This is a genomic window from Amycolatopsis oliviviridis, from assembly GCF_014654365.1.
Classification (GTDB): Bacteria; Actinomycetota; Actinomycetes; order Mycobacteriales; family Pseudonocardiaceae; genus Amycolatopsis; species Amycolatopsis oliviviridis.
In genome coordinates, this window is the sequence record NZ_BNAY01000010.1 from 230,687 (window position 1) to 346,029 (window position 115,343).

The window sequence follows — 115,343 nt, forward strand, 5'->3', positions numbered from 1 at the left end:
GTCAAAGTCATGGTCTCCTCCTGCTCGCGTGACGATGCTCCCGTCACGCTCGCAAGAAACCCCGGGGGCGACTTGCGCGTACCCGCACGCACTTTGACCAACGGCGCCACCTTGGGACCGAGGTCAGTCGCCGGGAAGGCAACCCAGCTGGTCGCGAACCTTGTCCGCGACAGGCGAGTTGAGATTCTCGAAGATCTCGAGCGCTTCCAGCCAGTGCACGCGGGCTTCCGCAGAGTCGCCCTTGAGCTGGAACGCTCGGCCGAGCGAGTCGAGCGTCTCCGCGACGCTGCGTGGGCGATCCGAGATCCTGTCGATCCTTAAAGCACACAGAAGATGTTCGATGGCATCGACATTTCGACCAAGGTCGATATATATCTGAGCAAGAGCCTTGCGGGTCCACGACGCACCACCCAAATTGCCAATGGACTCTTGTATTTCAATGGCTTTCACAGCAAAAACAAGTGATTCCGCAGTCCTTTTCTGCAAGTGAAACACTTGAGCAAGATTGATAAGCGCATTCCCTTCATTGCGACGATGCCCAACTTCGCGATAAGCCGATAAACCCTCACTGAAGAGCATCTCCGCCTGATCCAATAGACCCTGCCGCCTACGAGAGCGACCGAGGCTGAGCATTGAATTTGCCTCTCCCCATCGGTCCCCTATTTCTCTGGCTATCGCCAGCGCCTCAATTGCCAGCGGTACAGTCTCTTCTAACCGATCCACCTCTTCGTAAGCCTCACCCAGGTGACCTAACGCCCACCGCATCCCCAATTTGTCCTGGATTCTTCGGGCAACCTTAAGTCCTAGCTGATGCACTTCGATGCGGTCGTCGGCATACTCACGGAGAGCTTGATAGCAATCAATGATGTTAGGGAGCTGCCAGGCGACCGTATCGTTGCCGTGCTCGGCGACCTTGCGGATGACGGCCATCAGGTTGAGGTACTCGGCGTCGAACCATGCTATCGCCGCAGGACGGTCTTCGATGGTCAGCGGCTTGACATGAGTGGTCAGCGCGGCGAGCGGGACCACCGGATGCTGCGGGTAAAGACTGAATAACCCGGAGTGAGCGCTGTGCAGGTACCACTCGAGCAGTCTTGTCGTCGCGTTCGCGTAATCGTCGTCGTCTTTACTGCACTCGAACGCGTACGTGCGCAAAAGATCATGGAACTGGAACCTGTCCTGTTGGACCTCAGTGATCAGATGCACGCTGACAAGTGCGTCGAGCTGCCTCCTGGCCTCGTTCTCCGTGATGTCGACCAGCGCCGCCGCCGCGCTCGTACAGATATGCGGACCGGGGTTCAAGCCCAACAGCCGGAACATCCTCGCCGCGTCCAGATTGAGCGCACGATACGACCAGGAAAAAGTTGCACGTACCGTCGCCATCTCGTCATCGTCCGACGTGAGAGCGTCAAGGCGGTCGTGCTCCGACGACAGTTCCGCCATCAACTTGGATATCCGAACTTGGGGGCGACGCGTCACCCGCTCCGCGACGATGCGCAAAGCCAGAGGCAGGCAACCGCACATCCGAGCCAGTGCAGCTGTCGCTGCGGGTTCCTCGTCCACGCGTCGGCCGCCGACAATGCTCCGCAGGAGTGACGTCGCTTCCGACAACGACAGGATGTCCAAAGTAACACGCTGCGCGCCGTCACGAGCGACAAGCCCGGAGAGCCGGTTCCGGCTGGTCACAATCACCATGCAGGACGGCGAACCGGGAAGGAGCGGGCGGACTTGCTCGGCGGTCGCAGCGTTGTCCAGTACCACCAGCATTCGACGACCGGCCAGCAAAGACCGGTAAATTCCGCTCATGGCTTCCACAGTGCGCGGAATCTGTTCACTCAGAAGTCCGAGCGCGTGTAAGAAACCGTTCAGCGCCTGCTCCGCAGGAACTGGAGGGCCCGGGTCGAAGCCGCGAAGGTTCACGTAGAGCTCACCGTCCGGAAACCGCTCCCGTGACTGGTGGGCCCAGTGCACCGCCAGCGAGGTCTTACCCATTCCAGGCGCACCTGCGATAGCCGAGATCACCACGGCTGTCGCGTCCGTGCTCGCGCTGTCGAGTTCACCCAGCTCGGAGCGCCGCCCGGTGAACCGGGAAACGTCCGGCGGCAACTGTCGCGGTATCGGTGGCATGGTCCTCCCCGACCTGGCCTCGTCATCACGCCCATCACATCAACCGGACACTGTAGCCGCAGCCGGTGACACCCCCCAGCCCGCGCTGTCCAGCCAACGGCGCCACCTTACGACCGATAACGGTTCGGGAACGGCGCTCGCCCGGTCGATCCCGCTCCTCATAAAGTGCCCTCTTTCGCACCCAGGGGAGGGTTCGTGCACATCCACGCCAGACGTCGATCCATCAGCTTCAGCGGCCGGACGATCACGATCAAGGCGGCCGTCAAAGGCCCCGGCAACCGGAGGCATACCTTCAGCGTCGAGAAGATCAGCGGTATCAAGAACATCCCGCCGACGGCGTTCAAGCCGGGAAGGCTCGTCTTCGAGGTACCCGGCGCCTCCAAGACGATCGTCGAGGACGTGCCCATGTACGCCGACAAGGTGGACATGAACACCTTCACCTACGGCGGCATGAATTCGAAGCATGTGAAAGCGCTCGAAGCGGCGATCAGGAAGGCGATGAGCGCCTGACCGCTCGTGCGCGGCGAGGACTTCCGGCCGGGTGGTCGTGAGTGGTGAGTGTCGTTAGAACGGACCAGCATTTACCGACCTATGCCTGACCTGCGCGAGGGTGGCGGTTCAGCGGCTGCCGGTCACGACCGGCCGCAGACGAGATGACAGGGGAGGATTCCGGACGTTCAACGGCCGGAATCCTCCCCCGTCGACCACACCGGCATCCAGCACAAGCTCCACCCGACACCGAGACAAAGCAGAGCCCCGCCGATGACGGATCTGGGCCCGTTCATACCCACGAATCCCTCACCACCAAGGCCGAGCCAGCCACACCAGTGGGTAGGTAAATACAAGTCCGTGAGAACGACACTCACCACTCACGAGGTCTTCGATTTCCGGTTCAGGAACGCTGTCGCACCGACACCGTGTGCGACGACGCTCGCCAGCACGGTCACCGCCATGACGCTCAGCGCGACGTCCGCCGCTTCGCCGTCGAGTGAGTTGAAGGCCAGCAGCCCGAACACGATCGACGCCGCACCGCGTGGCGCCAGCAGGCCGATCGTCATCCGGTCTCGCCACCGGAAATCGGTGCGCAGCAAGGTGAGCAGCACCGGGATCAGCCGGGCGACGGTCAGCGCGACGACGCTGACGATCACCACACCCCACGTCAGGCCGAAGGACAGCACCAGTACCGCAGTGCTGCCGAAGACGAACCACATCAGCAGCCCGCACAGCGAACTGACGTCCTCGGCGAGCCCGAGTTCCTCCTCGCCGGGATGCCGGGCGGTCTTGTAGGCGATGCCGCAGATGAACGCGGCGACGAAACCGTTGCCGCCGATCGCGACGGCGGCGGTGTAGGTCAGCAGCGGCAAGGCGACGGCGGCGACCCGCGCGGAGTGCCGCGTCGACCAGCCGTGTTTGCCCGTCACGTTCATCGCCACCGCGGCCACCGCGCCGATGACGGAGCCCGCCAGCACGGCCAGCAACGCCGCCGGGATCGCGGCCTGCAGCGCCTCGCCCGGCGTGTTCGCCTGATGATGGCTCCCCGCCAGGGTGAGCGCGAAGATGAACACCGGCGCGACGACGCCGTCGTTGTACCCGCTTTCGACGTTCAGCAGATGCCGCACGCGTTCGGGCAGCCGGACGTCGTGCACCACCGACGTCGCCGGCGCGAAGTCCGTCGGCGCGATGATGCAGGCGATCAGCAGGACCGCCGCCCAGCCGAGGCCGGGAAGCGTCAGCAAGCCGACGCCCATCACGATCAGGATCGTCAGCGGCAGCGCGATGAGCAGCAGCCGCACCGCGGTTTTGGCGTCATGACCGAGATAGCCGCCCTTCACCGCGGTGGCGTCCACGAACAGCAGCAACGCGAGGATCAGTTCCGCCGCGTTGAGCGCGATCTCGGTGTTGAGCCCGTTGCCGAGGTCGTTGCGGGTGCTGAACCCGATCGCCAGCCCCGCCGTGACCATCGCCATCGGAGCGGTGATCTGCCACCGTTCCAGCCGTGCCGCCGTCATCGTCCAAGCCAGCACGACGACCGCACCGACGAGCACGCTCTGGATCATCTACCCCGTCCCTCGTTCCCGGTGGACTCCCCTGCCACCGGGAACGAGCATAGAGGCCGGGCGGAGCGCGGCGGTCCACAAAGGAACGCCGATCACACCACCGCGCCGTTGTCGTCGCGCTTTTGTGTCCGCGACGGCTTGCGATCGGGACGTCCGGCCCCCGGCCACCGCTTGTCGAGCAGGATCGCGACGGGACCGGCGGTGGCCACAGTGGACACTGTGCCGGCGACGAGTCCCAACAGGAGCGCGAGGGCGAAGTCGGCCAGCGAACCGTCCCCGAGGAACAGCAGCGCACCGAGCACGAACAGCACGCCGATCCCGGTGTTGATCGTCCGGGGCAGCGTCTGCAGCACGGCCGTGCCGACGACGCGCGGGAACGGCTCCTTGCGCCGCTGTCCCCGCACTTCGCGGACCCTGTCGAAGACCACCACCGAGTCGTTGACCGAGTAGCCGATCACGGTCAGCAGCGCGGCGAGGAAGACGCCGTCCATGGACTTGCCCAGCCAGGCGAAGATCCCGAGGATGATCAGGACGTCCTGGGCGAGCGCGGCCACGGTGGCCAGCCCGAGCCGCCAGTCGAACCGTACCGCCAGGTAGATCAGCTGCGCCAGCACCGCGAGGCAGAGCGCGATCACCGCCTTGGTGCGCAGTTCGGCGCCGAGGCTCGGGCCGATCTGCTCGTCACGGATCTCGGTGGCGTCCCCGGCGACCCCGGAGACCGCGGCCCGGATCCGCTCGGTGGCGGCGTCGTCGATCGGCTCGGTGCGGACCGAGATGTCCTTCTCACCGGACAGCTGCACGACGGCGCGGGGGAATCCGGCGTCGGAGACCGCGTCGCGGACCTGCTCGACGTCGGCGGGCGACGAAGTGCTGTATTCGATCACCCGGCCGCCGGTGAACTCGACGCCGAGGTTCGGCCCCGCCACGAACAGTCCCGCGATCGCGGCGATGACGACCGCGCCCGCGACCATCAGCCAGCGCCGGGGTTTGCCGAGGAACTCCGGGTCACGCCGGTTCACCCATTGACGGACCTTGCCCTCGTGGGTGAGCCCGGAAAGCCGCGGTTTGCGCGCGACGAACCCGCGCATCGTGAGGTGCAGCAGCAAGCGCGTGAGCACGAGCGAGATGAACAGGGCCACGACGACACCGATGGACAGCGTCACCCCGAATCCGCGCACCGGCCCGGACGCCAGCCAGAACAACAGTCCCGCGGCGAGCAACGTGGTCACGTTCGAATCGACGATCGCCGACAACGCGCCGCTGAACCCGCGGCTGACCGACCGCGGCAGCGAGCCCCCGCGTTTGACCGAGTGTTCCTCTCTCGCCCGTTCGAAGACGAGCACGGTGGCGTCGACGGCCATGCCGATGGCGAGGACGAACCCGGCGAGCCCCGGCAAGGTCAGTGTCGCGCCGACGGCGAGCAGGGCGGCGTAGGACACGGCGGCGTACGCCACCAGTGTGCCCACGGCGATCAGCCCGGCCAGGCGATACACCGCGAGCAGGAACAGCGCGGTCAGCGCCAGGCCGATCACGGCGGCGCGGGCGCTGGCGTCGATCGCGGCGGCACCGAGCGTGGGACCGACGGTCCGCTGCTCGATGATCTCGACCGGTGTCGGCAGCGCGCCGGCGTTGATCAGCAACGCCAGATCCTTCGCTTCGGCCGGGGAGAACTGCCCGGTGATCTGGGTGCTACCGCCGACGATCCCGACCCCGCAGGCGACCTGCGGGCTCACCTGGGGCGACGAGATCACCTTGTCGTCGAGCGCGATCGCCACCCGGCGGGTCGGGTCACCGGGCGGCGAGCAGGCCGCCTGCCCGGTCAGCCGTTCCCAGGCACGACCGGAATCCCCTTTGAAGTCAACGGAAACGAGCCAGCCGCCGCCTCCTTGCGAATCGATCGACGAGCGTGCCTCGTCGACGCCTTCGCCGGTCAGCGCGGCGGGTCCCAGCGTGATCGGCTGTCCGCTCTCATCGGGAAGGACACGGGTGTCCGGCTTGTCGCCGGGGGCCGACCCGACGCCGGCCACCGGGTGGAAGGACAGTTGCGCGGTGCGGCCGATCACCTCGACGGCTTCGCGCGGATCCCGCACGCCGGGCAGTTCGACGATGATCCGGTTGTCCCCGGAGCGGGCGAGCATGGGCTCGGCGACACCCAGCGCGTCGACCCGGCGGCGCAGCACCTCGAGCGTCCGGTCGGTGGTCTCGGCGTCGGCGGTGACGGTGGGCGAATTCTTGGTCTCCAGCACGATCTGCGTGCCACCACGCAGATCGAGCCCCAGGCGCGGGGCGGTGGTCAGCAACAGGTACACGGTCGCGGCGAGGACGACCAGCGAGACGACGGCTCGCCCGGTCATACCTCGCCGCGCGGTTTCGCGCGGCACGAAGGTTTCTCCTCGATGAATTCCTCCGCGCGCGGCGAAAGGCGCGCGGAGTCCCGGTCCGGGCACGCGGAAGTCGCGCCCGGGAGCTTCAGACGGCTACCGGGATGGGAGGAGCGCGATCGCCCAGCGCGAGGCGGTTCGCCGTGCGCCGGGGAGGAGTGACGTCGTCGTGGAGTTCGCTGAGGCGGAGCAGGGTCGTGGACGCGGGCCCGTGCGGGACGGTCCCGAAGAGAGGCAGGTCACCGTGACCGTGCACACCCAGCAGCGAGGGTTCGGCGGCGAGCCTGCCCATGGCGCGCACCGGCGCGACGGCCTTGGAGACCGAGGAGTCGACCGTCGCGTTCGCCCCGCGCGACTCGTCCGCCGATGCGGAATCACCCGAGTGCGGCGCGAGGAACAGGCCGAGCGAGGTGAGCACGGCGGCGAGCAGGACCAGCACGGCCCGCCTCGCAGGCCGGTACCTCCGGCTGTCCACCGTCATCGACACGCTCCCAGGTTCTCGACGACACCCTACTGGGATCCGGCCTGCCGCCACAGGCGCGTGATCCCCGCGCGGACGCGGCCCTCCCCCAGTTCCGGAAGCAACGCGGTCAGATGCTCGGCCGCCAGCGGGGCGAGCAGGGCGTGCGCGGCGTGCTCGGGATCGGGGACGCCGTCGAGCAGGATCGCGACGTGCCGGTGCCAGAACCGGTAGGCCCCGATGCGGTAGCGCGCGCCCGGCGCCGCGGTCTCCGACATCCGCACCAGAGGCAGGTGCTTGAGCACGTAGTCGACGTACGCGTCGGCGAAGGCCACGAGCCGTTCGGCCGGCGGAGCGCCCGGCCCCAGCGGCGGCGGGCCGTGCAGGATCCCTTCCTGGAGCACGCGTTCCCGGGCGTCCAGCAGCGCCGCGGCCAGCCCCGCCTTGTCCCCGAAGCGGCGGAACAGCGTCCCCTTGCCCACTCCCGCGGCCGCCGCGACCTGGTCCATCGACACCGCTTCGACGTCGTGCCCGTCGAACAGCGACGCGGCCGCGTCCAGGATGGCGGCCCGGTTGCGGGCGGCGTCGGCGCGTTCCTTGGGCGGCGGCGTACGCAGAAGTTCCAGAGACGTTGCAGAAGCGGACTGTGGTCCGTTATGGTCGTGAGGCACATATGGACTCTAGTCCGATTAACCGGAGGTAGCGACATGACCGCACTCATCACCCGTGACGAGCTGAAGGCCGCGATCGACGCGAAGACCGTGACGGTGGTCGACGCGTTGGGTGGCGAGTACTACGCCAAGCAGCATCTGCCCGGCGCCGTTCCCCTGGTCCTCGCCGACGTCGACGCGCGGGCCGCGACCGTCCTGCCCGATCGCGGCGCCGCGATCGTCACCTACTGCTCGAACCCCGCGTGCCCCAACAGCGGACAGGTCGCCGACCGGCTCACCGCCCTCGGCTACTCCGACGTCCGCAAGTACCGGGAGGGCATCGAGGACTGGGCCGACGCGGGCCTGCCCCTCGAACAGGACTGACTCTCAGACCTGCGGCGGGACGCGCCGTCGCAGGATCGGGACGCCGTCGCCGCCGAGGTCGCCCAGGTAGGCCGCCCGTCCGGTCATGGCCATGATCAGCGCCAGGGTCGTACCCGAGACGAGCGGACCCGACCCGACGGCGAAGGGGCCGTCGGTCGCTTCCAGCCGCAGCCCGCCGATGCGCCCTTTCGCCATCACCACCATGTCGGCGCCCTGGTAGTACCCGGCCAGCGCGGTGAGGACGGCGATCGGGTAGTCCCGGCGCAGGCCGAGCGGACGGCGGATGTCCTCGGCGTGGACGATCGCCTCGCCGAGCATCGCCATCTTGGGCAGGGGTGGTTTCGTCGTGCTGCTGACGACACGGCGGAACCGCTCCAGCGTCTCGGCGCCGTCCTCGCCCAGCTGCTCGGCCAGCCGCAGGGCGACCTGCTTGTCGAAATCGAACCGGCAGCGGATCACCCCGGCGAACCACCGCGCCGGCGTGAGGCTCGCCCCCGCGGTCAGGTGCGCGAGCACCTCGCGCACCGACAGTCCGGCGCACAGTGACGGCGTTTTCCACCGCTCTTCGCCGAGTCCCGTGAGGTCGTTCGCCAGCGCCGCCCGCTCGGTGCGGATCAGCGGCCAGACCCCCGTCGTGGCGCGGTCGCGCGCCTTCGGTCCTGAATCCGTCATCCGGGTCCCTCCAGTCATCGTCCTGCACAGGAGAGACTCCCGCCGGGGTGCGGAATCATCGGTCTTCGATAATCGAAGGCGCAGCACGCCGCGCACTTATTGAGGGGTAGGGCAAAGGTGTCATGCTCGCTCGCCCGGCGGTTGTCAGGTTCGGAGGTCGCGAGAAGGCTTTCGCAACGCCGCCGACCCGCCAGACCGCGCCGGGCCAAGGTGGTCGTGAGTGGTAAGTGTCGTTCTAACGTCACTCACCACTCACGACCACCCCAACCCACGCCTCACTTGACCCGCCATCTTTGCCTTACCCCTCAAGAGAAAGTGTGGGACCGATGATCCAGCGCTGGAATCCGGAGACCGTGGCGGCCCCGATCGGGCCGTACAGCCATCTGGTCCGCGTACCCGCCGATCACGAGCTCGTCGTCGTGTCCGGTCAGGTCGGCGTGCTGCCCGACGGCGAACTCGCCGGGCCCGACGCCGAGTCCCAGACCCGCGCGTTGCTCGCCAACCTCGAAAGACTGCTCGAAGCCTCGGGCGCCGGACCGGAGCACCTGGTCAAGATCTTCAGCATGCTGTCCGGCACCGAGCACCTCGGCGGTTTCCGCTCGGCGATGCGCGAGACCTTCACCCGCTGGTACCCGGAAGCGGACTGGCCCGCCCAGTCGCTGATCGTGGTGGCCGCGCTGGCCCGGCCCGAGCTCGTCGTCGAGGTCGAAGCGCTGATCGCGGTGCCCCGGCGCTGAGCCGGCCGGGGCACCGCGCCGGTCAGGACTCCCGGCGCCTCCGTCCGGCGAGGAGCAGCAGCGCGCCGATGGCCAGCATGCCCAGCGCCAGGATCGACATCGTCTTCACCGGCGAACCGGTGACCGCGAGGCCAGGCGGGCGCGGGGTGGGCGGCGGCTGCGGGTTCGGCTTGTCCGGCGGCTGCGGAGTCGGCGGCACGCGGGTGTCGGTCCCGCAGTCGGGGTTCTCCGAACCCGGCGGGCAGTTGCCGCCCGGGGTGTCGGACGTGACCACGTTGCGCAGGCGGTGGTCACCGGTCGCCGGCTTCCGCACGGTGACCGCGTAGGTGACGGTGGCCTTCTCCCCCGGCTTCAGCTCGCCCTTCCAGGTGAGCTTGGGCGCGGAGTAGGTGACCGTTCCCGTGCTGGCCTTCGCGGTGCCGTCGAAGGTGGCGTCGTCCAGCACCTGGCTCAGGTCGTCGGTGAAAGTCGCGTCGTCCACCACCGCCTGCCCGGTGTTCTCCACCGTGACGGTGAACGTGACGACCTCGCCCGGCTTGGCCTCCGTCTTGTCGACCGTCTTCTTGATCTTCAGGCTGGACAACGGCGTCGTCGTGCCGCACTTCGGATCCTTGCTGCCCGGCGGGCAGTTGCCACCCGGGGTGTCGGTGGTGATCACGTTGGTGAGCTTGCCGTCGCCGCCGGTCTTGGTCACCTTGACGCTGTAGGTGACCGTCGCCGTCTGCCCGATCTCCAGGTCGCCGGTCCAGGTCAGCTTCGGTTCCGCATAGGTCACCGAACCGATCGTCGCCGCACCGTCCTTCTGGAACACGGCGTCGTCGAGGACCTCGGTGAGGTCGTCGGTGAACGTCGCGCCGGTCAGTTTCGTCTTGCCGGTGTTGCGGACCGTCACCGTGTACTTGACGACGTCGCCCGGGTTGGCCGTGGCCTTGTCCGCCTTCTTCTCCAACGAGATCCCGGGCACCGGCGTCACGGTCGAGCACGCCGGGTCGTCGGACTGCGGCGGGCAGGTGCCCGGGGTGTTGGTGCTGACGGTGTTCCGCAGTTCGTGGTCGCCCGTGACCGGGTTCTTCACCTTCACCGAGTACTTCAGCGTGGTCGACGCCCCCACCGGGAGATCGCCGGTCCACACCAGGTTCGGCGCGGTGAAGGCGAACGTCCCGGCGACCGGGGCCGCCACGGCGTCATCCCGGTAGTCGGCGTCGTCCAGCACCTCGGACAGGTCGTCCGTGACCCGTGCGGCGTCCTCGCCGACCAGATCGACCTTGCCGGTGTTGGTGACGGACACGGTGTAGGTGACGACGTCGCCCGGGTTTGCGGTCTGCTTGTCCGACGTCTTCTTGACCGTCAGCTCGCGGGACGGCACGTCCGCGACGCAGTTCGGGTCGGTGGAACCCGGCGGGCAGTTGTTGCCCGGCGTCTCCGAGGTGACCACATTGGACAGTTTCTTGTCACCGGTGTCCGGGTTCTTGATCTTGACCGTGTAGGTGATGGTCGAGGTCTGCCCGAGGTCGAGATCACCGGTCCACGTCAGCTTCGGGGCCGCGTAGGTGACGCCGCCGATGGTGGCCGCGCCGTCGTTCTGGTAGTCGGCGTCGTCCAGGACCTCCGTCATGTCGTCGATGAACGTCGCACCGGTTTGCTTGGTCTGCCCGGTGTTGGTGACGGTGATCGTGTACTTCACCGTGTCGCCGGGATCGACCGTCTTCTTGTCGGCGGTCTTCTTGATGAGCAGCCCGGACACCGGAGTGGTCGTGCCGCACTTCGGATCCGTGGATCCCGGAGGACAGTTGCCGCCCGGCGTCTCCGACGTCACCACGTTGGTGAGCTTGTCGTCGCCGGAGTTCGGGTTCTTCACCTTGACCGTGTAGGTCACCGTGGCCGTCGCGCCGACGTCGAGGTCACCGGTCCAGGTCAGTTCGGGCTCGGCGTAGGACACCGCACCGATCGTCGCCGCGCCGTCGTTCAGGTAATCCGCGTCGTCCAGCACCTGGGTCAGATCGTCGGTGAAGGTCGCACCGGAGATCTTGGTCTGCCCCGTGTTCGTGACGGTGACCGTGTACTTCACGATGTCACCGGGGTTCGCCGAGGCCTTGTCGACCGCCTTCTCGATCTTCAGACCCGACACCGGGGTTTCCGTGCCGCAAGCCGGATCCGTCGAGCCAGGCGGGCAGTTGCCGCCCGGCGTCTCGGAGGTGACCGCGTTCTTGAGCTTGTTGTCGCCGGTGTTCGGGTTCTTGACCTTGACGGTGTAGGTCACCGTCGCCTTGTCACCGACGCCGAGGTCGCCGGTCCACGTCAGCTTCGGCGAGGCGAACGTGACCGCGCCGATGGTCGCGGCGCCGTCGTTCTGATAGTCCGCGTCGTCGAGTACCTGCGTCAGGTCGTCCGTGAAGGTCGCACCGGGGATCTTGGTCTGACCGGTGTTCGTGACGGTGACCGTGTACTTCACAACGTCACCGGGGTTCGCCGAGGCCTTGTCGACCGCCTTCTCGATCTTCAAGCCCGACACGGGCGTCGTCGTGGTGCACTTCGGATCCGTGGAATCCGGCGGGCAGTTCCCGCCCGGCGTTTCGGAAGTGACAGTGTTGATGAGCTTGTTGTCGCCGGCGGTGGGGTTCTTGACCTTCACCGTGTAAGTGACCGTGGAGGTGGCACCGATGTCGAGGTCACCGGTCCAGGTCAGCTTCGGCTCCACATAGGACACCGCACCGATCGTCGCGGCACCGTCGTTCTGATAGGCGGCATCGTCGAGCACCTGTGTCAGGTCGTCGGTAAAGGTCGCACCGGCCAGCTTGGTCTGCCCCGTGTTGGTCACGGTGACCGTGTACTTCACGACATCACCCGGGTTCGCCGAAGCCTTGTCGACCGCCTTCTCGATCTTCAAACCCGACACCGGCGTCTTGGTGCCGCACTTCGGATCCGTCGAACCCGGCGGGCAGTTCCCACCCGGCGTCTCCGAGGACACCGCGTTCTTGAGCTTGTTGTCGCCCGTGTTCGGGTTCTTGACCTTCACGGTGTAGGTGATCGTGGTGGTGGCGCCGATTTCGAGATCACCGGTCCAGGTCAGCTTCGGCGACGCGAACGTGACCGCACCGATCGTCGCCGCGCCATCGTTCTGATAGTCGGCGTCGTCTAGAACCTGCGTCAAATCATCGGTGAACGTCGCACCCGTCAGCTTCGTCTGACCGGTGTTGGCGACCGTGACCGTGTACTTGACCACGTCGCCCGGGTTGGCGGACTGCTTGTCGACCGCCTTCTCGATCTTGTAGCCCGACACCGGCGTGGTCGTGCCGCACTTCGGATCCGTGGAACCCGGCGGGCAGTTCCCGCCGGGCGTCTCGGACGTGACCACATTGGACAGCTTGTTGTCCCCGGAGTTCGGGTTCTTCACCTTGACCGTGTAGGTGATGGTCGAAACCCCGCCGATTTCGAGGTCGCCCGTCCAGGTGAGCTTCGGCGCCGCATAGGACACCGCACCGATGGTCGCGGCACCGTCGTCCCGATAGTCCGCGTCGTCCAGGACCTGCGTCAGGTCATCCGTGAACGTCGCACCCGAAAGCTTCGTCTGCCCGACATTGGTGACCGTGACCGTGTACTTGACCACGTCGCCCGGGTTGGCGGACTGCTTGTCGACCGACTTCTCGATCAGCAGACCGGAAATCGGCGTCGTCGTGCCGCACTTCGGATCCGTCGAACCCGGCGGACAGTTCCCGCCCGGCGTCTCCGAAGTGACCACATTGGACATCGTCTTGTCGCCGGGATTGGGGTTCTTGACCTTCACCGTGTAGGTCACCGCGGACGCGGCGCCGATCTCGAGGTCGCCCGTCCAAGTCAGCTTCGGCGCCACATAGGACACCGCACCGATGGTCGCGGCACCGTCGTCCCGATAGTCCGCGTCGTCGAGAACCTGGGTCAGGTCGTCGGTGAAGGTCGCGCCGGTCAGCTTGGTCTGACCGGTGTTCGTGACCGTGACGGTGTACTTGACGACGTCGCCGGGGTTGGCCGACTCCTTGTCGACTGCCTTCTCGATCTTGAAACCCGAGACCGGAGTGGTCGTGGTGCACTTCGGGTCGGTGGATCCCGGCGGGCAGTTGCCGCCCGGCGTTTCGGACGTGACCGTGTTGATCAGCTTGTTGTCGCCCGTGTTCGGGTTCTTCACCTTGACCGTGTAGGTCACCGTGGAGGTGGCACCGACGTCGAGGTCGCCGGTCCACGTCAACTTCGGCGACGCGAACGACACCGCACCGATCGTCGCCGCGCCGTCGTTCTGGTAATCCGCGTCGTCGAGAACCTGGGTCAGATCATCCGTGAACGTCGCACCGGAGATCTTCGTCTGACCGGTGTTCGCCACGGTGACCGTGTACTTCACCACGTCACCCGGGTTCGCCGACTCCTTGTCGACCGACTTCTCGATCTTCAAACCCGACACCGGCGTCGTGGTGCCGCACTTCGGATCCGTCGAGCCCGGCGGACAGTTCCCGCCCGGGGTCTCCGAGGTGACCACATTGAACAGCTTGTTGTCACCGGGGTTCGGGCTCTTCACCTTCACCGTATAAGTGACCGTGGAGGTGGCACCGATCTCAAGATCGCCGGTCCAGATCAGCTTCGGTGAAGCGAACGACACCGTGCCAATGGTCGCGGCACCGTCGTTCTGGTAATCCGCGTCGTCGAGAACCTGGGTCAGATCGTCCGTGAACGTCGCACCGGTCAGCTTCGTCTGACCGGTGTTCGCCACGGTGACCGTGTACTTCACCACGTCACCCGGGTTGGCGGACTGCTTGTCGACCGTCTTCTCGATCTTGAAACCCGAGACCGGAGTCGTCGTACCGCACTTCGGATCCGCCGACCCCGGCGGACAATTGCCGCCCGGGGTTTCGGAAGTGACCGTGTTGATCAGCTTGTTGTCGCCCGTGTTCGGGTTCTTCACCTTGACCGTGTAGGTCACCGTGGACGTCCCGCCCACGTCGAGGTCACCGGTCCAGGTCAGCTTCGGCGACACGAAAGACACCGCACCGACCGTCGCCGCGCCATCGTTCTGATAATCCGCGTCGTCGAGAACCCGCGTCAGATCATCGGTGAACGTCGCACCGGTCAGCTTCGTCTGACCAGTGTTCGTGACCGTGACGGTGTACTTCACGACGTCGCCCGGGTTGGCGGACTGCTTGTCGACCGACTTCTCGAACGTCAGGCCCGAAACCGGCGTGGTGGTCCCGCATTTGGGGTCCGTCGAACCCGGCGGACAGTTCCCGCCCGGCGTCTCCGAAGTGACCACATTGGACATCGTCTTGTCGCCAGGATTGGGGTTCTTGACCTTCACCGTGTAGGTCACCGTGGAGGTGGCACCGATCTCAAGATCGCCGGTCCACGTCAACTTCGGCGACGCGAACGACACCGCACCGACCGTCGCCGCACCATCGTTCTGATAGTCCGCGTCATCCAGAACCCGCGTCAGATCATCCGTGAACGTCGCACCGGTCAGCTTCGTCTGACCAGTGTTCGTGACGGTCACCGTGTACTTCACGACGTCACCGGGATTGGCCGACTGTTTGTCGACCGACTTCTCGATCTTGTAGCTCGAGACCGGCGTCGTCGTACCGCACTTCGGATCCGTCGAACCCGGCGGACAGTTCCCACCCGGAGTCTCCGACGACACCGTGTTCTTGAGCTTGTTGTCGCCCGTGTTCGGATTCTTGACCTTGACCGTGTAGGTCACCGTGGACGTCTCGCCGACTCCGAGGTCGCCCGTCCAGGTCAGCTTCGGTGAAGCGAAGGAAACCGCGCCGATGGTCGCGGCGCCGTCGTTCCGGTAGTCCGCGTCGTCGAGGACCTGCGTCAGATCATCGGTGAACGTCGCTCCGGTCTGCTTCGTCTGACCGGTGTTCTTGACCGTGACGGTGTACTTCACGACGTCGCCCGGGTTCGCCGACTGCTTGTCCACGGTCTTTTCGATCAGCAGACCGGAAACCGGCGTCGTCGTACCGCACTTCGGGTCGGTGGATCCGGGCGGACAGTTCCCGCCCGGGGTCTCCGACGTCACCACGTTCTTGAGCCGGTTGTCGCCGGTGTTCGGGTTCTTCACCTTGACGGTGTAGGTGAACTCCGCGGTCTTCCCCGCCGCGAGCGTGCCGGTCCACGTCAGCTTCGGCGCCGCGTAGGACACCGAACCAGGCGACGCGGTGGCGTCGTTCTGGTAGACCGCGTCGTCGAGCACCCCGGTCAGATCGTCGACGACCTTGAGATCCGCCGCGGTCACCTTCCCGGTGTTGGCGACCTTGACCGTGTACCGCACGGTGTCGCCGGGGTTGGCGGATTGCTTGTCCGCGGTCTTCGTCACCGTGTACGACGGCGCGGGCACCTTGGTCTTCGCGCACGCGGCGGCGGGGTCGTCCGGGCAGCGGTTGTCGGGCGGGACGACCGGCGGCGGCCCGGTCGGGACGGTCGCGCGGTTCACCAGTTCCTTACCGATGGCGGCTTCTTCGACCTTCACGCGCACGGTCAGCGTGGCCGTCTCCCCGACGGCGAGACCGGTGACGGCCCAGTCGATCGGCCCGGTACCGGACGCCGTGCCCTTCGAGGGACTGGACGACACGTGGGTCGTGCCCGGCGGCAGCGTGTCGCGCACCGTGAGCGCGGGTACCGGGATCACGCCGGTGTTCCGCAGGGTCACCTGGTAGGTCAGGGTGTCCCCCGGGATCGCCTCGGCGAGGTCGACCGTCTTGGTCAGCTGATACCCGGGCGACGCGACCGTGTTCCGCACCGTGTTCGAGGTGCGGTCCTGCGGGCGGCCGGTGTCCTCGCCGCGGAAGGTCAGCTTGCCGGTGTTGTCGAGTTTGGTGCCGTCCGGCACCGAGGCGCCGACCTTGACCTTGAAGGCGACCTTCTGCGACTGCCCCGGCGCCAGATTCCGCAGTCTGCAGGTCACCACCTGCCCGGCCGCCGAACAGTCCGGATTGGACCCGGCCACGAACGTGACGCCGTCCGGGAGGGTGTCGGTGACCACCACGTTCGTGGCGGTGTCGAGGTCGGTGGTGGTGCCGTCGGCGTGTTTGTTGGCGACGTCGAAGGTGTAGGTGACGTCGCCGCCCTTGGTGACGTAACCCGGCGGAGCGTCGTTCGTGTTGCCGACGGGGTCGTTGGCCTTGGTGATCTGCAGGTCGGGTTCGAGCGCGTCGGTGACCAGCCAGATCGTCTGCGGGTACAGCGCGTCGCCGACGGTCCCGATCTTCACCTGGAGCGCGGTGGTCCCGGCCGGGACCTTGCCGGTGATGTCGATGCTGCGGGAGTCGTAGCCGACGTTGTTCACCGGATTGGGGTTGCGGGTGGTGACGTTCGTTCCCGAGCCGTTGGTCGCGACCCGGTCGATCCGGCTGCTGAAGGCGTTGTCGGTCGACACTCCGGCGGGCGAAGGCATCGAGATGGTCTGGAGGCTGGACGCGTTCGGGCCGACCTGGAGGTAGTCACCGGTGATCGGCGCGTCACCGTCACCCGCGACGATGCCGAGTTCGACGTTCGGCTGGCGCGAGGTCGGGGCCTTGATGCCACTCAGCGCGATGGTCGCCGAGCTGGGCGTGCTGCCACCGGCGACCCGCTGCAAGCCGTCCCATACCTGGAGGTAGCGCAGCGGTTCGCTGGGCAGCTCGTAGGCCACGACCAGCGACCAGCCGCCCCAGCAGCCCAGGTTGGTCCCGCTGATCGACTGGCCCTGGCAGGCCTGGATGTCGGCGACCGTGTACTGCCCGGTCCCGGCGTTCGTGACGAGATTCGTGACGTCGGCCGCGCCGCCGTAGGCGTACAGGGTCGGGAAGCCGCCCGTGGTGGTCGCCGGGAACCAGTCGTAGGTCTCGGCGGTGATCCGCTGGTAGGCGCCGGAGCCCGGGGTCTTCATCGAGACCTGGTTGCCCCGGGAGCCGTCACCGGAGGTCCCGCTGGAGGCGACCGGGTTGAACTGCCAGTACAACCGGGCGTTGAGCACCTTCGCGCCGGCCGGGACGTTCAGATTCGCCGCGGAGGCGGTGTTCCCGGGCGCGGCCGGATCGGTCTTGATCCACGACACCGGGCTCGCGTTGCTCGCGGACTCGTTGCAGACCACGCCGACGCCACACTGCACGACCGAGTTCGCGGCCATCGTGATGCCGCCGTGCGCCAGCCCGGAGTACACCGGCTCCGGCCCGATCGGCCGTTCGGTGCCTGCCCCGCGCGGCTGCGTCTGGGCGCTCGCGGGCAGCGGGGCGCCCATCAGCAGCGCCACGACGATCACCGTGAGCAGCGCCAGGCCCCGGCGCCACCGATTCCGCCCACGACGTTCCGCCATGCCGCCTCCGCCTCACCCCTCGCTCCCGTCGGCCCAGGTCAGGACGGCGGGGACAGCGAGTCCGATAGACGGTCATCCTGGGTCGGCAAGATCGTCTACGGCAACCGGGACCGACGGTGTCCCCTGGATAGAACCCGTTGAGTGGCCCCAAAACCCCCGGACGGGTGATGCATCGTCCACAACGGACGGAAAACCGGGGTGTGGCGTTTCGGCGCGAAAACTGCCATCGTCGAACGCGTGATCGACATTCCTTACCGTGGTTCCGGTCCCTATTGCTACGCGAATTCCCTCGCGATGATGCTCGGTTCCGGGGGACCACCGACCGACGTGCTCGAAACCGTCACCGGCAGTCCTTTCGGCATGCAACTGGTCGGCGGTTCACTGCCGTTCTTCGACGCTTTCGGCTGGGATCCCGACCTCGGCATCGACGAGGCGCTCGACGTCCTCGGCTGGACGGCCGAAACCGCGAGCGAACCGGATCCGGACACCGCGTTCGCCCGGCTCGCCGAAAACCTGGCCGACGGCCCGGTCCTGATCGGCCCGGTCGAGATGGGGCATCTGCGTCACCAGCCGGGGATGACCGGCCCGATCGGTGCCGATCACTTCCTCGTCGCGCTCGCCGCCGACAACGAGTCGGTCCTCACCCACGACCCGCAGGGCTACCCGTACGCGCGGATCCCGCGAAGGGATTTCGCCGCCGCCTGGCGTGCCGAGACGGTCGCCTATGGCAAGCCGCACACCATGCGCACGAACTTCGTCCGCCACACCGTCGTCACCGCCGAAGCCGCGATCGACGCGGCGCTCCCCCGCGCGATCAGGCGGCTGAGCGGGGAGGCCGCCGCGGGACTCCCGCCCGGCAGCCTCGGCAACGGCGACGCGGCCCTCGCGCTGGCCAAGCGAATCGAGGACGACTGTGATCCGGACCTGCGCGGACTGCTCATCCATTTCGGGATCCGCGTCGGCGCCCGGAGGCTGGCCGACGCGGCCGTGTGCCTGCGCCGGGCAGGCCACGACGAGGCGGCCGACGTCGCCACCAGGCAGGCGCGGCTGGTCGGTTCGCTGCAGTACGACCTCGTCGTCGAGGACGACGAGCGCGCCGCCGGAACGCTCCGGACACTGGCGCCGACCTACGAGGAACTCCGGCTGGCCCTGTCGACAACGGACCAGTACCTCCTTCGACGGAACCGGACCGGCCCGACTCGCGCGGCGGAGTGATCACCAGTAAGAAGTTGATCAAGAATCGGGGGATGCTTCCGCGCTGACGCTGCGCGCCGGGGGCCACCACTCCGCTTGCCACACCCCGCGCTCCGACTGAGAGGCCTTTTTCCGCATGCCGACACCCAGTCCCCACTCGTCGACCGTTTCCCGCGGCCCCGCCGGGGTCGGGAAGCTGCTGTTCTTCAGCCGCTGGCTGCAAGTTCCGCTCTACCTGGGCCTGATCGTCGCGCAGCTGGTGTACGTCTGGCGGTTCCTGGTCGAAATCGGGCACCTGATCGCGCAGGTGGTCACCGGGATCGCCGACGGCGGCGCGAACTCGGGCGCGCCGTTCACCGAGGGCGACGTGATGCTCGCGGTACTGCAGCTAGTGGACATCGTGATGATTTCGAACCTGCTGATCATGGTGATCATCGGCGGCTACGAGACGTTCGTTTCCCGTATCCGGCTGCGCGGCCACCCGGACGAGCCGGAATGGCTGTCGCACGTCAACGCCAACGTGCTCAAGACCAAACTGGCCACCGCGATCATCGGCATCTCCTCGGTGCACCTCCTGCGCACCTTCATCCAGCCCGCCCGGATCCCGGGGACGGGCCAGATCGACACGCAAGCCGTGATGTGGCAAGCGATCCTGCACGCCCTCTTCGTGCTTTCCGCGATCGGCCTCGCCTCCATCGACCGGATCATGACCACGACCGAGGCAGGAAAGCACAGCCACGGCACGCCGATCTCCGACGTGGTCCCGGCGCAGCGTGCCAAGGTGGACAGCACCGTCGGCCCCGATAACCACGTGGTTCCCCATCGCGGTTGACCTTCTCTCACGTCATCCTGACGATCTCGCGGGCGATCACCTCGGGCTCAGTCTTCGGGACGTAGTGCCCGGACCGCTCCGCGATCACGTGCCTGCCGCCGGGCGAAAGCGCGACCCGGTGGGCGTGGGACGCGTTCGCCCGCGCCCGCATCCCGGCGGACATCCCGCCTCCGCCACGGCCGCCGGACACCACGGTGACCGGGATGTCCCCGAGCACCGGCGGATCGCGCCGCCAGCCGGCCAGCTCGTCGAGGAAGGTGCGGGCCTGCTCCCGGTGGGTCCGCATCGTCCCGACGGTGAACGCCTCCCGTTCGAGGTCGCGGCGGACGTCGTCCGGGATGTCCCTGAGCAGGCCTCGGAAGAGGAGCTTGAGCAGGCCGAGTCGCGCGAGCACGGCGCCGACCGTGAGCATGACGCGTTCACCGGTCCGGAAGGCCCGGCCGAAGAGCACGTCCGCCGCCTCGTCGGTCGGGTCGACCAGGACCAGCCCGGCGATCCGCTCGGGGCGGCGGGCGGCGGCCTGGCGCACGATCGGCCCGCCGGCGCTGTGCCCGGCGAGGACGTACGGCCCCGGACCGAAATGGTCGAGGACGTCGTTGAGGTCGTCGGCCATCCGGTGCAGCGTCCGGCCGCCGGGATCCGGGGCGCTGCGGCCGAGCCCGGACCGGTCGTAGGCGATCGCGCGGGCGTGCCAGGAGACCTCCGGCTGGACCGCCGCCCAGGACGACCGGGTGGCGGCGGCCCCGGCTTCGAACACCACCGTGGGCCCGGTGAAACCTTCGGGCCCCGGGAGCACCACCGCGTGGAGCCGTCTGCCGTCGCGGGTGACGACCCACTCCGGCTCCCCCTGCGTATGGGTCATCTCGCGCCGATCCTCCATCCGGTGGCGTCGATCTGCCGCCGCCAGAACTCGGCGAAACGTCCCTGCCGCGCAAGGAGTTCTTCGACGCCGCCGTCCTCGGCGATCCGCCCGTCCTCCAGGAAGAGGACCCGGTCGGCGTGCCGGATCCCGGCGATCCGGTGGGTGACGATCACCCGCGTCCGCGACACGGGATCGGCGCTGAGGGACCGGACGACCGCGTCCTCGTTCTCGGTGTCCAGCGCGCTGGTGGCCTCGTCGACCAGTAGCACCGGCGCCGGTTTGAGCAACGCGCGGGCGATCGACACGCGTTGCCGTTCACCACCGGAAAGCGCGCCGCCCGCCTCGCCGACGGCCGTGTGCTCCAGCAGTTCGCCGATCCTGGCGAGCTTGACGACCTCGGCGATCCTCTCCTCGCTCGTCGAGGGATCCCCGGCGAGGATGTTGTCCCGCACCGAACCCTCGAACAGGTAAGGCTGCTGGAACACGACGGTGACGAGCTCGCGGCGGCCGGTCGCGGACAGCTCCGCGAGATCCGTCCCGTCGGCGAGCACGCGCCCGCTGGTGGGCTGGTACAGCCCGGCGAGCAACGCGAGGACCGTGCTCTTGCCGGAGCCGGACGGCCCCACGATCGCGGTCGTCGTCCCCGGGTCCAGGGTGAGGGAGAAGTTCTCCAGCACGGTTTCGGTGCCGGGCGAATACCGGAAACCGACGTCCTCGAACCGGATCAGCGGCGCCTGCGCGCCCGGCGAGGCGGCCTCGCCCGCCGGGGCCGCGGGCGCGGTGAGCACGGTGCGGATGCGGCCCAGCGTCGTGGTGGCGGTCTCGATGCCGGGCGCGAGATCGCCCAGCGCGCCGAACGGTTCCAGGTACCGGGCGATCACGACGATCAGCGCGATCGCTTCGGGCACGCTCAGGCTTCCTCGCGTGGCGAGGAAAACGGTCGTCCCGGCGAGCAGGACCAGCGCGAGCTGACCGGCGACGCCGAACAGCACCTGACCCGGGATCTGGAGGCGCAGCAACCGGACGGTCGCGCCGTGGTGCGCGGCGAGCGCGGCACCGGCGTGACTGCGCGCGGGTTCCACCCGGCGGGCGGCGCGCAAGGTCTGCTGGGTGCGGGCGAACTCGACGATCCGCTCGGTCAGCGTGGTGTTCGCTTCACCGGCCGCGCGGTCCGCGCGCCGGGTGATCCGCCCGGTCGCCCACAGGGCGCCGAGCAGTACGGGGACCCCGGCCAGCGCGGCGAGCCCGAGCGGCCAGGCGATCGGCAGCAGGGCCAGCGCGATCGCGACCGGCAGCAGGACCGCGCCGATGAGCGGGGTGAGCAGGTAGCCGACCAGGCCGACGAGATCCGGCCCGGTCGCGGCGATGGCCTGGCGCGCGGTCTGGGTGTGCTCACTGTCCAACCAGGACAGCCGGACGCGCGTCAGCTGCTCGGCGACGTCGTGCTGGGCGTGGTCCAGCACCCCGAAGCCGAGTTCGAACCCGAGCCGTCCCACGACCGCGTCGACGGCCCAGCCCGCCGCGGTGACGGCGGCGAGGGCGCCCAGCCAGGGCAGCGTGTCCGCGGGTTCGGTGCCGAACAGGGCACCCACCAGCGGCACCAGCAGGACGACGCCGGTGGCGCGCAGCAGCACCGAAAGCACGGCGAGGACGACGTAACGCCGGAACGCCCGGCGTTTCGCCCCGGGGATCAGGCTCAGCAGCGTGCGGATCACGCGGTCACCTCCGCACCGGCTCCGGCTTTCCACAGGCGGGTGTAGCGGCCGTCGGACGCCAGAAGTTCTTCGTGGGTCCCGCTTTCGGCGATCCGCCCGCGGTCGAGGACCACGATCCGGTCGGCGCCGGTGACGGTGTGCAGACGATGGGCGATGACCAGGACGGTCCGGCCCGCGGTGAGCCGGTCGAGTGCTTGCTGCACGAGGTACTCCGACTCGGGATCGGCGAAGGCGGTCGCCTCGTCGAGGACGAGGACCGGGGCGTCGGCGAGGATCGCGCGGGCGATGGCCACCCGCTGGCGTTCCCCGCCGGACAGCCGGCAACCGGCGTCGAGGACGGTGTCGTAGCCCTGGGGCAACCGCAGGATCCTCTCGTGGATCTGCGCGTCACGGGCCGCGGCGACGATCTGGTCTTCGGTGGCGCCGGGGACGGCGAGGGCGATGTTCTCGCGCACGGTCCCCTGGACGAGTTGCGGGTCCTGCAGCACGAAGCCCACCTGGCCGTAGAGTTCGTCGGCCGCGAAGGAACGGACGTCCCTACCGCCGACCCGGATCGCTCCCTCGGTCACGTCGTGGAACCGCGCGACCAAGGCCGCGAGCGTGGACTTCCCCGCTCCCGAGGGGCCGACCAGCGCGGTCACCGTCCCCGGCCGCAAGGTCAGGGAGACGTCTTCCAGCACGGGAACCCCGCTGCGGTAAGCGAAACCCACCCGATCCAGATCCACCGCGCCCGGCTCGGCGCCGTCTCTGGTTTCAAGCTCCACTGTGGACAGTTCGGGTTCGTCGAGGACGACCTGGATCCTCCGGGCGGCGAGCATCCCTTCACGGACGCCGCCGAGGCCGTAGCCGATTCCCAGCAGCCGGGCGCCGAACGTGGTGCCCAGCAAGAGGAACGGGATCAGCGTCACCGGCTCCGTGCCGCCGCCGACCACCATCAGCGTGCCGGCACCGGTGATCAGGAGCAGGAACGTCGCGGGCCGGGTGGCGAAGTCGAGCATGGTCTTCTTGCCGGTGAACGGACGCTGCCAGTCACCGAGGAAGCCGACGTACTCGTCGAGCCGCCGCCGGAACGACGACGCCGCGGCCCCGCCGAACACCCGGATCACCGGCTGGCCCTCCAGGTACGCGCCGGCCTCCCCGGCCATCCGTTCCGCCCAGCGCATCGCCTGGCCGGTCTTGGGTCCCGATTGGACGACCATGATCGACGTGGTGACGAGGTAGACCAGGATCGGGACGAGCAGGACGAGGGCGAGCCGCCAGTCCACCGCGAACAGGTAGGCCAGCACCGCGACCGGCGCGACGACCGCCGCCACCGCGTCGGGAACGGCGTGCGTGACCAGATAGTGGAGCGAGAGTGTGTCACCCTGCACGAGTTTCGCGACCGTGCCCGAACCGCGGGCGGTGAACCAGCCCAGCGGGAGCCTCGCGAGTTTGCCCAGCAGCCGCTGCCGCAGGTCGCGGGCGAACCGCGCGTCGGCCGCGTGCAGCCAGAGCACGACCGCGGATTCGAGGAGGGTGCCCACGCCGAGCAGCACCAGCGCCGAGACGCCGAGCGCCCACAGCGACCCACCGCCGTCGATCAGCCGCCGGACCAGCTCCACCAGCAGCACGAACGGGGCGAGACCGATCAGCGTCACGACGGCCTGCAGGATCCCGGCTAAGAGCAGCGTCCGCCGCACCGGCGCGAGCAGCCGTCCGGCGGCCTGCGCCCGCCATGCCCCCTTGGGCGCTTCCTCGACCGGCTTCGGGGCTTCGGGCGCCGGTTCTTCCTTCGTCCCGCGGAAAGCACCCATGGCCCGGCCGTAGTACCAGTACGCGCGGCCGTGCACCTCGGACTTGGGGAAGCCGAACGTCTCCCGCAGACGGGTCCTGAGATGTTTGAACGAACCGGCTTCCGTCGCGATCCACGCCTGCCAGTCAGACCAGTCGCGGGTCTCGATCGCCGCGGCCAGCGAAGTCGCGTCCAGGCGCGGCACCCAGCGCACGGTCAGCCGCGCGTGGTCGCCCAGCGGGATCAGCCTGTCGGTCTCGTCGTGCTCTTCGAGGTAGAGCTCGACGGGGAGGTCGGCGGGGACCACGTCGAGGATCGCGTTGATCGCGGGGATCGAGGCGGAGTCGCCGATCAGCAGGTAGCCGGCGGGCGGTTCGGCGGGGACCGAGAAGGACGACGAACCCAGCGACATCACCGGAACCGTCGAGCCGGGCCGCGCCTGTCCCAGCCAGCGCGACGCGGGACCGGCGGGCTCGTGCAGGACGACGTCGATCGCGAACGTGCCCGCCTCCGGATCGGCTTCGGTGAGCGTGTAAGCGCGCTGGAACTCGGTCGCGCCGCCTTCCGGGTCCGGGAACCAGAACCGGAGCCAGGCCGTCGGCTCCGCGACGACGTCCTCGAACAGCGTCGGCGAGACGAACCGGATCCGCACGAACTTCGGGACTATCTCTTGAGTTTCGACGACGGTCGCTTCGTGGTCTCGTGCCCCGAAACCCCGCATCACCGCGCCTTGGAATCCGCGTGCCATCACAGCCCCTTCCCCGTGGCCGCCAGATCGGCCACCATCCCGGCGATCGGCCTGCCCGGCGGGCAGGACCCGATCAACCCGCGGATCGACGCGGTCAGCAGCAGCCGTACGTACTCGGGCCGCGGCACCTGAGGCAACGCGGCGGAGGGCCCGGCGAGGCGATCGTCACCGGCCAGCCGGTCACGGACCGCCTGCCGTTCCCGGTCCAGCCCGGCGCCGTCGGCCTCCTCGGCCGCCATGCTGTTCTCTTCGGACGCGGTCATCGCGATGGTCAGCGACGCGACGGCGCCGCTGAGCACGATCGCCGCGCCGGGCTCGTAACCCCGGCGGACGAGCGCGTCGACCTCGGTGTTCAGCAGCCGCTGCCCGCCGTCACCCCGCGGGAACAGCAGCTGCAGGTAGGTGACCAGGCCCGGATGCTCCAGCATGAAGCCCCGCATCTGCAGGGCGAAGGACAGCAGATGCCGTTCGAGGTCGTGACCGGGATCGTCGCGGAGCCGCAGCTCGGCCAGGATGCTCTCGCCGACCAGTCGCTCGAGCCCCCAACGGGACTCGACGTGCCGGTAAAGGGCGGTCGCGGTCACCCCCAGCCGGGCCGCGACCGCCTTCACGCTGAGCCGCCGCATCCCGAGCTCGCGACCGGCCCGAAGGATGTCGTCCCTCGCGATCGTGGCCGGACGGCCCCCGATGTTCGGCATCTCACCCCTTCACCCGTGGAAAGTTATAGGGGGAAACTAAGGGTGGGCTTACCTCGATGTCAAGTGTCGGTTCGACCGCTCCGCGTTTAGTCCTCTGAATGCGTTCTCCCGGGTACACGAAGACACCGGCGGGGCCGTGAGTGGCCCCGCCGGTGGTTTCCCTCCCCGCCCTGCCGGCGAGTCTCAGTGGGCTCAGAACGTGACGGTGAACCCGTCGATGCTTCCGGTGTCGAACTTGTAGACGTCCTGCGCGCTCAGCTTCCAGGTGCCGTTGGCCGCTTCACCCGAGGCGTCGACCGTGAACGTCTGGTGCACGCCGTCGGCCGAGCCGACACCGCCGGAACCCTTGAGCCGGTAGGCCTTGCCGCTCGGCCCGATCAGGTCGAGGACGAGGTCGGCGGTGTAGGTGTGCGAGACGTCCACCTTGACCGGCAGCGACGCGGAAGCCTTGCCGTCACAGCCTTCCTGGGTCACCGAACTGGTCACCGCCGCCCCGGCGTCCGGAATGGACACCGGCGTGGTGTTCGACTTGGCCCCGCACTTCGGGCCGGGGCCGCCGCTGCCGATGAACGACACGTTCAGCAGTTTGTTCGGCGAACCGCTGCCCGCGTTCTTGATGACGCCCGCGGTCGCACCGTTCGCCAGCGCGTCCTGGACCTGCTTCGGAGTGGCTCCCGGGTTGGCCGACAGGTAGAGCGCGGCCGCGCCGACGACGTGCGGTGTCGCCATCGAGGTCCCGTTCATCATCGCCGTACCGCCGTTGTTCGGGCTCAGCGACGTGATGTTCGATCCTGGCGCGAAGATGTCGGTGCAACTGCCGTAGTTCGAGAACGACGACCGGTTGTCACCGGAATCCGACGCGTTGACGGTGATCGCCTCGGGCACGCGGGCCGGGCTGGTGTTGCAGGCGTCCGTGGAGGCGTTGCCCGCCGCGACGCCGTAGACGACGCCCGAGGCGATGGACCGCTTGAGCGCGTCGTCACCGACGCCGGGAGCGTCCATGGTCAGGCTCATGTTCGCCACCGCGGGCTTCTGCGCGTTGGCCGTCACCCAGTCGACCGCGTCGATGATGCCCGAGTCCGGACCGGTGTTGTCGCAGCCCAGGACCTTCAGCCCGACGATCTTGACCTTCTTCGCGACGCCGTAGGTCTTGCTGCCGATCGTGCCCGCCGTGTGACTGCCGTGCCCGTTGCAGTCCTTGCCGTCACCGCCGAAGAAGTCTTTGCCGAGACTGGCGCGGCCCTCGTACTCCGGGTTCGACGGGTTGATGCCACTGTCGAGGTCGTAAGCGGTGACACCGGCACCGTCGTTGGGATAGGTGTAGGCCTTGTCGAGCGGGAGGTTCTTCTGGTCGACCCGGTCCAATCCCCAGGTCGGGTTCTGCTGGGTGCCGGTACCGCGTGCGGTGCCGTCCTCGTAGACCGCCTTGACCGACGGGTCCGCGGCCAGCTTCCGCGCTTCGGCCGGGGTCATGGCCTTGGCCGAGAACCCGCGGAGGGCCGCCGTCCAGACCGAGCGGACCTCGCCGCCGTACCGGCCGGCCAGCTCGGCCGACGCCGTCTGCCCGGCCGCGGCGACGTCGTGGAGGACGACGATGTACTGATCGCCGTAGTGTTCTTTGGCGGGGATCACCGTGCCTTCGGCGGCGACGGCCGTCGCGGCGCCGAGCGTGAGCAGCGGGATCGACAAACCGAGTGCCAGCAAGGATTTCGTCTTGTCACGCATGGATGGTCACCTCTGTTTCGGCGAAGATCACTGGACGGTGAGGGTGTACGTGGTGGTCGCGGTCTTGCCGGTGCCGTCCTTGGCCGTCACCGTGACCGGGTACGTGCCCGCCTTGAACGGTGCGAAGACCTGCATGGTCGAACTGCCGCCGCTGGACACGTTCTGCGGCGAGAACATCGGGTTGATCGGAAGCCCGGAACCACTGGCGGACAACGTGATCGTGCCGCTGCCGCCGGTCGCGGTGACGGTGGCGCTCACCAGCGAGCCCGCGCGGCCGGAGCCGGACGACGGGTTCACGGTCACCTTCAGATCACCGGCGGGAGGTTCACCCGCCCCGACGGTGAGCGTGAGCCCGGCGGTGGCCGTCTCGGTCGTGCCCTTCCCGGAAATCGTGACCTGATAAGCCTTTTCCGGCGTTCCAGCGGCGGTCTCGATGGTCAGCTTCGCCACTTCGCCCGCCTTGATCGTGGCGGGCTGGAACGTGGCCTTGGCCCCCTCGGGCAGTCCCGACGCCGACAACGTGACGTTCTCGGCGCCGTTCTTGCCCGGTTTGCTGGTGACACTCGCCGACACGTATTTCCCGGGCAGGACCTTCACCGACGAAGGCGAAGCGGCGAGGGTGAGGGCGTCACCCGGCTGCTCGCCGCCGATCTGCTCGGCGACCCAGTCCCCCATGTCGTTGTTGAGCCTGCTGTAGACGCTGTACCAGCGGAAGTCGCTGCGGCTCCAGGAGGTGATCCCGACGACCTTCCCGCCGACGACGAACGGGCCGCCGCTGTCACCGGGCAGGACGGTCTTGCGGCCGTCGGAGTACCCGGCGCAGATCATCGTCTTCGGGTCGACACCGTTCTCCACGCCGGTGCACTGGCCCGCGTCGACGATCGGAAGGGTGAGCTTGTGCAGCGTGACGTCCTGGGTGGAGTCGTTGATGTCCTTCTTGCCGTAGCCGAGGCTGAACCCGTCCTTGCCGGGCGTCTCCAGTCCGGTGTCGGCGGAGGTCGCCACCTTCGCGTAGCCGCCGGGCGGGACCGGGATGTCACCGTCGACGGTGATCACCGCGACGTCGTACCCGTTCCAGGGCTGGGTGAACCTGGGATGGATCTTGTAGTCGACGGCCTTCAGCTGAGTGCCGCCGGTGCTCTTGAGGTCGTCGAGTCCATAAAGGACGCTCTTCTCGCCGGCCAGTTCCTTGCAGTGGGCCGCGACCATGACCTTGCGCGGCGCGATGACGGAACCGGAACAGCTCTGTCCCTTCGGCCGCGAACCGCCTTCCCGCAGGGCGGCGATGACGTACGGGTAGTCCTTGACCGACGACGGCGAGCCCCCGATGCTCTGGCCGTGGACGCCGCCCGTCGGCAGGGGCGCGGCGTCGGTCGGGGCGATGGCGCGTGGGGTGTCGTCCGGTGCCGCACCGGCGATACCCGCCGCCGGCGCCAGCGCGGCCATGGTCAGGGCGACCACGCCGAAGATCCGTTTTCTGCTCACGGTGATTCCTTTCAGGGAAATCGCGACTGCCCGACAACTGTCGATCGGCGGCGGAAACGGAACAATAGTGGAGCGCGGCGCTCGCTCCACTATTTAAAGAAAGGGCCTCTCACCTGCGGTTTCTCCGCGAAGTACGCATCGAATCGCCGAATAAGGACCCCTAGGGAATGAGGTCAGGCGGTTTTGGAACCCTCACCGGTCGCGTCGCGGAGCAGGTCCTCGGTCAGGACGGTGCGCGACGGCAGTCCCAATTTGCGCAGCGCCCGTCCGACGTGGATCTCGACCGTCCGCGGCGAGAGGAACAGCCGTTCGCCGATCTCCCGGTTGGTCAGGTTCTGGGCGGCGAGCCGGGCGACTTCGAGTTCCCTCGGCGACAACGCTTCCCCGTACCCCTTGCGACCTCGCCGGGGCATCTCCGGATCGCACTGTCGCAGAGACCGGCGGCAGCGGAGCGCGTCCACGGCGGCCCCGAGGCTCGCGTATACCGTCTCCGCGGTGGTGAAGGAGGCGACGGCCCGGGCCCGCTCCCCGGCTTCGGAAAAGCATCCGGCGGCGAGTTCGTCTGCGTAGGCGGCGAAATACGGGAACGGCAAGGCACTGTAGGCCTGGGCGGCACCGAGCAGCAGATCACCGGCGGCGAGCGTTTCGCCGCGCGCCTGGGTGAGCATCCCCCGGCACAGCAGCGCCGACGCGTTGGCGACCGGCGCGTCCTTGCCGTCGATCCCCTGCCGGTACTCGGCGAGCAGTTCTCGCGCCTCGACGTGCTGTCCCAGCCCGAGCATGGTGCGCACGGCGAACGGCATCAGTTCGGCCGCCCAGACCCAGTTGTTCTTGCGGCGCACGGTCTCCAGGCCGAACTCGGCCAGCCGCCGGGCGGCTTGCAGGTCCTTGCCCGCCTGATGGACCGCGACGCGGCCCGCGTACGCCGAAGCCTGCACCGGGACACTTCCCGCGGACAGTGCGAAGGCCGCGTCGAAACTGCGCAGTGCCGCCGTCGGCCGATGTTGGCCGTACTCGTACCAGCCGAGCACGAGCAGCGGCTCGGCGGCGAGCGAACTGTCCTTGTCGACGCGGGTCAGCATCGCCCGCGCCTTCTCGGCGACGCTCGCCCACTCGCCCATCGCGAGGTCCAGGCGCAGTTCCGTGCCGTCGGCCAGCGCGTCGAGATAGGGCTGGTGGTCGTCGCGGATCAGCCGCCGCGCGGTCGAGAGGTAGGCCCGCGCGACCGGATAGTGCCCGTTCCACGCGACCGCGTCGGCCAGGTTGATGTAGGTGCGGGCCACCTGACGGCAGACCTCGGCCGATTCCGGCGCCCTCGGGAGATCCGCGATCTCCTGCCAGGCCTCGGGATCGGCGATCTGCATCCGCGCCGAAAGCCGGTTGGCGGTGATCGCGGCGAGCAGCCCGGCGTCGTGCTCCCCCTTGCTCACCTGTTCGGCCTCGTCGAGCCAGCGGAAGTTCTCCTCGACCGGGACCGTCCCGATATGCGGCAGCGCCAAGGTGACCAGTCCCCTGGCGAGCAGGGCCTGCCGCCTGCCGAGGTCGGCCGCGCCCAGTTCGATCTCGAGCCTGCCCGCTTCGACCTTGCCCACCTGGTTGATCAGCACCTGGCCGAGATGGACCCGGATCTCGCCCCGCGCGGCCTTGCTCAGCGGCCATTCGCGCAGGATCTCCCGCAGGAGCCGGACCGTTCCGGCGTGGGCGATGCTGCGCGGCAGCTCCCTGCCGAGCCGGACGGCGAACGACTCGCGCGCGGTCCGCGGCAGGTCCGCGTCCCGCAAAGCCGCTTCGAGCAGACGGCTCGCTTCTTCGGTCCGGCCGTCCTCGATGGCGTTGTCCACCGCGACGCCGGTCCACTGTGTCCACGCGGCGAGATCACCGGCCAGCCGCGCGTGGCGGGCGATGAGCGACGCGAAAGGTTCGGCGCCGGAAGCGAGCCGGGCCGCCGCGCGGCCGTGCATGGCGCACCGCTGAGGACCGGGCAGCAACGCGTAGACCGCTTCGGCGATCAGCGGGCTTCCCGAGACGTACCGGCCGCGGCCGAGATCCCGCAGCAGGCCCGCTTCCACGGCCTCGGTGACCGCGCCGGAGATCTCGCCGGACAACGACGCCACCGTGCCCAGATCCGGTTCCCCGGCGGGGGATCCCAGCACCGCGGCCGCGCGGACGACGTCCCGGGCGGACGGCCCGATCGCCGTCATCAGCCCGGCGACCCGGCTCCGCACGATCGGCGGCACCGTCGCCGACGCCAGCCTGTCCGCCGAAAGTGCCTCGGCCGTGTCGCCGACGCTCTGGACCAAGGCCGTCAGGTCGACGGCGATCCCGGACGTCCGCCGGTGCGCCGCTTCGGCGAAATCCGGCGCGCAGCGGCCGAAAGAGGCGTCGAGCAGGGTCCGCACCTGGTCGGCGGTGAACGCGGGAAGCGAGAGATGCGCGGCGGTTTCGCGCAGCGGCGGGAATCGCCGCGAGCCGCACGCCACCGCGCTGACCACCACGCTCAAGGCCGCCGCCGGTGACGCCGCGAGGCCGCGCAGGAACTCCCAGGTGTCGTCGTCGGCGGAGTGGACGTCGTCGAGCATCAGCACCGCCGGACCGCAGCCGGCCAGTACCTCGCGCACGGCACGGAACTCCTGCTGCCGGACAGTGTCGGCGTCCGCGTTCTCCGGGAACGGCGGCAGCCACGGCGACCATTCGGGGATCAGCCGCCGCAGGACACCGGTCACCGGGGAGAAATCCGCCGCGTGGGCGGCGGCCACGGCGCTGTTCCCGAGCAGCGCGTCGACCAACGGCGCGAGCCGGCACGGCCGCGCGAACGAACCGCAGCGGGCGGACCAGACCACGCGCGACACTATCCCGGGACGCGTGGCCAGTTCTTCGAGCAGACGGCTCCGGCCCACACCCGGTTCGCCCTCGACGACGGCGACCGACGGCGGGCTGGAGGCGACGCGCACCAGTTCGGCCAATTCGGTGTCGCGGGCCACGAACACCGGTGCCGCACCGATCGTCGGCATGCTCGGACCATACCGATAGGACACCCGCCGAAAGGCGGGAACACGAACAGTGACCACGCGCGGCAGGCTTTCCGCTGGTCCACACCACCGGAGTCACGACGTTAACTCGATCGGCCGACGCCGACCTGCCTGGCGCGGATCCCCGCGTCGGCAATACGGACCCTTAGGTATTGGCGCGAACCTTGCCAGGAGTCCACCGGAGGGTGAATCTCAGTCTGTTCGCAGTGCCCCTCTGTAACTCCGTCACAGCGCAACTCCCCTGCTCGCACCGGTCGGCCATCCCTTCGGGTAGCCGAAGTCCCCACCTGTCCCTTTGGGTAGCCGCCCGCGCGTGCTTCGCGTTCGATCATCCAGTTAGGAGTGTTCCGACGGTGAAGACCTCATTCAGGCGCGGACTGGCCACGGCCTGCGCCGGTGTCGCCGCGCTGGTCGCCCTGCAGGCGCCCGCCACCGCGGCGCCCGCGATCACGGCGGCCACCACGATCCCCATCAAGATGCAGGCGCAGGAGAAGAGCAACTGGTGCTGGGACGCCAGCGGCAACACGATCGCCGCCTGGTGGGGGCACAGCATCTCCCAGACGAAGTTCTGCCAGGTCGCGCACAACGAGTCCGGTTCGGACTGTGCGAACAACCAGGGCTACCTGAGCGATCAGCAGCGCGTGTTCCGGTGGCTCGGGTTCAGCAACGTCGGCACCTACAGCTCGTCGGGCCAGACGCTGAGTTTCGCCTCGATCAAGAGCCAGGTCGACGCGCGGCAGCCGATCGGCACCCGGATCGGCTGGCGCAACGGCGGCGGCCACATGCATGTGCTCTACGGCTACGACAACACCAACGGTGCGACGACGGTGTACTACGGCGACCCGTGGGGATCGAGCCCCCGCTACAACCAGATGAGCTACAACGCCTACCGGTCCAACAACTCGTTCACCTGGACCCACACCGTCTACGGGATCAAGGACTGAAACCATGAAGCGAACCTTCCTCGGCGCCACGATCCTCGCCCTCGGCCTGTCACTGGCACTGGGCGGCCAGGCCTCCGCCGCCGACGCCCCCAGCGGCGCGCCCACCGCCGCCGACCTCGCCGCGGTGTCCACAGTGGTCACCAGTGACGCGACCACCCAGCGGCTCGCCAAAGCGGTGTTCCCCGGAGGGGCCAAGGCGGACACGGCCCTCGCGGCCAGAACCGCCAAAGCCGATCCGCGGACACCGGTGGCCGTCTACCAGCCGACCGCGGGCTTCATCGCCGGCACGTCGGCCGTCCCCGCCGAACTCGCCTACGTCGCCACTCCCGCCACCTTGGGCAACGGCGACGCGGCGACCGTGTGGTCCCAGCGTGAGGGCTCGGGCTGGTCGGTCTACAACGTCGCCTCGGGCGACGTCGAGAAGCGCCTCGCGGCGCGGGCCGGCAAGGGCTATCTCCTGAGCGAGCCGCAGGCCGGCGCCTGGTACGCGGTCGACGGGGACACCGTGACCGTCCTCGACGGCTCGTCGGTGGCGAAGACCGGCGAGACGATGACGCTCGCCGCCTACCGCGAGGCCCTGCAGAGCCGTTACGGCGACAAGCTGCCCGGTTCGACCTACGACCGCACCGGCGCCGCCGGCGGTTACGGGTCCGCCCCGGTGGGCGACACCGACGTGCCGTGGTGGCCGTACGCCCTCGGCGCGGTCTTCCTCGCCGCGGCGGGCGCGGCCGTCACCCTGCGGCTTCGGCGGCAGTAAACACCTGGGGCTGAAGGACGCTTTCCCCGCGTGACATGTGGGGAAAGCGCCCTTCACCGCGTGACATGCGGTGAAGGGCCCCTTCAGCCCCCCGGCCCACTAAGCGAAGGTGTAGTCCTCCACCGGGAAGCTCTGTGCGTCCTTGATCGCGTTCAGCGTGGACGACGGCCGCAGCAGGGTCGCCTCCCCGTGCGGGTTGAAGTAGTAGCTGTTCGCCGGGGCGCAGTTCCCGAGGGTGAAGATCGAGTCGCCGAGGCGCTCGGTCATCCGGTCGAGGAACGCGTCGTTCGCCTCCTGCGTGACCTCGAACTCGGTCGCGCCGCGCCGCCGCATCGCGCCGAAAAGCCGGTCCATATGGCGCATCTGTGTCTCGATGGTGGTGAAATAGGACAGTCCCGAGTAGGAATAGGGGCTGTTGAGCGAAATGAAGTTGGGGAACTTGGGCACGGCGACACCCTCGTAGGCCTGGAACCGGTTCTCCCGCCACCATTTCCCGAGGTCCCGTCCGCCGCGGCCGATGATCTCGACCGCCGGGAAGTTCGCCTCCCACAGGTCGAATCCGGTCGCCAGCACCAGGACGTCGATGTCCCGCCGCCGTCCGTCGGCGGTCTCGATCCCGGTCTCGTCGATCTTCGCGATGGACGTCGTCTCCAGGTGCACGTGGTCCTTGGTGAAGGCCGGGTAGTACTCGTTGGAGAACGTCGGGCGCTTGCAGCCGAACGAATAGCGCGGCGTCAGTTCCGCGCGCAGTCCCGGATCCCGCACCTGACGGCGCAGATGCGCCAGGCACCACAGCTTGCCGAGCCGGTTGGCCGCCGGCAGCTGTTTGTAGTGCAGGACGCCGGAGACCATCATCAGTTCCAGCAGCGCGGTCCCGGTCAGCCGGGCGGCCCGCTGGGTGAGCGGCACCGCGGCGAAGGCACGCCGGACCGCCTTGGGCACCGGGAAGTCGAGTTTGGGGCTCACCCAGATCGGGGTCCGCTGGTACACGGTGAGGTCCCGCGCGATCTTCGCGATCTCGGGGATCAGCTGGACGGCGGTCGCGCCGGTGCCGATCACCGCCACCCGTTTGCCCGCGAGGTCGTAGTCGTCGTCCCACGCGGTGGTGTGGATGACCTTGCCGCCGAACGTGTCGATCCCGGCGATGTCGGGTTTCTTCGGCTGGGAAAGGAATCCCGTGGCGGTGAGGAGGTACTTCGCGGTGACAGGCTCACCTTCGGCGAGCGAGACCGTCCAATGCGCGTTCGCCTCGTCCCAGACCGCGCCGGTGACCACCGAGCCGAAGCGCATGTAGCGCCGCAGCCGGTACTTGTCCGCGACGTGCTCGGCGTACTTCTTGAGTTCCGCGCCCGGCGCGAAGAGCCGCGACCAATGCGGGTTCGGCTCGAACGAGTACGAATAGGTGGCCGACGGGATGTCGACGGCCAGCCCGGGATAGCGGTTCACATGCCAGGTACCGCCCAGATCGGACTCGCGTTCGAGGATGAGCAGGTTGTCGTAGCCGAGCCGGTTGAGCTGGATCGCCGCGCCCATCCCGCCGAAACCGGCCCCGACGACGACGGCGTCGTACTGCGTGGTCATGCGTTTTCCTCCCGCTGGGTGTCCTGGTGGAGGCGGGCGCGATAACCGTCCCGCTCGGGCGAATCGGGGCGCAGGGCGCGATCGTCCCGCACCAGCCGCCGGAAGGCGTTGAGCGCCGGTTCGGGGGTCACGGCCGCGAGGGCGGCGAGCGCGCCGACGTAGCCGGGCACGGCGATCTCCGCGGCACGGGTGCGGACGGAGTCCACGACGGCGTCGGCGATCCGGCCCGGTTTCACCTTCGGGATCGGCCGCATGTCGAGCCCCGAGGCGAGCGCGGTGTCCACGGCCGAAGGCAGGACGGCGGAGACGCTCACCCCGTGCGGCGCGTATTCCAGCCGGGTCGCCGCGGTCAGCCCGACGACGGCGAACTTGCTGGCGTTGTAGATCGCCAGCCCCGGCACGGGGAACTTCCCGGCCAGCGACGCGACGTTGACGATATGCCCGCGGCCGCGCTCCAGCATGCCGGGCAGGGCCAGCCGCATGCCGTGGACGACGCCGAAGACGTTGACCTCCATGGTCGCCCGGTTGAGCGCGTCGGAGAGGTCGAGGAAACCGCCGTTGGGCATGATCCCGGCGTTGTTGACCAAGACCGCGAGCGGTCCGTTCGCCTGTTCGGCCTCGGCGAGGAAGGCGGCGAACGAGGCCTGGTCGGCGACGTCGAGGTGATGCGCGGTCCCGCCGATGTCTGCGGCGGTGCGCTTCGCGGCTTCGAGGTCCAGATCGCCGATGGACACGCGCGCGCCGAGCGCGGCGAACCGTTCAGCGGTCGCCCGGCCGATGCCCTGTCCCGCGCCGGTGATCGCGACATGCGCGCCGTCGGGGTCGAGTTCCGGGTACTTGGTCATGCGCGCACTCCCTCTCGTTCGAAGGCGTCGGCTACCCGGCCGGGCGCCGTCCGCAACGCCGTGGCGAGCACGTGTTCCCGCCGTCGTCCGTCCATGAAGTTGGCGCCCATGGCGGCGAGATCGGCCGGACCCGGTTCGATCCGGACCACCCGGACACCGGCCGCCCGCAACCGCCGCGCCTCGTCGTCGACGCGCCTGGTCATCGCCGCCCGCAGCAGGCGTTCCAGCCGGGCCGGGCCGCGCGCCGGGGCCCCGCCTTCGCTGCTCATCGGCGCGATCACCACCACCTCGCCGACGTCGCGGGTGAGCAGGAGATCGGCCGAGGTCGGGGAGACCGTCCCGCCGTCGAGCAGCGGTCGTCCGTCCACAACGGACGGCGGAAACCAGCCGGGGATCGCCCAGGACGCGGCGATCGCCTCGCCGAGGCGGGCGGGTGGCGCGTCCGGGGAGCCGAGCGCGATCCGCTTCCCCGTCAGGTCCGCGGCCATCAGCCAGGTCGCGGGATGCGGGACCCAGCCGCCGGGCGCCAGCGCGTCGCCGAGTTCGCGGAGCCAGCCCGCGTCTCCCCTGCCCCGGGGCAGGAGACCCGCGAGACCGGCGAGCGTGTCGACGTCCCGGCGCAAGGCGGCCCTGACCAGCCCGGTCGCGGGCCATCTCGGGGACGGCACCGGCGGGAGCCGGTCCGGCGTCCGGCGGACGTGCGCGGCGACGACGGCGTCACCGCCGGGCGCACCGGCCACCGCGTCGAGGATCGCCTTCGCCGGGATGCCCGCCCCGAGCATGGCCGCCGCTTCGGCGCCCGCCGAGGTCCCGACCAGGACCTCCGCCTCGCGTGGGTCCCAGCCCGCCCGGCTGTGCAGCGCGTCGAGGACGGCGGCCATCCAGGCGAACCCCAGGGTCCCGCCACAGCCGAGCACCAGCGCTCTCGCGGAATGACGTGTCATTTCCGGAACGGTATGTCATTTGAACGCTCGGGGCAATAAGCTGGCGGGATGACGACGGAGACCCCGGTCAGCAGGGCCGCACGGAAGAAGCAGGAACTACGGCGCGAGATCGTGGAGACCGCGTTCGACTGCTTCGCCGAACGCGGCTACCACGCGACCGGTATCGCCGACATCGCCGCACGGCTGGGCATCGGGCACGGCACCTTCTACCGGTACTTCCAGAACAAGCGGGACATCGTCGACCACGTGATCACGGACCTGGTCGAGAAGGTGGTCGCCGCGCTGGCCGCGGACAACGCGCCGGACGCGGTCAACAGCCTGGCCGAATACCGCAGGCAGAGCGCCCGGATCGGCGACGCGCTCGCCCGGATCTTCGGCAGCGACCCGCGGATGGCCCGGTTCCTGCTGCTCGAAGCGGCGGGCATCGACGCCGAGATGCGGGAACGGGTACTGGACTTCTACGAGACCGCCGCCGGGCTGACCGCGGGCTATCTGCACCACGGCGTCCACCTCGGGTATCTGCACGAGGATCTGGACGTCGACTCCACGGCCCGCGCGATCAACGGGATGATCCTCGCGTCGATACTCGCCGAGCTGCGCGATCCGTCACCGGAAAGGCAGGCGGCGATGAGCCGAGCGGTCCGCCGTGTCATGTACGACGGGATTGCGGCGACCCGCTAGAGAACCGGCCGGCCGGTCCGGGGAGCGACGCACCGGCAGGCGGGGTCTGGGCCATGCCGGTGGACAGAACCATGAAACCGGTTTCCCCGGTGCGGGTCTAGCGGCGAAAACGCATAACGACACCGGCGGAAAACGAACGTCAGGATCTGCGGAGGGTCTGACTGGGCGACTCGCCGAAGGCGGCGCGGTAGTGAGCGCTGAACCGGCTGCCGTCCAGGAAGCCCCACTTCGCGGCGACGCGGGTGATTGTCGCGCCCGCACCGGGTTCGGCGTCGCGGAGTTCCGCCCGTGCCCTGTCCAGCCGGACTCTGCGCAGGTAGGCCATCGGGGTGGTGTCCAGATGCCGCCGGAACGCCAGCTGCAGGGCACGCACCGAAACCCGGCAGGCACGGGCGATGTCGGCCACGCCGAGATCGAGATCCGGATTCGCCTCCAGGAAGGCGATCGCACGGCGCACGGTTTCCGGGACGGCGTCCCGGCGATCGCACGGATGGCCCTCGCCCTCGCCCTCGGTGAAGGTGTCCAGAGCCATGGCGGCCATCAGCCGCCCGGCCGCGCCGAGCACCAACGGGCCGTTCTCCGTTTCCGGCGTGGAGAACAGCCCGGTGACGTACTCGACCGTGCTGCGCCATCGCCGCGCCCTTTCCAGGCTCACCGGCTCGTAGCGCAACCGCTCGATCGCTTCGCCGTCCTGCGCCGGGTCCATCCCGGCGAACAGTGACAGGTCGATACTGGTGATCTGCAACTTCGCGCCGTGCATCCCCGTCTGGTAGCCGGTGCCGGGGTGCGCGGCGACGAACACGTCACCGGTGGCCAGCCTGCGGTCACCGACGCCGTCCTCGACCTGCACTTCACCGCCGAGCACGCGCAGGAGCACCACTTTGCCCAGCGGCTGGATGACGACCTCGGTGGTCAGCGTGTTGTGCAGAAGATCGAACTGCATGTCCCCCACGTCGCAACGATTGTGCTCGAAGCGATAGTTCGCGACAGCGCCTCGCACCCGCAACCGGTTGTCCTGATAGGCCGTGGCGATCAGAGAATGTGCTTGTTCCGGATCGGTGGTCGCGAATTCCGTCACCAAGGGTTCGTGCATCGGGCCACGCCTCCTTTCCGTTCACCGTAACGAAAAGTTCACCCGCCGGAACGCTACCGCCAGTCGGCGGGCCCGGCCAGCCCGCATCGGCGTCAACCGGCTGGTCGGAATGGCTGACCCGCACGGTCGAGGATCGCCCTGGCGCGCAGTTCGACCGGCCGGTCCACCATCTGTCCGTCCACCACGGCCACCGAGCCGTCGCCCACGAGCGCGGCCACTCCCCTCGCCCACTCGATTTCGCTTTCCGACGGCGACAGTTCGCGGCCGGCGACGGCCACCTGTCGGGGATGTACACAGAGTTTTCCGGTGAATCCCAAGGCTTTGGCGTGGCCGAGGTCCGCGGTGAGCGCGGCCTCGTCGTCGAGCGCCGTGGTGACCCCGTCGATCGGGGCCGCCCTGCCCGCGGCCGCCGCGGCGACGACGAGTGCGGAGCGCGCGTACCGCAACGCCTCGTGCGATCGGTGGTCGACGCCGAGCTGCGCGGCCAGGTCGACGCTGCCGAAGGCGGGCCGCACCACCGCGTCCGCACGGCAGACCGCCACCGCCCCGGCGATCCCGGCCGCCGTCTCCACCAGCGGAAGGATCGGGACGCCGGGCAGCCGTCCGGCGAGGGCGTCGAGCTCGGCGCGGTCTTCGGCCTTGGGCGGCATCACCGCGAGCGCGCGGCCGACACTCGCGACATCCTCGTGGTACCAAGGGGTCCCGGCGGCGTTGATGCGGACGACCGCTCGATGACCTTCCGCCAGCCACGCCCGGACGTTTTCGCGCGCGGCCTCCTTCCCGTCGGGCGCGACGGCGTCTTCCAGGTCGAGGATGACGACGTCGGCACCGCCGGCCGCGGCTTTGGCGAACCTGTCCGGCCGGTGACCGGGCACGAACAGGAACGTCTTCGCGTTGGCGAGAAATTCACTCATCGGCGCACCGTCCCGGTCGCCGTCCGCCGTCCGTGGCGATCGCGGACGGCGGTGACGGTCTCTTCCGCTCCGGCTTCGGCGTGGACGACCATGCCCTGGTGGTCGAACAGCGGTGAGACGAGGCGGTAGTCGAAGGCCGGCTCCCCGCGGATCCCTTGCCGCCGCGCGGCCTCGGCCATCGCGAGCGCCTGCAACGGCCCGTGGGTGAGCAGTCCCGGATAGCCCTCGACGTCGCGCGCGTAGTCGCGGTCGTAGTGGATGCGGTGCGCGTTGTAGGTCAGCGCCGAGAAGCGGAACAGCAGTGTCGGCGAGACGTCGATCGTCCACTCGTCGTCGGCCACCGGTACTTCTGGCGCTTCGGTGGCCGCCTCGGCCTGCGTGGACGCCGCGTCACGGTAGACGATGTCCTGTTCCTCGTCGACCACGACCCGGCCGTCCTGGATGATCCTGTGGCCCGTGACGACGAAGGTCAATCGTCCGGTGCGGCCCTGTTTCTCCCGCACGGAAAGCACTTCCGTGCGCCGGACGGCGGGCTGCCCGCACCGCAGCGGTCCGCGCGTCCGCACCCGGCCACCCGCCCACATGCGACGTCGTCCCGGCTCGGGCGGCGCGGGGATCGTGGCCCGGATCGGATGTCCGTCCGGCCCCAGATCGGCCTGCGCGGGCCGGTCCAGCAGGTAGAACCAGTGCCACAGCAGGGGCAGGCCGTCGCGGTCCAGATCCGGCATCTCGACGTCGAGCAGCGAACTCAGCGCCTCCGCCGGGCCGGGCTGCAAGACCTCGGCGACTTCCTTCACGGCCGGACCTCCTCGCCGGGACCGAACTCGGCCCGGATCGACTCGTTGTGCGCTCCCAGCGCGGGGACCGGCCCCATGACCGGTTCGATACCCGCCATCTCGACCGGGGGCAGCAGCGCCTCCAGCGGGCCTGCCGGGGTTTCCACCGCGCGCCACCGGTTCCGCGCGGCCAGCTGCGGATGCCGGGTGAACTGCTCGGGCGTCCGCAGCCGGGCGTTGGCGATCCCGGCGCGCTCCAGCAGGTCCCCGACCTCGTCGGCGGTCAGGCCTTTGAAGGTTTCCTCCAGGATCGCGGTGAGTTCGTCGTCGTTGTCGACGCGGTCGTCGTTGGTCCGGAAGCGCGGATCTTCGACGAGTTCCTCGTGCCCCAGCACGTCCCGGCAGAGCACGACCCATTCCCGTTCGCTTTGGACGCTCAGGAAGACCTTGTCGTCACCGGTGCGGTACGGCCCGTACGGCGAGATCGACGGATGCGCCGCGGCCGTACGCCGCGGCGCTTCCTGGCCGTAGCGGGAGAAATAGGCGGGCTGGCTCATCCACTCGCCCAGCGAATCGATCATCGCGACGTGCAGGGTCGCGCCCTCGCCCGTGCGTTCGCGGTCGTACAGCGCGGTGAGGATGCCGGTGTAGGCGTACATCCCGGTGGCGATGTCGGCGATCGAGATCCCCGCCTTGGCCGGGGTCTCCGGGGTCCCGGTGGACATCACGAGCCCGGTTTCGCACTGCACCAGCAGGTCGTAGGCCTTCTTCGTCCGATATGGACCTTCCGGGCCGTAGCCGGAGATCGAACAGTGGATCAGCTCCGGATGTTCCGCGCGCAGCGTCCCGGCGTCGAGTCCGAGCCGTTCCACCGCGCCGGGCACGAGGTTCTGCACGAACACGTCGGCCCGGCCGATCATCGCACCGAGCAGCGTCCGATCGGCCGGATCCTTGACGTCGAGTTCGACGCTTTCCTTGCCCCGGTTGAGCCAGACGAAGTAGCTCGACTGCCCGTGCACGGTCCGGTCGTAGTCGCGGGCGAAGTCGCCGACGCCCCGGCGTTCGATCTTGATGACCCGCGCGCCGAGGTCGGCGAGCTGGCGCGACGCGAACGGCGCGGCGACGGCCTGTTCCAGCGCGACGACGGTGATTCCCTCGAGTGGGTGGCGCATACTGCCTTCCTCGCTGTTCAGGACGGGACGCGGTGCCGTTCGACCAGCTGGCGCGCGATCACGCCGCGCTGGATCTCGTTGGTTCCCTCGCCGACGATCATCAGTGGCGCGTCACGGAAGTACCGCTCGACGTCGAATTCGGTCGAGTAGCCGTAGCCGCCGTGGATCCGGACCGCGTCGAGCGCGATCTCCATCGCGGCCTCGGAGGCGAACAGCTTCGCCATCCCCGCCTCCAGGTCCGCGCGCTCACCCGAGTCGTAGCGCCGCGCCGCGTGGTGCACCAGCTGACGCGCGGCCTCGAGCTTGGTCGCCATGTCCGCAAGATAGTTGCCGATCGACTGATGCTGCCAGATCGGCTTGCCGAAACTCTCCCGTTCCTGGGCGTACCGAAGGGAATCCTCCAGCGCGGCGCGACCGACGCCGAGTGCCCGGCAGGCGACCTGGATCCGGCCGATCTCCAGCCCCCGCATCATCTGCGCGAAGCCGCGCCCCTCCTCGCCGCCGAGGAGCGCGGTGGCCGGGGCCCGGAAGTCGTCGAAGGACAGCTCGCAGCTCTCGACGCCCTTGTAGCCGAGTTTGGGCAGATCCCGTGAGACCTGGAAACCTGGTCCCTTCTCCACCAGCAGGACGGAGATGCCCTTGTGCGCGGGTTCGGCGGCGGGGTCGGTCTTGCACAGCAACGCGACCAGCTGGGACCGGCGCGCGTTGGTGATCCACGTCTTGCTGCCGTTGACGACGTACTCGTCGCCCTCGCGCCGTGCCGTGGTGCGCAGCGCCTGCAGGTCCGAGCCACCGCCGGGTTCGGTGAGCGCCATCGTGGCACGGATCTCGCCTGTCGCCAGCTTCGGCAGGTAGGCGTCCTTTTGCTCTTGTGTGCCATACGTGGCAAGGAGTTTCGCGACGACGGTGTGGCCGCCCATCGCGCCGGCGAGACTCATCCAGCCGCGCGCGAGCTCTTCGGTCACCAGCGCGTAGCACTGGGCGGAGACCTGGGTCTCACCCCAGGGCTCGGGAACGGCCAGCCCGAAGACGCCCATCGCCTTCATCTGGTCGATGAGTTTCTCGGGATAGGTGTTCGTGTGGTCGAGGTCCTGGGCGACGGGCCGGACCTCGCGATCCACGAACTCGGCCACGAGCGCGACGATGGCGGTCTCTTCCTCGGTCATGTGGTTATCATGAGCGATGATGACAGGGTAAGTGAAATACCTAATGGTGATAGCCGCATACCGAGCCGCGATGTGAAGGGGCGACGGGTGGACTTCAAGCAGCTCAAGGCGCTGGTGACGGTCGCCGAGGTGGGCAGCGTGACCCGTGCGGCCGAGCTTCTGCACCTGGTCCAGCCCGCGGTCACCCGGCAGATCCGCACCCTGGAGCAGGAGCTCGGGGTGACGCTGTTCGAGCGGACCCGCCACGGGATGCGCCCGACCGAGGCCGGCGCGACGCTCGTCGAACGCGCCCGGCGGGCGCTCACGGAGCTCGACCGGGCGCGGGCCGAGCTGGCCCCGAAACCCGGGGTGGTCACCGGGATCGTCACGGTCGGGCTGCTGGAGAGCGCCGCCGAACGGCTCGCCGCGCCGCTGACGACGGCCGTGCTGCGCGACCATCCGGGCATCGAGCTGCGGCTGCTCACCGCGTACTCCGGGCATCTTCAGCGGTGGATCGACGACGGCGACGTCGATCTGAGCCTGCTCTACAACCTGACCAGCACCCCGTCGCTCAACGTCCGCCCGCTGGTCCGCGAACGGCTGTGGGCCGTCGCTCCCCCGTCGGCCGGGCTGGATCCCGCGCGGCCCGTCCCGTTCGCCGAGGTGGCCGCGCACCCGCTGGTCATGCCGTCCGAAGGGCACGCGCTGCGCACCCTCATCGACGGCGCGGCCCGCGAGGCGGGCGCCGAGGCGGAGGTCACCGTGCAGACCAACGCGATGACACTGCAGAAACGCCTGGTGCTCGGCGGGCACGGCTGGACGATCCTGCCCGGCATCGGCATCGCGGCGGACGTCGCCGACGGCACCCTGAGCGCGGCTCCGGTCCGCGAACCGGAGATCTGGCGCACCGTCGTCCTCGGCATGCCCCGGACCGGGCGGGTGACGCCTGCAGTCGACGCCGTCGCGCGAGCGCTGGTCCAGCAGATCCACCGGACCGTGCGCGAGGGTGAATGGCCCTCGGCGCGGCTCTGGGACGACCGAACAGGAGAAGGATGACCACGCTCCCCCGTACCGGCCACGCGGTCGCCGCCGACGGCACCCGCCTCGCCTACCAGTGGCGAGGCGCGGGCAGGCCACTCGTGCTGCTGGCCGGGCAGGCGAACGACCACACCTGGTGGGACCGCACGCGCGGGGACTTCCCGAGCACGATCACCATGGACTACCGCGGCACCGGCGCCAGCGACGCGCCTGATTCCGCTTACTCCACAACGGGTTTCGCGGACGACGTGATCGCGGTCCTCGACGCGCTCGACGTCGCCGAGGCCGACGTCTACGGCACCTCGATGGGCGGCCGCGTCGCGCAGTGGGTCGCCGCGCGGTATCCCGGCCGGGTACGGCGGCTCGTCCTCGGCTGCACCTCGCCGGGTGGCACGCACGGTGTCGAGCGGTCGAACGACGTGCGGCTGGCGCTCGCCCGGCGGTCCTCCGTGGAGGCGCGGGAAACGCTGGAGGACCTGATGTACACGCCCGCCTGGCGGGCCGCTCATCCGGGACCGTATCGCGTGCTGGGGGCACACGGTATGCCGCCGCACGCGGTGCGCGGGCATCTCGTCGCGAGCAACACGCACGACGCCTGGGACGCGCTTCCGGAGATCACCGCGCCCACCCTTGTCCTCCACGGTGACGACGATCTGCTCGCACCGCCCGCGAACGCGCCGCTGCTGACCGGACGGATCCCCGACGCGCGCATGCACCTGTTCGCCGGGGCTCGGCACGCCTACTTCGACGAGTGCCGTCCCGAGGCGAGCGACCTGGTCAGCGACTTCCTGGGGTAGGTCCCGAGCTCCATGCCGACCGGGTATGTGCCCATCGCGGATTTCTATTTCTCAACCGCAGGGATCACAGCTCATGATGGTCGGCATTCCCGGAGCGAAGGAGCTTCCCTTGCCGCACAAGAAACCCGGCGTCGTGGCGAACGTGGTCCGTGGCTGCCTCGGCAACCTGGTCGAGTGGTACGACTGGTTCGTCTACGCCTCGTTCAGCATCTACTTCGCGGCGAGTTTCTTCCCCGAGGGAAACCTGACGGCGCAACTGCTGTCCACGGCCGTCGTGTTCGCGGTCGGCTTCCTGATGCGCCCGCTCGGCGGCTGGCTCCTGGGCCTCTACGCGGACAGGTTCGGGCGGCGGGCGGCGCTGACGCTGTCCGTGACGCTGATGAGCTTCGGTTCACTGACCATCGCGATCACGCCCGGCTACGCGTCGATCGGCCTTCTCGCGCCCGTGATCCTCGTGGTCGCCAGGCTCGCACAAGGCCTTTCGGTCGGCGGTGAGTTCGGTTCGAGCGCGACGTACCTGTCCGAGATCGCCACTCCGGGACGACGCGGGTTCTACTCGAGCTTCCAGTACGTCTCGATCACCGTCGGCCAGCTCGCGGCCCTGCTGGTGATGATCGTGATGCAGTCGCTGCTGACCGAGGCGCAGATGTACGCCTGGGGCTGGCGGATCCCGTTCGTGCTCGGCGCGCTCGCCGGACTCGTGGTCATGTACCTCCGCCGCAGCATGATGGAATCGGAACATTTCCAGCGCTTCTTGACCGACGGCTCGCCTTCCCGCGGTGGCCTGCGGGTCCTGCTGCGCTCGCACCGCCGACAGGTCCTCGCCGTCCTCGGTCTCGCCATCGGCGGGACGGTGGCGTTCTACACCTTCACCAGCTACCTCCAGAAGTACATGGTGAACACGGCGGGAATCCCCAAACCGACCGCCTCGCTCATCGGTTTCGCCGCCCTGTTCCTGTTCATCTTCATGCAGCCCGTCGCCGGTGCCCTTTCCGACCGCTTCGGCCGCCGCCCGGTCATGTTCGGCTTCTCCGTCGGCGGCATGCTCCTGACCGTCCCGATCATGACGCTCGTGGGCAGGACCGGGAACCCGTGGATCGCCTTCCTGCTCATGATCACCGCGCTGGTCTTCCTCAGCGGCTACACGGCTCTGTCGGCGATCATCAAGGCGGAAATGTTCCCCACCAACGTCCGGGCCCTCGGCGTCGGCCTGCCCCATGCCCTGGCGACCGCCGTCTTCGGCGGGCTCTCGGAACCGATCGCCTTGGCGCTGAAGCAGGCCGGGCACGAGAGCGTGTTCTTCTGGTGGGTCACGGGGTGCATCGGGCTGACCTTTGTGGCGACTTTGGTGGTGCGGGAGCCTTCGCGGGGTTCTTCTTTGGAGGTTTCCGCTTTGCCTGCACGGGATTCTGTTGTGCAGTAGGCCTTTGGCAAGGGCGGGGGGTGGCGGTGGTCGCCGTCGACCAGCCGCGGCGGTAGCCGAATTTCGGCAACGACCGACAGGCGATGCGGGACCTTGGGGACGTCGCCGCATTTCGCCAGCGGCCAGGCAGCGGTGGTCACCGTTTGCCCAGGCCTGTTTGGAGTCGGTCCGGTCACCGACCGTTGCCGGAGTTCGGCAAGTCACGCTCCGCCGCTGCGGAGCACAGCACATCGACGGCTGCCGTCGAATTCCAGGAACACACCCGGCGGGCTCACAACATGGTGATCGTTTTCCGGCCACGGCTCCGCAAGGTGGTGGCACGTCGGCGTATCGATTCCTCAGGGATGGTTACTCTCACGAGCCGTCGCCGTTTCTCGGCGACCGAGTCCCGATGATGTCGCTGTCGACTCTCGCGCGACCAGATGGCTTTCGCCGTTTTCCGGCGACGGCTCAGAACGCTGACGGTTCCTCGTCGCGGGGTTCGTGCAATGGCGGCGGCATGCTGTCGTAGCTCTGCCCCGTGGGCGTCGTGATCGTGAGGGTTCCGTCGGAACCCAGCCGGTAGTTCCAGCCGGGTTCGTCCTTCAACCGGTGGTCACGACGGCACAGATCGACCAGTTCGGTATCCGCGGTGTGACCACCGAACTGCCACGGCAGCGCATGATCGAGGTCGCAGGCCTGGGCCACGCGGTGGCAGCCGGGTCTTCGGCATTCCCGGTCCCGCACCCGGACGAACTCGTCCAGCCCCGCAGTGGGCCGGTAGCGGTCCCGGCCGAGGTCGAGCACCTGCCCCGAGAGTGGGTCGGTGATGATCCGCCGCAACACCGTGTTCGACCCGCCGGCGATGTGCCGGGCCAGCGAGGCGGGGATGTGGCCGTGCCCGGCCATCTCCGCGGGATCGTCATTCATCCCGAGGTAGATGTTGAGATCCATGTAGAGGAACACTTCGGACCGTTCACTCTTCCCACCCTGCCCGCTTAACAAGAGATCGAGGGCGACGTCGGCACGTAACTGATCCAGCGTGCGCGTCTCCCCACCCGCCCGCAGCGCCCTGGCTTCGCGATCGATCCGCGTGTAGGCGGCGGCGACTTTCTCGACGGGGCCGTCTTGGACCTCGATCGACGCCACCCCGGTCTCGCCCTGCCGCACCGACAAGCGACGTCCGGCGCGATGCCGCTCGACACGGCGGGATGCGCCGTCGCGGTCGGCCATCATCGCCGCATGGTTGGCCGCTTTCCGGATCTGCTCGGAGTTCCGGTCCGGTATCCGGTCCTCCAGGACCGCGTCCACAGCGCGGGCGTCCTCGTCCGACAGCCACGCGGTGGCCGTGGCGACTTTCATCGCCCCGTACCCACCCACCTTGCCTTGATCCAGCAGCCCTAATGTGCGTGGCAGACGGGTGGTCAACGCCTCCGCCGCGGACACCAGCGCACCAGCATGAGTGTCCACAACAGACAGTGCCAACGCCGCTTCCTGCACCACGCTGGACGCACCGCCACGATAACGGCTCAACCGCCCCAAAGCACGGAACCGAACAGCCTCCAGTCGCGCGATCCCCTCCGACGCCGCAACAGCGGCATCCACGGCATCGTTGTCCCCCAACGAATCCAGCGAAGCATTGACCTCCCCAAACACTTCAGACTCGGTGATTTCCTTGAGTAGCGCCACAGTGGCGTTGAGAGTGTCCACACTCAGAACATACAACCGGCCACCGACAGTTTCTGAAAACCTTGCTCGGCAACAAAAGCAGCGCTAGTCGACTTCGAGCAAACCTTCAGCACCGTTCTCCAGCTGTCGCGCGAACTTCTCCGACCGGGGAAGCATGGTCGCCTCATATACCTCAACGGCCTCAACGAAACTGCTGGAACCGGCCAGCGCCAGAGCGAGCTCGCAAGCGTCCAGCATGGCCAGGTTGACGCCGACACCGAGCGGCGGCATCAGGTGGGCGGCATCGCCGAGCAGGGTCACCGACGGCGTGTGTTCCCAGGTGTGCGGAACCGGCAGGACGTACAGCGGACGATCCACATAGGGTCCGTCATTGTCCGTGATCATCCGCAGCATCGAGGGCGACCAGCCGGAAAACGCGTCGAGCAGCCCGGCGCGGAGCTCCGGGGTGCCACGAGAACCGACCCAGTCCGCGGGCAGCCGTTGAATCACGTAGACCCGGATGTGGTCACCGCTGTTGCGCTGGGCGAAAAGGCAGCGGTTACCGTCGGCCGCCATCGCGCTGCCCTGGCCGACGAGCGCGGCGAGTTCGGGATGGGCGTTCTCGACGTCGTCGAACCAGGCCTCCAGGAAGGTGATCCCCGAGTACTCGGGCACCGCGGCCGACACCGCCGGCCGGACCCGCGACCAGGCGCCGTCGGCGCCGATGACCAGATCCGTCTCGACCGTCGCGCCGTCCGCGAACCGAAGGACACCGGGAGCTTCCACCTTCTCCAAACCAGAACCCCAGCGCACGGTGCCCGGCTCCAGTGAGTCCAGCAGCAGACCGCGCAACTGGCCTCGGTCGATCTCCGGTTTGAACAGCTCCCCTTCGGCCGGGACATAGTGCTCCACGAGGTTGCCGGCGGGATCCAGCTTCCGCATCTCCTGCCCTTCCGGACGGGCGAGCGCGAAGAACTCGTCGAGCAGGCCCGCTTCACGCAGGACCAGCTGCCCGTCGTCCGCGTGCAGGTCGAGGGTGCCGCCCTGGTTACGGGCCCGAGGATGCGGGTCGCGGTCGTAGACCGTCACGGGGATGCCGTGCTTCTGCAGGATGCGGGCGCAGGTCAGGCCGCCGGGGCCCGCTCCGATGATGCTGATCGTCATACCTTCAGAAAACCAGAACGAGTTAAAAAGTGCAACGAGTCAACTTAGTGACCGTGACAACTCATGGGGTAGAGTGCGCTCATGGAGACACCGGGACGGCGTGAACGCAAGAAGGCGGCCACCCGCCAGGCCTTGGCGGACGCCGCCTTGAAACTGTTCCTGGAGCGGGGCTACGACCAGGTGAGCATCCGCGACATCGCCGAGGCGGCCGACGTGTCGACCACGACGCTGTTCAAGCACTTCCCCGGCAAGGAAGCGCTGGTCTTCGACGAGGCTCAGGACCGCGAAGCGAACCTGATAGCCGCCGTACGAGAGCGCGAAGCAGGGCAGAGCGTCGTCGAAGCCCTACGCGAGTACGTGCTCGCCACCTGGCTCCCGCTCACGGCCCATCCCCAGTACCCCGAGTTCACCGCGCTGGTGAGCGGCACCCCCGCGCTCCAGGAATACGGCGAACGCATGTGGACCCGGCACGCCGCGGCCCTCGGCGCCGCCATCGCCGAAGACGCCGGAGTGGACCCCGACGACGCGGCCTCCCGCGCGCTCGCACGATTCGTCCTGGACATCCCGGCGCTCACCCGCGGCCGGGAGGACCCCAGGAAGGCCGTCGAGGAGATCTTCGACCTCCTCACCCACGGCTGGCGCTAATCCTCTTCGGACGCGGGACGGGAGCCGCGCAGCGAGCCGGGATGCGCCTTGGCGGACGGGTCGCTGCGGGTCTTGAGCAGGCTCGCCACCGTCACCACGACGAGGATGCCGATGATCACCGCGAGGCTGACCGGCGTCGAGATCTCCGGAACGCTCTCGTCGATGTCCACGTGCGCCCAGTGCAGGATCAGCTTGATCCCGATGAACCCGAGGATGATCGCGAGCCCGGCCGACAGGTACACCAGCCGGTCGAGCAGGCCCTTCACCAGGAAATACAGCGCGCGCAGGCCCAGCAGGGCGAAGGCGTTGGCGGCGAAGACGAGATACGGCTCGTCGGTGACGCCGAAGACGGCGGGGATCGAGTCCAGCGCGAACAGCAGGTCGATCCCGCCGATCGCGAGCAGCACCACCACCAGCGGCGTGCCCACCCGCTTCCCGTCCACGCGGGTGAGCAGCTTGCCGCCGTCGTATTCGGTGGACAGCGGCAGCAGGCGGCGCGCGGTCCGCACCACCACGTTGTTCTCGACGTCCGGATCCTCGTCGCGATGCCGGAACAGCTGGATCCCGGTGTAGATCAACAGCAGCCCGAACAGCAGGAACATGAAGGAGAACAACGAGAGCAGCGTGGCGCCGAGCGCGATGAAGATCGCGCGCATGATCAGGGCGACGACGATGCCGAACGTGAGCACCTTGTGCTGATGTTCTTCGGGTACCGCGAAGGTGCTCATGATGATCACGAAGACGAAGAGGTTGTCGACGGACAGGCTCTTCTCCACGATGTAACCCGCGAAGTACTGCTGCCCGAAGTCGCCGCCGTGCGCCAGCGTCAGCCAGACGCCGAACGCCACCGCGACCAGGATGTAGCCGATCGACCAGGCCACCGCCTCGCCGAAACCGACCTTGTGCGGCCGCACGGCCGCCAGGATGAGGTCGAGGGCCAGGAGCCCGAGTACCAGCCCGATCGTCAGGGTCCAGGTGAGGCCATCGATCTGGAGCATCCGGACCCTGTCTTTCGTTCGGCGGCAGGTGCCCAGATCTTAAGTGGGACTCCCCCGGTCCGCATTCGCATGACCCGGCGCCGCGTCCAGCAGCGCGGCGAGCACGGTCTTGAGCAAGGGGTGTTCCGCGCTCCCCCGCCGGACGGCGGCGAACACACGGCGCAGCGGCGGCTCGCCTCGCAAGGGGACGGCGACCGAACCGGGGACGGCGGTGAAAGCGTTGCGCGGTACCAGTGCCACCCCCTCGCCCGCGGCGACCAGGGTGGTGATCGCGTGGAAATCGTCGGAGACGTGCCGGATCGCGGGATTCGCGCAGACGATCATCAGCACGTCACGGCAGGGATTCCCGGATTTCGGCGCGATCCAGTCGTCGTCGGCGAGTTCGTCGATGTCCACTTCGGACGATCCGGCGAGCCGGTGCGTGGTGGGCAGGACGACGTCGAACGGCTCCACGTACAGCGGGAACCGGGTGAGCCTGCTTTCATCCGTCCGTGGCGAGAGGCGGTACTCCTCCGTGATCGCCAGATCGACCTCGCCGTCGAGCAGCAGCGGGATGCTCGCGTGCCCCTCGACGTCCTGCACCTGCATGGAGACCCCTGGCGAACCGGCGCGCAGCGAAGCGATGGCCGGCGCGACGACCATGGTGATCGCGGAGGCGAAACTCGCCAGCCGCACCATCCCCCGCACCCCCGAATCGAGCGCGGCCAGCGTGGCGTGCGCCCGTTCGAGTTCCGCGGCGACGGCGTTCGCGTGCACCACCATCAGTTCACCCGCGGGGGTCAGCGAAACCCGGCGCCCCCACCGGCGGAGCAGTTGCTGGCCGCACTCGGCTTCGAGTGCGGCCAGCTGCTGGGACACCGCGGACGGCGTCAGGTGCAGCGCCTGTCCCGCCGCCGTCACGGTGCCGTGGTCGGCGAGGGCGCGCAGCACGCGCAGCCGTCGCGGATCGATCATCAGTCCATCATGGACCTTGCCGTCACGAACGCGTCGACGGCCCGGTTCACGTCGTCGGTGGAATGCGCCGCCGACATCTGGGTGCGGATCCGGGCCTTGCCGTGCGGCACCACCGGATACGAGAACCCGACCACGTAGATGCCCTGGTCGAGCAGCAGATCCGCCATCCGGCCCGCCTTGGCCGCGTCGCCGATCATCACCGGGATGATCGGGTGCTCGCCCGGGAGCAGGTCGAAGCCCGCTTCGGTCATCCGGCGACGGAACAGCTCGGTGTTGGCGCGCAGCTTGTCCAGCAGCTCACCCGAGGAGCCCAGCAGGTTCAGCGTGGCGATGGCGGCCGCGGTGATCGACGGCGCCAGCGAGTTCGAGAACAGGTACGGCCGCGAACGCTGCCGCAGCATCTCGACGATCTCCGCGCGGCCCGAGGTGTAGCCGCCGCTCGCCCCGCCGAGGGCCTTGCCGAGGGTGCCGGTGAGGACGTCGACCTTGTCCTGCACGCCGAACAGCTCGGGCGTGCCGCGACCGGTCGGACCGGTGAAGCCGACGGCGTGCGAGTCGTCCACCATCACCAGCGCGTCGTAGCGCTCGGCCAGTTCGCAGATCTCGTCGAGCGGCGCGAGGTAGCCGTCCATCGAGAACACGCCGTCGGTGGCGATCATCCGGTACCGCGCGCCGGAAGCCTCCTTGAGCCGGGCCTCCAGGTCCGCGACGTCGCGGTTGCGGTAGCGCATCCGCTTCGCCTTGCACAGCCGGACGCCGTCGATGATCGACGCGTGGTTGAGCTCGTCGGAGATGATGACGTCCTGGTCGGTCAGCAGCGTCTCGAAAAGCCCGGCGTTGGCGTCGAAACAGGAGCTGTAGAGGATCGTGTCCTCGGTGCCGAGGAACTCCGAGAGCTTCGCCTCCAGTTCCTTGTGCGGCTGCTGGGTCCCGCAGATGAACCGCACCGACGCCATGCCGAAGCCCCAGCGGTCCAAGGCCTCCTGCGCGGCTTTGATCAGCTCGGGGTGGTCGGCGAGGCCGAGGTAGTTGTTGGCGCAGAAGTTGAGGACGTCGCCGTCGGCGACGCTGACCGAAGCCCGCTGCGGCCCCTGGATCACCCGCTCGCCCTTGTACAACCCGGCTTCCCGGATCTCGGCGAGCCCGGCCTTGAGGTCGTCGCGCATCGCGCCGTACATCAGTTCTCCGTCCAATCCAGGATGACCTTGCCGCAACGGCCTTCCCTGGCCGTCGCGAACGCCTTCTCGTACTCGGTGTAGCCGAACCGGTGGGTGATCACCGGCGAGATGTCCAGCCCGGCCTGCAGCAGCACGGACATCGAGTACCACGTCTCGAACATCTCACGCCCGTAGATCCCCTTGAGCTGGATCATCTTCAGCACCACGGACGCGATGTCGACCGACACGTCGGACGCGGGCAGGCCGAGCAGCGCGATCCGGCCGCCGTGCGACATGTTCGAGATCATCTCGCGCAGCGCCTCGGGCCGCCCGCTCATCTCCATGCCGACGTCGAAGCCCTCGGCCATGCCGAGCCGTTTCTGCGCTTCGGCGATGGTCGAAGAGGAGACGTCCAGCGCGAGGTCGACGCCGACCTTCCGCGCCAGTTCCAGGCGGTGCTCGCTGACGTCGGTGACGACGACGTTGCGCGCGCCGGCGTGGCGGGCGATGGCGGCGGCCATGATGCCGATCGGGCCGGCGCCGGTGACCAGCACGTCCTCGCCGATGACGGGGAAGGACAGCGCGGTGTGCACGGCGTTGCCGAGCGGGTCGAAGATCGCGGCGATGTCGAGGTCGACCTTGGTCCGGTGCACCCAGGCGTTCTGCTCGGGCAGGACGGCGTACTGCGCGAACGCGCCATCGGTGTGCACGCCGAGACCCTTGGTCCGGGCGCACAGGTGACGCCGCCCGGCCTTGCAGTTGCGGCAGCTCCCGCAGACCAGATGCCCCTCGCCGCTGACCAGGTCGCCCACCTTGACCGTCGTCACCGACCGGCCGATCTCGACCACCTCGCCGACGAACTCGTGCCCGACGACCAGTGGCGCGGTGATGGTGCGCGCCGCCCAGTCGTCCCAGGAGTCGATGTGCAGATCCGTGCCGCAGATCCCGGCGCGCAGCACGCGGACGGCGACGTCGCCGGGGCCGACCGCGGGATCCGGAACGTCGGTGAGTTCCAGGCCGGGTGCTCGGTCGGCTTTGACCAATGCCTTCATGGCGCGAAGTCTGGCCCGGCCGCGCCGCCGGAGTCCATCGCGAGTTTCTGCAATCCCTCGTTAGCGCCTCTTCACAAGGACGGGTACCAGCGCTTAGCCACCTTCGGATGAGAACGAAGCCACCCGATCAGGGCGTTCTCCCCGTAGGAAGCCGACAAAGGGTTGTCCGCGTCCTGGCTGATCCAGCGCGGCCGTGGTGGATCCGGGAACGCGAACCACGACGAAGTCGGGTCGCGGCACCAGTTCGAAACCGATCGACCGGTACAGGCGAATGGCCGGGGTGTTCGCCGCCGCCGCGTGCATTATCGGCCGTTCGCCGCGGGCCCGGATCCCCGCCGCCACCGCGCGGACGAGCCGGGTCGCCAGCCCTTGCCCGCGATACGCCGGGTCGGTGCAGACGGCGCTGATCTCGGTCCAGCCGGGCGGGTGCAGCCGTTCCCCCGCCATCGCGATCAGCGCGCCGCCACGCCGGATTCCCAGGTATGTCCCCAATTCGACGGTCCGTTTCCGGAAGGGACCGGGTCTGGTCCGCGCGACGAGGTCGAGCATCTCCGGGACGTCGTCCGGTCCCAGAAGGACGGCCTCGGGATCTTCCGCGGCTTCGAGCGCGATGTCGACCAGCCGCACCCCGGCGATCCTTTCGAGGATCTCCCACCCCGCCGGGACGGGGGGTGCGCCGTCGACGGTGACCGTCTCACCCGGGCCGGTCAGGGCGGCGACGTCGTCCCACACGCCGTCGTCCGGTTCGGGTGGCAGGGAGAGGAAGGGCGCGACGTCGACCTGGTAGCGCAGGACCTGGCCGAAGCGTTCGGCGAAGCGGGCGTGCGGCCCGGTCAGGGAGGCCCGGACCGGGTCGTCGGGAGGGTTGACCATGACGGCTGCGACAGCGGCGGGCGGGCTTTCATTCCCGCTCTCACATCCTGAGCACGGCCGCGCGAGCACCTGGAACTGCCGGAGCCGCCCGGAAAGTGACCCTCAGGATCCGGCGGTCACCGCGATGTCCGCGCCGGGGTTCGGCCCGAACCAGTCGAGGCAGACGACCATCGCGTCGTCGGCGGCTGGCCCGCCGCCGCGGTGCTCGCCCAGTTCGGCGAGCACCGCCCTCGGCACGTGGGCCGCGGGCAGGTCCGCGGTCGCGGCGATGGCCTCGGCGAGTTCACGGTCGCCGTAGAGCTCGCCGTGCGGGCCCGCCACCGCGTAGACGCCGTCGCTCACGAACACGTAGCGGTCGCCGGGCACCGCCTGCAGGCGCTCGACGGTGTACGAAGTGTCTTCGAAGGTGCCGAGCGGCAGCTGCTCGTCGAACGCGACCCGCTCGGTCTTGCCGTCGCGGAAGCGCCACAGGCGGGGCGATCCGGCGTCGACGGCGTCGATCGCGCCGGTCGCGAGGTCGAACTCCAGCAGGAGGGTCGCGACGTGCTCCTGACCCCGATACTGGGCGTAAAGGGCCTGGTCGGCGAGTTCGGCCTGGGCGTCGAGCGGGATCCCGGCCCGCCGGGCGTTGCGCAGCGCGTTGACCGCGAGGTTGGTCAGCAGCGCCGCGCTCGCGCCGTCCCCCATGCCGTTGACCAGCGTGACCGACAGCTTGCGCGCCGAGGCCGACCAGTCGAAGCAGTCGCCGTAGATGGCGTACGCGGGTTCGAGCTGCCCGCCGAGGGCGAATTCGGGGCGGGCGCACGCGCGGCCGGGAAGCAGCTGCCACTGCATCTCGGCCGCGAGGGTGAGCCGGGACGACCGGCGCGCCTGCACGTAGAGGTCGGTGTCACGGTCGGCGACGAAGACCTCGTGCGCGAGCGCCTCGGCGAAACGGCCGAGTTCCGCCCACACCGGCGGTTCCTGCTCTTCGGGGAGCGTGACGACGAGGATGCCGAGCCGGTCTCCGCGCACGGAGACCGGGAAGTGGGCGCGGACGCCCTCCTCGACGGTCTCGAACGTCGCGCACTGCGTGGTGAAGGCCTCACCCGCCACTGTGTCCGCCACCGGCACCGGATCGGTGGTGTAGGGCAGCACGGTCACCCGCCGCAGTTCGGTGAGGCTGTAGTCGGCCATCAGCAGGTCGACGACCACGGCGTCGAAGTGTTCCCGCAGCGCCGAACGCAATCCGTCGAGCAGCTGATGCGGCTGGACGCCTCTCAGGATCCGCTCGACCGCCAGGGACTTGTCCACTTCGTCGCCTCCGCACGCCGGGTGACCGGCATCACGCTCGGACGCCGGCGAAGCAGCCGGCATCGCGCTGGCGGACCGGCCGAGGGACCTACCGCGACGAGCTGAGCTGACAGTTCAGCATAAGGATGCGAGAGTGGGTGTCGTGAATCGGTCCTCTGAGCCCCCCGGCGCCGAAACGGTGGCGGCGGCGGTGACCGAGACGGCCGAGCTGCTCGAGATCATGTTCGAACGCGCTCGCGAAGCTTCACCACGTCCGCTGTCGACGTCCCAAGTCCGTGCCGTCGTGGCGCTCGACCACCACAACGGCTTGAATCTGCGCGCGCTCGCCGAACTGCTCGGTTCGACCCCGCCGCTGGTGAGCCGCCTGTGCGATCGGCTGGAAGCGGTCGGCTTCGTCGACAGGCTGCCCAGTACGCACAGCCGCCGCGAACTCACCTTGCGGCTCAGCGAACGGGGCCGCGCCTACCTGCGTGACCTGCGGGCACGCCGCCGCGAAAGCCTGGAGGCGGTGCTGGGGAAGCTGACCCCGGAGGCCAAGGCCGCGCTCGCCGCCGGGCTCCGTGAGTTTCGCCAGGCCGCCGCGGAGTTCTGACGCCACGGGGTGTCCTCACCGCCACTGGAGTAGGGTCACTGTTGTCATATGACAACAGTCGCGACGTGCGACGCGGACACCTGGAGGTGTGGGTGCAGGCGACCGACGACACCGCCGTCCGGGACCTGCTTACGCGGATCTTCGACGCCGGCCAGGCCGACCTGGTCGACGACTGGGTCCGCTGGCAGCTGACCGACTCGCCCGCCTGGACCGGTGAGCAGGAACTGCGCCGCGAGGCCAGGGAACTGCTCGACGCGCTCCGCGAGGCTCTCGGTACCGAACTGCGCCTGGAACGGATCGTCGACCGCGACGAGGCCGTCCGCGCCGCGCTGCGGGGCCTGTCCGAGCGGCGGGCCCGCGCCGGTGCCACGCCCGCCTCCACCGCCATGGCGATCCTCGGCCTCAAGCGGACCACCCTCGCCGCCCTCGAACGCCACACCGAAGACCCCGAGGTCCGCTACCAGGCTTCCTTGCAGGTCAACAGGTTCCTCGACGCCGCGAGCCTGCTGACGTTCTCGGTGTACGTCGAAGGCCGCGAAGAGATCATCAGGCGGCAGCACCAGCAGATGCTGGAACTGTCCACGCCGGTGGTGCGACTGTGGCGCCAGGTGCTGGCCGTCCCCCTGATCGGCACTCTCGACAGCAGCCGCACGCAGGTGGTGATGAACAGCCTCCTGGAGGCGATCCAGGCGCACGAGGCGAGGGTGGCCATCATCGACATCACCGGCGTGTCCACAGTGGACACAGCGGTGGCGCAGCATCTCCTGCAGACGGTCAGCGCGGTCCGGCTCATGGGCGCGGAATGCCTCATCAGCGGCGTCCGGCCGTCGATCGCGCAGACCGTCACCCAGCTCGGCATCAACCTGTCGCATATCGAGACCCGCGGTTCGCTCGCCGACGCGCTGGCCACGGCGATGCGGCTGATCGACGATCACACCCGGCCCGGCGTGGTGACCGGGTGAACCCGCGCGCGGGTCTGCCGATCCTGCGGCTCGGAGACATCCTGATCAGCGGGCTGCTCAGCGATCTCGACGACACCACCGCGCTCCAGTTCACCGACGAGCTCACCGCCCGGATCTCCGACGAGGGGATCCGCGGGGTCATCCTCGACATCTCGCGGCTGGAGATCATCGACTCGTTCGTCGCGCGGGTCCTGATGGAACTGGCCGCCACCGGACGTCTCCTCGGCGCCAGGATGATCGTCGCCGGGATGCGCCCGGCCGTCGCGATCACGCTGTCCGAACTGGGGCTGGGGCTCACCGGCGTCCAGACCGCGCTCAACGCGGAACAGGCCATGGAGCTGCTGGGATGGCGACGTCCCGCCGGGGCCGCCGAAGAGGCGCCTCGTGCTTCCTGACGAGCTCACCGCCCCCGAGGCGCGCGAACACGCCGTGCGCGCCGAAGAGGATCTGCTCACCGCCCGGCACGCGGTCCGGGCCGACGCGGTCGCGGCCGGTTTCTCGATCGTCGACCAGACGAAGATCGTGACCGCCGCCAGCGAACTCGTGCGCAACGCCTACATCCACGGAGGTGGCGGCACGATGACGATCGCTTCGGTGCGGGACCGCCGGGGACGGGTGGGGATCGCCCTGTCCGTCCGCGACGAAGGCCCCGGCATCGAAGACGTCGACCAGGCCATGACCGACGGGTTCAGCACCGGCGCCGGCCTCGGGCACGGCCTCGGCGGCACCCGGCGGCTGGTCGACGAGTTCACCATCGACACGACGCCCGGTGAGGGCACCACGGTGACCGTCGTCCGCTGGAAGCCATGACCGTCGCCGACGCGGCCCTCACCCGGCTGATCCACATCGACCACATCAGCGCGGTCTACGCCGCGACACGGGCCGCGCGCGAAGTCGCGGCCGAAGCCGGGCTTCCCGAGGTCCTCGCCGAACGCACCGCCGTCATCGCCTCGGAACTGGCGACCAATCTCGACAAGCACGCCGGCGACGGCGCCGTCTTCGTCCAGCGTTCCCTGGCCGGGCCGGGAGTCGAGGTCCACGCCGTGGACACCGGGCCGGGGATGGACGATCTGGCCCACTGGCGCGTCGACGGCAACACGACCACCGAAACGCTCGGCACCGGTCTCGGCGCCGTCGGCAGGCTCGCCACCGAGTTCCGCATCCGGTCCGAGGCGGGCGTCGGCACCGTCGCGGCCGCCCGGATCCTCCCGCCCGGGCAGCGAGGCGTCGATCTCGCGCATGTCCGGCTCCCTCGCGAAGGCGAAGAGCGGTGCGGCGACGCGGTGGCCGTCTCGGCGATGCCCGGTGTCCGCACGGCCGTCCTCGCCGACGGGCTCGGCCACGGTCCCCGAGCGAGCGACGCCGCGGAAGCCGCGATCGCCGTGTTCCGCCGCGATCCGGACCGGGCGCTGCCCGAGCAGCTGAACGCCATGCACCGGGCGCTGCGGCAGACCCGCGGCGCGGCGGTCGCGCTCGTCCGGCTTTCCGAAAGCGGGCTCGAGTTCTGCGGTGTCGGCAACATCAGCGGTCTGGTGCTGACGCCGGGGCGGACACAGCCGCTGCTGAGCGTCCCCGGTGTCGTCGGCCTCACCTTGCCGCCGGTCCGGGTGCGGACGTATCCCTTGACCGGCCACGAACTTCTCGTGCTGCATACCGACGGGATCGGCACCGCCTGGCGTGGTCAGGCCGCGCTCGGACCGCTCCCGGCCACGGCCCTGTTCGCCGCGGACCTCGCCCACCGGCACCGCGATCTCCGCGACGACGCCGCGTTGATCGCTTTCGGGCCGGGAAAGGGACTTCCGTGACAGACGTCGCCCGGTTGCGCCGCCGCGTGCGCGAGGCGTGCGCGGCCGCCGGGGTGCCTGCCGACCAGCGGGCCCGGCTGGTGCTCGCGGTGACCCTGCTCGCCGAAGACGGCCCCACGCCGGGACTTTCGACCGCCACGGCCGACGGCAAGCTGTCCGTCACGCTGGAATCGCCCCGGCCGATCGGGCAGGCCCGGCGCAACGCCCTCCCGCTCCTTCCCGCCGCGGGCGACGGCGCGAGCCTGACCTGGCATCTCGACGCGGGCGCCGGCCCGGTGCCGGTCGCGGCCGACGACGAGGTGGCCACCAGGGACGAGATGCTGGCGCTGGTCGCCCGCGCCGACGCGGTCGCCAAGGAACAGCGCGAGCTCAAACACGAACTGGCCGAGACGAACAGCGGCGTGCTCGCGATGTACGTCGAACTGGAGGAACGGGACGAGCAGCTCCGCAAGGCGCACGCGGTGATCTTCCGTGAGCTGGAGGACGCGCTGCGCCCGCCGCCACCGCCCGCGGGCCCCTTCGAACTGGCCGTGCACTACGCGCCGAGCCAGCAGGATTCCCCGACCGGCGGGGATCTCTACGACTGGTTCGTGCTGCCCGACGGCTGTGTCCACCTCACCCTCGTCGACGCGGTCGGGCACGGTGTCACCTCGACCCGGCACGCGCTGACCGTCACGCACGCGATCCGCACCCTGGCACTGGAAGGCCATCCGTTCCGCGATCTGATCGGCCGGACCGCCCGCGCGCTGGCGACGATCGAACCCGAACTGATGGCGACCGTGCTGCTGGCCCGCCTGGACCCGGAGACCGGCGACGTCACCTTCGCCAACGGCAGCCATCCGCGTCCGGTCCTGGTCACCGCCGCCGGTGAGACCGAACTGCTCGCCGCCGCGACGTCGGGCCGGGGCGTCGGTTTTCCCGATCCCGGCAGCAAAAGCCTCGTCCATCGCAGGCTCGGTGACGGCGACCTGCTCGTCATCTACACCGACGGGCTCGTCGAGAGCCGCAAAGACTTCCAGGAAGGAGAAGAGCGACTGCTCGCGGCCGCGCGGCGCAACGCCGGACGGCCCACCGCGGAGATCCCGGACGTCCTGGCCACCGAGATGCTGGAAATCGTCCTGCACGCCGATGACACCGTGGTCATCGCGATCCGGCACCGTCCGTATTACGGTGGCGCTTGATGAGGGACGACGCCGAGCAGGACACAGCGGACGCCACGCTACTCGACGCCTTCCGCACCGGTGACATCGCCGCCGGCGAGGCGCTTTTCCGGAAGCACGCCGGCCCGCTCCGCCGGATCGCGGCGGGCTGGGTCGCCGAGCCCGCCGAACGGGACGATCTCGTCGCCGAAGCCTTCGTGCGGGTCCTGAGCGTCATCCGCGACGGCGGCGGCCCCCGGGAGAACCTCCGCCCCTATCTCGCCGTCACCATGCGGAACCTGGTGGTGAAATGGAGCCACCACAACAAACGGGTCGAGTTGTACGGCACGACCCCGGCGACCGAGGAGGCCACCGGGACCGTGGGCGCGGAGGAACTCCTCATCCTCCGCGCGAACGCCCGGCTGGCGTGGACCGCCTACTGCGCGCTCCCCGGCCGCTGGCGGACCGTGCTGTGGCGGACCGAGGCCGAAGGCGACTCGCCGAAGGTGGTGGCCCCGTTGCTGGGGGTGTCCCCCAACGGCGCCTCCGTTCTCGCCCTGCGCGCCCGCGAAGGTCTGCGCCAGGCCTTCCTGCAGGCGCAGGTCCCCGAAACGGGAACGCCGTGCTGCCAGGAGGCGCGGCGCCGGATGGGCGCGTGGCTCCGCGGCGGGGTGCCGGGCCGCCGCGCGGACCTGATCGCCGAACATCTGGCGGGCTGCGAACCCTGCCGGACCGTCGCCACCCGGCTCGACGAGGTCAACCGCGAGATGCCCCGCTCCGTCTCGGCCTGACCGGGATCAGCCGGGTACCGGGACCTCCTCCCCCGCGATCCGCAGCGCTTCCACCAATTCGCGATACAGCGTGTCGGTGGCGAACAGCCGCTCGTGACTGCCGCTCGCCCGCACGCGGCCGTCCTCCATCACCACGATGGTGTCCGCGTCGATCACCGTGGACAGCCGGTGCGCCACGGTGACCACGGCGCCTTCGCCTGCCAGCCGCCGGATGCAGTCGTGGATCGCGCTCTCGGTCCGGCCGTCGACCTGCGCGGTCGCCTCGTCGAGCAGCACGACGTCCGGTGTCCGCAGGATCGCCCTGGCCAGCGCGATTCGCTGGCGTTCCCCACCGGACACCGACGTCGACGAGAGCGGCGTGTCCAGACCGTCGTCGAGCGCGGCGATCTTGTCGCTCAGCCGGACTTCGGCGAGCACCCGCCGCACCTCCTCCTCGGTCGCGTCCGGATGGGTGAAGAGCAGGTTCTCCCGGATCGTGCCCGGCACGATCGGCGTCTCCTGCTCGACGTAGGCCAGCCGCTTCCGCACCTCCGCGTACGGCAGGTCCGTGTAGTCGAGCCCGTCCAGCAGCAGTGAACCCGACTGTGGCGACACGAACCGCATGATCAGCGAAAGCATCGTGGTCTTGCCCGCGCCGGACGGCCCGACGATCGCGGTGTGCCCGCGTCTCGGGATTTTCAGCGAGACGTCCCGCAGGGCCGGCTCGCCGCCGTAACCCGCGGTCACTTCACGCAGTTCCAGTACCGGGCCGTCCTGCTCGCCCGCCCGCTCCGGTGGCGCGGAAGCCTTGTCCTCTTCGACTTCCAGCGCGTCCATGTCCCGGATCCGCCCCGCCGCGGCGATCCCGGCCTGCAACGCGGTCATGTTCTGGCTCAGTTCGGTGATCGGCTCCATCAGCGCGAAGGCGTACAGCAGGAACGCGATGAGGCTCGACACCTCCAGCAGGCCGGCGTCGACGCGCCAGGCGCCGAGGCCGAGGATCACCAGGATCGCGCCCTGGATCCCCGACCAGGCCACCACCCAGGCGACCGCCTCCCGCCGCACCGCGCGGACACCGTGCACGGTGGCGGCCTCGGCGTCGACCAGGATCCGCTCGGACTGCCGGGTTTCGGCGCGGCTGGCCTTCACCGTCCGGATCGCCCGCAGCGCGCCCTCCAGCACGCCGCCGAGACGGCCGACCCGGTCTTGCGCCTTCTCCTGTTCCTTCGCGATGGCGGGCATGAGCCACGCGAACAGCGCGATCACCACGAGCACGGCCGCCACCGTCGTCCCCAGCAGCACCGGGTCGAGCACGCTCATCAGGACCAGGGTGCCGATGAGCATGACCACGCCGTTGATCAGGCCGATCACGCTGGACGACGCCGCCTCGCGCAGCAGCACCGTGTCCGAGGTGACGCGGGTGACCAGTTCCCCCGTGGGCCGCTTGGTGATCGCCGGGATGGTCGCGCGGAAGAAGCGCCGCACCATCGATTCCCGCGCCTGCAGCACCACCCGCTCACCGACCGTGCCGAGCAGGATCCACTGCGTCAGCCAGATCACCGAGCCCACCAGCATGAGGCCGAGCAACGCCAGCACCGGTCCGGTCAGCGACGCCGACGAACCGAGCGAGTCGAGCACCCACTTCGTGACCATGGGCGTCGCGAGACCCGTCGCGGAGCCGAGCAGGGCGAGTACGAGGCCGATCGCGAGTGCCCCCTTGTGCGGTCGCGCGAACGACCACAGCACTTTCAAGCGTGGAGTGTTCATGGTTCTCAATGGAACACGCGTGTTCTAAAATCGTCAAGCGAGTTCCCTATCGGAGGGCGAGGTACGGTACCGGCCATGAGTGAGGGTGTGGTCACCGAGACGGGTGTCCGGGCGAGGACCCGGCGCGCGATCCTGGACGCGGCCATCGAGACGTTGACGAAGCAACCGGGCGCCACGCTGGCCGACATCGCGGCGGCGGCGAACGTCGGGCGCACCACCGTGCACCGGTATTTCGCGGAGCGCTCGGACCTCATCGACGCCGTCAGCCACGACGCGCTCGACAAGATCTCCCAGTCCACCGAACGGGCCCGGCTCGACGACGGCCCGGCCCCCGCCGTGCTGGCGCGGCTGTGCCAGGAGTACTTCGAGCACGGCGACGTCTTCCAGCTGCTGTTCACCATGCCGGATCTGATGACCAGGCCCGAATGGGAAGAGGAGAGCGACGACGACCGCGCCCTGCTGCGGGTCATCGAACGCGGGCACGCCGAGGGCACGATCGACCCTGCGATGACGAAGGAATGGCTGCTGCAACTGCTGTGGAGCCTGCTCTACACGGCTTGGGGCCTGGTGCGCGAGAAGACACCGAAGCACGAAGCGCTCACGTTGTGCTTGCGCAGCCTGGAAAAGGTCATCGCGGTCGGCTGAGATCCTCCGAAGGGATGACGCGGGCGCGCGCCGCGTCGATGATCCTTTCCCGGTGATGGAAAAAACCGGCACCCGCACGGGTGCCGCCTGGGGAATCCTCTTCGGCGGGCTCGCGGTCTTCGTGGCCGCTCCCGCGCTGCTGCTGGCGACCGGGCACGACACGATCAAGCCGTCCGCGGATTCGGCCAAGGAGCTTTCCCTGGCGGGCGCACTGATTCCGGCGCTGGCCGGGATCCTGCTGATCCACGGGATCCCGCTCCACGCGCCGAGACTGCTCCCGCCGTCGACCGACCGGCGCGTGCTGCGCAGGCAGGCGACGGCCTTGGCGCTGATCGCCTTCCTGTGGCCGCTCGCGTTGTTCCTGGTGTCCTCGGCGGGACAGCACGCGCTGGTCCGCGACATCTGGGCGCTCGCGAAGCCGCTCGTGTTCCTGGCGCTGCCCTTGTTTCTTCTGCGAATCCTGCGCCCCCGGGGAGAACCGGATCCGTTCCGGCTCACGTGGCGGCCCCGGCAGACCTGGCAGTGGCTCGCGCCGATCCCGGCGGTGCTCGTGTTCGGCTGGCTGTATGTCCTGGGACCGCTCGCGCCGCCGCTACCCAGCGCGGAGGACTATCCCGACCCGGTGATCCTCGCGGTGGGCGCGACACTGACGTTCTTCACCGCGAACGTCCTCGAAGAGGTCTTCTTCCGCGGCATGCTGCAGACCAGGCTGGAAGCGCTTTTCGGGCGCTGGCCCGGAATCCTGCTGGCGTCACTGCTGTTCGCGTGGCTGCACCTGCCGACGCACGGCCAGGGAACGCTTCCGCTCACGCTGGGCGCGATCGTGGCGTTCCAAGGGTTCTTCGGCCTGTTCACCGGCTACCTGTGGTCGCGCTACCGCAACCTGTGGGCACCGATCGCCGCGCACACCGCGATGAACACCCTGCCCCTGCTGCTGATGTGACGTGACTCGCGTGATCAGGGACGGAACTCACGTGACTGGAGGCCGCACTCGAGTGTGCGGTCCCCGATCACGTGAGTTCCGTGCCCAGTCACGCGAGTTACGCGCCGATGGTCGCCGCGTCGATGACGAACCGGTAGCGGACGTCGCTGTTCTCGACCCGGTCGTAGGCGACGTTCACCTGGTCGGCCGAGATCGTCTCGATCTCCGCGCCGATCCCGTGCTCGGCGCAGAAGTCGAGCATCTCCTGGGTCTCGGCGATCCCGCCGATCATCGAGCCTGCGAGCACCTTGTTCCCGCCCAGCAGCGAGAAAGCGTTGTAGGACAGCGGTTCGCCGGGCGCGCCGACGTTCACCATCGCGCCGCCGACCCGCAGCATGCCGAGGTAGGAGTCGATCGGCAGCGTCGCCGAAACGGTGTTGAGGATCAGGTCGAAGCGGCCGCGCAGCGTCTGGAACGTCGACGCGTCACCGGTCGCGAAGTAGTCCTTCGCGCCCAGCTTCAGGCCGTCTTCCTGCTTCTTCAAGCTCTGGCTGAGCACGGTGACCTCGGCGCCCATGGCGACCGCGATCTTGACCGCCATGTGGCCAAGCCCGCCGAGGCCGACGACGGCGACCTTCTTGCCCGGTCCGGCGCCCCAGCGGTTCAGCGGGGAGTAGGTGGTGATGCCCGCGCACAGCAGCGGCGCGGCGATGTCGAGGCCGATCCCCTCCGGGATCCGACAGACGAAACCGTCCTTCACCACGATCTGACGGCTGTAGCCGCCGTAGGTGTTCTCGCCGTCGAAGCCGACTCCGTTGTAGGTCTGGATGTTGCCCTGGACACAGAACTGCTCGGTGCCCGCGAGGCAGTACTCGCACTCGCCACAGGAGTCGACCATGCAGCCGACCCCGACCCGGTCCCCGACCTGGTACTTCGTCACGTCCGAGCCGATCGCGGCGACGACGCCGGCGATCTCGTGACCGGGCACCATCGGGAAGATCGCGCTGCCCCAGTCCTCCTTCACCTGGTGGATGTCGCTGTGGCAGATCCCCGCGTACGCGATGTCGATCAGCACGTCGTCCGGACGCAGTTCGCGACGCTCGATCGTCGTCGGCGACAGTGCGGCGCCCGGGGACGGCGCGGCGATGGCATGCGTGGTCGTCGTCATGAAACCCTCCGTGGAAACAGTGAGACCATGTAAGAGGTCACTTACATCTAGCGTAAGAGGGCTCTTACATATTCCGCGACCGGGACGGTGTGATCCACGACATGGGCGGCAAGTACCACCACGGCGACCTTCGCGCCGAACTCGTGCGGGTGTCGCTCGACCTGATCGCCGAGCAGGGCCTGGGCGCGTTCTCCGTCGCCGAGGTCGCCAGGCGCGCGAAGGTCAGCCCCGGCGCGCCTTATCGGCACTTCGCGGACAAGGAGAGCCTGCTGGCCGCGATCGCGGCCACCGTCGCCTGCCAGCTGGCCGACCGGGTGCACGACGCGATCGAGGCCGAGAGCGAGCCCGTCGCCGCACTCGCGGCCGCCGCCGGCGCGTATACGGGGTACCTGATCGAACGCCGGGCGGGGATGAACATCATCTACTCGGACGGCCTGCAGGGGCCGGAGCACGCCGCACTGCACGAACAGACCCGCCGCCTGACCGACCAGTTCGTCATGCTCTGCCTCACCGTCGCCGACCGGCCGCAGGACGGGCTCGAACTGATGGAGCAGCTGTTCACGCAGGCGCACGGCTACGGCACGTTCTACCTCGACGGGGTCTTCACGAAGCAGGGCTACTCCACCGAGGTGGTCGTCCGGAAGTCGGTGGAAGCCGCCCGCGCCGCCATCGAGGGCCGCACGAAAGCCTGACCCGGATCAGCGCTTCGCGCGCCCCCGCGGAAGCGCTTCCGGGCAGCCGCCGTCGCAGCGGATGTGCGCCCAGACGATCTTCCCGCCGCGCACCGGCTCACGCCGGACGCCCCACTGCACCGCGACCCCGTCGACGACGAGCAACCCGCGTCCGCGCGGGTCCTCGATCTGCGAACACCGCGCCCGGGGCTGCTCGATGCTGACGTCCGCGACCTCGATGCGGACGGCGCAGGGCGTGACACCTCGCCACAGCTGGATGTGGCGAGCACCACCACCGTGCACGTAGGCGTTGGCGACCAGTTCCGTCGCCGCCAGCAGGACGTCGTCACGATGGCCTTCGCCGAGATCCGGCAGGCATCTGACCACCCAGGCGCGCATGTCCGGCAACGCCCGTGGCGTCGTGGCTCGCAGGTCAAGCACCCAGGTTCCCGGCACCGGATGCTCCGCGATACTGATCATGGAGCCACCCTTCCCCGTCACACGACCTCCCTGCTGAAGTCGCACATTCGGGTTACCCAGAACGCCCGCCGGTCAACCCGTGTCGAATCCGACACGAGGACCGGCGGGCGTCCCTCGTCAGGCGGCGATGCTCCGGAACCCGCGCAGGCGCAGGCTGTTGAACACCACGAAGACCGAGCTGAAGGCCATCGCGGCACCGGCGATCATCGGGTTGAGCAGGCCCGCCGCCGCCAGCGGCAGCGCGCCCACGTTGTAGGCGAAGGCCCAGAACAGATTGCCCTTGATGGTGCGCAGCGTCCGCCGGGAAAGCCGGATCGCGTCCACCGCCGCCCGCAGGTCACCGCGGACCAGGGTCAGGTCCCCGGCCTCGATGGCGACGTCGGTGCCGGTGCCCATCGCCAGGCCGAGATCGGCCTGGGCCAGCGCGGCCGCGTCGTTGACGCCGTCCCCGACCATCGCCACGACCTTGCCCTCGACTTGGAGCCGTTTGACGACGTCGACCTTGTCCTTCGGCAGCACCTCGGCGATCACCGTGCCGATCCCGACCTCGGCGGCCACCGCGTTGGCGACGGCCTCGTTGTCGCCGGTGAGCAGCACGGGGGTCAGCCCCAGCCCCCGCAACCGGGCGATCGCCTCGGCGGACGACGGTTTCACGGTGTCCGCGACGACCAGGACCGCCCTGGCTTCGCCGTCCCAGCCGACCGCGACCGCCGTCCGGCCGAGCTTCTCCTCGGCGGCCTTGGCTTCCGCCAGCTCGGGCGTCAGGTGGTGACTCCACTGCTCCAGCAAGGCGTTCCGGCCGACCAGCACCGCCGAGCCGTCGACGATCCCTTGCACGCCAAGGCCTTCGATGCTGGTGAACTCCTCGACGGCCGGGAGTTCCCCGGTGCGTTCCCGTGCCGCGCGGGCGATGGCCTGCGCGATCGGGTGCTCCGACGCGTTCTCCAGCGCGCCGGCGAGCCGCAGTGTCGTCTCCTCGTCGACACCGTCGGCGACGTGGACCGCCACCAGCGACATCTGCCCCGTGGTCACGGTGCCGGTCTTGTCGAGGACGACGGTGTCGACCGCACGGGTCGATTCCAGCACTTCCGGGCCCTTGATCAGGATCCCGAGCTGAGCACCCCGGCCGGTGCCGACGAGCAGCGCGGTCGGCGTCGCCAGGCCAAGGGCGCACGGGCAGGCGATGATCAGCACGGCGACCGCCGCGGTGAACGCGGCCGCGACCGAACCGCCGGTGCCCAGCCAGAACATCAGCGTGCCGACGGCGAGCGCGATCACGATCGGCACGAAGACCGCCGACACCCGGTCCGCGAGTCGTTGTACCTGAGCCTTTCCGGTCTGGGCGGCCTCGACGAGCTTCGCCATCTGTGCCAGCTGTGTGTCGGCGCCGACCCGGGTGGCGCGGACGACGAGCCTGCCGCCCGCGTTGACCGTCGCGCCCGCCACCGTGTCGCCAGGGACGACCTCCACCGGAACGCTCTCACCGGTGAGCATGCTCGCGTCGACCGCCGACGCGCCTTCGGTGATCACGCCGTCGGTCGCGATCTTCTCCCCCGGCCGCACCACGAATTCCTCGCCCACCGCGAGTTCGCCGATCGGGACGCGCACTTCCTTGCCCGCACGGAGCACCGCGACGTCCTTCGCGCCGAGTTCGAGCAGCGCGCGCAGCGCCGCTCCAGCCCGCCGCTTGGACCGCGCCTCGAAATAGCGTCCGGCGAGGATGAACGTCGTGACACCGGCGGCGACTTCGAGATAGATGTTGCCGTCGCCCGCCATCCGCTGCACGGTGAGCTCGAAGGGGTGCGTCATCCCCGGCGTCCCGGCCGTGCCGAACAGCAAGGCGTACAACGACCACAGGAACGCGGCGAGCGTCCCCATCGAGATCAAAGTGTCCATTGTGGCCGCACCGTGCCGCAGATTCGCCCACGCCGCCTTGTGGAACGGCCACGCCGCCCACACCAGCACCGGCGCGGCCAGCGTCAGCGAGATCCACTGCCAGTAGGTGAACTGGAGCGCCGGCACCATCGCGAGCAGGATCACCGGCACCGACAGCACGGCGGATCCGATCAGCCGCTGCCGCAACGGCGCGATCGGGTCGTGCTCGTCCGCGACGGCTTCTTCCTTCTCCACCGCGGGCAACGTGGCCGAGTATCCGGCCGCCTCGACCTGTTCGATCAGCAGCCGCGGCTCGACGTCGGCCGGGTAGCTGACCTTCGCCTTCTCCGTGGCGTAGTTGACCGTCGCGGTGACACCGTCGAGTTTGTTCAGCTTCCGCTCGATGCGCATGGCGCACGAGGCGCAGGTCATCCCGGTGATCGCGAGTTCGACCTCGGCGTCGGCCACCCGGGCGGTTTCCGTGCTCATCGGTGGCTCCCTTCCCCTGTCGCAACGGTGAATTCGGCGGTGCGGACCTTGCCCTCGTGCTGGAAGTCCAGGAACAGCCGGTAGGTGCTCGCCGTCGGGACCTCGGCGAAGAAGGTGACCGTGGGACCTGCCGCGGTCCGGCCGTCACCGGGTTCGCCGTCCGGGTGGACGTGCAGGTACGCGAGGTCACCACCGCGCAGCGCGACCAGATGTCCGTAGGCCCCCAGGTACGGCTGGAGGTCGGTGACCTCGCGACCGTTCTTGGTGACGGTGAGCGTCACCTTCGACGACGTGCCCGGCGCGAGTTCGCCGTCGAGGTGGACCTGGTAACCGTCGACCTCCGCGACATGCGAAGGCCGGTAGCCGGCCGGCCGGAAGTCGCCGCCGGCGAAGAGGTCGGCCCCCAGGGTCGTCGCCTCGCCGCCGCTGGGCTTGAAGTCGGCGAAGACGCGGTAGACCCCCGCGTCGCCGACGGTCAGCGGAACGGTCCAGGTGCCGTCCGCGCCGAGTTCGGGGTGGACGTGCTGGAAGCCCGCGGTGTCGCGGCGGACGACGATGAGGTGCATCCGCTTTTCGTGTTCGACGTCGTAGGCGGTCACCGGCGCGCCGTCGGCGCCGAGAATCCGGAAGGTGAAGGGGGCCGTCGTGCCGGGAGTGAGCATCGTGCTGGTGGGCGTGAGGGTGTAGCCGCCCCTGGTCGACGCGAGCCCGGCGGGTTCGTGGTCCTGCTTGCCGTGCGCTGCTTCCGCGACGGTGCCGCCGTGGGTGTCCGAGTGTCCGGTGTCCTCACCACCGGGCACGCCGGCGGCGCCGGGATGCGGACCGACAGCGGTGCCGGTCGCCCAGCCGCCACCGGCGACCAGGGCGAGAACCACACCGTAGGCGGAGAGCTTCGCTGCTGTGTTCATCGTGCAAGTCCTTAGTGCGGGTGCCACCCGCGATCGTGGAGCCGCTCAGGCGGTCAGCTGGTATCCGGCTTCTTCGACGGCGGCGCGGATGTCCGCGGCCGCGGGTTCACGGGAACCGGTGACGGTCACCGCGCCGGTGGGCAGATCGACCCGGACGTCGGTGACGCCGTCGATCTTGGAGACCTCTTCGGTGACCGAGGTCGCGCAGTGGCCGCAGGTCATCCCGGTGACGGTGTAGGTGGTCTCGCTCATCGTGGCTCTCCTCGCTGTCCAGGCGGCCGTGTGCCGCTCATGGACTCAACGTACATACCCTAGGGGGGTACTGCAAGAGTCTGACGGTACCCCAGAGGGGTATCGGAGAGCGACGCTCGTCACATACCCCTGAGGGGTAGACGGGCGATCAGCCGCGCACCTGGGTCGCCATCCGCCACTCGCAGGGATCCGCCGTGCCGGACGGCGATGTCCCGCGCGAGCGTGAGGCCGAGCCCGGTCCCTCCCGCGTCCCGCGCGCGGGCGTCGTCCAGCCGCGCGAAGCGGTCGAAGACGCGCTCGCGGTCGGCGACAGGAATGCCGGGACCGTCGTCGATCACTTCGAGGACCGCCTCCCCCGCCTCACGCCGGAGCCGCACGGTGACCGACGAGCTCGCGTGCCGCACCGCGTTGTCGAGCAGGTTCCGCAGCAGGCGTTCCAGCTGGACGGGTTCACCGGACACCGGCACCGGACCGTCCACATCGGACACGACGGCGGGTCCGGGTTCGAGCGCGCGTTCGGCGACCTGCTCCCCCACGACGTCGGCGAGGTCGACGACGCCGTCCGGCGCGGGGACTTCGGCCGGGTCGACGGCCAGCTGGAGGAGATCCGCCGTGATGCGTTGCAGCCGCTGGACGTCGAGCAGCGACTGCCGGGCGACGGCGGGCCAATCCGCGCGATCGGCGTGGGTGAGCGCCACCTCCAGCCCGGTGCGGAGGTTCGCGAGCGGGCTGCGCAGTTCGTGACTGGCGTCGGCGACGAACCGTTCCTGCTGGTCATAGGCTTGCTGAAGCCTGTCGAGGGTCGCGTTCGTGGTGGTGGCGAGCCGCGCGACCTCGTCCCGGGACGGGGGCACCGGGACCCGGCGGTCGAGCCTGCTCCCACTGACCTCGGCCAGCTCGCGGCGGATCGCCTCCACCGGACGCAGTGCCCGCCCGGCGGCGAGCCAGGCGGCCAGCGCGGTGATCAGCACCGCGAGCGGGACGAAGAAGACCAGGGTGTCGTCGAAGGTGCCCAGCGTCTGAAGGGTGTCCCACGGCAGGACGAACAGATAGACGGTGAGCCGCTGCCCGCCGCTGTCGATCACCTTGCCCACCACGGTGTATTCGCGGTATTCGCGCCACTGTGGATGGTCACCGGGCCTCAGCGTGGCCTTGGTGGTGATCCCCCAGTCCGCGGTCGCCCCGGCGGGCGCGGGCGGCAACGGCGTCCACGCGGGATCCCAGCGGCGCAGGTTCTCACTGCTCGCCACCGGCCGCCCGGAGTCGTCGACCACTTCGAACAGGGCGTCACCGGCGGGCGGCACCGGCTGCCCGATCCGGTAGCTGTCGGCCAGCCGGGCCAGCTCGGCACGCGTCGCGTTGACAGCGCTGTTCGACAGTCGCGAGCTCAGCAGCTCGCGAGTGCCCAGCCAGCCGAGGGTGAACACGACCGCACAGAGCAGTGCCGCCGAGAGCGCGGTGCTCCGCCGCACCGACGAGGGCCACCAACCGGTCATCCGGTCACCAGCCGGTAGCCGGCGCCGCGTACGGTCGCGATGGTGTGCCGCCCGAACGGCGCGTCCAGTTTGCGGCGCAGCGCGCTCACATAGACCTCGACGATGTTCGGGTCGCCCCGGTAGGCCAGATCCCAGACCTGGTCGAGGATGTCGCGTTTCGTCACGAGCAGGCCGCCGTGCCGCAGCAGGCATTCGAGGACCGCGAACTCCTTGGTAGTCAGCGAAACCGGCGTCCCGGCGCGACGGCAGGTCCGCTTCGCCGGGTCCAGCACGAGATCGCCGAATTCCAGCACGCCCGCCGAGCCCGCGGCGCCGCGGCGGGTGAGGGCCCGCAGCCGGGCGGTGAGCACGACGTAGGAGAACGGCTTGCTCAGGTAGTCGTCGGCGCCGGTGTCGAGCGCCTCGGCTTCGTCGTACTCGCCGTTCTTCGCCGTCAGCATGAGGATCGGCGTGGTCACCCCGCGTTCCCGCAGCGCCGCGCAGACGCGGTAGCCGTTGAGTTTCGGGAGCATGATGTCCAGCACGATCACCTGATACGGGTACAGCTGCGCGAGTTCGAGCCCTTCGAGACCGTCGTGGGCCAGGTCGACCGCGTAGCCGTCGGCCTCGAGTCCCCATTGGAGGGTCTCGGCCAACCGCATTTCGTCTTCCACCACGAGCACGCGCATACCCTGATCTTCGCAGATCGCCGCGGGTCTTCCTGAAGCGTTCTTCAGGTTGTTTCAGGATCCGTTCAGGTGCTTCCCGCCATGCTCGTGGCATGAACACCATGGACGGTCCCGCCGCGGGCGCGATCGATGTCTCGAAGGTCTACGGCCGGGGCGACACGGCGGTCCGGGCGCTGGATCACGTGTCGCTGGACTTCCCGCGCGGCCGGTTCACCGCGATCATGGGTCCGTCGGGTTCGGGGAAATCGACCCTCATGCACTGTCTCGCCGGACTGGACACCGTCGACAGTGGACGAGTCCACATCGGACGGACCGAGCTCACCGGTCTGTCCGACGCCGAGCTGACCAGGATTCGCCGCGACCGGGTCGGCTTCGTCTTCCAGTCGTTCAACCTCCTGCCGACGATGAACGCCGAGGAGAACATCCTGCTCGGGCTCCGCCTCGCGGGTCGCCGCCCGGATCCGGCGTGGTTCGAAACCGTCGTCGGCACCCTGGGCCTCCGGCAGCGCCTTAAGCACAAGCCGGGCGAGCTCTCCGGTGGCCAGCAGCAGCGGGTTGCGTGTGCCCGCGCACTCGTCGGCAGGCCCGACGTCGTATTCGCCGACGAGCCCACCGGCAGCCTCGATTCGCGCTCCGGTGCCGAGGTGCTCGACTTCCTGCGCACGTCGGTCCGCGAACTCGGCCAGACGGTGGTGATGGTGACCCACGACCCGGTCGCGGCTTCGTACACCGATCACGGGGTGTTGCTGGCCGACGGCCGGATCGCGGCGCGGATCCCCCGGCCGACCGCCGACGCCGTGCTCGGCGCGCTCACCGGGCTGGGGGCGTGATGCTGCGCACCGTGCTCGCCGGGCTCAAGGCCCGGCCGCTGCGGCTGCTGCTGTCGGCCGTCGCCGTCACCCTCGGCGTGACCTTCGTGGCCGGTTCCTTCGTGCTCAGCGACGCCGTCGGCGCGGGACTGCGGGAAGCGGTCGCCTACGAGACGCGAGGGGTGGACGCGTCGATCGAGGCCAAACGAGGCGCCGACCTCGACGACACGACGCTGGAGAAGATCCGTCGGGTTCCGGGTGTCGCCGCCGCGGAGGGCCGGGCCACCGTCAGCGCGCCGATGCTCGGCCCCGACGGACGTCCGCGAGACGCCGCCGCGACCGCGTCGAGCACCGACGAGAAGCTGCGCCCGTACGACCTCGCGGAGGGCCGTTTCCCCACTGCCGCAGGGGAAATCGCACTGGAGCGAGACAGCGCCGAAGGCTTCGTGCTGGGCAAGCCCGTGACCGTGCTGGACGAAACCGGTGGCCGTCACACGCTGACGCTGGTCGGGACGTTCCACCGCCCCGCCGGTCTCGGTGGGACGAATCTGCTCGTATCGCGGGAAACGCTGCGGGAACTGAACCCGGCGGCGACGTTCGGCCGGATCGTCGTGCGGGCCACGCCCGGCGTCGGCCAGGCACAGCTCGTGACGGAGCTCAAGAAGACACCGGGAGTCTCGGTCGTCACGGGGAAAGAGGCCGCGGCGCGGCTGCTGCGGGAGACCGCGCCGGACGCGGCCGGTCTGGCGAAGTTCTTCACCGCTTTCGCCGTCCTCGCCATGGTGGTGGCCGCGATGGTGATCACCAACTCCTTCACCATCCTCGTGGCCCAGCGATCGCGCGAGCTCGCCTTGCTGCGCTGTGTCGGCGCCGGCAAACGACAGATCTTCGGCAGTGTGCTCGCCGAGGCGGCGGTGGTGGGCGCCGTCGCGTCCGCGGCCGGGCTGTTCGGCGGGCTGGGTGTCGCCGCCGCGCTGCAGGCCGTCACGGGTCAGGAGACCGTGTACCTCCCCTTGACCACCCGGACGGTGGTCGCCGCCCTGGCCATCGGGATCTTGGTGACCGCGCTCGCGGCGGCCCTCCCGGCGTGGTCCGCGACCAGGGTCGCGCCGATCGAAGCACTCCGGACGCCCACCGAAGCCAAGCGCGCCGGACGGCTTCGCACCGTCGTCGCGCTGATCCTGCTCGCCGCGGGTATCGGTTCCGGCGCACTGGCACTTCAGTCCACCGTGGACGACGGCGCCGCTCTCGCCATGGCGGCGATGGTCGCGCTGCTCGGCGCGACACTGGCCGCCGGACCGCTGGTGGCGGGCCCCGTCGTCCGGGCGCTCGGCGCGCTCGTGCCAGGACAGCCCGCCGATCTGGCCGCGCTCAACGCCGGCCGCAACCCCAAACGCACCGCCGCCAGCGCGGCCGCGCTCACCATCGGGCTCGCCGTCGTCGCGCTGGCGAGCACCGTGGCCGCGGGCGTCGAAGCGGGCCGGAGCCGGGGACTGGACGAACAGCTCGCCGCCGATTTCACCGTCTCTTCGGTGATCACGACACGACCACTCCCCGCCACCCTCGCGGACACCCTCGCGGCCGTGCCCGGCGTGACCGCCACCTCGGTCCGCCGCTCGTTCTCGGGCGACCTCGGCGAGTACGGCAAGTATCAGTTGACCGCCGTCAGCGGCGACCTGCTGCGCCCGGCGGTGCTCTCCGGTCGTCTCGGCAGGCTCGGTCCCGGTGAGATCGCCATCAGCAAGGAACTCGCGGACCAGACCGGCCTTACCGTCGGCCGCGCCGTGCGCTCCCTGCGCGTGGTCGCGATCTACGACAACGTGGACGCGCCAGGGGTCGATCTGGGGTTCGCGCTGGTCGATCTCGCGGAGCAGCGGTCGATCGCCCTGAACGACGAAAGCTACGACGGGAGCGTGCTCGTCAAGACCACCGATCCCGATCAGGCCCGGCCCGCTCTGGAACAGGCGCTGTCCGGCACGCCGCTCGCGAAACTGAGCGGTTTCGACGAAATCAAGGAAGAAGCCGCCGCGCCGCTGCGGGACACGCTGAACCTCCTGTGGGCGCTGACCGCGCTGGCGGTGCTGATCGCTTTCGCCGGTATCGCGAACACGCTTTCGCTGTCGGTGCTGGAGCGGACGCGGGAATCGGCGCTGCTGCGCGCGCTCGGTCTCACCCGCGGCGGGCTCGGTGCCGCGCTGACGACGGAGTCGGTGTTCGTCGCGCTCCTCGGTACCGCCTGCGGGCTGCTGGTGGGGATCGCGTCCGCCTGGCTGATCACAGAGGTGGCCTCGGGCGGCGGTGAGCCGATCGTGTTCGCGCCGCCTTGGGGGCGGTTGGGAGTCCTGGTGGCGGCCGCCCTCGTCGCGGCTCCGCTGGCGGCCTGGTTCCCTGCCCGGCGATCTAGGCGGGTTTCGGTCACCGCAGGTTTGGCGGCCGACTGAGAGGAGCGTCTGGGTCGGGGTGGTCGTGAGTGGCAAGTGGGGTTAGAACGACACTTACCACTCACGACCCGCTCAAGCCAGGCGCAGTTCCCGTCCCGGCAGCGACCGCCGCCGATCGGTCACCAGGATCATCGCCAGTGTCCCGATTCCCAGCCACACCACCAACTGCACGATCCCGGCCGTGAGCCCGTCGGTCCCCGTCAGCAGCGACCGCAAAGCGACCAGGGCGCCGTTCGTCGGCAGGATCCCCAGCACGGTCCCGAAGAACCCCGGCACCGTCGAGACCAGCGAAGCGCCGACAGTCAGGACGAGGATCGCGAGGGCGGCGAAGCGGCCGGGACGTTTGAAGATCGCCACCAGCGCTTGGTTGACCACGGTGAACGTCCCGGCCGCGAGCACGAGCACCACCAGCAAGGTCATCGCCTTGCCGAAACTCAGCCCGAGGAACGCCCAGAACACGCCGGTCAGGATCAGCGCGGTCAGCACCGCGAGCGTCGCGCCCGGGACTGCCGCGGCGAGGATGATCCGCCAGCTCGGTTCGCGGGTGGTGAGCACGCTCGGCGGCACCGCCTGGATCACCTGGTACGTCGCCAGCGCGCACACCCACAGTGCCAGCACGAGGATCAGCGCCACCGCGCCTTCGCCGAACGTGCCCGAACCCGCCGGGTCGGCGATCGCGGGGGTGGCGGCGACCTGCTTGAGGTGCTCGCGTTCGGCCTGGGTGTAGTCGGGCACCTTGCCCCGGCCGTCGTTCAAGCCCTTGGCCAGCTCCGAGGCGCCCGATTCGGCGCGCCGGCTGCCGTCGGCCGCGGCGCGGGCGCCGGTGGCGAGCTCGCCCGCGCCGGTGGACAGGGTGGTCGCGCCGCCCGCGAGCTGACCGGAGCCGTCGGCGAGCTGACGCGCGCCGGAATCGGCTTGTTCGACACCGGCGTCGAGTTTCCGCGCGCCCGCGGCGGCCGACCCGATGCCACCCGCCAGTTCCTTCGACTTGTCCGCGAGCTGTTTGTTCCCGTCGGCGACCTTTTGCGAGCCTGCCGAAAGGTCTTGCACCGCCTTCTTGGTCTGCACGACGGCGTCGCGGATTTCGGCGCGCTTGCCGTCGAGGACCGCGGCGTCGGCCGTGAGCTTCTCGGAAGCGGCTTTCAGATCGGCGCAGAACTGGGTGTCACCGGTGCATTTCCGCGCGAGTTCGGCGAACTTGCGCGCCGAATCGCCTGCCGTGGGCAGCGCGTCGATGATCCGGACGACCTTGTCCGCCAGCGGCGAGATCTTGTCGGCCAGCTGCTTGTTGCCGTTCGCGACCTGCTGCGCCCCGTCGGCCAGTTCCCGGGTCAGCCGGGGCAGCTGGGCGGTGTCCTTCTCGGCTTGGGTCAGCCCTGACGACAACTGGCCGGATCCGGTCGCGAGCTGCCCTGTCCCGCTCGCGAGCCTGCGAGCGCCTTCCGCCAGCTGTCCGGCCGCGCCGCTGAGTTTTCCCGCCCCACCGGCGAGTTCCCCGGCACCGGAGGCGAGTTTCCCGGTCCCGTCGGACAGTCCCCGCAGCCCGACGACGAGCTGATCGCCGCCGTCGGCCGCGGTCGCCAGCTGCTGGTGGATCGAGGAGAAACCGACGTACAGATTGTCCACATAGGTCTCGACGATCTGCCGGTTGAGCGCGGTGAGCGTCGCGTTCGCGACTTCACGGCTCGCCACCGGGTCGACGAGACCGGTGCGCTGCGACGTCTCGACGCGCATGATCGCCTGCTTCGCGTCGAGCGGCTTCCCCGACGTCGACGTGGCCTGGGCGGAGAAGTTCGGCGGGATGGTCACGACCGCCGAGTACGTCCCGTCGGACATGCCCTCCTTCGCGTCCTCGGCGTCGGTGAGCACCCAGGTGTACGCGGAACCCTCGCCGTGCACGAGGTTTCCGGCCAGTTCACGGCCGAGCGGGATCAGCTGCCCGTTCACCGTGACCGGCTCGTCGGTGTTGACCACTGCGGCCTTGGCCGCGCCGTGGTTGTCCTCGGGCGAGAAGAACGCCCAGGCCAGCCCGAGCGCGACGATCACCGGGACGAGCACGATCCCGAGCCAGGTCTTCCAGGTCAGCGGGCCGAAAGCGGTAGCCCGGACGGAACCGGTGAAGAAGCGGGACATCAGCGGACCTCGGCGGGGACGGGAGCGGGCGCCATGGCGAGGCCCGCGACGGCGGTGGTGGGCAGCAGATCCCGAACGATGGCGAGACTCTGGCAGGACACGGCGAACGTCGCGGCCCGGCTCGCGAACGCCTCTCTCAACCCGGCGCGCTGAGCGGTGGTGACGACGGTGTCCAGGTCGTCGAGGAAGACGAGCCCGACGCCTTCGTCGAGCGCGCGGCGGACTTCGCCGGCGGGATCGTCGGTTTCCTTGCAGGCGACGAAGGCGACGTTCCGGCGGACGGCGTGCGCGTGCTGCGGCAGCACCCGGCCGAGGATCTTCAGATCGCCGCGGACCTGCGGGACACGACCGGCGAGCGCGTACAGCAGGGCGCTCTTGCCCGCCGGACCCGAACCGTGCACGGCCAGGATCTCCCCCGGCCCGATGTGCAGTTCGAGGTCGCGGAAGACGGTGCGGCCGCGATCGTCGTCGACGCGGAGGCCGGCGGCGCTGATCACTTCGAGCGAGCCGGGCGCCGGCCAGTCCGCGAGCCGGAGTTCGTGGACGAGTCCGTCGCCCTCGGCGTCGAACACCGGGAGTTTGCGGTCCAGCCACGGCGGCAGGCCCCAGGCGCGCGGGCCCAGCAACGCGAGGATCGCCGGGACGAGCGTCATCCGCACGAGGAAGGCGTCCACGAACACGCCGACGGCGAGACTGAACGCGATCGGTTTGATCGTGGCGCTGCCGTCGGGGACGAACGCGGCGAACACGCCCAGCATGATCACCGCCGCGGCGGTCACGACTCTCGACGCGGACACGAAACCCGTCTCGATCGCCTTGTGCGCGTCGCCATGATGGACGTAGTCCTCCCGGATCCGGGACACGAGAAAGACCTCGTAGTCCATGGCGAGTCCGAAAAGGACGCCCATCAGGATGATCGGCAGGAAGCTGATCACGCTGCCGGTGCGGGTCACGCCCAGCGCGTCGGCCAGATGTCCCTGTCCGAACACGAACGACGTGGCCCCGAACGCGGCACCGATCGAGAGCAAGTAGCCGAAGGTGGCCTTGAGCGGGACGAGTATCGAACGGAACACCATCGCCAGCAGCACCAAGGAAAGCCCGACGACCAGGATGCCGAACGGCAGCAGCGCGTCGCCGAGCTGCGCGGACACGTCGATGCCGACGGCGGTGAACCCGGTGACCGCGGTCTGCACGCCGTAGCGGTCCTTGAACTGCCCTTCCATCGAGCGCAGCCGCTCGACGAGGTCGTCGGTCGCCTCGTCGTAGGCGCCGGTCGTGGGCACGACCTGGATGATCGCGGTGTCACCCTTGGGGTTCGGCGTGGCGAGCGGGACGACGGCGACGCCGGGGACCTTCCGGATGTCGTCGGCGATGCCGTTGGTGATCCCGACCGGGTCGGTGGTCGACAGGATGTCCGCGGTGACGACCAGCGGGCCGTTGAAACCGGGTCCGAAATGCTCGGCGACGACGTCGTAGGCGACGCGGGCCGGGGTGCCGTCCTCGTCGGTCCCGTTGTCCGGCAAGGCGAGCCGGAGATCCAGCGCGGGCACGGACGCCACCGCGAGCACGCCGACGATCAGCGCGATCGTCACCCACGGCGATTTCGTGGCGAGCCGGACCCAGCGCAGGCTGAACCGCGCCTTCTTCTCACGCTTCACCTTGCGCGGTTTCCTGGGCCGCAGCCGCTCGCCGGCGAACCCCAGCAGCGCCGGGATGAGCGTGATGGCCACGATCACCGCGACAGCCACCCCGCCCGCCGCCGCGACACCCATCACGGTCAGGAACGGGATCCCGGCGACGAACAGGCCCAGCAGGGCGATCACCACGGTGAGCCCGGCGAAGATGACGGCGGATCCCGCGGTCGCGGTCGCCCTGGCGATGGACTCCTCGACTTCGAGGCCTTCGGCGAGCTGGTCGCGGTGGCGGGAAAGCAGGAAGAGCGCGTAGTCGATGCCGACGGCGAGGCCGAGCATGACCGCGAGCATCGGCGCCGTGGAGGACACCGTCGCCACCGACGTCGCCGCGTAGACCAGTGCCACCGAGACGCCGACGCCGAGGATCGCCGTCAGCAAAGGCATTCCCGCCGCGATGAACGAACCGAACACCATCAGCAGCACCACGAGGGCGATGACGAGGCCGATGCCCTCGGTGGGGCTGAGCTTGGGCACCTTGTCCGAGAACGCGTCGCCGCCGGTGAGCACCTCGGTGCCGTGGCCGATCCGGTTCTCCAGGTCCTGCGCGATCCCGGCGAGCGCGGTCCTGGTCGACGGCTGGATGTCGGCCAGCCCGACGTCGAGCTGCACGGTGACCAGCGCGGCGCGGCCGTCCTTGGACACGGCGTCGTGCACGGCCGCGTCGAAAGGGTTCACCACCGTCGAGACCTGCGGTGCCCCGGTCAGCTCCGGCACCACCGCGGTGACCGCGTCTCGCACGAGGGCGGAATCGGCCCGCTGTCCTTCGGGGACGAGCACGACCAGCTGCGCCGACGTCCCGCTCACCTGCGGGAAGACCCGGCCGAGATGGTCGAGCGCCTCCTGGGACTCCGAACCGGGGATCGCGAACGTGTCGTCGGTGCCCTGGCCGAACAGCAGCGCCGCCCCGCCCGCGACGCACAGCATCACCAGCCACAACGCGGTGACCAGGACACGTCCGCGGGCGGCCAGCCTGCCGAGGCGGTAGAGGAATGACGACACGATCGGCTCCCGGCACTCGTTGGATACATGGCGTATCGTAATGCACTCTGTATCCGATTCACGATGTATCCTGTCCCACAGCCGGGTGAACCGGGGGCGTACGAAAGAATGGCGAGATGACCGAGGAGCGGGGCGCCACCATGACCAGGCGCCGGGCGGACACCCGCCGACGGCTGATCGACGCGGCGTACGAGGCCTTCTCCGAACACGGCATCCGGGACACCCCGGTCGAGCTGATCTGCGAGCGCGCCGGCTTCACCCGCGGCGCCTTCTACTCGAACTTCAGCTCGAAGGAAGACCTCTTCCTCGCCCTGTTCCAGGAAGAGACCGAGGTCCGGCTCCGGCGCTTCCACGACGCCACGGAGAGCGTGCTCGGCGAGGTGGTCGTCCGCGCGGACGAAGACCTCTCCCCCACCCTCGGGCGGATCGCCGACCTGTTCATGGTCGCGCTCAGCGCCGACAAGGACTGGTATCTGCTGTGCGCGGAATTCCGCACCCAGGGCCTGCGGCAGCCGGAGATCCGCGACCGGATCGCCGACGCGTTCCGGTACTTCCACGCCGAGCTCGGCAAAGTCCTCGTCGGCGCGCTCGACCGGATGGGCCGGGAACTGACGATCTCGCCGGACGACGCGGTCCTCGTGCTGATCGCCCTGTACGAGCAGGGATTGCAGAACTACCTGCTGGACGGCAGCGAACTCCCCGCCGACGGCCGGTTCGTCAGCGAGCTGATCCCGAAGGTGATGGCCTCCCTCGTCGTCCCCGCGCGAAGCTGAGGCGTCGCGAGCGTTTCATCGGGATTTCATGGCTCCGACCTACGGTTCCCGGCACGGATCCGCACCGGCGGTCCGGGAATCCCCGAGGAGACGTGCATGAGCCCAGCCGGCCGGACCCCGTACAACATGGTGACACCCCGGGACGACGCGCCGATTCCCGGGGAGCGGGACGGGCTCGTCGGACCGGGCTGGAGCTGGGCGGCGTTCTTCACGCCGTGGGAGGACGGGCGCCCGGCGCCCAGGTACCGGTGGACACTGTTCGACACCGCCGCCCACGCCGTCGAAGACCTCCGCCGCTGCCTCGACGACGGCAGTGTCGGCAGGCGCGGCGCCCTCTGCTCGTCCGTGCTCCGCAAGCGCGGCGCGCCCACGGACCTGGTGCTGTGCGACGCCGCGGAGTGGGCGTACGTCGTCCACGAAGTCCGTACCGGGGTACACCTGGCCGACGCCGCCGACACCTACTTCGCGCGGTGGCGCCGCGACATGACGGGACATCGCTTCACGATCGTCAACGCCGGCGTGCCGACTGTCTGGTGAGGTCCAGACCTTCCAGCGCGAGCGCGCGTTGCTGGGGGTCCCCGTCGGGTCCGAGGGTGGTGAGCACCCATTCGAAATGCTCCCGCGCGGCGACCGGATCGCCCGCGGCGAGATGGGTACGGCCGAGCCGGTTGCGGATCTCGGACTCCATCCCGACGATCGTCTCCTCGGTGACCGCCGTGAGCGCCCGCCGCTGGAGTTCGAACGCCGCGTCGAGGTTCCCGAGTTCCAGTTCCGCGGCGCCGAGCCGGGCGAGATCGGTCGCGATCAGCAGGCCGTCCGTGGTCTCCTCGGCGAGTTCGAGGGACCGCCGGAGGTCCAGCGCGGCTTCGGCGAATCGGCCGATTTCGAGGCGGACGGTGCCGCTGTGGCACAGCACCCTCGCCAGCATCCCGGGACTGCCGATCTCTTCACTCAGGTCACGGGCACGGCCGAGGTGGACGAGCGCGTCCTCGTGCTCACCCCGCAAATAGGCGAGATAGCCGAGCGCGGACATCGCCCGTTCGGCGATCCACCTGTCCCCGGCCTCGTCCGCCATGGCTATCACCCGTTCCATCCCGGGGATCGCACGTTCGTGATGCCCCTCGATCAGGTCCGCCATGGTGAGACCGCCGAGCGCCCGCGCCTCCACCCCGCGGTCACCGGAGGCCTGGCCCGCCCGCAACGCGTCGCCGAACCAGCCTCTCGCCCGGTCCAGCTGCCCTTGCATGGCGTAGGCGTAACCGAGGCAGAACCGCAGCGACGAGATCAGGCGTTCGTCCTCGGCCTGTTCGGCCAGCGGCAGCGCGACCTGCAGCGCCGTCCGGCATTCGTGGTACCGCTGCTGGCGCGCGAGATAGTCGACCAGTCCCTCGGCGATCGAGCACGCGAGGCCGTCCAGCCCGGCTTCGGCCGCCTGGGTGACCACATCGGGCAGATCCCCGGCGGCGTCCAGCCAAGCGGAAGCGTCGCGTTGCCCGGTGAACGGTCCTCGGCCCGACTCGACCGGGAACCGCGCGACGCCCCATTCGCTGGCCTGGCGGGCGGCACTGACGTACAGCCCGTACACCCGTTCCCGCGCCGCTTCGACGACGTCCTCGGACATCTCCCCGGCGAGCCGCCGGGCGTAGACCGCCACCAGGTCGTGCAGCCGGTAGCGCCCGCTCGCCGGTTCCTGCACGAGGCTCGCGTCGACGAGACTTTCCAGCCGCCGCTCGGCTTCGGCGGGCGAGCAGTCCAGCAGGGCGGCCACCGAGAGCCGGTCGAATTCGGGCGTCGGTGACAGGCCGAGCACGCTGAACGCGTTCTGCTCGGCGGGCCGCAGCTGCTCGTACGACAGGCGCAGCGCCACCTCGACGCTGCGGTCCTCGGCGGTCAGTTCGCCGAGCCTGCGCTCGTCGTCCGACATCCGGTCCACCAGGTCCTTGAACGTCCACATCGGACGGTTCTGCAGCCGGGCACCCGCGATCCGCAGCGCGAGCGGCAGCCGCCCGCACAGTCCGGCGAGCGCGCGGACGGCGAACCGTTCGCCCTCCGCCCTCGGCGCGCCCACGATCCGGCCGAGCAGCCGTTCCGCCGCTTCGAGACCCAGCGCACCGAGGGAAACGCGGCGATCGGCGTCCAACCCGGACAGCCGACGGCGGCTGGTCACCAGCACGCGGCTGCCCGGCCCGGACGGCAGCAGCGGCCGCACCTGCCCGGCGGACCCGGCGTTGTCGAGCACCAGCAGCAGCCGCAGGTTCGCGGTCGCCGCCCGCCATGACGCGGCCAGTTCGTCGAGATCGTCCGGCATCGCGCCGTCCTCGACGCCGACCGCGCGCAGCAACCGCCGCAGTGCGCGTTCCGGCGTCACCGGCTCACGGCCTTCGGTGTAGCCGTGCAGGTCCACGAACAACGCACCGTCCGGATAGGACTCCCGGAGCCGGTGGGCGGCGCGGACCGCGAGCGTGGTCTTCCCGGCACCGGGAACACCGTCGACGGCGTCGACCGAGACCGCCTCCGGATCGCCGTCCTCGACGAGCACCGCGAGTTCCCGATCCCTGCCGACGAGTTCGCCGTTGGTGGCGGGCAGTTCGTTGCGGATCCGGCGCGGCGTCTCCCGGCGCTGCGTGACGCCGAGCTGCGCGTCGTCCCCGCGCAGCACCGCATCCTGCACCTGCCGCAGTTCTTCGCCCGGCTCGACGCCGAGCTGGTCCACCAGCCGCTCGCGGACCTGGGTGAACACCTCCAGCGCCTCCGCCTGCCGCCCGCCGCCGTAGAGCGCGCGCATCAGCAGCGCGGCCAGCGGCTCGCTCGGCGGGTCGGCCGACACCAGCGCGGACAGTTCCCCGATCACCTCGTCGAACCGGCCGAGTTTCAGCTGTACCCGCAGTTTCCGGCTCAGCAACAGCAGCCTGCGCTCCTCCAGCCGTCGCCGCTCGCCCTGGACGAACGCGCCGGGCAACCCCGTCAGCGGCTCGCCGTGGAACAGCCGGAGCGCGTCGGCGAAGGTGTTCACCGCGGCGACGAGATCCCCCGCCTCTTCGGCGGCCGACGCGACACCCGCGACCTCTTCAAGCCGCGACACGTCCAGCCGCACCCCGCCGCTGGCGAACCGGTAGCCACCGCGGTCGGAAACGATCACCGAGTCACGGGGCTTCTCCCCCGAGGTGTCCAGGCATTGCCGCAACCGCCGGACGTACACCGGCAGCACGTTCGACTCCGGTGGCTTTTCCCAGAGCCCGTCGGTGAGTTCGTGGTGGCTGACGGTCACGTCCGGGCGCAGCAGCAGCGCGGCCAGCACGGCCTGCTGCCGGACCGGACCGAGGTCCAGCCGTTTCTCCCCGTGCCAGGCCCGCAACGGGCCGAGCACCTCGAAGCGAAGCCGCGAGTCGGACATGATCCCCCCGTCGTCGATCATCAGCCCGGCACCACGATCCCGTGATCGAACGCGTAGACGATCGCCGCCGCCCGGTCCCGCAGCTGGAGTTTGGTGAAGATCCGGCCGATGTGGCTTTTCACGGTCACCTCCGAGATGACGAGTGCCGCGGCGATCTCGGCGTTGGTCAGCCCGCGGCCGATCGCGCGGAGCACGTCCTGTTCCCTCGGTGTCAGCAGTTCGGGTGACCGGCCGCCGCTGCCGTTCCCGGCGGCCTGCCGGTAGGCCGCGAGCACCCGGCCGGTGACCCCGGGGTCGAGCCACGCGTCGCCCCCGGCGACCGCCCGCACGGCGCGGATCAGGTCTTCGGCGGGGGAATCCTTGAGGACGTAGCCCGCGGCACCCGCCCGCAGCGCGTCGGCGAGGAGGCTGTCGTCGTCGAACGTGGTCAGCGCGAGCACCGGCGGATGCCCCGCCGTCCGCCGCAGCCGCCGGGTCGCCTCGACCCCGTCGACGTTCTTCATCCGCAGGTCCATCACGATGACGTCGACCTCGTGCGCGGCCAGCGCGGCGGGCACTTCCGAACCGTCGCCGCATTCCCCGGCGATGACGAACCCGTCGCGACGCCTGAGGATGCGCCGCAGCCCGGACCGGACGAGTTCCTGATCGTCGACCAGCAGGACCTGGATCTCCGCGGCGGTCATGACTTGACTCCCGGCACGGTGACCTGCACGATCCACTGCCTGCCCTGGGGCCCGGCGGTGAGGTCGGCGCCGAGCTGGGCCGCGCGGACGGCCATCCCCGCCAGCCCCGAGCCGTCCTCGGCGGTGCCCCGGGCAGTCCCGGCGAGGGTGTTGGAGACGATGAGCTTCACACCCGACCGGCCGGCGTTCACCCGGACCTCCGCGTTCGCGCCGGGAGCGTGCTTGACGACGTTGACCAGTGATTCCTGCACGATCCGGTAGAGACCCAATCCTTCCGAGGCGCCTACCCGGCCGAGGTCGCCTTCCTGTGTATAGCGCACCGCCAGTCCGGCGACCCTGGTGCGTTCCACCAGCGTCTCGATGTCCTCGATCCCCGGCAGCGGAGCGCTGCCCGCCGGGGTGTCGGCGAGCAGGCCGACCGTGCGGCGGATGTCGGCCATCGCCGCCCGTCCCACTTGTTCGGCCTCGGTGAGCGCTTCGATCGCCTCGTCGACGTCGCGGTCCTGCTGCAGCGCGTGCCGGGCCCCGGTCAGGTGCAGCAGCGTGATGCTGAGCGAATGGCCGACGACGTCGTGCACTTCGCGCGCGATCCGCTGGCGTTCGGCGAGCAGGGCCTTTTCCCGGAAAGCGTCACGGTTGTCGCGTTCGGCGTCCAGCACCCTGGTGTACCAGCGGACCATGAGCCCGCCGCTGAGACCGAGCAGGATCGCGACCATGTACACGGGCCCGCCGATCAGCCCGCCCCAGATCCCCGCCACGACCAGGACCAGTTCACCCGCGACGGTGACGACCGCGATCCCCCACGTCGTCCGCAGGACACTGCCCGCTTCGGTGGCCGCGACCAGGAGCAGCAGCGGCGCGAAGTCCGGGAGGACCGGCTCGATGAGCAGGACCGAGGCGGCGGCGATCAGCGCCGTCATGCGCACCCACGGCATGATCCAGTCGGTCGTCACCCAGATCACCGACGGCGCGATCACGAGCAGACCGGCCAGTGCGATCGGCTCGGGCGGCAGCAGGGCGTCCCGTTGGATCAATGCGACCGCGGTGAACACGAAGCTCACCGCGCTGGCGCACAGCGCCCCCCACCAGGGCAGGCTCAGTCCGGCCCGGGTGAGACTGACCTGCACCCGTGCCCGGAACCGGTCCAGCAAGATCTCCAGCACGCCATAAGACTAGGAAGTGCCGGGAGGCGCGTCATCGTGCGGCGGGCGGCACCCGTCTCCGCCCACGGTAGGAGGCCGATCCGATACCGGCCGGGGAAACCGGGACGCGCTCACTCCTGGCTGAGCGCGACCCACTTCAGCTTCTCCTGTTCCCGTTTCGGCAGGCCCGCGACGACGAGGTCGTAGGAGTCCTCGACCATCTCCCGGACGAAGTCGTCGGTCAGCGAACCGTCCAGGCTGACGGTGTTCCAGTGCTGCTTGTTCATGTGGTAGCCGGGGACGATCTCCGGATGTTCGGCGCGCAGCCGGACCGCGACGTCGGGCTCGCATTTGAGACTGATCCGCAGCGGTTTCGCCTTGAGCGGGCTGAGCGCGAACATCTTGCCCGCGACCTTGAACACACTGGAGTGCTCGTCGAACGGGAACTCCTCACGGGCACCGGGGAAGCCGAGGCAGAGCTTCCTGAGAGCGGCAGGCTTCATGGCATTCAGCCTAGGCCGCCCCACCGACAGAAACCTGTCCTGTCGTGCGCATTGACCGTCTGTCGGTGATTCACTGACGATGGATGGAGCCGACTGGGTGGAGGCGGAACATGCGCGTGAAACAGCTCGCGGTGGCGGGGATCCTGCTGCTGGGTGTCGTCCCCGGAGTCGCCGCGGCGGCCCCGGGAAGTCCAGGTCCGGGTCCGGGTCAAGCGGAGAGCACGGCCGCGAACGGCTGGGTGGGCACCTGGGCGGCGGCGCCCGCGGCCGGGGTGGCCGGGACCGAGAACGGCTACCCGAACTTCTCGATCCGCAACATCGTGCACACCAGCGCCGGCGGGCACGAGGTGCGCGTGCGGCTGTCCAACGCCTTCGGCCGGACGCCGGTGCTGTTCGGCAAGGTGACCGTCGCGGTCGCCGCCGGCCCGGACACGCCGCAGGCGGTCCCCGGCACGATGCGCACGCTGACCTTCGGCGGCGACCGTGAGGTCACCGTGCCGCCGGGCGCCGACATCCTCAGCGACGGCGCGGCACTGACCGTGCCGAGGGACGGCGACCTCCTGGTGACCACGTACACGCCGACGCCGTCCGGTCCGGTCACCTACCACCCGCTGGCCATGCAGAACTCGTACTTCACCCGGAACGGCGACAAAGCGGCCGACGAGTCGGCGGCGGCCTTCCCGGAGAAGACCGCGGTCTGGCACTACGTGTCCGGAGTGGACGTCCGCGGCGCGGGGCTGCGGGGCAGTGTGGTGGCGATCGGCGACTCGATCACCGACGGGGCGAACTCGACCTGGGGCGCGAACCTGCGCTGGCCCGATCAGTTCGCCGACAAGGTCAGCGCGCGCCTGGGCGTGCTCAACGCCGGGATCAGCGGGAACCGGCTGCTGCTCGACGGCGGCAACTACGGGGTCAACGCGCTGGCCCGGCTCGATCGGGACGTGCTGAGCCAGTCCGGCGCGCGGACGGCGATCGTGTTCGAGGGCATCAACGACATCCAGCAGACCCCGCACCAGGCCGATCCGAACAAGATCATCTCGGCGCTGAAGCAGATCGCCACCCGGGCGCACGATCGCGGTCTGCGGGTGCTCGGCGCGACGATCACCCCGTGGAAGGGCTGGGGCTCCTACACTCCCCAGCTCGAAGAGACCCGGCAGGCGGTCAACCGGTTCATCCGCACCAGCAGGCTTTTCGACGGATACATCGACTTCGACGCGGTGATCCGCGATCCCGCCGACCCGCAGCGGATGAAACCCGAGTTCGACTCCGGCGATCACCTCCACCCCGGGGACAAGGGCTTCACCGCCATGGCGGACGCCGTCCCGCTCCGGCAAATCAGGTAGGGACCAAGGGCTGCGCCAGGCGGTTCCGTGGGGCACGATGAGCTGATGGCGATCAGGAATGACTAGCGGCGACAGCGGGATCCAGGAGACGGCGCGGCTGGTCCGGTTCGCCGAACACGAATCGCGCGCGGAGACGCTCCGGGCCCGGCTGGCGGATCTCCACGGCACGATCCGGCTCGCGAAGCGGACGTCGAACCTGTTCCGGGCGCGGACGGCGACCAGCACACCTGGTCTGGACGTCTCGGGGTTCACGCACGTCCTCGACGTCGATCCCCTGGCCCGCACGGCCGACGTCGAGGGCATGGTCACCTACGAGCAACTCGTGGACGCGACCCTGCCCCACGGGTTGATGCCGATGGTCGTGCCGCAGCTCAAGACGATCACGCTCGGCGGCGCGGTCACCGGCCTCGGCATCGAGTCGTCGTCCTTCCGCAACGGCCTCGTGCACGAGTCGGTGCTGGAGATGGAGTTGCTCACCGGCGACGGCCGGATCGTCGTCGCGCGGCCGGACAACGAGCACAGCGAGCTGTTCCACGGCTTCCCGAACTCGTACGGGACGCTCGGTTACGCACTGCGGCTGAAGATCGAGCTGGAGCCGGTCAAACCGTACGTGCGGCTCGACCACGTCCGGTACGACGACCCCGAGGAGTACTTCGCGGCGCTCGGCGAGGCCTGCCGTGACGGATCGGCCGATTTCGTGGACGGAACCGTCTTCGGGCCGGGCGAGCAGTACCTGACGCTGGGCACGTTCACCTCGTCGGCACCCACGACCAGCGATTACACCTGGCTCGACATCTACTACAAGTCGATCCGCACGCGGAAGACCGACCATCTCGACGTCCGGGACTACCTGTGGCGCTGGGACACGGACTGGTTCTGGTGTTCGCGGGCGTTCGGCGTGCAGCGCCGGCTCCCCCGGCTGCTGCTGGGCAGGCGGCTGCTGCGGTCGTCGGTCTACTGGAAGGCGGTCGCGCTCGACCGCCGGTTCGGGATCGCCGCGAAGCTCCTCAAGCTGCGCGGGCTTCCTCCCGAAGAGACCGTCGTGCAGGACATCGAGGTGCCGCTCTCGCGAGCCGCGGAGTTCCTGGACTTCTTCCGCCGGGAGATCCCGATCAGCCCGGTGTGGATCTGCCCGCTGAAGCAGCGTCCGGGTGGCGTGAACTCGCCGCTGTACGAAATGGACCCCGGAACGCTGTACGTCAACTTCGGCTTCTGGTCCGCGGTACCGCTGGACCCGGGCGAGGCCCCGGATACGCACAATCGGCTGATCGAGGCCGAAGTGACACGACTCGGCGGGCGGAAGTCACTGTATTCCGACAGTTTCTATACGGAAGAAGAGTTCTGGCGGCTGTACAACGGCGACGCCTACCGGAAACTGAAGACGGCCTACGACCCGGACGGCCGACTCCTCGACCTGTACGCGAAATGCGTGCGGCGGCGGTGACCCGGGCGGGGAAGAGAGACGAGCATGGCTGAGACGACGACCGTCGGGAAGATCTTCGAGCGGTTGCTCGGCCCGAGCGCCGAAGTGTCCATCACCGCCTATGACGGCAGCACGAGCGGCCCGGCGGACGCGCCGGTGTCGATCCAGGTGCGGTCACCGCTGGCGCTGACGTACCTGATGTCCTCACCGGGAGATCTCGGACTCGCGCGCGCCTACGTCGCCGGCGCGCTCGACGTCGACGGTGATCTCTACTCGGCGCTGCGCGCCCTCGTGGCCCAGGTCGATCAGCTCAGCCCCGCGGACCGGCTGTGGTTGCTGCGCAAACTCGGCCCCACGCACCTGCGCCGCGTCGCCCCGCCCGCCGAGGAGCTGCCGAGCAGGCTCAAGCGCACCGTCGACGGGTTGCGGCACTCGAAAGCGCGGGATAGCAACGCGATCTCGAACCACTACGACGTCTCGAACCGGTTCTACGAACTGGTGCTCGGCCCGTCGATGGCCTACACCTGTGCCGCGTACCCGTCCGCCGAAGCGTCGCTGGAGGAGGCGCAGGCGCACAAATTCGACCTGGTGTGCCGGAAACTCGGCCTGCGGCCGGGGATGCGGTTGCTGGACGTCGGCTGCGGCTGGGGCGGGATGGTCGAGCACGCCGTCCAGCACTACGGCGTCGAGGCGCTGGGTGTCACCCTCTCGCGCGAGCAAGCCCAGTGGGCGCAGAAGGACATCGTGACCAAGGGACTCGCGGACCGGGCCGAGGTGCGGCACCTCGACTACCGCGACGTCACCGAAACGGACTTCGACGCCGTGTCGTCGATCGGGCTCACCGAGCACATCGGCGCGCGGAACCTGCCGTCGTACTTCCGTTTTCTCGCCGGGAAACTGAAGCCGCACGGGCGCATGCTGAACCACTGCATCACCAACCCGGACGCCTCCGTGGCGCACCGTTCGCGCGGATTCATCGACCGGTACGTCTTCCCCGACGGCGAACTGGAATCCGTCGGCGAGATCGCCACCGCGATGCACGACAGCGGCCTGGAAGTGCGGCATTCGGAGAACCTCCGCGAGCATTACGCCACCACCCTCGGCGCCTGGTGCGCCAATCTCGACGCGAACTGGGACGAGGCGGTCGCCGAGGCGGGCGCCGGGCGGAGCCGGGTCTGGGCGCTGTACATGGCCGCGTGCCGTCTCGCCTTCGAACGGCGGGAGATCGAACTGCACCAGGTGCTCGGGGTGAAGGTCGGCGCGGACGGTGACGCGGGCATGCCGTTACGGCCGGATTGGGGCGTTTAGCTTTCAGTGGCGAAAGGCTTCGGCGAGCCACCACGAACCGCCGTCGTCGGCGATCTTGGCGTCGACGACGAGCGGCGCGTCCCGTGGTCCGCCGAGCCATTCCTTGACGGCGGCCAGATCCTCCACCGACCGCACGGTGACGCCGTCGCAGCCGCACCCGCGGCCGATCGCCGCGATGTCCGTGTCGGGGAATCGGACCGTGGTCATGTCCGCTTCGCCGAAGTGGTGGATCTCGGCGCCGTACGCGGCGTCGTTGTAGACGACGACCACGAGCGGGATCCGCAGCCGCACGGCGGTTTCCAGCTCGGAAACCGCCATGTGGAACCCACCGTCACCGACGCCGAGCACCGGCAGCCGCTCCGGTCGCGCCAGCGCCGCGCCGATCGCCGTCCCGAGTCCGAGCCCGATGCTCTGGAACGCCTGTGTGAAGCAGAAACCGTTCTCGTCGGGGACGGACAGGTACGCGCTCGGGTAGCCCATGAAGTTCCCGGAGTCGATCGAGAGCACGCGTTCGGTGGGCAGGAGCTCGTCGAGACGGCGGCTGAGCGTGCGCGGATCGATCCTCCCGTCGCCGGATAGGTCGTTATACGGGACGTCGTTCCACCGTGTGTTCGTGGGGACTTCGCGGCTCGCGTGGTGGCCACGCCTGCCGAGTTCCGCGTGGACGTCGGCGGCGGTGCTGGTGACGTCGCCGACGACACCGAGGGCGATCGGCCGGTGCGCGCCGAGCCCGGACTGGTCGACGTCCACCTGGACCAGCCAGGCGCCCGGGCCGAGCAGCTTGCCGTGCCGGGTGGTCCACATGTTCAGCGCGCAGCCCCAGCCGATCACGAGGTCGGCGTTCGCGATGAGGTCCGCCGCCCGCGGTGACGAAAAGCCGCCCGAGATCCCGACCGAGTAGGGGTCGTCGTGGAAGAGGCCGTGCGCCACGGCGGAGGTCGCCAGCAGCGCGCCGGAGACCTCCGCGAGCTCCTTGAGGGGTGCGGCGCTCGCCCGCGCGCCGCGGCCGGCGATGAACACCGGCCGCCGCGCTCCGGCGAGCAGGTCGGCGAGTTTCGCGACCGCCTCGGCGTCCGGCCTGATCGGCGCGGGCCCGCGGATCTCCGGTATCTCGACCGCGTGGGGCGCTTCCTGGGCTTGGACGTCGAGAGGGAGGTTGAGGACGACGGTCCGGCGTTGCTGCACTGCCGTCCGGTACGCGCGGACGGTGTCGGCGACCGCGGTGGGCGCGCCGTGGACACGGTCCGGCACGGCGCCGACGGCGGTCGCGAGCGCGTCCTGGCCGATCCGGAAGTTCGACAGCACCGAGGACGCCGGTGTCCCCGGTCAGGACGATCATCGGGGTCCGGCTCTTGGCCGCCTCGGTGATCCCGGTGAGCGCGTTGGTCAGCCCGCAGCCCTGGTGGACACTCAGGACCGACACGCGGCCGCTCATCCGCGCGTACGCGTCGGCCATACTCGCCGCGCCGCCCTCGTGCCGCGCGGCGACGAACCGCACTCCGCCCGCGCGCAACCCGTTGGTGGCCTCGAAGTTGCCGCTGCCCACCACCCCGAACGCGGCACCGACGCCGAGTTCCGCCAGCGTCCGGCCGACCAGTTCGGCGACGTTCATGCCCGCTCGACCAGCGCGTAGACCCGGGCGGGACTGCCGGAGCCGCCGACGATCGGCAGCGGACTGACGACCAGCAGGGATCCGGTGGCCGGCAGGCTCGCGAGGTTCCGCAACTGGGTCAGGCCGTGTTTTCCCGCGCCCAGAAGGAGTTCGTGGCAAGGGAACGCCGGTTCGAGGGCCAAGGCCTGTCCGGCGTCGGTGCCCACGGTCTCCACCCCGAACCCGGTGATCGGTGCCTCCTCCGCGAGCCAGCGGGCGCACTCCGCCGAGACACCCGGCGTATGCGGGCCGCTCTCGTCGTTGTTGAGGAAGGCCTCCTGGTCGTGCGATCGGGCATCCCACCCCGTGCGGTAAAGCAGCCAGCCGCCGTCGGGCAGCGGCCCGTTTTCGCGCTCCCACTCGCGGATGTCCTCGACGGAGAGCAGGAAGTCCGGGTCCTCGGCCGCGCGGGCGGACGCGTCGAGCACCACGGCCGGGGCGACCAGCGTGCGCAACGGCACCTCGGAGACGTCGTGACCGTCCTTGCCCGACACCCAGTGCACGGGGACGTCGAGATGGGTCCCGGTGTGCTCGCCGGTGTGGATGTTGTTCCAGTACCAGCGCGGCCCGCGTTCGTCGTAGCGGCTGATCTCCTCCAGGCCGAACGGGATCGTGTTCGCGAACGGCTCCGGCAGCTGGAGGATCGGCGTGTTCTCGCTCAACGGGGCGGTGAGATCGACGACCTCGATCGCGCCGGTGGTGATCGCGGTGTTCAGCTGGGCCAACAACGACATGCGTGCCTCCCGGAAGTGACTGGCGTCTTGGTCACCTTAGGCCTGTTCACGGAGTGGCGGAATTGTCGGACGTCGCTGATAGCTTGCGTCGCGGACTCACGCGAAGAGAGGAGCACATCAGTGGCAAAGGTGGCACTGCGGCCGGTCGAGGATTCGGACCTCGACGCCCTGTTCGACCAGATGCGTGACCCCGAGTCGGTTCGGATGGCCGCGTTCATCGCCAGGGACCCCGAAGATCGCGAAGCGTTCGACGCTCATATGGCGAAGTTGAGGGCTTCTCAGGACATCGTCCTGCGCGCGGTGACCGGTGACGGGCTTTTCCTCGGCACCGTAGGCAGTTTCGTCGTGGAGGGCGACGCTGAAGTCACCTACTGGATCGACCGTTCGGCTTGGGGACGCGGAATCGCCACCCAGGCCCTCGCGCTGCTGCTCGACATCGTCAAGGTCCGTCCCTTGTACGCCCGCGCCGCCAGCGACAACCTCGGATCGCTTCGGGTCCTGCAGAAGGCGGGCTTCACGATCATCGGCACCGAGAACTCCTACGCGGCCGCGCGGGACGCTGAAATAGAAGAAACCGTTCTGCGCCTCGGCTAGTTTCCTTACGGCCGAAGATCATCTTCGGACAGTTCTCGCTGTTTTTGAGGGCAGACTCATGGCGGCGATGCACTGGGATCGGGCAGCGTGGTTTTCGTATCCAGGGTTTCGTATCCGGCAGATGCCTGGGTACAGGACACAGCCGGATCACCACGAAATTCAAGGAGAGTGAGACCTTGACGGTCATGCCGCGCGGTAGTCGTCAGCCGGCATCGTGAGCCTGAGCGGTTCAGGTGGCCGGTTGAGCTCGACCGGCCACCTGAAGCGCTCGGGCACGGTCGGACACGCGTTGCGGAATGCCCTGCCGACAAGCCCTGAAATCGCCGCCGCTGAACTCAACGACCGGCCACGGCAGACACTGGGGTGACTCAAGCCGATCGAAGCGTTCAGCAAATGGCGGCTACTGAAATCGCGTTCGCCAGCGACGTGTTCGGATCTGGCCTTGATTGGTCGATCACGACCGGTTTTCGGACGAGCAGACGATCAAAATCCTGCGGCGGGTGCAACGAACCATCGGCAGTGCGCTACATCGTCAACGTCGCGATGGTTGAGCCTCCCAGCGGTCAGCAATCATGCCCATCTGAAGCGCTCAGCCACAGCCACACCGCAAACGAGGGCAGCGGCCACGCCAACTATCTGGCGTAGATGCCAAGTATTGCCTTTCGTCACAGTAAAGTACCACTCCTGAAACCGCCGAGAATACTTTTCATATTCGCACACTTGTTCGATAGCTGGTATTCTTACGGGGTGTCCAGTCAACGAATCCTCGAACCGCCGCAGGAGCTGTGGCGTGCCGGTGCGCGGGAGCTCGCGCACGGCGTGGTCGAGCGATTGTCGTTGGCACGCCAGGCTTTGGCCGAGATCGGGCAGTTCCTGGTCGAGATCGAATCCCGGGGTCCGATGGAGCTGTTCGGGCACGGATCGACCGCGGGCTGGTTCGCCGAAACCGCCCGGATCAGCCCCAAGGAAGCAGGTGCCACCGTGGCGCGGGCGGTGGCGGTGAACGAGGGCCGGAATCTGGACGGCACCCCCGCGCCCGCTTTCGCACCGATAGCGGGCGCCGCCGCGGCCGAGGGAGATCTCGGCCATCAGCAGCTGGATCCGATCCTCGCCGTGCTCAAGAAGATTCCCGCTGAGGCTTCGGAGGAAGACAGGTCCGGGGCGGAACAGATCCTGGTCAACCTCGCCCGCAGCGCCGGCCCGCACGAGATCAGCAAGATCGGCGCGGAACTCCTGGCCCACCTCGACCCCGACGGCAACGAGCCGAAGGACGAAGACCTCAAACCGCCGTCCCGCGAGGTGCATCTCCGGAAACGCGACGACGGCTGGTGGAGACTCAACGGTCTCCTGGACCCCGAATTCGGCGCCAGAGCCAACGCCCTGTTCGAGACCTGGGGACAACGAAGACCCGTCGACGAGGACGGTAACCGCGACCCTCGCACCCCCGGTGAACGCCATGGCGACGCGCTCTTCGACGCGATCCACTACGCGATGACCAACGACAAAGCACCGACCCTCTCCGGGGACCGCACCACCATCGTCGTCACCCTCCCCCTGGAGACCCTGACCTCAGGACTCGGATCCGCCTGCGTCGACGAAGTCACCCAGATCACCGCTCGCCACGCCCGGATGCTGGCCTGCGATGCCAAGATCATCCCCGCCGTACTCGGCTCCGAGAGCGAACCCCTCGACATCGGCCGCGCCGCCCGCACCGTCACGCCAGGACAACGACGGGCCTTGAACCTCCGCGACCGCGGCTGCGCGTTCCCTGGCTGTCAAAGGAAACCCAAGCACTGCGAAGCGCACCACATACTCCCGTGGGGCGAACTCGGCGACACCGACCTCGGCAACCTGTGCCTCCTGTGCCGCTACCACCACATGGTCATCCACGGACAATCCGGCTGGAAGGTCCGCCTGGCCGCCGACGGCAGGCCCGAGTTCGTCCCGCCGCAGTACCTGGACCCGCTACAGAAGCCGCGCTGCAACAACAATCGCTGACCCCGAGGAGCCCGCCACCACCACCGGCGACGGGCCCTTCGTCATGCCCACGTTCAGTTGAACCAGGTCCCGAACATCGAACTCTGCGACCGCCCCTCCAGCCGCTTCCCGAGATCGACGGCCTGCGCCTCGGTGAGCAGGCAGATGTAGTCGGTGACGGCCCGAGCGCACCGAGCCTCCTTGTTCTTCTCGAAGGTTCCCTTGGCCTCGTCGTCGCGCTTGATGTCGCGGTAGATCGTGCGGAGCTGAATCGGGATCTTCGGGCTGGTCGGCGACTTCGCCAAGCACGTGAACAAGCGATCGAAGAGGGAGCCGATGATCCTCTTCTGACCTTCCTGGTGGATCGCCAGTGGCGGCCGGTCGATCACGTAGAACCAGGTGAGTTCCTTCAGCGCGGCGACCCGGTACTGGCTGTCCTGGTCCACCTCCACATAAGGAGGTTCATCGAGGAGCCGGACCGCCTTCACGAACCGGGTGAGATGCCTGCTGGTGATCTTGTTCATCCGGACCCGATTCTCACGGGTCTCCCAGAACTGTGACTCGAGGCTCCTGCCGAACTCCTTGACGATCACATCGATCTGCTCTTGAAAGCGATACTCGTTGAACCCTTTGAGCTTCTTCAGACGGCGATGACCGTGCTCGAATATTCGCTCCTTGTCGACCTCCAGGTGATGCAGGGGGATCAAGCCCGCACGGAAGTAGTCCTCGAGGTCATGGGTCGCGTAGCTGATGTCATCGGCCCAGTCCATCAAGATCGCGTTCGCGGATCTCAGCTCGCCGAGGCTGGATTTCCTTGCCCAATCGAAGTCGGTCAACTCCGTCTGATAGGCACCCCATTTCTCGCCATGGCCACGGTCGGTCCACAAGGCCGTTGACTTGGCCGAATCACGTGGCTTGAGGCGCGGGTACTTGAGGACCGCGTTCAGCGTCGCCCGAGTCAGGTTGAGACCCATGTGCTCTTCCTTCCGCCGCGCGAGTTTCGTCACCACCCGGAAGGATTGCGCGTTCCCCTCGAAACCCTCCAGCCCGCTGACCTGGGCGAGGCGCTGGTCGAGGACCTCCTCGGCGATGTGCCCGAACGGCGGATGCCCGATGTCGTGCACGAGTCCCGCCGTCTCGACGACATCTTCATTCAGACCTGAGCCGTCCGGGAATCCCGCCTCACTGGATTTATAGCGCAGGTGCTGTACGAGTCTTCGGCTCATCTGCGCGACTTTCAGGCTGTGCGTGAGCCGGTTGTGCAGCACCAACTGCTCATTGACGGCAGCCACCTGCGCCACTCCGGCGAGCCGCCGGAACGCGGACGAGTACAGAACCCGGTCCCGATCCCGCTGATACTCGTCCCGATATGCCTTCTTCTTGCGCGCATCGTGGCGCCGAGCAGTTCCGAACGTCCCCTCCGACATGGTCGCCTCCTCGTCGTAGCTCCAAGAGCCTTGAAAAGAAGGCGGACCATGCCGGGAAACCGTTAACGGCTCCACCAAAGCGGCGAAGCCATCGGTACTGGTTCGCGACCGAACCGCAACCCGGGGTCAGTCCAAGAACACCAGGTCCAACCCCCGCAGCCGGTCCTGGTCCGCGATGACGTCGATCTCGGTGATCCGCCCGTCTTCGAACGAGAACGCGAGCACTACCGAAGGCCGGCCTTCGTCGGCCATCACGAGGCCGACGCCGCCGTTCACCAACGCGAGCTGAGTGACAGCCGCCCGCACCGAAGCGGCAGCCGCACCACGGGCGACGACAGACGCGCCCCGCAGGAAGACCGGCGTGCGCGACGGTCCTGCCGCCTTGTCGGCGCGGAGGACGACGTCGGGGTGGAGCAGTTCGAGGAGTGCTTCGAAGTCCCCGCCGCGGGCCGCGGCCAGGTAGGCGTCGACGACCTGGCGCCGTCGCGCGAGGTCCGGTTCCGCGGCGGCGGAACGGCCTTGGACGCGGCGCCGCGCGCGGCTCGCGAGTTGCCTCGCGGCGGCCGGGGTGCGGTCGATCAGCGGGGCGATCTCGTCGAACGGTACGGCGAACATGTCGTGCAGGACGAACGCCAGCCGTTCGGCGGGGGCCAGGGTATCCAGGACCACCAGCATCGCGAGCCCGACCGAGTCGGCGAGCACCGCGTCGGCGGCGGGATCGGCCGAGGAGTCGGCGGGATCGGAGAACGCGGCGTCGAGCGGTTCCTCCTGCCGGTGGTCACGCGAGCGCAGCACGTTGAGGCACACTCGCGCCACCACCGTCGTGAGCCAGCCGCCGAGGTTCTCGATCTCGGACGCGTCGGTCCGGTCGAGCCTCAGCCACGTGTCCTGGACGGCGTCCTCGGCCTCGCTGGCCGAGCCCAGCATCCGGTACGCCACCGCCCGCAACCTGACGCGGTGCTCCTCGAAACGTTCCGTCAGCCGATCCACCGCACTCCTCGCTCCCGCAGAACCCCGCTCACATCTAACAGCCACCCAGATCGTCGGTGAACCGCACGCCCGACGAGCGGTAAGCGGCGGCCCGGTCCGCGGCCGCCTGCGGCGTGAGGACCTCGTTCTTCGCGTAGTAGACCCAGTCGACCTGTTCGAGGTAGGTGCTCGTGCCACCGGAGTGCTGGGTGAGGTCGATGAACCACTGGTTCACGTTCAGGGACATGTCCTGCCGCGGATACACGTCGAACGGCCCGCCGCGGTCGTGGTCGGCCACCAGCGCGCCGTCGATGTAGTACCGGACGTGGCCGTCGGACACGGTCGCGGCGACGGAGTGCCAGCCGTCGATGCTGCGGCGCTGGCTGTCGCTCTTGTTCTCGGCGTACCACGGTTCCGGCGTGTAGGTGTGCCAGCTGGTCTGGAAATTGACCGGTCCTGTCTCGCCCCAGCCGCCGTTCGGCAGATACTCGGAGAAGTCCAGTTCGCTGTAGATCGGGTCGTTGTCGTAGCGGAGCGGGCTGATGGTGAAGAACGTCTGGTTGATCCTGTCCCCGTCCGGGCCCGACGCCGGCGCGTCCGAGAAGCGGATCCGCGCCGCGTAGGTCCCTTCGAAGAACCGCCGGTCGGGCTGCATGATCTCGGTCTGCGTCGTGCCCGCGGGCGTGCCGTCGGTGGTGGAGGCGAGTTGCAGCACCTTGTCCCCGCCGGACGTCGGGAACGTGATGCCTTCCGGAGCCCACCGCGCGCCGCCGACGCCGGGGCCGCCGGCACCGGAGCGCACTTCCCAGCCGTGCTGGGAGAGGAGACCGTCGGTATGCGAGCTGTAGTGGAAGTCGTCGAACAACGCCCCGCAGGCGGCCGCCCCTGCCGCGGTACCCGGCGCCATCCCGAGGGCGGCCACCGACAAGGCGGCGACGGCTACGAAGCGAAACTTCCCCGGTGCAGACATCGTCGTCTCCTTTACCACTGGTCAGTTTCTACCAAGGTCTCCTCCCGAACCGGTAAAGTCAATAGGTCTAGACAACTTGTCCACCAGCCAATCGACCCTGACCACTGGGTAGGCTGCGGCCATGCGGCGAACAGAGGTCAAGGAACGGCTGCGCCAGCTCATCGAGCGGCGGATGCCGGGCGAGTTCCTGCCTTCGGAACGCGCGCTGAGCACCGAAATCGGCGTCTCGCGCCCGACGCTGCGCGCCGCGATCGACGAGCTGGAACGCGACGGTCTCGTGGTCCGCGAACACGGCCGGGGCACGTTCACCGCGCCGCGCAAGATCTCCCAGGACCTCCTGCCCGCCACCGGCGGAGAGCAGTTCGCCCCGCCCGCCGAGGGTGAATGGAGCAGCCGGGTGATCGACTTCGCCACCACCCCGGCGGGTGCCCGGCTCGGCAAACGGCTCGAGGTCTCCCCCGGCCACACGCTGGTGGCCGTCACGCGCGTCCGCGTCGTCGAAGAGGCGCCGATGGCGATCGAGCGGATCCTGGTCCCGCGCGATCTCGTGCCGGACATCACGCGCGCCGGCTTCGAGACCGGCTCGTTCTACGAGTTGCTCCGCACGCGATACGAGGTCGTTCCCGCGACGGCCGTGCAGGTCATCGAACCCACCGTCACCGACGCCGACGAGTCCGGCCTGCTCGGCGTCCCGCTGCACTCCCCCGCGCTGCTGTTCGAGCGCACCACCCGCGACGCGGACGGCCGCGTGATCGAGTACACCCGCTCGATCTACCGGGGCGACCGCTACCGGATCACCTCGCACCTCAAGTTCGACCACACCTCCGGCTGACTCCGGCGTGCCGGGGCCGCCCGCCGGAGCGGCCGTGTAAGACTCCCGGGCGATGTACACCCCGTCCGATCTCGCCGATCTGCTCGAATGCGAGCACCGCAGCCTCCTGACCCAGGCGCTGGCCGCCGGCCTCCCGGGAGCGCCGCGGCCGGGCTCCGGGCCGGATCAGCTGGCCGTCACGCACGGGCGTGCGCACGAGGCCGCGACGCTGGACAAGCTGCGCGGCGAGCGGAGCGCCGTCGTCGAGATCGACGAACGCGACCCGGTCGTCGCCGCGAAGGCCACCGAGGAGGCGCTGCGGGCCGGTGCCCCGGTGATCTACCAGGCGGTCTTCCACGACGGCGAGTTCTCCGGCCGCGCCGACTTCCTGATGCGGGACGACGAGGGCCGCTACGAGGTCTACGACACGAAGCTGGCCAGGCACGCGAAGCCCGCCGCGGTGGTCCAGCTGACCGCGTACGCCGACGCCCTGCGCCGGGCGGGCTGGCCCGCCGGTCCGGAGATGCATCTGCTGCTGGGCGACCACAGCACTCGTTCTTTCCGCGTCGACGACTTCCTCCCGCTGGTGGACCGGCTCCGCGCCCGGCTGGAGAATCGGCCGCCGACGTTGCCGGTCCCGATCTGGGCCGACGAACGGCCCGCCTGTGGCGGCTGCTCCTTCTCCTCGCACTGCGCGAGCGCCCGCGAAGCCGACCGCGACCTTTCGCTGGTCGCGGGCATGCGCGGTGACCAGCGGCGCAAACTCGTAGCCGCGGGTCTCGGCACCATCGACGCGCTCGCGGCGGCCGCGCCGGAGGACCGGCCGCGCGACATCTCGGTGACGTCGTTCACCACGCTGCGCGCCCAAGCCGCGATCCAGGTCCGGCAGGACGACACCGGGCGGATCGCCTACGAGATCATCGATCCGGACGCGCTGGCCGAACTGCCGCCGCCCGCGCCCGGCGACGTCTTCTTCGACATGGAAGGCGACCCGTACGCGCTGGCGGGCGAGGGGCTCGAATACCTCTTCGGCGCGGTGACCGCCGAAGAGGACACGAAGTTCACGCCGTTCTGGGCGCACAACCGGTCACAGGAGAAGCGCGCCTTTGAGGAGTTCGTCGACTTCGCCACCGCGAGGCTCACCGAACATCCCGGTTCGCACGTCTATCACTACGCCCCGTACGAGGTCACCGCGATCAAACGGCTCGCCGCCGTGCACGGGACCCGCGAGGACGCCGTCGACCATCTGCTGCGCAGCGGTGGCCTGGTGGATCTGTATTCCGTGGTGCGCAAGGCACTCCGGGTCTCGCAGCGGTCGTACTCCATCAAGTACCTCGAACCGCTCTACATGCCCGAAGCCCGCGACGGCGACGTCAAGACCGCGGTTTCGAGCATCGAGGCCTACGAGGAATACCTGACGCTCACGGCCTCCGGCGAGACAGCGCACGCGGACGAAGTGCTGCGCGGGATCAGCGACTACAACGAGTACGACTGTGTCTCCACGCTGCGGCTGTTCGAGTTCCTCCACAAGATCCGGGTGGACGAAGGGATCGCGCTCGCCGAGCCGCCCGAAGAGTCCGATGTGGACGCTCTGCTCCGCCAGACCGAAGAGGACGTCGCGGCCCAGAAACGCGCCGAACGCGCGGCGCAGCTGGCCGCGCTGGTCGATCCGCTGCTGGACGGGCTGCCCGACGATCCGGCCGAGTTCACCGGTGAGGACCGCGCCCGCGCGCTGCTGGCCGCGTCCGTCGGCTACCACCGCCGTGAGACGAATCCGGCGTGGTGGGAGTACTTCCGCCAGCTCGCCGCCCCGCTCGGCGATCTGGAGACCGACAACGCCTGCACCGTCCCGGTGGCCATGGAGGCCGGGGAATGGGTGCCGCCGTCGGGCCGGGTCCGCAAGGCGAAGCGTTCGCTGAGCCTCCGCTGCGACCCGGACCGGCCGCATCCCTTCGCCCCCGGCGACGACGTCCGCCTCCGCTACGGGGCGGCCGCGCGGGACGCCAAGGTCGTCTCGGCCACCGCCGTCGAACTGACCCTCGAAGAGAGCTGCCCGCCGGACGAGACGACCGCCGACCGGCCGGTCGCGGTGCTGCCCGGCAGCCCGGTCCGGCCCTCGCCCAAGGACGACGCGGTCGCGGATCTCGCCCGGCTCGTCGTCGACACGCTGCCGGTGCTGCCCGCCCATCCCGGCGTCGATCTGCTGCGCCGCACGACGCCCCGGCTGCGCGACGACCGGACGCTGCCCGAGCCCGGGCCGGATCTGGTGAGCACGGTGATCGAGGCCGTCGAGGCGCTCGACGGCTCCACGCTCGCCGTCCAGGGCCCGCCCGGCGCGGGCAAGACGTACCTGGCGGGGCGGCTGATCGCGAAGCTCGTGCGCGCGGGCAAGACGATCGCCGTCACCTCGACCAGTCACAAGGCCGTGGAGAACGTGCTGTCCGCCGCGCTGAAGAACGCGCCGGACCTGCCGTGCGCGAAACGCGCCAAGCGGACCCCGGATCCGTCCGCGCCGTGGGAGCAGCCGAAGACCAATCCCGCGCTGGTGAAATGGCGCGAGGAGCACGACACCGGCCATCTGGTCGGCGGGACCGCGTGGACGTTCGCGAACGCCGCGATCCGCGAGGAGCCGTTCGACCTGCTGATCATCGACGAGGCGGGCCAGTTCGCCCTCGCCGACGCGCTCGCGGTGTCGATGTGCGCCAAGAACCTCCTGCTGCTGGGCGATCCGCAGCAGTTGCCGCAGGTCGTGCAGGGCACGCATCCGGCCGGTGCCGAGGCGTCCGCGCTCGGGCATCTGATCGGCGAGGCCGACATCATCCCGGCCGGGCTCGGCTACTTCCTCGACGAGACCCGCCGGATGCACCCCGCCGTCTGCGCGCCGGTCTCGCGGCTGTCCTACGCGGGCCGCCTGCACTCGCATCCCTCGGCGGCCGAACGGGCGATCGACGGCGTCGAGGCGGGCCTGTACCTCGCCGAGGTCGACCATCACGGCAACACGACGCGGTCGGTCGAGGAGGCCGAAGCGGTCACCGCCCTCGTGGCCGAACTCCACGGGCGCGCCTGGACCGATCACGGCGAGCCGCGCCCGCTCGGCGACGAGGACATCCTGGTCGTGGCGCCGTACAACCTGCAGGCCCGGGTGGTGGCGCGCGCACTGGACCAGGCCGGATACCCCGGCGTGCGGGTGGGCACCGTGGACCGGTTCCAGGGGCAGGAGGCGCCGGTGGTGATCACCACCATGACCTCGTCGTCGGCGGTCGATCTGCCACGCGGCCTGGACTTCCTGCTCTCCCGCAACCGGCTCAACGTCGCGCTTTCGCGGGCGCAGGCGCTCGCGATCGTGGTGTGCTCACCCCGGCTGGTCGAGGCGGACATCCGCACAGTCGACCAGATGCGGCTGGTTTCGGGCATGCTCGGGTTGATGACCGAAGCCGTGCCGTGGCACGCAGGACGGAGTGGACGATGACCGAGAACAGCCCGGACAAGAAGCCGGAGATCCTCGACGCCGAGATCGTCGAGGACACCCCCACCCCACCGGTCGAGGTCCCGGAGCCGGATTACAGCGAGTCGGGCGTGCCCTCGTTCGACCACGTGCGGGACCGGATCGAGCAGCGGTACACGACCTCGATCGGCTCGACCGAGCTCGCGGGCCTCGGCGGCAAGGAGGACGTGGCCTCGCTGGACAAGAAGATCGCCGACCGCGACAAGGCCGCGAAGGACAAGCTGGCCGAGATCCGCCGCGCGATGCGGGAGCAGTGAGCTAACCCCAGTGCGGTGACCCGGCTTTCAGCGCGAGGGCGTGCGACCGTCGGTAGTGCTCGGCGGCCACTTCGGGCCGGCCGAGTGCGGTGGCCAGCTCACCGAGGTAGTGCGCGACCGGCCTGAGGGTCAGCAGTCCGCTCCCCGCTCCGGCGATCTCCCCGGCGGCGGGCAGGAGCTCGCCGTAAAGACGCTCGCCGGTCGCGCGGTCGCCGAGTTCGATCGCGACGACGGCGTGCAGACAGGTGCGGGCCTCGTACAGCAGGTCCCGGGGCGAGTCCGGGATCGGGAGGACCGGGCGGCACCAGCTTTCGTAAGCGCCGTAACCGCTTTCGCGCGCTTCGGGCGGCATGCCCCGTTGGATCCGGTCGCAGAACAGGGCCAGCGCGAGGATCCCGTTGTCCACTCCGGACATCGCCGCTCCGGCGAGCCCCGCCGCCGCGGCACGATACGCGGCTTCCCCGCCGTCGCCGGTCATCGCGGCCCGCATCGCGCGGTACCAGCGGGTGAACACGCCGACGAGCGGAAGACCGTACTTCTCCCCGAGCCCGTCCGCGGCCGCGGCGTGCCGGTCCGCGGCCTCGAACTCCGCGAGCGCGCTGTTCGCCTGCACGAGCACGAGGTGGCCGAGCACCTCGAAGGTCACCAGCCGGTGCCGCGTGGCGAGATCGACGAGTTCCGTGCCGATCGCGGCCCGCTGGGGCGCGAGCCCTGCCCGATCGAAGGACTGCAGGAACCGGGCGTTGAGCGCGAACGCCAGCAGCGCCGGATCGTCGAGCCGCCGGGCGAGTTCCTCGGCCTCCCGGGCCGCCTCGCGAGCCCGTCGTCCACCCGCGTTCCGCAGCTCGACGGCGAGGGTGGCCAGCAGGCGGCACCGCTCGGCCTCCCGTTCGACGGGCAACGCGGCGAGGGTCCGCTCGACGGCGTCCGCGATCCGCGAGGCCAGTCCGGGGTCGTCGCTCTCGGTCCAGAGGGCGGGGACGTCGAAGGCGCCGAGCACCCGTGCGGTCAGCAGTGGATCGTCCAGCTTTTCCGCCAGTTCCAGGGCTTCGGCCCGATGCTTTCGGGACTGGCCGAGGCCGCCCGCCACCGCCGACGCGCGAGCCTTGCCCATGATCAGCTCAAGCCGCTTCTCCGGATCGGAGGCGCCGGACCGGTCGTACGCGGTGAGCGCGGCGTCCCAGAGTCGCGCCGCTTCCGCTTGCGCGTAACGACTTTCGGCTCGTTCGGCGGCGGCCTGGGCGTACCGCGCGGCGCGGCAGGCGTGCGCTTCGGACAGCAGGAAGTGGTGTGCCAAGGCGTCGACGTCGTCCGGGCGAAGGACTTCCAGCGCCTCGGCGATCCTGCCGTGCTCGCGGGCCCTCCGCGTACGGGAGAGATCATGATAGAGCGTGTCCCGCACGAGGGCGTGCGCGAACCGGAACCGGCGCGGCGCCCGTTCGGTCAGGAATCCGTGCCGGACCACGATTTCCACCGCGTCGAGCGCGGTTTCCCCGGCCAGGGCCTCCAGGACGTCCAGGTCGACGTCCGTACCGATCACCGCGGCCCGCCGCACCACGCCGCGGGCCTCGTCCGGTAACGCCTCCACCCGGTGCCGGACGACGTCGCGGACCCCCGGCGGCACCGCGTCCAGGGCGGCCGGGCCCTCGGCGGCCAGCAGGCGGGCGAGCTCACGGACGAAGAAGGCGTTGCCGCCGCTGCGGCGATGGATCACCGCGGCGGTTCCCGGGCCGACGTCCTCCCCGGTGGTGATCCGGACCAGGCCGGCGACCTCGGTCTCCGGCAGACCGGCGAGATAGATCCGCGTCGGCTCGGCTCGCGCGGCCCGGCCGAGGAATTCCGTCAGGCGGTCGGGCGGATCGGTGCCGCGATAGGTCGCGACGACCAGCACCGGCTCGGACAGGACCGCGGTCAGCAACGCCAACGTCTCCTCGCCCGCCCAGTGCAGGTCGTCGAGGACCAGCAGCAGCGGCGCGGCACCGGACAGATGAGACGCGACCGCCCGATGCCATCGCCAGCGCGCGGCCACGGGATCATCGGTCGCCGGGTCCGCCGCCGGGGCGGCGCCGTACCCGGCGTCGGCGAGTGTGGCCAGGATCCGGGTCCAGGCGAAAGCGGGTGGCACACCTTCGTCATCGGGGTTGTTCCCCCAGGCCGTGGTCCAGCCGCGGGCGGCGAGGCGGGCGGCGAACGCCTCGGCGAGCGCGGTCTTCCCGACCCCGGCGTCGCCGGAGACGAGCACCAGCCGCGACCGTGTCGCGGCTTCCTCGAGTTTCGCCAGCTCCGCGTCGCGGCCGACCAGTGGCCGCTCGACGATCTTCGGCGCGGACGGCTTCAGCCGGGGCGCCTGCGCCAGGATGTCGGCTTCCAGCTCACGCAGGCCGTCGCCGGGATCGAGGCCGAGTTCGTCGGCGAGCCGTTCGCGCGCGGCGCGCAGTACGGCCAGTGCGTCGCCTTGCCTGCCCGATCGGTAGAGCGCGAGCGCCAGCAGCCGGGAACCGTTTTCCCGCAGGGGGTATTCACGCACTCGCGGTTCCAGCTCGGGGATCACTTCGGCGGCGCGCCCGAGCGCGAGGAGGGCTTCGGCGCGGAGTTCCCCGGCCAGCAGCCGGAGTTCGGTCAGGCGGGAGACCTCCCCGCGCGCCCAGCCCTCCTCCGCGAACTCGGCGTACGCGGGCCCTCGCCACGACGCCAGCGCGGTGTCCACTCGCGACAGTGCGGCGTCCGCGCGGCGGGCGTCCAGCAATTCACGGGCCGCTGCGACGGCGGCCTCGAAGTCCCAGGCGTCGACCGAGTCCGTGCGCAGGGCGTAACCACGGGCGACCGTGACGAGCAGCCGCGCGGGCTCACGGGGCGCGCGGTCCGGCTCCAGCGCGCGGCGCAGGGCACCGACGAACGTCTGGACGGCGCCGACAGCGCCCTCGGGCGGACGCTCCCACAGGTCGTCGACCAGGCGTTCCACCGGGACGACCCGGCCGCGGGCGATCAGCAGCCTGGCCAGCACCGCCCGGTGCCGCGGGCCCTTGAGCCCGACCTCACCCCGCGCGTCCTCGGCCACGAGCGGGCCGAGCACCCCGAACCGCATCGCCACCTCCTTCACCGACGGTGATCATCGTGCCCCGGCCGCTCGTTCGTCGCTGACCGGGTGCTGATTCGCGCCGGGGACGCTGGCGATCACCAGGAACGACCAGGAAGGTACTCATGCGTATCACCGGATTCGACTACCAGCGCGTGCCCGTGGCCGAGGGTGTGGCCCTCGACGTCGCCGTCGCGGGGACCGGCAGCCCGATCGTGTTGCTGCACGGATTCCCCGAGACCCACCTCATGTGGCGGCACGTCGCCGCGGATCTGGCGGCGGATCACACCGTCCTCTGCCCTGACCTGCGAGGATACGGCGAGAGTGACAAGCCCGCCGACACCGGCGAGACCTACTCGAAGCGCTCGATGGCGGCCGACGTCGTCGCCGTCGCGAAGGCCTTCGGCCACGACCGGTTCGCCCTGGCCGGACACGATCGGGGCGCGCTGGTGGCGCTGCGGGCCGGGCTCGACCACCCGGAAGCGGTGAGCCACCTCGCGATCCTCGACGTACTGCCGACGCTGGACATGTGGGACGTCCTGCACGGCACCACCGCCGCCGTCGGTTTCCACCTCTACCTGATGGCCCAGCCGCCCGGGCTGCCCGAACAGCTGATCGCCGGAGCGCCCGACGCGTTCTTCGGGCACTTCCTCGACGCGTGGACCCAGCGCGGCGACGCGATCCCCGCCGACGTCCGGGCCGCGTACCTGAAGGCCTCGCGGAACGCGGTGACCTCGATCGTCGCCGACTACCGCGCGTCGGCCGGCATCGACGTCGAGCACGACAGGGCAAACCGTGAAGCGGGCAACCGGCTCGCCATGCCGCTCACCGTGCTCCAGCAGGACTGGGGCGCCGCGCTCGGCTACGACGCCGTCGCGCTCTGGCGGGCGTGGGCGACGGACCTGGACCACCGGACCGTCACGTCGGGCCACTTCATGGCCGAGGAATCGCCGTCGGAGGTGGTGAAGGCGCTGCGGGACCTGCTGACGCGCTGAACCGGGGGTTGCTCCCTACGGACTGGGCCGAACGGAGCAACCCTCACCCCCACCGGCGCCAATCCGACAGACCTTCGCGTTTAGTCCGCGCCGGGCGGGGTATCGGTTCTCCGCGAGACAGACGAGGGGCCCGACATGCAACCCACTGCCAGACGCGCGCACACCATCGCCCGCGATCTCCTTTCCCTCACCAGAGCGGGCGAGGCCGACCGGCTCGCCACCGCGCTGGTGTCCATCGCGTCGACCCGCGGGCGGGGGCCGGCGCTCGGCGACGTCGTCGGCCGCCTGGTCGACACCTTCTCCTTGGCGGCCAAGGATCGCCGTCGTTCACTGCGGATCGGTGAACCCTTCACCCTGCGCCTGCGGGACACCGCGGGACTCACGGTCCGGCCCGACAGACTCGACCCGGCGGTGGCCGCGATCGTCCGCGCCATCGCCGCCAGCGTCCGCGACGACCGGGACACCTGCGCCGACCAGATCGGCGAGGCCTGCGAGAACGCCGATCTGGACCAGCGGATCCGGGTTCTGGCGCACTGCCTCGTCTGGACGTCGGATTTCCTCAGCACCGACACCACCGCCTATCCCCCGGTGCTGTCCTGCCTCGACGGGTCGCTGCCCCATCGTCCACAGTAGACATTGCGCGGTTCGGATGACTTCCCGCCGAACAGGTGGACATCCCCTGCGCGGCAGGGCAAGCTGAACAGCCGCGCACGAAGTCCGAGCCCCCGATGACGAGCGCACCTTGGCGGCCAGTTCCCCCGACCCAGGAGCGCAGACTTGGACGAGGTAGCGCCATCGACGGTGCCCGCGGACTCCCGTGCCGACGCCACGGCGAGACGGCTGCCCAACCCGGACAGCAGACTCGTCCGGGCGGCCGTCGCCGGTGATCCGGAAGCGATCCGCGAACTGGCTCGTTTTCTTTCCCCGCACGTGTTCCGCTATTGCGCCGGCCGGATCGAGGCGGCCGGAACGGGCGCTTGCGACGCCCAGGACTGCGCGCAGGAGGTGCTGCAGGCGGTCTTGATCGCCTTGCCCCGCTACCGGTATCGCCCGGACCGGTTCCTCGCGTTCGTCCTCGGGATCGCGGGACACAAGGTGGCCGAACTCCACCGGCGCCGCTCCCGCGAACCGGTCGCCTCCGTGCCCGAGGTCGGTGACGCCCTGACCCTCTGGGCCCGCCGCGACCCGGACGAGATCGAACGGCTGGAACACCGGATGCAGGCCGGGGTCCTGCTGGCCCGCTTGCCGATGCCGCACCGGCAGGTGCTCGCCCTCCGGTACGTGTTCGGCCTCACGGCCGAGGAGACGGCCGAACGGCTCGGCCTGTCGAGCGCCGCGGCGGTCCGCTCGGCCCAATTCCGGGCGCTGGCGCGGCTGCGCGTCCTGCTCACCGAGCGGAACGCCCGTTACGCGACCGATGTCCCGATCATCGGCCATACCGCCGTTCCGGAGCTCGTCCCGGTATAGAACAGTCCACTGAGGACGATCGATTCCTTGTACGGCGCTTGTACACGGGTCCTCCATCCTGGCCACCTATTCGGGGAAACCACTGGAGGACAGAGATGAAGATCCGATCCAGGATCGTCAGAGGTGCCGTGGGCACGATCGCGCTGGCCGGGGCGATCATGCTCGGCGGCGCGGGCGAGGCACTGGCGGCGTCGGGCACGGTGAACACCGACTCCGGGGTGGCGGTGACCGTGCGGTCTAGCCCGAGCACCGGCGCGAGCTCGGTCGGCACGGTCGCGAGCGGCACCGCCGTCACGATCGACTGCCAGACCAACGGCTCGACGGTGACCGGGAAGTACGGCACCACCGACATCTGGGACTACGTGCCGTCGAAGGGCGGCTACATCAGCGACGCCTACGTCTACACCGGCTCGGACGGCCGGGTCGCCCCGGACTGCGCCGGCAGCACGCTCTCCTGCTCCACCGCCGGTACCGGCAACCCGAGGACCTGCGCCCAGGCCGTCGCGTGGGCCAAGGCGCACGTGCACACCAACAACGACCCGGACTACTACCGCTGGTGCGACCGGATCAACTCGTGGGCCTACGGCTGGACCGCGAGCGGCTCGGAGACGGCCTACGTCCACTGGACCCAGATCCCCGGTTCGTACAAGCACCCCGGTGACACCCAGGTCCCCGAGGGCGGGCTCGCCTTCTTCAGCAACGGCGGGACCGGGCACACGATGATCTCCATCGGCGGCGGCAAGTTCCTGTCGAACGACATCAACGGGCCCGGCAGCTTCACCGAGACCACGATCGCGCAGATCAAGAGCAAGTGGAACTACACCTATCTCGGCTGGTCCCAGCCGTGGTTCAAGATCAACCACTGATCGCGAGCCACCCCGGACGCCGCCGGACGGAGGGGGTCCCCGTCCGGCGGCGTCCGCCCCGTTTGTCAACCGCGCTCAGCACCGGAAACCGCCCTTTCGTCGCATCGTGATAAAAAGCGGCCGCTCCGTCGGGTTAGAGTTGACGGATGGGCACCGACGCTCTCGCTACTCCCGCACCCCGGGAGCAGCGTGTGCTCATGCAGGCGATGCTCACCCGGCTGCCCGAGTTCAGCGACCGCCTCGCCCGGCTGCTCAGCGACGAGGACGAGTTCTATCACCAGGTGGACAGCACCGCGCCGGACGAATTGCGCCAGGTCTGCCGGGCGAATCTCGAGCGGGCGCTGACCGCGCTCGTCGAGGGGCGGGGGCTCCCGCTCGACGCGGCCCGCAAGACCGGGCTGGCGCAGGCCAGGCAGGGCATCCCGCTGCCGTCCGTGCTCCGCGCGTTCCGGATCGGCGGGATCTTCGTCTACGAACGGCTGCTGGAGCTGGCGGGCCCCGGGTTCATCAATCCCGCGCGCACGGTCGAGATCAATTCCAACGTGTGGAAGACCATCGATCTCTACTCCGACGCGCTGACCACCGCGTACAGCGAGGTCGCCGCCGAACTCTCCCACGAGAAGCTCGCCCTGCTGGACGGCCTGCTGCAGGGCCGGTTCGCCACCCAGGCGAACCTCGAAAAGGCAGCGAAGGACCTCGACCTCCCGGCGGCGGGCACGTTCGTCGCCGTCGTGACCGAAGCCGTCGAGCCGGACGAGCTCCCCGGTGTCGAGGCACTGCTGCGGGCTCGGCGCTGGAAGTCGGTCTGGCGGCCGGGTGCCGAGGTCGGCCTGGTCGTGATCGACCGCGTCGAAGACATCCGGAGGCTGCGTGACGTCCTGGGCACCCTGCCGCTGGCGGTGGGGATGAGCAGGCCGTTCAACGGATTCCTCGAAGTACCGGACGCGGTCCACCGGGCCCGGATCGCCCGCCGTTCGCTGGCCACCGGCGCCGCCGGGGTCGCCGTCTTCGGCGACTCCCCGGTCACGACGCTGGTCGCGAGCGCACCGGAGACGTCGCGGGAGGTCGCGCGCTCGGTGCTCGCCGGGCTCCTGGTGCTGCCCAAGGCCGAACGGCAGGTCCTGCTCGACACGCTGGTCGCGTGGTTCGCCGGGCACGGCTCGGCGAAGGAGGCCGCGGACCGGCTGATCGTCCATCCGAACACGGTCCGCTACCGGCTGCGCCGCGTGCAGGAACTCACGCGGCGCGACCTGTCCGACCCGGTCGACGTCGGGGAGCTCTACGTCGCATTGGAAGCGGTCCGGCTGGCGGACTCCTAGGCACGCCGATCCGGCGCCATGTCGGCGTCGATGATCCTCGCGAGGTCCAGCAGTGTGTGCCCGAGCCCGGGACGCGCGGTGAGCCGCACCGCGAGCGTGCGACCGCGCGCGGTCGTGGCGACCGGCAGGGTCACCTCGGGATTGGCGGATCTCGTCCACTGTGGACGGCGTCCGGCCGCGGACAGGACGATGTCGGGATGCGGCGACCGCCGTCCGGGGCGCCACCGTGATCTCCTGGCGTCGAGATCCCGAATCACGTTGCCATGCAACGAAAGCAACGCGGCGACGTCCGCGACCGCGTCCCGCAGTTCGACGTCGGTGATGGAATCCGAGTAGGCGCCGATGTCCAGCGCGCGGGGATCGATCGCGTCCTGCGGCACAAAGTTCCTTTCCACGCACCGGAAGTCGTCCGATAGTGGGCCCGCTCACGTTGTTCCCGGGAACAAACATGTTTGGCGGCCTGCGCCGAATGGCGGCTCCGGTACGGCCTTCCGGTCGCACGACCTGCCTGTGACCGCCGGTCACACCTTTGACGCTGACCGGCCCGCGGGCCAGTATCTGGCGACTGATTACCGATGGGTAATGAGGCTGTTTCCGTGGTTTCACCAGGAGGACCGTTGCGACGAGCGTTGAGCCTGATCTTCTTGGCCCTAGGGGTGTTCGCCATCGCCGGCGCGGTGTTGCTGCCGACCTACGTGAAACCCGAACTCGCCAAAGTGCCACTGAACCAGGAATCGACGTCGGTCCTCGAAGGCACCGCGTCCAAGGTGCTCGCGGTGAAGACCGAAGGCGGCAAGACCGTCACCGAGATCCGCGACGACGCCAAGCTGAAGGCGACCGCGCACGTGGTGGCGAACTTCGCGCCGCCGGAGATGCAGGAGGGCACGGACGTCGCCGTCTGGCTGATGGCCGTCTCGGTCGTCGACACCGAGGACGACACCGTGGTCAGCGCGAGCAAGCGCCAGGTCTGCTTCGACCGCCGCACCGCCGAGGGGTACGTGCCGCCGGGCGGCGACCAGGAGTCGAAGTGCTCCGACAAGAGCAGCTTCGTCACCAAGCTCGAAGAGAAGGCCGAGAAGGAGAACGAGAAGCCCAAGGAGATCCAGGAGTACAAGCCGCAGCCCGGCCTGAACTTCAAGTTCCCCTTCGGCACCGAGCAGAAGGACTACCAGGTCTACGACGACAACACCGGCCGCGCGGTCCAGGCGCGGTTCAAGGGGGTCGAGGAGATCAAGGGCGTCGAGGTCTACAAGTTCGTCCAGGAGATCCCCGCCACGAAGATCGCGATGAAGAAGGTGCCCGGTTCCCTCATCGGCGCCGCGGGTGACTCGGTCGAGGCGGGCCAGTTCTACCAGGGCACCATCACCAGCTGGATCGAGCCGGTGACGGGGATCCAGGTCAAGCAGGAGCAGCAGTCGCGCCAGGAACTGCGGTCGGCCGCGAACCCCACGCCCACGGTGGTCTTCGACGGCAAGCTGGCCTTCACCGACGCGACCGTCGACGCGATGGTCAAGCAGGTCGACGAGAACAAGGGCAAGCTCGACTTCATCGGCAGCACCGGGCCGATCGTGCTCGGGATCGGCGGCGCGGTCTTCCTCGCACTCGGCGTCTTCCTGCTGGTGAAGCGCCGCCCCGCCCCCTCGCGGCACCAGCACTGACCATCAGCGCTTGCGCAGCACCATCACCAGGTTCCACGAAGCCACTTCCCGGACGCCGGGGACACGCACGATCCACTGGGCCCAGGAGGGGTGGTAGCGCGGGTAGACCTCCTGGAGCTCGGCGAGCGGCGTGGCCTTTCCCCACCGGACGGCCGCGCCGACCGAAAAGGCGAAAAGGCTCTCGCCGAATTTGTTCTTCGGCTCCTTCCCGTTCTTTTCGAGATAGCGGCGCCGGGCATAGGAACCGCCGAGGAAATGCCACGGCGCCGTCTCGTGACCGCCCCACGGTGAATACCACGGCGTGAACGAGGCGAAAACCGTGCCGCCGGGTTTGGTCACGCGGCACATCTCGGCGAGCATGACCTCGGGTTCGGAAACGTGTTCGAGGACGTTCGACGAATAGCAGATGTCGACGGATCCGGTGCGCACCGGCAGTTCCGTCCCGCTGCCGCGAACCATGTTCTCCCCGGCCTCGCCGCGCGCCGTCAACTCCCCGACATCAGGGTCTATGCCCAGGTAGGCGGCGCCCGCGGCACGGAAGGCGTCGGAGAAATAGCCCGGCCCGCCACCGACGTCGACGATGGTTCGGCCGTTCAACGGAGTGTGCTGCGCCACTTGCCGGACGGAGTCCTCGGCGAGCACCGAATAGAAACCGTCCGGATCCGTCTGCTCGGTGAGAAAAGCCCGGAACAACGTCACCGATCTGCGCAAGTCGGCGCGATGGGACGGCGTTGCGGGGACCATCGATCGATTACCGACCATCGAACCATCGCTTTCCGGGAATGATTCCTCTACGGTGTACGCACCGGTAACCTAGCATTGTCGCTAACAGGTTGGGAGAACCACGATGGAACGGCCACGTGTGCTGCTCGTCAACTGGCGCGACACCGGTCATCCGGAAGGCGGCGGGTCCGAACGGTACGTCGAGCGGATGGCCGAAGGGCTCGCCAAGGCCGGGTACCGGGTCGAGATCCACTGCGCGGCCTACCCGGGCGCGAACGCGGGCGAATGGCGCGACGGTGTCCGCTATCGCCGCCGTGGCAACAAGTTCGGCGTCTACCTCCACGCTCTCCGGGCGATCCGCAGGGCACACGCCGACCTCGTGGTCGACGTGCAGAACGGGATGCCGTTCTTCGCCAGGCTGGTGGCGGGCTGCCCGGTTCTCGTGCTGGTGCACCACGTCCACCGTGAACAGTGGATCAGCGCGCTCGGGGAGACACTGGGCCGGGTCGGCTGGTGGATCGAGTCCCGGCTGGCGCCGTGGCTGTTCCGGCACTGCCGCTACGTCACGGTTTCCGAGATCACCAAGGGCGAACTCGCCGGCCTCGGCATCGAAGGATCGCGGATCACCGTGGTACCCAACGGTTTGGACGCTCCCCCGCGGGGCGCGGCCGTCCGGGAGGCCGAGCCGACGCTGGTGGCGGTCAGCAGGCTGGTGCCGCACAAGCGGATCGAGCACGCGATCGACGTCGTCGCGGACCTGGCACGGCGCTGGCCGACGCTGCGGCTGGACGTGGTCGGCCAGGGCCCGTGGGAAGAGGTCCTGCGCAAGCACGCCCGTGACCGCGGTGTCGAAGACCGGGTGCGGCTGCACGGCTGGGTGGACGAGGCCGGGAAACACGAGATCCTGGAACGCTCCTGGCTGCATCTGTGCCCCTCGGTCAAGGAGGGCTGGGGAATCGTCATCATGGAGGCCGCCGCGCACGGTGTGCCGTCGGTGGCCTACCGGGCGGCCGGCGGCGTGGCGGAATCCATTGTGGAGGGCAAGACCGGGCTGCTGGCCGAGGATTTCGCCGATTTCACCGCGCAGGTCGACGGGCTGCTCGCCGACCGGAAGCGCCGGAACGAGATGGGCCGGGCCGGCGTCACCTGGGCGGGCCTGTTCGACTGGGAGCACAGCGTGAACCGCTTCGAATCACTCGTGCGCGACGTGGCCGGGGTGGCCATCCCCCATCCCAGGGTCCTGACACCGCAGGGCTTCGACGAGCCCGTCGGCCAGCCCGGCCACCGCGGCGGCGTCGAAGTCCTTGCGGCGTGCGCGCACGGTGACGGTGCTCGTCTTCCCGACGCTCGCCGCGC

General features: G+C 69.5%; 93 protein-coding genes and 1 pseudogene (2 of these 94 running past the window's edge). 41 read left to right on the plus strand and 53 right to left on the minus strand.

What is annotated here, in order from left to right; translation table 11 throughout:
- A protein-coding gene (locus IE302_RS42925) for an aldehyde dehydrogenase family protein (RefSeq protein WP_191258765.1) crosses the window boundary here: on the minus strand, nucleotides 1-11 show its start. The gene continues 520 nt to the left of window position 1, outside the view; the window shows 11 of its 531 coding nt (coding positions 1-11); its start codon is at nucleotides 9-11; its stop codon lies beyond the left edge, outside the window.
- A gap of 112 nt (nucleotides 12-123) precedes the next feature.
- Nucleotides 124-1,992: a tetratricopeptide repeat protein gene (locus IE302_RS35180; RefSeq protein WP_191258766.1), complete on the minus strand. Its 1,869-nt coding sequence runs from the start codon at nucleotides 1,990-1,992 to the stop codon at nucleotides 124-126.
- A gap of 330 nt (nucleotides 1,993-2,322) precedes the next feature.
- Here IE302_RS35180 and IE302_RS35185 point away from each other — a divergent pair, with 330 nt between their 5' ends.
- The gene (locus IE302_RS35185) at nucleotides 2,323-2,637 is read left to right on the plus strand and encodes a hypothetical protein (protein ID WP_191258767.1); all 315 of its coding nucleotides are present in this window, start codon (nucleotides 2,323-2,325) and stop codon (nucleotides 2,635-2,637) included.
- Between the two features lie 359 nt (nucleotides 2,638-2,996).
- On the opposite strand, the gene IE302_RS35190 is transcribed toward IE302_RS35185, so the two are convergent.
- The 4 genes from IE302_RS35190 to IE302_RS35205 all read right to left on the minus strand — a co-directional run bounded on the left by IE302_RS35190 (nucleotide 2,997) and on the right by IE302_RS35205 (nucleotide 7,651).
- Nucleotides 2,997-4,184: a cation:proton antiporter gene (locus IE302_RS35190; protein ID WP_191258768.1), complete on the minus strand. Its 1,188-nt coding sequence runs from the start codon at nucleotides 4,182-4,184 to the stop codon at nucleotides 2,997-2,999.
- Between the two features lie 92 nt (nucleotides 4,185-4,276).
- Nucleotides 4,277-6,565 (minus strand): protein translocase subunit SecD, encoded by a 2,289-nt coding sequence (gene secD, locus IE302_RS35195; RefSeq protein ID WP_191258769.1) that lies wholly within the window; start codon nucleotides 6,563-6,565, stop codon nucleotides 4,277-4,279.
- Between the two features lie 88 nt (nucleotides 6,566-6,653).
- On the minus strand, nucleotides 6,654-7,046 hold the full coding sequence (locus IE302_RS35200) for a hypothetical protein (protein WP_229908128.1): 393 nt from the start codon (nucleotides 7,044-7,046) through the stop codon (nucleotides 6,654-6,656).
- Nucleotides 7,047-7,075: 29 nt separating this feature from the next.
- Nucleotides 7,076-7,651 carry a TetR/AcrR family transcriptional regulator gene (locus IE302_RS35205; protein ID WP_191258919.1) on the minus strand — a complete coding sequence of 192 codons (576 nt, stop codon included), beginning with the start codon at nucleotides 7,649-7,651 and terminating at the stop codon, nucleotides 7,076-7,078.
- Between the two features lie 81 nt (nucleotides 7,652-7,732).
- Here IE302_RS35205 and IE302_RS35210 point away from each other — a divergent pair, with 81 nt between their 5' ends.
- On the plus strand, nucleotides 7,733-8,059 hold the full coding sequence (locus tag IE302_RS35210) for a rhodanese-like domain-containing protein (RefSeq protein WP_191258770.1): 327 nt from the start codon (nucleotides 7,733-7,735) through the stop codon (nucleotides 8,057-8,059).
- 3 nt (nucleotides 8,060-8,062) lie between these two features.
- Here the strand turns inward: IE302_RS35210 and IE302_RS35215 are convergent, their stop codons facing one another.
- Entirely contained in the window at nucleotides 8,063-8,731 is a 669-nt protein-coding gene (locus tag IE302_RS35215) for a maleylpyruvate isomerase family mycothiol-dependent enzyme (RefSeq protein ID WP_191258771.1), read from the minus strand.
- A 326-nt stretch (nucleotides 8,732-9,057) separates the two neighbouring features.
- Here IE302_RS35215 and IE302_RS35220 point away from each other — a divergent pair, with 326 nt between their 5' ends.
- Entirely contained in the window at nucleotides 9,058-9,468 is a 411-nt protein-coding gene (locus IE302_RS35220) for a RidA family protein (RefSeq protein ID WP_191258772.1), read from the plus strand.
- 22 nt (nucleotides 9,469-9,490) lie between these two features.
- Here the strand turns inward: IE302_RS35220 and IE302_RS35225 are convergent, their stop codons facing one another.
- Entirely contained in the window at nucleotides 9,491-17,782 is an 8,292-nt protein-coding gene (locus tag IE302_RS35225) for a DUF7927 domain-containing protein (protein WP_191258773.1), read from the minus strand.
- 237 nt (nucleotides 17,783-18,019) lie between these two features.
- Between IE302_RS35225 and IE302_RS35230 the strand changes: the two genes are divergently transcribed.
- Nucleotides 18,020-18,997, plus strand: a complete 978-nt coding sequence (locus IE302_RS35230) for a YobF C-terminal domain-containing protein (protein WP_191258774.1) — start codon at nucleotides 18,020-18,022, stop codon at nucleotides 18,995-18,997.
- 115 nt (nucleotides 18,998-19,112) lie between these two features.
- Complete coding sequence (locus tag IE302_RS35235) at nucleotides 19,113-19,808, plus strand: TIGR00645 family protein (RefSeq protein ID WP_191258775.1); 696 nt, start codon at nucleotides 19,113-19,115, stop codon at nucleotides 19,806-19,808.
- 7 nt (nucleotides 19,809-19,815) lie between these two features.
- Here IE302_RS35235 and IE302_RS35240 read toward each other — a convergent pair whose 3' ends face one another.
- From IE302_RS35240 to IE302_RS35270, 7 genes are all read right to left on the minus strand, one after another.
- Entirely contained in the window at nucleotides 19,816-20,670 is an 855-nt protein-coding gene (locus IE302_RS35240) for an alpha/beta fold hydrolase (RefSeq protein ID WP_191258776.1), read from the minus strand.
- A complete protein-coding gene (locus IE302_RS35245) occupies nucleotides 20,667-22,385 on the minus strand; it encodes an ABC transporter ATP-binding protein (protein ID WP_191258777.1) in 1,719 nt (572 codons plus the stop codon). Before IE302_RS35245 ends, IE302_RS35240 begins: the two co-directional genes overlap by 4 nt.
- Complete coding sequence (locus IE302_RS35250; RefSeq protein WP_191258778.1) at nucleotides 22,382-24,904, minus strand: ABC transporter ATP-binding protein/permease; 2,523 nt, start codon at nucleotides 24,902-24,904, stop codon at nucleotides 22,382-22,384. Before IE302_RS35250 ends, IE302_RS35245 begins: the two co-directional genes overlap by 4 nt.
- Entirely contained in the window at nucleotides 24,904-25,602 is a 699-nt protein-coding gene (locus IE302_RS35255; RefSeq protein ID WP_191258779.1) for a TetR/AcrR family transcriptional regulator, read from the minus strand. The genes IE302_RS35250 and IE302_RS35255 overlap by 1 nt, the downstream gene beginning before the upstream one ends.
- Nucleotides 25,603-25,794: 192 nt before the next feature.
- Nucleotides 25,795-27,327: a S8 family serine peptidase gene (locus IE302_RS35260; protein ID WP_191258780.1), complete on the minus strand. Its 1,533-nt coding sequence runs from the start codon at nucleotides 27,325-27,327 to the stop codon at nucleotides 25,795-25,797.
- Nucleotides 27,328-27,354: 27 nt separating this feature from the next.
- Nucleotides 27,355-28,812 carry a S1 family serine peptidase gene (locus IE302_RS35265; RefSeq protein WP_191258781.1) on the minus strand — a complete coding sequence of 486 codons (1,458 nt, stop codon included), beginning with the start codon at nucleotides 28,810-28,812 and terminating at the stop codon, nucleotides 27,355-27,357.
- Between the two features lie 173 nt (nucleotides 28,813-28,985).
- Entirely contained in the window at nucleotides 28,986-31,823 is a 2,838-nt protein-coding gene (locus IE302_RS35270) for an AAA family ATPase (protein ID WP_191258782.1), read from the minus strand.
- A 371-nt stretch (nucleotides 31,824-32,194) separates the two neighbouring features.
- Between IE302_RS35270 and IE302_RS35275 the strand changes: the two genes are divergently transcribed.
- Both IE302_RS35275 and IE302_RS35280 read left to right on the plus strand, forming a co-directional pair.
- Nucleotides 32,195-32,785 (plus strand): papain-like cysteine protease family protein, encoded by a 591-nt coding sequence (locus IE302_RS35275; protein ID WP_191258783.1) that lies wholly within the window; start codon nucleotides 32,195-32,197, stop codon nucleotides 32,783-32,785.
- A gap of 4 nt (nucleotides 32,786-32,789) precedes the next feature.
- Nucleotides 32,790-33,542 carry a hypothetical protein gene (locus IE302_RS35280; protein WP_191258784.1) on the plus strand — a complete coding sequence of 251 codons (753 nt, stop codon included), beginning with the start codon at nucleotides 32,790-32,792 and terminating at the stop codon, nucleotides 33,540-33,542.
- A gap of 99 nt (nucleotides 33,543-33,641) precedes the next feature.
- Here the strand turns inward: IE302_RS35280 and IE302_RS35285 are convergent, their stop codons facing one another.
- From IE302_RS35285 to IE302_RS35295, 3 genes are read right to left on the minus strand one after another with little or no spacing between them, the layout of a single operon-like run.
- Nucleotides 33,642-35,123, minus strand: coding sequence for a flavin-containing monooxygenase (locus IE302_RS35285; protein WP_191258785.1), 1,482 nt, complete (start codon nucleotides 35,121-35,123; stop codon nucleotides 33,642-33,644).
- A complete protein-coding gene (locus IE302_RS35290; protein ID WP_191258786.1) occupies nucleotides 35,120-35,968 on the minus strand; it encodes an SDR family oxidoreductase in 849 nt (282 codons plus the stop codon). The genes IE302_RS35285 and IE302_RS35290 overlap by 4 nt, the downstream gene beginning before the upstream one ends.
- Entirely contained in the window at nucleotides 35,965-36,912 is a 948-nt protein-coding gene (locus IE302_RS35295) for a patatin-like phospholipase family protein (RefSeq protein WP_229908130.1), read from the minus strand. Before IE302_RS35295 ends, IE302_RS35290 begins: the two co-directional genes overlap by 4 nt.
- Before the next feature lie 48 nt (nucleotides 36,913-36,960).
- On the opposite strand from IE302_RS35295, the gene IE302_RS35300 reads away from it, so the two are divergent.
- Nucleotides 36,961-37,593 carry a TetR/AcrR family transcriptional regulator gene (locus IE302_RS35300; protein WP_191258787.1) on the plus strand — a complete coding sequence of 211 codons (633 nt, stop codon included), beginning with the start codon at nucleotides 36,961-36,963 and terminating at the stop codon, nucleotides 37,591-37,593.
- 139 nt (nucleotides 37,594-37,732) lie between these two features.
- Here IE302_RS35300 and IE302_RS35305 read toward each other — a convergent pair whose 3' ends face one another.
- The 5 genes from IE302_RS35305 to IE302_RS35325 all read right to left on the minus strand — a co-directional run bounded on the left by IE302_RS35305 (nucleotide 37,733) and on the right by IE302_RS35325 (nucleotide 42,714).
- Nucleotides 37,733-38,686, minus strand: a complete 954-nt coding sequence (locus tag IE302_RS35305; protein ID WP_191258788.1) for a helix-turn-helix transcriptional regulator — start codon at nucleotides 38,684-38,686, stop codon at nucleotides 37,733-37,735.
- A gap of 92 nt (nucleotides 38,687-38,778) precedes the next feature.
- Nucleotides 38,779-39,600, minus strand: coding sequence for an HpcH/HpaI aldolase/citrate lyase family protein (locus IE302_RS35310; RefSeq protein WP_191258789.1), 822 nt, complete (start codon nucleotides 39,598-39,600; stop codon nucleotides 38,779-38,781).
- A complete protein-coding gene (locus IE302_RS35315) occupies nucleotides 39,597-40,397 on the minus strand; it encodes an HTD2 family dehydratase (RefSeq protein WP_191258790.1) in 801 nt (266 codons plus the stop codon). The genes IE302_RS35310 and IE302_RS35315 overlap by 4 nt, the downstream gene beginning before the upstream one ends.
- Nucleotides 40,394-41,548: a CaiB/BaiF CoA transferase family protein gene (locus IE302_RS35320; protein WP_191258791.1), complete on the minus strand. Its 1,155-nt coding sequence runs from the start codon at nucleotides 41,546-41,548 to the stop codon at nucleotides 40,394-40,396. Before IE302_RS35320 ends, IE302_RS35315 begins: the two co-directional genes overlap by 4 nt.
- A gap of 17 nt (nucleotides 41,549-41,565) precedes the next feature.
- A complete protein-coding gene (locus IE302_RS35325; RefSeq protein ID WP_191258792.1) occupies nucleotides 41,566-42,714 on the minus strand; it encodes an acyl-CoA dehydrogenase family protein in 1,149 nt (382 codons plus the stop codon).
- An 87-nt stretch (nucleotides 42,715-42,801) separates the two neighbouring features.
- Here IE302_RS35325 and IE302_RS35330 point away from each other — a divergent pair, with 87 nt between their 5' ends.
- The 3 genes from IE302_RS35330 to IE302_RS35340 all read left to right on the plus strand — a co-directional run bounded on the left by IE302_RS35330 (nucleotide 42,802) and on the right by IE302_RS35340 (nucleotide 45,951).
- Nucleotides 42,802-43,749 carry a LysR family transcriptional regulator gene (locus IE302_RS35330; RefSeq protein ID WP_191258793.1) on the plus strand — a complete coding sequence of 316 codons (948 nt, stop codon included), beginning with the start codon at nucleotides 42,802-42,804 and terminating at the stop codon, nucleotides 43,747-43,749.
- Nucleotides 43,746-44,528, plus strand: a complete 783-nt coding sequence (locus tag IE302_RS35335) for an alpha/beta fold hydrolase (RefSeq protein ID WP_191258794.1) — start codon at nucleotides 43,746-43,748, stop codon at nucleotides 44,526-44,528. The genes IE302_RS35330 and IE302_RS35335 overlap by 4 nt, the downstream gene beginning before the upstream one ends.
- Before the next feature lie 73 nt (nucleotides 44,529-44,601).
- Nucleotides 44,602-45,951: an MFS transporter gene (locus IE302_RS35340; RefSeq protein WP_191258795.1), complete on the plus strand. Its 1,350-nt coding sequence runs from the start codon at nucleotides 44,602-44,604 to the stop codon at nucleotides 45,949-45,951.
- Between the two features lie 450 nt (nucleotides 45,952-46,401).
- Here the strand turns inward: IE302_RS35340 and IE302_RS35345 are convergent, their stop codons facing one another.
- Together IE302_RS35345 and IE302_RS35350 are read right to left on the minus strand one after the other, a co-directional pair.
- A complete protein-coding gene (locus tag IE302_RS35345) occupies nucleotides 46,402-47,640 on the minus strand; it encodes an HNH endonuclease signature motif containing protein (RefSeq protein ID WP_229908132.1) in 1,239 nt (412 codons plus the stop codon).
- A 63-nt stretch (nucleotides 47,641-47,703) separates the two neighbouring features.
- Nucleotides 47,704-48,762 carry an FAD-dependent oxidoreductase gene (locus IE302_RS35350; protein WP_191258796.1) on the minus strand — a complete coding sequence of 353 codons (1,059 nt, stop codon included), beginning with the start codon at nucleotides 48,760-48,762 and terminating at the stop codon, nucleotides 47,704-47,706.
- A gap of 81 nt (nucleotides 48,763-48,843) precedes the next feature.
- Here IE302_RS35350 and IE302_RS35355 point away from each other — a divergent pair, with 81 nt between their 5' ends.
- Nucleotides 48,844-49,407, plus strand: a complete 564-nt coding sequence (locus tag IE302_RS35355) for a TetR/AcrR family transcriptional regulator (protein WP_191258797.1) — start codon at nucleotides 48,844-48,846, stop codon at nucleotides 49,405-49,407.
- Here the strand turns inward: IE302_RS35355 and IE302_RS35360 are convergent.
- The 6 genes from IE302_RS35360 to IE302_RS35385 form a co-directional block, all read right to left on the minus strand.
- A complete protein-coding gene (locus IE302_RS35360; RefSeq protein ID WP_191258798.1) occupies nucleotides 49,404-50,405 on the minus strand; it encodes a TerC/Alx family metal homeostasis membrane protein in 1,002 nt (333 codons plus the stop codon). The genes IE302_RS35355 and IE302_RS35360 overlap by 4 nt on opposite strands.
- Nucleotides 50,406-50,444: 39 nt before the next feature.
- Entirely contained in the window at nucleotides 50,445-51,359 is a 915-nt protein-coding gene (locus tag IE302_RS35365; protein WP_191258799.1) for a LysR family transcriptional regulator, read from the minus strand.
- Nucleotides 51,359-52,537 (minus strand): glycine C-acetyltransferase, encoded by a 1,179-nt coding sequence (locus IE302_RS35370; protein WP_191258922.1) that lies wholly within the window; start codon nucleotides 52,535-52,537, stop codon nucleotides 51,359-51,361. The genes IE302_RS35365 and IE302_RS35370 overlap by 1 nt, the downstream gene beginning before the upstream one ends.
- Complete coding sequence (gene tdh / locus IE302_RS35375; protein ID WP_191258800.1) at nucleotides 52,537-53,568, minus strand: L-threonine 3-dehydrogenase; 1,032 nt, start codon at nucleotides 53,566-53,568, stop codon at nucleotides 52,537-52,539. Before tdh ends, IE302_RS35370 begins: the two co-directional genes overlap by 1 nt.
- A 93-nt stretch (nucleotides 53,569-53,661) precedes the next feature.
- Nucleotides 53,662-54,441: a GNAT family N-acetyltransferase gene (locus tag IE302_RS35380; protein ID WP_191258801.1), complete on the minus strand. Its 780-nt coding sequence runs from the start codon at nucleotides 54,439-54,441 to the stop codon at nucleotides 53,662-53,664.
- Nucleotides 54,442-54,543: 102 nt separating this feature from the next.
- Entirely contained in the window at nucleotides 54,544-55,734 is a 1,191-nt protein-coding gene (locus tag IE302_RS35385) for a PP2C family protein-serine/threonine phosphatase (protein WP_191258802.1), read from the minus strand.
- A 133-nt stretch (nucleotides 55,735-55,867) separates the two neighbouring features.
- On the opposite strand from IE302_RS35385, the gene IE302_RS35390 reads away from it, so the two are divergent.
- From IE302_RS35390 to IE302_RS35420, 7 genes are all read left to right on the plus strand, one after another.
- The gene (locus IE302_RS35390; RefSeq protein WP_191258803.1) at nucleotides 55,868-56,326 is read left to right on the plus strand and encodes a MarR family transcriptional regulator; all 459 of its coding nucleotides are present in this window, start codon (nucleotides 55,868-55,870) and stop codon (nucleotides 56,324-56,326) included.
- A 92-nt stretch (nucleotides 56,327-56,418) separates the two neighbouring features.
- Nucleotides 56,419-57,288, plus strand: coding sequence for an STAS domain-containing protein (locus IE302_RS35395; RefSeq protein ID WP_191258923.1), 870 nt, complete (start codon nucleotides 56,419-56,421; stop codon nucleotides 57,286-57,288).
- The gene (locus tag IE302_RS35400) at nucleotides 57,285-57,683 is read left to right on the plus strand and encodes an STAS domain-containing protein (protein WP_191258804.1); all 399 of its coding nucleotides are present in this window, start codon (nucleotides 57,285-57,287) and stop codon (nucleotides 57,681-57,683) included. The genes IE302_RS35395 and IE302_RS35400 overlap by 4 nt, the downstream gene beginning before the upstream one ends.
- A complete protein-coding gene (locus IE302_RS35405; protein ID WP_191258805.1) occupies nucleotides 57,673-58,098 on the plus strand; it encodes an ATP-binding protein in 426 nt (141 codons plus the stop codon). The genes IE302_RS35400 and IE302_RS35405 overlap by 11 nt, the downstream gene beginning before the upstream one ends.
- Nucleotides 58,095-59,093, plus strand: a complete 999-nt coding sequence (locus tag IE302_RS35410; protein WP_191258806.1) for an ATP-binding protein — start codon at nucleotides 58,095-58,097, stop codon at nucleotides 59,091-59,093. Before IE302_RS35405 ends, IE302_RS35410 begins: the two co-directional genes overlap by 4 nt.
- Nucleotides 59,090-60,274 carry a PP2C family protein-serine/threonine phosphatase gene (locus tag IE302_RS35415; RefSeq protein ID WP_191258807.1) on the plus strand — a complete coding sequence of 395 codons (1,185 nt, stop codon included), beginning with the start codon at nucleotides 59,090-59,092 and terminating at the stop codon, nucleotides 60,272-60,274. Before IE302_RS35410 ends, IE302_RS35415 begins: the two co-directional genes overlap by 4 nt.
- Nucleotides 60,274-61,023 carry a zf-HC2 domain-containing protein gene (locus IE302_RS35420; protein ID WP_191258808.1) on the plus strand — a complete coding sequence of 250 codons (750 nt, stop codon included), beginning with the start codon at nucleotides 60,274-60,276 and terminating at the stop codon, nucleotides 61,021-61,023. Before IE302_RS35415 ends, IE302_RS35420 begins: the two co-directional genes overlap by 1 nt.
- A gap of 6 nt (nucleotides 61,024-61,029) precedes the next feature.
- Here the strand turns inward: IE302_RS35420 and IE302_RS35425 are convergent, their stop codons facing one another.
- Entirely contained in the window at nucleotides 61,030-62,769 is a 1,740-nt protein-coding gene (locus IE302_RS35425) for an ABC transporter ATP-binding protein (protein WP_229908136.1), read from the minus strand.
- A gap of 75 nt (nucleotides 62,770-62,844) precedes the next feature.
- Here IE302_RS35425 and IE302_RS35430 point away from each other — a divergent pair, with 75 nt between their 5' ends.
- Nucleotides 62,845-63,414 carry a TetR/AcrR family transcriptional regulator gene (locus IE302_RS35430; protein ID WP_191258809.1) on the plus strand — a complete coding sequence of 190 codons (570 nt, stop codon included), beginning with the start codon at nucleotides 62,845-62,847 and terminating at the stop codon, nucleotides 63,412-63,414.
- A 55-nt stretch (nucleotides 63,415-63,469) separates the two neighbouring features.
- Entirely contained in the window at nucleotides 63,470-64,357 is an 888-nt protein-coding gene (locus IE302_RS35435; protein WP_229908144.1) for a CPBP family intramembrane glutamic endopeptidase, read from the plus strand.
- Between the two features lie 97 nt (nucleotides 64,358-64,454).
- On the opposite strand, the gene IE302_RS35440 is transcribed toward IE302_RS35435, so the two are convergent.
- Entirely contained in the window at nucleotides 64,455-65,504 is a 1,050-nt protein-coding gene (locus tag IE302_RS35440) for an NAD(P)-dependent alcohol dehydrogenase (protein WP_191258811.1), read from the minus strand.
- 89 nt (nucleotides 65,505-65,593) lie between these two features.
- Here IE302_RS35440 and IE302_RS35445 point away from each other — a divergent pair, with 89 nt between their 5' ends.
- Entirely contained in the window at nucleotides 65,594-66,196 is a 603-nt protein-coding gene (locus IE302_RS35445; RefSeq protein ID WP_191258812.1) for a TetR/AcrR family transcriptional regulator, read from the plus strand.
- Between the two features lie 6 nt (nucleotides 66,197-66,202).
- Here IE302_RS35445 and IE302_RS35450 read toward each other — a convergent pair whose 3' ends face one another.
- The 6 genes from IE302_RS35450 to IE302_RS35475 all read right to left on the minus strand — a co-directional run bounded on the left by IE302_RS35450 (nucleotide 66,203) and on the right by IE302_RS35475 (nucleotide 72,343).
- Nucleotides 66,203-66,655, minus strand: a complete 453-nt coding sequence (locus IE302_RS35450) for an ATP-binding protein (protein ID WP_191258813.1) — start codon at nucleotides 66,653-66,655, stop codon at nucleotides 66,203-66,205.
- A 117-nt stretch (nucleotides 66,656-66,772) separates the two neighbouring features.
- A complete protein-coding gene (locus tag IE302_RS35455) occupies nucleotides 66,773-69,019 on the minus strand; it encodes a heavy metal translocating P-type ATPase (RefSeq protein ID WP_191258814.1) in 2,247 nt (748 codons plus the stop codon).
- A complete protein-coding gene (locus IE302_RS35460) occupies nucleotides 69,016-69,927 on the minus strand; it encodes a DUF8832 domain-containing protein (protein ID WP_191258815.1) in 912 nt (303 codons plus the stop codon). The genes IE302_RS35455 and IE302_RS35460 overlap by 4 nt, the downstream gene beginning before the upstream one ends.
- Before the next feature lie 45 nt (nucleotides 69,928-69,972).
- On the minus strand, nucleotides 69,973-70,179 hold the full coding sequence (locus IE302_RS35465; protein WP_191258816.1) for a heavy-metal-associated domain-containing protein: 207 nt from the start codon (nucleotides 70,177-70,179) through the stop codon (nucleotides 69,973-69,975).
- 119 nt (nucleotides 70,180-70,298) lie between these two features.
- Nucleotides 70,299-71,675 (minus strand): ATP-binding protein, encoded by a 1,377-nt coding sequence (locus IE302_RS35470; RefSeq protein WP_191258817.1) that lies wholly within the window; start codon nucleotides 71,673-71,675, stop codon nucleotides 70,299-70,301.
- Nucleotides 71,672-72,343 carry a response regulator transcription factor gene (locus tag IE302_RS35475; protein ID WP_191258818.1) on the minus strand — a complete coding sequence of 224 codons (672 nt, stop codon included), beginning with the start codon at nucleotides 72,341-72,343 and terminating at the stop codon, nucleotides 71,672-71,674. Before IE302_RS35475 ends, IE302_RS35470 begins: the two co-directional genes overlap by 4 nt.
- Before the next feature lie 101 nt (nucleotides 72,344-72,444).
- Here IE302_RS35475 and IE302_RS35480 point away from each other — a divergent pair, with 101 nt between their 5' ends.
- Entirely contained in the window at nucleotides 72,445-73,173 is a 729-nt protein-coding gene (locus tag IE302_RS35480) for an ABC transporter ATP-binding protein (RefSeq protein ID WP_191258925.1), read from the plus strand.
- Nucleotides 73,173-75,593 (plus strand): ABC transporter permease, encoded by a 2,421-nt coding sequence (locus IE302_RS35485; RefSeq protein ID WP_191258926.1) that lies wholly within the window; start codon nucleotides 73,173-73,175, stop codon nucleotides 75,591-75,593. The genes IE302_RS35480 and IE302_RS35485 overlap by 1 nt, the downstream gene beginning before the upstream one ends.
- Nucleotides 75,594-75,665: 72 nt before the next feature.
- Here the strand turns inward: IE302_RS35485 and IE302_RS35490 are convergent, their stop codons facing one another.
- The gene (locus tag IE302_RS35490) at nucleotides 75,666-77,726 is read right to left on the minus strand and encodes a YhgE/Pip domain-containing protein (RefSeq protein WP_191258819.1); all 2,061 of its coding nucleotides are present in this window, start codon (nucleotides 77,724-77,726) and stop codon (nucleotides 75,666-75,668) included.
- A complete protein-coding gene (locus IE302_RS35495; protein WP_191258820.1) occupies nucleotides 77,726-80,419 on the minus strand; it encodes an MMPL family transporter in 2,694 nt (897 codons plus the stop codon). The genes IE302_RS35490 and IE302_RS35495 overlap by 1 nt, the downstream gene beginning before the upstream one ends.
- A 116-nt stretch (nucleotides 80,420-80,535) precedes the next feature.
- Here IE302_RS35495 and IE302_RS35500 point away from each other — a divergent pair, with 116 nt between their 5' ends.
- Together IE302_RS35500 and IE302_RS35505 are read left to right on the plus strand one after the other, a co-directional pair.
- Nucleotides 80,536-81,192 carry a TetR/AcrR family transcriptional regulator gene (locus IE302_RS35500; RefSeq protein ID WP_191258821.1) on the plus strand — a complete coding sequence of 219 codons (657 nt, stop codon included), beginning with the start codon at nucleotides 80,536-80,538 and terminating at the stop codon, nucleotides 81,190-81,192.
- A 96-nt stretch (nucleotides 81,193-81,288) separates the two neighbouring features.
- The gene (locus IE302_RS35505; RefSeq protein ID WP_191258822.1) at nucleotides 81,289-81,729 is read left to right on the plus strand and encodes a hypothetical protein; all 441 of its coding nucleotides are present in this window, start codon (nucleotides 81,289-81,291) and stop codon (nucleotides 81,727-81,729) included.
- Here the strand turns inward: IE302_RS35505 and IE302_RS35510 are convergent.
- The 4 genes from IE302_RS35510 to IE302_RS35525 form a co-directional block, all read right to left on the minus strand.
- Nucleotides 81,701-84,607 carry an AfsR/SARP family transcriptional regulator gene (locus IE302_RS35510; RefSeq protein ID WP_191258823.1) on the minus strand — a complete coding sequence of 969 codons (2,907 nt, stop codon included), beginning with the start codon at nucleotides 84,605-84,607 and terminating at the stop codon, nucleotides 81,701-81,703. The genes IE302_RS35505 and IE302_RS35510 overlap by 29 nt on opposite strands.
- The gene (locus IE302_RS35515) at nucleotides 84,607-85,269 is read right to left on the minus strand and encodes a response regulator transcription factor (RefSeq protein WP_191258824.1); all 663 of its coding nucleotides are present in this window, start codon (nucleotides 85,267-85,269) and stop codon (nucleotides 84,607-84,609) included. The genes IE302_RS35510 and IE302_RS35515 overlap by 1 nt, the downstream gene beginning before the upstream one ends.
- Nucleotides 85,266-86,432: a sensor histidine kinase gene (locus tag IE302_RS35520; RefSeq protein ID WP_191258825.1), complete on the minus strand. Its 1,167-nt coding sequence runs from the start codon at nucleotides 86,430-86,432 to the stop codon at nucleotides 85,266-85,268. Before IE302_RS35520 ends, IE302_RS35515 begins: the two co-directional genes overlap by 4 nt.
- Before the next feature lie 110 nt (nucleotides 86,433-86,542).
- Nucleotides 86,543-86,914, minus strand: a complete 372-nt coding sequence (locus IE302_RS35525; protein WP_191258826.1) for an MmcQ/YjbR family DNA-binding protein — start codon at nucleotides 86,912-86,914, stop codon at nucleotides 86,543-86,545.
- A 110-nt stretch (nucleotides 86,915-87,024) separates the two neighbouring features.
- On the opposite strand from IE302_RS35525, the gene IE302_RS35530 reads away from it, so the two are divergent.
- Genes IE302_RS35530 through IE302_RS35540 form a run of 3 tightly spaced genes read left to right on the plus strand, consistent with a single transcriptional unit; the run spans nucleotide 87,025 to nucleotide 90,988 of the window.
- Nucleotides 87,025-88,257 carry an SGNH/GDSL hydrolase family protein gene (locus IE302_RS35530; RefSeq protein ID WP_191258827.1) on the plus strand — a complete coding sequence of 411 codons (1,233 nt, stop codon included), beginning with the start codon at nucleotides 87,025-87,027 and terminating at the stop codon, nucleotides 88,255-88,257.
- A 58-nt stretch (nucleotides 88,258-88,315) separates the two neighbouring features.
- Nucleotides 88,316-89,701 (plus strand): FAD-binding oxidoreductase, encoded by a 1,386-nt coding sequence (locus IE302_RS35535; protein ID WP_191258828.1) that lies wholly within the window; start codon nucleotides 88,316-88,318, stop codon nucleotides 89,699-89,701.
- Nucleotides 89,702-89,725: 24 nt separating this feature from the next.
- On the plus strand, nucleotides 89,726-90,988 hold the full coding sequence (locus IE302_RS35540; protein ID WP_191258829.1) for a class I SAM-dependent methyltransferase: 1,263 nt from the start codon (nucleotides 89,726-89,728) through the stop codon (nucleotides 90,986-90,988).
- A gap of 3 nt (nucleotides 90,989-90,991) precedes the next feature.
- On the opposite strand, the pseudogene IE302_RS35545 reads toward IE302_RS35540, so the two are convergent.
- Together IE302_RS35545 and IE302_RS35550 are read right to left on the minus strand one after the other, a co-directional pair.
- Nucleotides 90,992-92,600: pseudogene (locus IE302_RS35545) on the minus strand (thiamine pyrophosphate-binding protein).
- A complete protein-coding gene (locus tag IE302_RS35550; RefSeq protein ID WP_191258830.1) occupies nucleotides 92,597-93,373 on the minus strand; it encodes a cyclase family protein in 777 nt (258 codons plus the stop codon). The pseudogene IE302_RS35545 and the gene IE302_RS35550 overlap by 4 nt, the downstream one beginning before the upstream one ends.
- Nucleotides 93,374-93,493: 120 nt before the next feature.
- Between IE302_RS35550 and IE302_RS35555 the strand changes: the two genes are divergently transcribed.
- Nucleotides 93,494-93,967 (plus strand): GNAT family N-acetyltransferase, encoded by a 474-nt coding sequence (locus tag IE302_RS35555; RefSeq protein WP_191258831.1) that lies wholly within the window; start codon nucleotides 93,494-93,496, stop codon nucleotides 93,965-93,967.
- Nucleotides 93,968-94,714: 747 nt separating this feature from the next.
- The gene (locus tag IE302_RS35560; RefSeq protein WP_191258832.1) at nucleotides 94,715-95,965 is read left to right on the plus strand and encodes an HNH endonuclease signature motif containing protein; all 1,251 of its coding nucleotides are present in this window, start codon (nucleotides 94,715-94,717) and stop codon (nucleotides 95,963-95,965) included.
- Nucleotides 95,966-96,018: 53 nt separating this feature from the next.
- Here the strand turns inward: IE302_RS35560 and IE302_RS35565 are convergent, their stop codons facing one another.
- The 3 genes from IE302_RS35565 to IE302_RS35575 form a co-directional block, all read right to left on the minus strand.
- Entirely contained in the window at nucleotides 96,019-97,371 is a 1,353-nt protein-coding gene (locus tag IE302_RS35565; protein ID WP_191258833.1) for a deoxyguanosinetriphosphate triphosphohydrolase family protein, read from the minus strand.
- Between the two features lie 126 nt (nucleotides 97,372-97,497).
- A complete protein-coding gene (locus tag IE302_RS35570) occupies nucleotides 97,498-98,361 on the minus strand; it encodes a sigma-70 family RNA polymerase sigma factor (RefSeq protein WP_191258834.1) in 864 nt (287 codons plus the stop codon).
- 34 nt (nucleotides 98,362-98,395) lie between these two features.
- Nucleotides 98,396-99,310 carry a glycoside hydrolase family 16 protein gene (locus IE302_RS35575; RefSeq protein WP_191258835.1) on the minus strand — a complete coding sequence of 305 codons (915 nt, stop codon included), beginning with the start codon at nucleotides 99,308-99,310 and terminating at the stop codon, nucleotides 98,396-98,398.
- Nucleotides 99,311-99,431: 121 nt separating this feature from the next.
- Between IE302_RS35575 and IE302_RS35580 the strand changes: the two genes are divergently transcribed.
- From IE302_RS35580 to IE302_RS35590, 3 genes are read left to right on the plus strand one after another with little or no spacing between them, the layout of a single operon-like run.
- A complete protein-coding gene (locus IE302_RS35580; RefSeq protein WP_191258836.1) occupies nucleotides 99,432-100,142 on the plus strand; it encodes a GntR family transcriptional regulator in 711 nt (236 codons plus the stop codon).
- A gap of 52 nt (nucleotides 100,143-100,194) precedes the next feature.
- Nucleotides 100,195-103,590, plus strand: coding sequence for a TM0106 family RecB-like putative nuclease (locus tag IE302_RS35585; RefSeq protein WP_191258837.1), 3,396 nt, complete (start codon nucleotides 100,195-100,197; stop codon nucleotides 103,588-103,590).
- Nucleotides 103,587-103,883 (plus strand): hypothetical protein, encoded by a 297-nt coding sequence (locus IE302_RS35590; RefSeq protein ID WP_191258838.1) that lies wholly within the window; start codon nucleotides 103,587-103,589, stop codon nucleotides 103,881-103,883. The genes IE302_RS35585 and IE302_RS35590 overlap by 4 nt, the downstream gene beginning before the upstream one ends.
- Before the next feature lies 1 nt (nucleotide 103,884).
- Here IE302_RS35590 and IE302_RS35595 read toward each other — a convergent pair whose 3' ends face one another.
- On the minus strand, nucleotides 103,885-106,968 hold the full coding sequence (locus IE302_RS35595; protein WP_191258839.1) for an ATP-binding protein: 3,084 nt from the start codon (nucleotides 106,966-106,968) through the stop codon (nucleotides 103,885-103,887).
- A gap of 116 nt (nucleotides 106,969-107,084) precedes the next feature.
- Between IE302_RS35595 and IE302_RS35600 the strand changes: the two genes are divergently transcribed.
- From IE302_RS35600 to IE302_RS35620, 5 genes are all read left to right on the plus strand, one after another.
- Nucleotides 107,085-107,954, plus strand: coding sequence for an alpha/beta hydrolase (locus IE302_RS35600; protein ID WP_191258840.1), 870 nt, complete (start codon nucleotides 107,085-107,087; stop codon nucleotides 107,952-107,954).
- A gap of 135 nt (nucleotides 107,955-108,089) precedes the next feature.
- Nucleotides 108,090-108,587: a hypothetical protein gene (locus IE302_RS35605; protein ID WP_191258841.1), complete on the plus strand. Its 498-nt coding sequence runs from the start codon at nucleotides 108,090-108,092 to the stop codon at nucleotides 108,585-108,587.
- A gap of 144 nt (nucleotides 108,588-108,731) precedes the next feature.
- Complete coding sequence (locus IE302_RS35610; RefSeq protein WP_191258842.1) at nucleotides 108,732-109,421, plus strand: sigma-70 family RNA polymerase sigma factor; 690 nt, start codon at nucleotides 108,732-108,734, stop codon at nucleotides 109,419-109,421.
- Nucleotides 109,422-109,516: 95 nt separating this feature from the next.
- On the plus strand, nucleotides 109,517-110,287 hold the full coding sequence (locus IE302_RS35615) for a hypothetical protein (RefSeq protein ID WP_191258843.1): 771 nt from the start codon (nucleotides 109,517-109,519) through the stop codon (nucleotides 110,285-110,287).
- Between the two features lie 146 nt (nucleotides 110,288-110,433).
- Nucleotides 110,434-111,606, plus strand: coding sequence for a PucR family transcriptional regulator (locus tag IE302_RS35620; RefSeq protein WP_191258844.1), 1,173 nt, complete (start codon nucleotides 110,434-110,436; stop codon nucleotides 111,604-111,606).
- Here IE302_RS35620 and IE302_RS35625 read toward each other — a convergent pair.
- Nucleotides 111,603-111,986, minus strand: coding sequence for a hypothetical protein (locus IE302_RS35625; RefSeq protein ID WP_191258845.1), 384 nt, complete (start codon nucleotides 111,984-111,986; stop codon nucleotides 111,603-111,605). The genes IE302_RS35620 and IE302_RS35625 overlap by 4 nt on opposite strands.
- Before the next feature lie 237 nt (nucleotides 111,987-112,223).
- Between IE302_RS35625 and pgfA the strand changes: the two genes are divergently transcribed.
- On the plus strand, nucleotides 112,224-113,264 hold the full coding sequence (gene pgfA, locus IE302_RS35630; RefSeq protein ID WP_191258846.1) for a cell envelope lipid trafficking protein PgfA: 1,041 nt from the start codon (nucleotides 112,224-112,226) through the stop codon (nucleotides 113,262-113,264).
- A 3-nt stretch (nucleotides 113,265-113,267) separates the two neighbouring features.
- Here the strand turns inward: pgfA and IE302_RS35635 are convergent, their stop codons facing one another.
- Complete coding sequence (locus tag IE302_RS35635) at nucleotides 113,268-113,963, minus strand: class I SAM-dependent methyltransferase (RefSeq protein ID WP_191258927.1); 696 nt, start codon at nucleotides 113,961-113,963, stop codon at nucleotides 113,268-113,270.
- 163 nt (nucleotides 113,964-114,126) lie between these two features.
- On the opposite strand from IE302_RS35635, the gene IE302_RS35640 reads away from it, so the two are divergent.
- A protein-coding gene (locus tag IE302_RS35640; protein WP_191258928.1) for a glycosyltransferase family 4 protein crosses the window boundary here: on the plus strand, nucleotides 114,127-115,343 show its 5' portion. The gene runs 16 nt beyond the window's last position; 1,217 of the gene's 1,233 nt are visible here — the first part of the coding sequence; the start codon lies at nucleotides 114,127-114,129; its stop codon lies beyond the right edge, outside the window.

Coding starts and splice junctions, on each gene's coding strand:
- IE302_RS35180 (WP_191258766.1), bottom strand. CDS start 1,992: ATGGGTAAGACCTCGCTGGCGGTGCACTGGGCCCACCAGTCACGGGAG.
- IE302_RS35190 (WP_191258768.1), bottom strand. CDS start 4,184: ATGATCCAGAGCGTGCTCGTCGGTGCGGTCGTCGTGCTGGCTTGGACG.
- IE302_RS35200 (WP_229908128.1), bottom strand. CDS start 7,046: ATGACGGTGGACAGCCGGAGGTACCGGCCTGCGAGGCGGGCCGTGCTG.
- IE302_RS35210 (WP_191258770.1), top strand. CDS start 7,733: ATGACCGCACTCATCACCCGTGACGAGCTGAAGGCCGCGATCGACGCG.
- IE302_RS35215 (WP_191258771.1), bottom strand. CDS start 8,731: ATGACGGATTCAGGACCGAAGGCGCGCGACCGCGCCACGACGGGGGTC.
- IE302_RS35220 (WP_191258772.1), top strand. CDS start 9,058: ATGATCCAGCGCTGGAATCCGGAGACCGTGGCGGCCCCGATCGGGCCG.
- IE302_RS35225 (WP_191258773.1), bottom strand. CDS start 17,782: ATGGCGGAACGTCGTGGGCGGAATCGGTGGCGCCGGGGCCTGGCGCTG.
- IE302_RS35235 (WP_191258775.1), top strand. CDS start 19,113: ATGCCGACACCCAGTCCCCACTCGTCGACCGTTTCCCGCGGCCCCGCC.
- IE302_RS35240 (WP_191258776.1), bottom strand. CDS start 20,670: ATGACCCATACGCAGGGGGAGCCGGAGTGGGTCGTCACCCGCGACGGC.
- IE302_RS35250 (WP_191258778.1), bottom strand. CDS start 24,904: ATGGCACGCGGATTCCAAGGCGCGGTGATGCGGGGTTTCGGGGCACGA.
- IE302_RS35255 (WP_191258779.1), bottom strand. CDS start 25,602: ATGCCGAACATCGGGGGCCGTCCGGCCACGATCGCGAGGGACGACATC.
- IE302_RS35260 (WP_191258780.1), bottom strand. CDS start 27,327: ATGCGTGACAAGACGAAATCCTTGCTGGCACTCGGTTTGTCGATCCCG.
- IE302_RS35270 (WP_191258782.1), bottom strand. CDS start 31,823: ATGCCGACGATCGGTGCGGCACCGGTGTTCGTGGCCCGCGACACCGAA.
- IE302_RS35280 (WP_191258784.1), top strand. CDS start 32,790: ATGAAGCGAACCTTCCTCGGCGCCACGATCCTCGCCCTCGGCCTGTCA.
- IE302_RS35285 (WP_191258785.1), bottom strand. CDS start 35,123: ATGACCACGCAGTACGACGCCGTCGTCGTCGGGGCCGGTTTCGGCGGG.
- IE302_RS35290 (WP_191258786.1), bottom strand. CDS start 35,968: ATGACCAAGTACCCGGAACTCGACCCCGACGGCGCGCATGTCGCGATC.
- IE302_RS35295 (WP_229908130.1), bottom strand. CDS start 36,912: ATGACACGTCATTCCGCGAGAGCGCTGGTGCTCGGCTGTGGCGGGACC.
- IE302_RS35300 (WP_191258787.1), top strand. CDS start 36,961: ATGACGACGGAGACCCCGGTCAGCAGGGCCGCACGGAAGAAGCAGGAA.
- IE302_RS35305 (WP_191258788.1), bottom strand. CDS start 38,686: ATGCACGAACCCTTGGTGACGGAATTCGCGACCACCGATCCGGAACAA.
- IE302_RS35310 (WP_191258789.1), bottom strand. CDS start 39,600: ATGAGTGAATTTCTCGCCAACGCGAAGACGTTCCTGTTCGTGCCCGGT.
- IE302_RS35320 (WP_191258791.1), bottom strand. CDS start 41,548: ATGCGCCACCCACTCGAGGGAATCACCGTCGTCGCGCTGGAACAGGCC.
- IE302_RS35325 (WP_191258792.1), bottom strand. CDS start 42,714: ATGACCGAGGAAGAGACCGCCATCGTCGCGCTCGTGGCCGAGTTCGTG.
- IE302_RS35335 (WP_191258794.1), top strand. CDS start 43,746: ATGACCACGCTCCCCCGTACCGGCCACGCGGTCGCCGCCGACGGCACC.
- IE302_RS35340 (WP_191258795.1), top strand. CDS start 44,602: ATGATGGTCGGCATTCCCGGAGCGAAGGAGCTTCCCTTGCCGCACAAG.
- IE302_RS35350 (WP_191258796.1), bottom strand. CDS start 48,762: ATGACGATCAGCATCATCGGAGCGGGCCCCGGCGGCCTGACCTGCGCC.
- IE302_RS35355 (WP_191258797.1), top strand. CDS start 48,844: ATGGAGACACCGGGACGGCGTGAACGCAAGAAGGCGGCCACCCGCCAG.
- IE302_RS35360 (WP_191258798.1), bottom strand. CDS start 50,405: ATGCTCCAGATCGATGGCCTCACCTGGACCCTGACGATCGGGCTGGTA.
- IE302_RS35365 (WP_191258799.1), bottom strand. CDS start 51,359: ATGATCGATCCGCGACGGCTGCGCGTGCTGCGCGCCCTCGCCGACCAC.
- IE302_RS35370 (WP_191258922.1), bottom strand. CDS start 52,537: ATGTACGGCGCGATGCGCGACGACCTCAAGGCCGGGCTCGCCGAGATC.
- tdh (WP_191258800.1), bottom strand. CDS start 53,568: ATGAAGGCATTGGTCAAAGCCGACCGAGCACCCGGCCTGGAACTCACC.
- IE302_RS35380 (WP_191258801.1), bottom strand. CDS start 54,441: ATGGTCAACCCTCCCGACGACCCGGTCCGGGCCTCCCTGACCGGGCCG.
- IE302_RS35410 (WP_191258806.1), top strand. CDS start 58,095: ATGACCGTCGCCGACGCGGCCCTCACCCGGCTGATCCACATCGACCAC.
- IE302_RS35420 (WP_191258808.1), top strand. CDS start 60,274: ATGAGGGACGACGCCGAGCAGGACACAGCGGACGCCACGCTACTCGAC.
- IE302_RS35425 (WP_229908136.1), bottom strand. CDS start 62,769: ATGAACACTCCACGCTTGAAAGTGCTGTGGTCGTTCGCGCGACCGCAC.
- IE302_RS35430 (WP_191258809.1), top strand. CDS start 62,845: ATGAGTGAGGGTGTGGTCACCGAGACGGGTGTCCGGGCGAGGACCCGG.
- IE302_RS35435 (WP_229908144.1), top strand. CDS start 63,470: ATGGAAAAAACCGGCACCCGCACGGGTGCCGCCTGGGGAATCCTCTTC.
- IE302_RS35440 (WP_191258811.1), bottom strand. CDS start 65,504: ATGACGACGACCACGCATGCCATCGCCGCGCCGTCCCCGGGCGCCGCA.
- IE302_RS35450 (WP_191258813.1), bottom strand. CDS start 66,655: ATGATCAGTATCGCGGAGCATCCGGTGCCGGGAACCTGGGTGCTTGAC.
- IE302_RS35455 (WP_191258814.1), bottom strand. CDS start 69,019: ATGAGCACGGAAACCGCCCGGGTGGCCGACGCCGAGGTCGAACTCGCG.
- IE302_RS35460 (WP_191258815.1), bottom strand. CDS start 69,927: ATGAACACAGCAGCGAAGCTCTCCGCCTACGGTGTGGTTCTCGCCCTG.
- IE302_RS35465 (WP_191258816.1), bottom strand. CDS start 70,179: ATGAGCGAGACCACCTACACCGTCACCGGGATGACCTGCGGCCACTGC.
- IE302_RS35470 (WP_191258817.1), bottom strand. CDS start 71,675: ATGACCGGTTGGTGGCCCTCGTCGGTGCGGCGGAGCACCGCGCTCTCG.
- IE302_RS35475 (WP_191258818.1), bottom strand. CDS start 72,343: ATGCGCGTGCTCGTGGTGGAAGACGAAATGCGGTTGGCCGAGACCCTC.
- IE302_RS35480 (WP_191258925.1), top strand. CDS start 72,445: ATGGACGGTCCCGCCGCGGGCGCGATCGATGTCTCGAAGGTCTACGGC.
- IE302_RS35485 (WP_191258926.1), top strand. CDS start 73,173: ATGCTGCGCACCGTGCTCGCCGGGCTCAAGGCCCGGCCGCTGCGGCTG.
- IE302_RS35490 (WP_191258819.1), bottom strand. CDS start 77,726: ATGTCCCGCTTCTTCACCGGTTCCGTCCGGGCTACCGCTTTCGGCCCG.
- IE302_RS35500 (WP_191258821.1), top strand. CDS start 80,536: ATGACCGAGGAGCGGGGCGCCACCATGACCAGGCGCCGGGCGGACACC.
- IE302_RS35505 (WP_191258822.1), top strand. CDS start 81,289: ATGAGCCCAGCCGGCCGGACCCCGTACAACATGGTGACACCCCGGGAC.
- IE302_RS35510 (WP_191258823.1), bottom strand. CDS start 84,607: ATGATCGACGACGGGGGGATCATGTCCGACTCGCGGCTTCGCTTCGAG.
- IE302_RS35515 (WP_191258824.1), bottom strand. CDS start 85,269: ATGACCGCCGCGGAGATCCAGGTCCTGCTGGTCGACGATCAGGAACTC.
- IE302_RS35525 (WP_191258826.1), bottom strand. CDS start 86,914: ATGAAGCCTGCCGCTCTCAGGAAGCTCTGCCTCGGCTTCCCCGGTGCC.
- IE302_RS35530 (WP_191258827.1), top strand. CDS start 87,025: ATGCGCGTGAAACAGCTCGCGGTGGCGGGGATCCTGCTGCTGGGTGTC.
- IE302_RS35535 (WP_191258828.1), top strand. CDS start 88,316: ATGACTAGCGGCGACAGCGGGATCCAGGAGACGGCGCGGCTGGTCCGG.
- IE302_RS35540 (WP_191258829.1), top strand. CDS start 89,726: ATGGCTGAGACGACGACCGTCGGGAAGATCTTCGAGCGGTTGCTCGGC.
- IE302_RS35550 (WP_191258830.1), bottom strand. CDS start 93,373: ATGTCGTTGTTGGCCCAGCTGAACACCGCGATCACCACCGGCGCGATC.
- IE302_RS35565 (WP_191258833.1), bottom strand. CDS start 97,371: ATGTCGGAGGGGACGTTCGGAACTGCTCGGCGCCACGATGCGCGCAAG.
- IE302_RS35575 (WP_191258835.1), bottom strand. CDS start 99,310: ATGTCTGCACCGGGGAAGTTTCGCTTCGTAGCCGTCGCCGCCTTGTCG.
- IE302_RS35580 (WP_191258836.1), top strand. CDS start 99,432: ATGCGGCGAACAGAGGTCAAGGAACGGCTGCGCCAGCTCATCGAGCGG.
- IE302_RS35585 (WP_191258837.1), top strand. CDS start 100,195: ATGTACACCCCGTCCGATCTCGCCGATCTGCTCGAATGCGAGCACCGC.
- IE302_RS35590 (WP_191258838.1), top strand. CDS start 103,587: ATGACCGAGAACAGCCCGGACAAGAAGCCGGAGATCCTCGACGCCGAG.
- IE302_RS35595 (WP_191258839.1), bottom strand. CDS start 106,968: ATGCGGTTCGGGGTGCTCGGCCCGCTCGTGGCCGAGGACGCGCGGGGT.
- IE302_RS35600 (WP_191258840.1), top strand. CDS start 107,085: ATGCGTATCACCGGATTCGACTACCAGCGCGTGCCCGTGGCCGAGGGT.
- IE302_RS35605 (WP_191258841.1), top strand. CDS start 108,090: ATGCAACCCACTGCCAGACGCGCGCACACCATCGCCCGCGATCTCCTT.
- IE302_RS35615 (WP_191258843.1), top strand. CDS start 109,517: ATGAAGATCCGATCCAGGATCGTCAGAGGTGCCGTGGGCACGATCGCG.
- IE302_RS35620 (WP_191258844.1), top strand. CDS start 110,434: ATGGGCACCGACGCTCTCGCTACTCCCGCACCCCGGGAGCAGCGTGTG.